Below are 115,343 nucleotides of genomic sequence, written 5' to 3' on the forward strand. Positions count from 1 at the left end.
AGCTCACCAATCAGCTGCTCGAACTCCGCGACTCGCTCGTCACAGAACTGCTCCAGCGTCTGGCCGGCCTTGCGCAGCGCCGGATTGGGCGATGACAGGAGATGGACGAAAGAGTTTTCGTAGTGGAAAAAGGTTCGATCCCACGCTTTACCAGACACTGATGCCGCCAGATAGGTGCTGCCATGGTAGGCATCCACCCGCGAAACAATATGGCGTTTTTCTGGCCGGCCGGTGGCGCCGAAATAGTAATGGACGAAGCGTAGCGCCGACTCCACTGCCGTGGAGCCACAGGTGGTGAAGTGCACCCGTTTGAGATCGCCAGGGGCATAGGCCGCCAATCGCGCTGCCAGTTCACTGGCAGGCTCATTGGCCATGGCCCCAAAAGGTGTGTAATACGCCATGCGCAAAGCCTGCCGGCGCATAGCCTCGGCGAGTTCCGAGCGTCCATAACCGAGGGTCATGCACCACATTCCGCCTATCGCATCCAGGTAGCGACGGCCTTCTCCATCGCTGACCCAGACCCCTTCGGCTTCACTGATGACCAGCGGCGGCTCTTCGCCGAGGGTCGACAGGTCTGCCCAAGGGTGCAGAACATGCTGTTGATCCCAGAGAGCTGATGTATTTATTCGAGCCATTGCAGCTGTTCCTTATGCCGTGATGCTAACCATGTGTTGCCGCGGCCCGCTGAAGCCTATGCGGCCGTGCTGAATCACCAGGTTGTCCAGCGCCAGCAAATCGCCCTGACGCATCTTCACGGCCTTCGCCGGCTGCCAGAGCACCGCTCGCAGATAGGTGATTAACTCGACGGGAATTGGCGTGCCATCACCATAAGCAGTGGTCGCCGGGTAAGCGTTGTCCGGTAAATCAGGGGGGAACTGGGGATGGTTTCGCCAATAGGAACAGTGCAGTTCGGTAACTTGATTGAACCAGAGCTCTTCGCCCGTATCTGGATGCGTAACGAAAGCCGGATTGACATAGCTATAGGACAACCGGTCCTGCTTGTCCCAAACAAACTCATAGCCTTTCTCAAGCATGATCTGCTCAATAGTCGACTTATCAGACGTACCGAAAGTCTCCTCCCAGCCGATTTCGTTGATAGCGGTAGCGCGTGGCAGGTTCCGGTAATAACGAATGCCAACATCTCGGAATCGAGCCAGCACATTCGGGCGAATCTGCTTCACGCTCTCGCGAATATCGCTGATCGGTACTTCGCCTCCCTCCAGACCCTCCCTGGCGCAAAAGAAAAACAACTTTCGAGGAAACTCGAGCAAGTAAGCCATTTCATTATGGGGCGCCAGAGTGATGCGCGAATCCTCGTTGCTTGCCATTAGGACATGGCCCGCTACCTGATTACGCACGGCAATGCCACCGTTATAGCTGAATGGCGCATAACCTAATTGGTTGATGAAGGCATTGAAGTCACTGGCGTTATGTAACGGCAGATCCTTGAATATTATTGCGCCCTGCTCATACAAGGATTTATCAATAATCTCCCGGCATTGCTCCGCAACCCGAGCCAGCGAGCCCTCCTGCCAAGGTCGAGCCAAGGTCAGGAACTGTTCGCGACTAACGCGGGGAATGAATTCTGGCACATCCAGGCTATCGGCTCCGGCTAGATAACTGCGACCGCGCACCCGTACACCCGACTTGTCGTCGCTCGCCGACTCATAAAAAGCACTCATGACTTATCCCCGCGCAAATCAGTATTAGGAATACACTTCACTTCACTGCAGTGTCACAACATTGCTGTAGGAAGCGCTGACCCTCTTCGTTCGGAAGCTCCTTGGATCCCGTGATCCATCGGCGGCAGTTAGGGGATCCGCATTGACAAGCAAATTGCCGCATCAATATGTCTTCGGTGGAGGAGTAATCCATGCACAACAACTCGCCTGGACGAATAGTCTTCAATGCCCAGAGTTCCAACTCGTTCATGTCTAGAAATACGTTGGGATCGCAGGAGTGTAATAACAGGCCGGTGAAGTAGGGATCATACAAATGTGTATTGTAATTAATTTGCAATGTGTGCAGGCGGCGTGAAGCCAACATGTATCCGGATACTCGACAGACTCGCTGCCCGCGCAGATAAGTTTTTAACGACTCTATCCCCTCCCCCCGACCATCCTCGGTGCACACGACCTTGAAACTTTCAGTTGAGGGATAATCCTCCTCGTTTGAAAGTTCGTCATAGGGATAAATACATACATTCGAACGCAGTGGTTTCATGAATGTGCTCCATTCAGTTCATGGGTATGACGCCGTAGTCGTAACAAACGGACTTCAGGAAATAACAGCCGTATTTTTTGCCAAAGTTTGCAACTGCAGCCAAAGCTGTCCCAGTGTCAGGTTGGGCGCGGCGAATATGGATAACGGTAGTTGTGTGCCAAAGCGTTTATTGAAGCCGTTGCGCAACTGGGCCAAGTCGAGTGAATCCAGCCCCAATGAGGTCAGGTCCAGGCTTTCATCCCAGCGGCTGATGTAATCCCCGAGGAAACGCCGAACGAAATCGCCACTGTCTTCCACCGCCAAGCTTTCTAGTGGACATGGCTCCTCATGAAGTGATGGCTCATGAACCACCGTGTTCATTGGCGCCAAAACCGGTTGCCGCACATGCTCCAACAGCGACCAGCGAGCCCACGGGGAGCGCTGCCAGTCCATCTCGCAGACGACAAAGCGGTTTCCTGCCCACCCGCCCAGCATATGGCTCAATACGGCAGCCAAGGCATCGAGTGCGGCTTGGGTCGATAATGGCGTCTCCCCCACAGCGTGGGCACGTTGCAAAACCTTGCGGTTACCAGCGGCCATGCCCATGTCGCCCCATGTGCCCCAGGCCAGACTGACGACCCGGGTGCGCGAACACTCCCTCGGCCAATCAGCGAGTTGGTCGATCCAGGCGTTAGCCGCTGCATAATTACCTTGCCCCATCGCGCCCAGCAAGGCGCTGGTGGATGAGTAGCCAATCACCCAGTCACAGCCCCAACCCCGGGAGTATTTCAGAAGATCGGCCAGGGCCAGTTTGGGGGCCAGGACCCTGTGCAGACGTACGTCATCAAGGTTGCTCAGGGCGCCATCGTCAAGTACTCCGGCCAGGTGGAAAATCCCACTCATTCGCTCCAGGCCATGCAACGCTTTGTCCAGTGCCTGTGGCTGAGTCAGATCGCAGGCAATGCAGCGCACACCACGCGGCGGTGTCGTCGGTAGCGAGCGGCAGATAATAACGATATGGCTCGGTTCTACGGCTTGTCGGTCGATTAACCAATCCACCAGCGCCTGCCCTAGCGCTCCACTGCCGCCAGTGATCAGATAACTACTGCCGGAAGCGCCGAGGACTCCGGGCGGGAGGGGTACCTGTCCGTTTGGTAACAGCCGTGCGGCCAGCAGGCAGCTGTTGCGCCAGAGTAACTCCCGCTCCTGCGGATACGCGTTTGCCAGTGATGCCTGATGCGCCAGCCAATGGGCCTGTGGTTGGGTTCTGGAAAGGTCCGGATGGTTGCTGGCAAACAGGTTTTGCACACACAAAGCGCTGGATTCGTTCCCAGCGACTCGTGCCAGACCGGCCAACGGACCACTGCTTTGCGACGCGGGCAGCAGGAGCGTCAGGCGCCCACGGACATCCCGCAACAACAGTTGTTGCAGGAGACTCATGAACCCCTGGTACTGCTCGTAGCCATCACTTTGTGGCTTGCCCAGGCACAGCAGCACGGCGTTGGCCGAGTCGGAGTTCAGGCAGTCGCAAAGCGGCTCCAGCAGCTTCAACTCCTGACCGACATTCAGCTCCCAGCAATGAGTACCTGCATCATCCGGTCTCGCAGAAATCGGAGCCAGGGGCTGCCACTGCAGGTTGAACAGCCGAGTGCCGGCATCCGGCGGCGCCTGACGTGGCCTACGTTGTTGCAGCCAGTCGAGCATGCGCGAGAAGATCAGTGCTTCTTCGCGTAGCATGAAGTCATGCTCGCCTGGGTACTGCGCAACTTCGCCAGGCATCGCCGAACTCAGTGCGAACCAATCCTGCGCTTCGCTCACCGAGCAGGCAGGGTCTTGGCTACCGCAGTGCAACATTAACTCGCAACGCAACAACGGCCGCCCCCCCCGTTGTTGCCAAAGCGTACTCATGCGCATCGCGGTACGCTGATCGCTTTCAAGATCGGCGAGCAGGATCGGCAGATACCATTCCCGCCACAACGGATTGGAGCGCGTAGCCTCGGGGACCATCAAGAATGCTTCGGAGTCAATCTCCCGGCCGTTGTTCGGTGTTGAGAAAACTGGGGCACGTCCCACTACGATCAGGCCACTGCACTCCCCATCCTGGTCCAGGTCGGACAACTCCTGCGCCAGTAGCTCCGATGCCAGGGCGGCGCCATAACTCAAACCGCAGAAAGCAAAAGGCTGACCAGCGCTATCCCGTCGAATGGCTTGCGCCAGAGCCTGGCGCAATTCGGCGTCCTTCTGCTCGTCGTTGGCGAGCGGCTCTTCCATCCGCCCATTGCGCCCCGGCAGTTCGACTGCAACCAGGTCCAGCCAGTCAGGTGCTTTATTTGCCCAGTCCTTGAAATGCCGAGAATTGCCGCCGGCATAGGAAAAACAGTACAGCCGCAAAGTTGCCGTCTGCCGCGGTGGAACCAAGCGAACCAACCAGGAGGAAGCCGCTGCTGCCGCGCTCACCTGCGACGTTTTCTCTACGCAAGACCTAGAAGCAGGTGCATCGACATAGATCGATGCCTGTGGATTCAACCAAAAGCTATCGCGCTCGAAGGCATAAGAGGGTAGCGGTATACGACGTAGCGGATTGCTGGGCCCCGCTTGTTCGTGGCGATGATAGGCTTCCCAATCCAGATCGACACCTGCGCACCAGAGCCGCCCGAGCAATTCGCAAAATACTTGCTCATCGTCAATCTCGGTACGCGGATGACGCATGCTCGCCAGTAAGGTTGGTGCAACATTCGTGTCTTCGTTACGCAGGCTCAGGAATCGCCCTGCCAACCCCGTCAGCACATTCGATGGGCCGATCTCGAGAATAATGTCGGGCTGCCAACGCAGCAGAGTCTCCAAGTCCTCGGCCCAGCGAACGGTGGCCAGCAGGTGCTGGCCCCAGTAACCGCTCTCCAGCACCTCGTCGCCCAACCAGGTACCGCTTACATTGCTCGTCATTGGTATACGCGGCAGACTGGCCTTGATAACCTTCGCCGCCTCGTGGAGGCGTCCGGCGACAGGGCTCATTAGCGCACTGTGGAATGGATGAGAAACCGGCACTCGGGTACAGCGTAAACCAAGCTCATCCAGCGCTTGTTCAGCGCTTTCCAGGTTTGGTAACAAACCTGCAAGCACCCATTGACCGGGTAAGTTATGCACGGCCAGCCAGAGCTCAGGATGCAGAGCCAACCAGTCGTGGAACACCGTCTCATCACCCGCGACACTGAGCATGCCGCCACTTACCGGCCGCCCCTGTATATCAGTCAGACGCAACGCCTCGGTCGCCAGTGCACGGGTCGCCACCAACAGTGCCGCATCTTCCAGCGTAAGAACCCCAGCTACTACCGCCGCTGCATATTCACCGATGCTATGCCCGGCGACCGCTACCGGTCGGATACCCAGTTCGATGAGACTCGACGCCATCGCATATTCGACGGCGAATAAGCCGCATTGGGTGACTACCGGGCGCTGCATTTCAGCTGCATCTGCCCCCAGAATCAGCGCTAGCGGATTGAATCCCAGAGGGCCGGTGAGCGCTTGGCAGACCTCTTCAAAATGTCCACGGAAATACCCTCCGTCCGCCGTTCCGTTATAGAGTTGCCGGGCCATTCCAACATGCTGGGAACCTTGGCCGGAAAAGCACAAAGCAACGGTCGCCTTGTGCCCCGCCTTGACTCGCCGCTCGCTACCCAAGGCCGCCCGCATGTTTGCACCAAGGTCCTGTCCGTCTGCTGCTACGCTGACAGCCAAGCGCAGCGAATGGGCCTCACGCGCCAGATGCAAAGTAAACGCCGCCTGAGCAATGTGCTCTGCCGAAGCGTCATCCAGAACCTGTGACAGTTTTTCCAGATTGTTCGCTAGCGCGCCAACACTTCTCGCGCTGATACACAACAGGTGGCGCTGACGGCAAAACGACGCCGAATCGCTTCGCTGAATCTCGTCCGGCCTTGCCGGTGCCTGCTCCAGAATCACATGGACGTTGGTGCCACCAATGCCGAAACTGGAAACACCCGTACGCAAGGGTTCTCCTGTCTCCGTTTCCGGCCAATCCACCAGTTCCTGGTTAACATAGAAAGGGCTCGCGGGATGATCGAGCAAATCCACCAGCTTGGCGTTGTGCTCATGGAAGTTGACCGTCGGCACCAATTGGCGGTGGTGCAGGCAAAGAGCTGTCTTGATGAAACCTGTGATGCCGGCGGCGCAGTTCGCATGGCCGATATTGCCTTTCACACTACCGATCGCGCAGCTTCTCGGTGTGACCTGTTGTGTTTTCCGAGTGGCCTCGAAAGCATCGCGAAGCCCCTTCAGCTCGATGGCATCACCGATATGGGTAGCTGTGGCATGGCATTCGACATAGGACAATTGTTCGGCTGCCACACCCGCCATCTGCATGGCATCGACAATGCAACGCGTCTGGGCGACCGCGTTCGGGGCCGCGTAGCCGGCTTTCTGCCGACCATCGTTGGACATGCCATAGCCCGAAAGCACAGCCCAAATCATGTCTCCATCGGCTTGAGCATCGTCGAGGCGCTTTAGCACCACCGCACCGACGGAATCGCCGAACAAGGTTCCGCTCGCGTCTTCATCGAAAGGATGGACTCGGCCATCCACGCTGCCGACCAGCCCTTCTTCGAAGCAGTAGCCAAAATTCGGAAAGTTCAAAGACGAGGCGCCAGCGATTGCCATATCGCACTGACCCATCATCAAGCTTTGTGCCGCCTGCGCCACGGCCAGCAGACCGCTGCTGCATGCCGAAGTGACCGTGACACCAGGCCCACCGAGGTCGAGTTGAAAGGAGACGCGGGTCGCTATGTAATCCTTTTCATTGCCAATCTCGGTCAGGAATAACTTGCCGGGGTCGAGCGGCTCCTTGAGACCACCGCCTTGCAAATGGTGGATCAGGTAGCCGTCCATACCACAGGCGGCATAGACCGCTGTGCGCTCACGGTAGGGATTGTTCACACGCGCATAGCCCGCCTGCTCCATTGCGGCCCAGGCCACTTCCATGAACAAGCGGTGCTGCGGGTCCATCAAAGTCGCTTCACGCTGGCCGATTCCCCAGAACAACGCATCGAACTTATCGGCATCATTCAGAACCTGGCCAGCCGCGACCCAGGCTGGATGAGTGAATACTTCATCAGGCACACCCTTGGCCCGCAACTCTTCATGTGTGAAGTGCCGCAGACTATCGTTGCCCTGCTGCAAATTGCTCCAGAACTCCTCGATGGAATCGGCCCCAGGGAAACGCCCGGCTATACCCACCACCGCTATACTTGTCGTCGCTTCCCGGCGCCGTGGGCGTTGTTCTTTCTTTTTCGCTTGCCCTCCCTGCTGCCATTCGACGAACTCCTGCAAAGTGCTGTGCTGGTAAATATCGACTACCGTCAGAGAAATACCCAAACGCTCCGTCAATACGCTGACCAGGTTCGCCGCGCTGAGGGAGCTGCCACCCACGTCGAAAAAGTTGTCGGCTGGCTGGACGTTATTGATACCCAGTACTTCACACCAGATATCCGCTACACGCTGTTCCATTACCAACAAGTTGACACGCTCCAAGGGTTCTGGCTCGGTCTTAATTGGTCGAGGTAATGCCTGGAGATCAAGCTTGCGCGACTCGCCCTGTCGCATTGGCAACTCGGCCAGCCCAATGATATGAGACGGTTGCGCGTACTCCGGTAAACGGCTGCGCGCCTGACGGCGAGCCTTGGCCAACAACAACTCGGAAGGTATGCCGCCGGTGCCTACTATATAAGCCAGCAGCCCTTGGGGCTGGCCACTGCGCTCATCCATCAGTGGCAGAACAACTGATTTACTGACGCCCTCCATTTCATTGAAAACACGCTCGACCGCCAAAAGGGAAACTTTGAAACCACGGATTTTTACCGTGTTATCCATTCGTCCCAGTATTAATAGCTGACCATTCTGCAATAGCCGAGCGCGATCTCCAGTCCTGTACATCCGTTTATCCGACAACGGTAAACGGCTCAGTTCCGCAGCCAGAGGCAAAAAGCGTTCGGCTGTTTTTTGATCGTCGGCTAGATATCCTGGTGCAATGCCCGGGCCAGCCAGATACAACTCCCCTGGCATACCCCAAGGCACACAATGGCCATTCTCATCCAATAGAATGACCGCAGATCCAGGTAATGGCTGCCCGACTGGAGCCCAGAGTCTGGTGCAGCCTCCTCCGACAAACAGATCGGAGTAACCAACATCCAGACTTTCCCAAGTGCTGTATGCATTGATCAGTCGAGCATGCACTGGAAATATTCGGCGGGCTTTTTCAACGAGCATCCCCGACACGACTTCGCCCATCAAGAAACATAGGCGCACTGAAGACCAGTGTTTATCTAACTGCTTGGTGGCAATGGGATTTTCCAGCAAGTTTGCCAGCAATGAAGGCGTTACGACCAGTCTTGAAACTCGGTTTTTCTCAATGAATGATTGCAAGCGCGGCGGATCGAAAATAACGGAGTCAGGAATAACTACCGCTACTTGACCAAACAGCAAGGGGCGTAAGCATTCCCAGGCAAAGAATACATTCAGCCCTTCCCGCTCGCCTTCGGCCGCATAGGGGTATAACTCGCCACGGGCTAGAAAACAGTAAGTACAACCTTGCTGAGTGGTGAGTACCGCCTTGGGACGCCCGGTGGAGCCACTGGTCATGGAGATGATGGCGATTGCCTCGGGCAGGCATCGCACCACGGGATAGTCCTTGGGTGACGACAAGGCTTCCTCTAGAAGCGCCTCATCCATGACGAACAGAGGGCCATTGTCTTGCACACGTTTCGCCAGCTCTCCCTCACTGACAATCAACGAAACATCGCAAGCCTCGACGAACTCGGCCAACAGGCTATCCGACCAGCTCACCTCGAGAAGACAGACAGTGGCGCCGACTTGCAAACAGGCAAGCATCGCTATTAGGTATTCGGCCCGGTGCCCAAGGAACAGACCAACCGTACTACCCTCTACCACCCCGGAGCGCACCAGTTGCAGGCTAACGTGGTTGCAGAGAGTGGCGAGCTCCTCGTAAGACCAAGATCTATCGCCATCCTCCAGGGCCAGTGCTGCCGGAGTTTTGCTTACCTGAAGGCGGAAGAGATCAGCGACACTCTTGAAGTTCTCCCGGCTGCACAGATAGGAGGACGGAGGCGTCCAGAGGATGGAAGTACCAAATCCAAGCACTTGGCTCTGGATATGCTTTTCGATGCTTGAAACGAGCGGGCCCGTGGAATCGTAAATATAGAAATGATCACCGTCGAAGTACTCCATGGTAACGGCTGTGCGCGAAAAAAATTGCCCCCAACCTTGCAGTTCCGCCGACGAAACACTCGGGTCTTCATTTCCGGAGTAGATGATCGCAGGAACATCCATAGGAAGATCATCAGCCTTGGCCAACCGATAGGTTTCGTCCAACCGAATATCTGATTTTAAAGGCGGCAATACAATATCCAGCAACGACGAATCCGCTAGCGCGCTCTCTCGTAGAACCCCCCATGTTCTAACACTACTGATGAAATCCTGATCAGTCTGATCATAAATATAGACGCCACTCTCCGCACTCCTGGCCAGGCACTCCGGCGATCGCCGCCCGGAAAGAAATAACATTATAGGTGTTTCATTATTTCGCCGGCGCAGTTCACGGCAGGTCTCAAAGGCCAGTAATGCCCCAAAACTATGCCCAAAAAAAGCGAACGGCATGTCACCTGTTTTTTCAGCAAGCAGATCAGCTAAATCAGTTATAAGCGAGTCAAACTCGGTATACGCCGGTTCGCTGTACAAAACTCCACGGCCTGGCAGTTCAAATTCAACCCACTCGATGTTCGACGAGCACGCATCGGCTAACTCAGAGTATGCAGAGCGACCTGCACCCGCGTAAGGAAAAGCAAAAAGCCTGATTGACGCTTCCGGGTTTGACCTTGTTACAAAGGAAGATACTTTACCCATGACCAATCCCCTAATAGCTAGCCAGCCGACATGCGACCACCCAGAATCGCCACCTCATTAAGATCCACAAAAAATCTTATGTTTCTTACCGTATAGCGAAAATTATCTGGTATCGAATTTTCTAAAACTGCAACCCTGGTGTTTTTGGAGCAGCAACTATTCGAGAATCTTCTCCGAGGGGGGAGTTGGCATTAGCACTGTCCCACGCCTCACTTCAGGCCATATTCCTACGTAACAACATCTGTGTACCTAGGAACCGACCCAAACCCTTGTATGAATTTTCGTACCCATCTTGAGTCCACACGCTGAACGAACCCCATGAAAGACAAGATATCGTTCGAGCTCCGTGAACGAGCCAAGCGTTATCTTGCTCAGGGCACGATTGAATTGTGGGGTAACGCACGAACTCACGAAGTAACCGTCCGGCCCGAAGGGGAACCTCCTCGTTTGTTGCTTGCGCCTAAGCGGATGTGGGATAGCAAAGAATGGGGGATATGCGTGCAGACGAAAGCGAAACATACCATCCGCCGAACGGGCGATGGCATTGGGATTATGCCTTCCAGGTTTCACGTGGGATGCGTGCTTTGGGAACGGCGGCGATGTCTGAATTTACCCAGGCTGAATTAGTCGAGAGCATCACGGAGAGTTGACGGTGGTCGGCGCAGTGTTGGCTGTAAAGCCTTTGCAATGACCTACAAAACGGAACCATTTTTGCTAACACACGACGAGTTGGTGAACATTTTGGTAAACCACAAGGACGGTTACAGGGCCTTGGAACATCTTCTTGAATCAGTCCCAGTCACCAAGCCTGATCTCTAGGGCATGGTGCTGATAGACGAGGTCAAATGGCGTTCCTGTTTCTGTATTTCCCAAGTTTCCGTGAAGAACCAAAGAATTGAATCTGCATCGGGTGCCACGACGAGCTATCGGGAGCGGTATTTTCTCATCAGATCGAATGGGGTTTATTCAACGCGCCCTTAGATAAAAACGAACTAACCAAACAGACCAACTGCCTAAGTTTTAAACAGAAGATCCGCCATACTCAACCATTGAACTTGGCGCACAGAAAGTGCGTCACCGAACAATTTTGTTCTTGTCTGAACGATCGAAGCATCTACCAGGATGAGGTATTTGCGCGAGTATTTAAGCGTGAGTGGGCGAGAGATTTAAAGCAATACTCATGCCCGTTCTTTGCCGGCAGCAGTAACCGGCAAGAAGCAACGCAACACCACCGGCATAAAGTGTACCGGCCGCGTTACAACTCTTTCTTCTCAATGTAGATGCAATAGAAAAAAACGCCAGCGATTGGAGAGTCGGATTACGTAGTTTTTGGTCAACTAACGACTGTTACGTTTTTATTACTACTCGACTCAGGCGTCAATAATGGGCTCCCGAGGGCAGGGTCGATTCCAGCTGTCGCGCTCATGCTGTCGGTCACTGCTGTTCCAACTGACGGGCGGTCGAGGGTTGGACAATCGCCGTGCATCCGCCCGAAGAATCACAGGCCAAGAGCACCCACTTTGCCTACATGAAGTCATGTATTCACGCACAGGAGTACGCCCATGCACACCATTCGCAATACCTTGGTGGTAGTGGATTTTCAGCAGTCCAGGGATCTGATCCTGAACAGAGCTAAAATGATTGCCAACGCCACCCGCTCGCACCTGCATCTGCTGAGTTGCGGCAAGGAACACCACCATCGCACCCACCTGAACGACATTCAAGGCACCCTGGTACAGGAGGGTTATAGCGTCAGTACCGAGCAGGCCTGGCATGGGAGCACCCACAAGACCATCATCACCGCCCAACAGAAAGAGGGCTGTGGCCTGGTGATCAAGCAGCACGTTACCGACACCCCGCTGAGGAAGGCCCTTCTCACCCCTGAAGACTGGAAGCTGTTGCGATACTGCCCCAGCCCGGTGCTGATAGTAAAAACTGAAAGAACATGGACCGGTGGCACCATTCTCGCCGCTATTGATGCTGGCAACAGTGATATTGAGCATCGCGTCCTGCATTCCGGCATCGTCAGCCACGGCTACGACATCGCCGCACTGGCGCGCGGCACCCTGCACATAATGAGCGCGCACCCCTACCCCATGCTCTCGGCAGTTGATGCCGTATTCCAACTCAAGGAGAGTATCCAGGCGCTCTATCGCGAACGGTGCAAGACATTTCAGGCCGAATTCGACATCAGCGACGAGTGCCTGCACATTGAAGAAGGCTCAGCCGACGTGCTGATACCGTACATCGCACACAAGCTCGAAGCCGCCCTCACAGTGATCGGCAGCGTGGCCCGGAGCGGACTGTCCGGCGCGTTGATCGGTAACACCGCCGAGATGATTATGGACACCCTGGACAGTGACGTACTGGTGCTCAAGCCGGATGACATCATTACCCATCTGGAAGAATTAGCCGCCCCTCCCACCAGCACATCAGCAGATACTGCGACATCATCTTGGCCGTATCACCATCATAACCATCGACCACATACATAGGAGTAACACCTGATCACGCCCCCCAGATCCGGGCACTTCGATAACAGCTGTTCGCTTCGCCAGGAGCTCGCCGGCCACTGCGCAGAGTTTTTCGACGTGTTGTTCACGTCGAACAGCTCTGGCATGAGATGACCAAACACGGGCTAAACCTCATGTTTGCCAGTCATGTGACCAGCCTGATTGGCAGAATCATCCGATTCAAGGTATTAAAGGCACCCTGCGTCCGGCCACTGACGACGTCATACCGTCCGCCCCCCCTTTACCACCTCAAGCAAGAGATCCCCATGGCAAACCACGACCTGACCTTCATCCCTGATCCCGACGCGGACTCCATTTCCTCCGACGTTGTCGGTTTTGCGGGCGTGCTGGTCTCCACGCAGATCCCTACCCGTGCCGACGGCAGCCTGGAGCTGGGCAGCATTACTCAGCAGAGCGAATGCACCCTGCAGGCGCTCAAGGTTGCGCTGGAGCGTGCCGGCAGTTCCATGGACCGGGTGATGCACCTGACCATCTACCTCACCGACATGGCCGATCGCGCCGCGTTCAACGAGGTGTACCAGCGCTTTTTCGCCAAGCCGTGGCCGGTGCGCGCCGCTGTCGGCGTGGCGGCCCTGGCGGTTGAAGGCATGCGCGTGGAAGTCACGGCGATGGCCGCCAAGGGCTGAGTCCGCGGCGTTATCCGGCGGCCACGCTCTGCGAATGGCCGCCACCGGGCAGCATGCGGGTGCCGGTCAAGCGTTTCGCCGCTACAATGCGCGTCTCGACCGTGACAAGCCTGACTAAAAAAATATGTCCCTGCCCAAACATCATCTGGAATTGCTCAGCCCTGCCCGCGACGTGGCCATCGCTCGCGAGGCCATCCTGCATGGCGCCGACGCCGTGTACATCGGGGGCCCGAGCTTCGGCGCGCGCCACAACGCCTGCAACGAGGTGAGCGATATCGCCCAGTTGGTGGAGTTCGCCCGTCGCTACCACGCCCGGGTCTTCACCACCATCAACACGATCCTGCACGACAACGAGCTGGAGCCGGCCCGCAAGCTGATCCACCAACTGTACGATGCCGGCGTCGACGCCCTGATCGTCCAGGATCTGGCCGTGATGGAACTGGACATCCCGCCGATCGAACTGCACGCCAGCACCCAGACCGACATCCGTACCTTGGGGCGGGCGAAGTTCCTCGACCAGGCCGGCTTCTCCCAACTGGTCCTGGCCCGTGAGCTGAACCTGCAGGAAATCCGCTCCATCGCCGACGAGACCGATGCGGCGATCGAGTTCTTTATTCACGGCGCGCTGTGCGTGGCCTTCTCAGGCCAGTGCAACATCTCCCACGCCCAGACCGGCCGTAGCGCCAACCGGGGCGACTGCTCCCAGGCCTGCCGCCTGCCGTACACTCTCAAGGACGAAAAAGGCGGCGTGATCGCCTATGAAAAGCACCTGCTGTCGATGAAGGACAACAACCAGAGCGCTAACATCCGTGCCCTGGTAGAGGCCGGTGTGCGCTCGTTCAAGATCGAGGGTCGCTACAAGGACATGGGCTATGTGAAGAACATCACGGCCTACTACCGCCAGCGCCTGGACGCCGTCCTCGAAGACCGCCCGGACCTGGCCCGCGCGTCCAGCGGCCGCACCGCGCACTTCTTCCTGCCCGATCCGGAGAAGACCTTCCACCGCGGCAGTACCGACTACTTCGTCAGTGAGCGCAAGATCGACATCGGCGCCTTCGACTCGCCGACGTTCACCGGCGTGCCGGTGGGCATCGTGGAGAAGGTCGGCAAGCGCGACCTGCAGGTGATTACCCATGAGCCGCTGTCCAACGGCGACGGCCTCAATGTGCTGGTCAAGCGCGAGGTGGTGGGTTTCCGCGCCAACATCGCCGAGGCCAAGGGCGAGTTTGAAGAGGACGGCGAAAAGCGCTACCGCTACCGCGTCGAACCCAACGAGATGCCGGAGGGCCTGCACCGCCTGGGGCCACGCCACCCGCTGAGCCGTAACCTTGACCACAACTGGCAGCAGGCGTTGCTCAAGACCTCCGCCGAGCGCCGGGTCGGCGTTGCCTGGGTCGCTCGCCTGCGCGAGGAACGCCTGGAACTGACCGCCACCAGCGAGGAAGGCATCAGCGCCGACGTGGCCCTGGACGGTCCGTTCGGCCTCGCCAACAAGCCGGAACAGGCCCTGGAGCAACTGCACGACCTGCTCGGCCAACTGGGCACGACCCAGTACCACGCCACGGACATCAAGCTGGATGTGCCACAGGCGTACTTCATCCCCAATTCGCAGCTCAAGGCATTGCGCCGCGAAGTGATCGAAGCGTTGACCGCGGCCCGTGTCGCGGCTCACCCACGGGGCGGGCGCAAGGCCGAGACCACGCCGCCTCCGGTGTACCCGGAGTCGCACCTGTCGTTCCTGGCCAACGTCTACAACCAGAAGGCTCGCGACTTCTATCACCGCCACGGTGTCGCGCTGATCGATGCGGCCTACGAGGCCCACGAGGAAACCGGCGAGGTGCCGGTGATGATCACCAAGCACTGCCTGCGCTTCTCCTTCAACCTGTGCCCGAAGCAGGCCAAGGGGGTGACTGGTGTGCGCACCAAGGTCGCGCCGATGCAACTGGTGCACGGTGACGAGGTGCTGACGCTGAAGTTCGACTGCAAGCCCTGCGAGATGCATGTGATCGGCAAGATCAAGGGACACATCCTGGGCCTGCCGCAATCGGGTAGCGCGGCGGAACAGGTTGTCGGGCACATCAGCCCCGCCGACTTGCTCAAGACCATCCCGCGCGCACCGCACTGAGTGACCGGCGAGCGCGATGTCAGCTCATCGCGCTCGCCGGCTCAGGCCAATAACAGACGGCTCACATTCCCATGCAGCGCATAGCCGCCCTCTCCCACCTGCACAGGGTGGATGCGGTGTTGAGTTTTGATGAAATGCAGTCGGCACGTTGTCGCGTTCGCGGCAAGCCAGCTGGATGTTGAAACGTCGGGAGTTATGCAGCTGACACGAGAAACACCGGATCGGAGTTGGCGTTCTGTGCAAGGAGAATCGACCAGGCCTCGTGCAATAGCTGCCGAGTGAGATCATATCTGGATGTATATACGAAAATGGCAGGGGCGGCTGGATTCGAACCAACGCATGGCAGGATCAAAACCTGCTGCCTTACCGCTTGGCGACGCCCCTGTATCTGTTGCGATGAGTGACTGGCACTCTCTTCCCGTGGTGACACGCCGCGTAAGGGCCTGTGCAGGAATGCGCGCAAATGTATCAACTTTCGCTTCGCCTGGGAAGAGAAAAAACAAACAAAATGGTTTTAAAACAGACGGTTACTGTTAAGCGGGGTTGAAATTGATCCTTTACTCGGCTTTTTTGCGTTCCCGTGGCCGGTGAAAAGCCCTGAGATTGCCGAGTGCCGCTGCCCGGCGGTCTGGCAAGTTCTGGGTGCTGACATACACTGCGATACACCCCATACGAACGCAGGACGGTTCAACGGATCGATGGATCACGCTGCCAGCCTGGGCATCACGTAATGATCTGAGTGAAGCCAACATGAAAACGCTCACGGCCTTCTGGACAGGTCTCCTCGCAACCAGCCTGTGCGCGGTGACGAGCAACGTTGCCAGTGCGGCAACTCCCGGCCGAGTCTTCCAGACCGGTTTCGACTGCTCCACGGCCACCGCGAAGGTCGAAAAGCTGATCTGCCGCGATCCCCAACTGGCGCGGATGGACGTCGAACTCAGGCGCCTGTACCGACTGGCGCTCACGGATCAGCGCTCAGTACCGCCTCCGGACAAAGTCATGAACGACCAGCAGTTCTGGATTCTGGCCCGTAATCAGTGTGCAACCGACGTGGCACCGAAGGCCTGCACGATCCGCCGCTATGCCGAGCGTGCCTACCAGCTGCGCCAAGGTTCGGCAATCGTCAGGACCAAGGACCCGGACAGATTGACCGAAGGTCCCCTGACCTTTCGGTGTACAGGTCTGAACACGCCGATCGCCGCCACTTTCTTTAATGCCGGGCCCGATGTCGTCTTCCTCAAATGGGCCAACACCTCCGTCACGCTGAGCGAGGTGCCGAGTGATTCGGGGCTGCGCTACAGTGGCAAGGACAGCCTGGGTTACTACAGTTTTTGGCAAACGGATGCGATGGCGGTGTTCCAGAAGCCAGGATCATCCGCCATGAGGTGTACCGTCGAGCCCGCTGGCTGATCTGACGCTAACCACCGTCAACTCACGGGGTCTTGACCGCTTCGCTCGCGGCTTCGTCAATCAACGCGGCGACCTCGGCAGCTCGGGAGGCCAGCGACGCGTGGCTGGCGGCCAGGGTAATCACCTTCCTGGCATTGAGTCGGGCCGACATCATTTTCTGGTTGTCCGGGTGAATCATTCGGTCGTCGCTGGATATCTGGTACCAGGACGGTTTGCTTTTCCACGCGGGGGCCGTGATGGTGTCGCCAAAGGTACTGGCCAGCGGGGCCTTCTGGGTGACCGCCATGACCAGCGCTTCATCGGGCGTCAGATCCTGGCCAAAGCTTTCATGGAACTTCTCGGGCTTGAGCCACAAGAAACCATCGCTGTCAGGCTCAAGGTTGGGTGCCGCAGCGGGCAGGTGTTGCTGGGTCAGGCCGCCTGGGCTTTCGCCGGCATCCGGTGCGAAGGCTGCGATATAGACCAGCCCCACGACATTCGGCAGATTACCCGCTTGCGTGATCACCGCACCGCCATAGGAATGCCCCACCAACAGCACTGGACCGTTCTGCTGCGCGACCATCTTGCGTGTACGCTCGGCATCGTCGGCCAGGGAGGTCAGTGGCATTTCCACTGCGCGTATGGAGGTATAGCCCTTGCGTGCCAGTTCCACGATGACCTTGCCCCAATGCGCTGCGCCGCCCCAGAAACCATGCACCAACACTACCGTAGGTTTATTGCTCATGCGCTGACTCCGATCCGTAATTAGATGTTCAAACCAGATCCACCAGCATAGTGCCCCTTTGTGACATCGGCAGACCGATCAACACTCAGGGGCTCACAAGCAAGCGTGCCCGTTCGTTCATTCATTCGGGCCGGCGCACGACCCTCACCTTGGCGCTGCCACCTCCCCCGCAGAAGAATTGGTGGCCGCCGTCGGATTCCAGCCCCGAGACTCCGACGCCCGCCGGCATTTGCAGGGACTCCTGCATGGCGCCCGTGTGCGGATCGATGCGGCGCAACTCGCTTTCCTCGCCTTCCCAGGTGCCGTGCCAAAGCTCTCCATCCACCCAGGTGACGCCAGTGACAAAGCGATTTGACTCAAGGGTGCGCAGGATCGCGCCGGTGAGCGGGTCGATCTGATGAATCTTGCGGTCCTGGTACTGGCCAACCCAAAGCGTACCCTCGGCCCAGGTCAACCCCGAATTACTGCCGCCCGGGGCCGGGATAGTGCCCAGCACTCGGCCTGTGGCGGGGTCGATCTTGTGGATGAGGTTCTCGGCGATCTGGTACAGGTGCTGGCCGTCGAACGCTGTGCCGGCATCGGCGGCGACGTTGATCGTGCGGGAGGTTTTTGCGCTGGCCGGATCCAGGGCATGGAGCCCGCTGTCGCTGGCAAACCAGATGTGCTGGCCGTCCCAGGTCACGCCATGGACGCTCTTGACGTCGGCAAAGGGTCCGTATTCACGAAGTATGTTGGCGGCTGACTGTTTCATGCTGGCTTCCTCGTCATGGGGTGTGAGTTCAGCCTAATCATTGGCCAGGGGAACGGGGAGTAACAAAGTCGTCGCGAATCCCGGTACCGACGGGATCACCCAGCGCCCCGCTCGCCCGCTACCGAACGACTGCACCCTGCCCTCGGCCGCCAGGGCATCAAGCGCCCGCTGCACCGTGCGTTGACTGCAACCCAGTGCCAGGGCCAGCGCGGAACTCGACCACAACTCACCGTCGGCGAGCAAGGCCAGCACTGCGGTATGGGCGTGCTCCACCGGCCAGGCGAGTATTACGACCTCGCGGGAGCGATGGGGCACCAGGGTAAATCCGCCCTGGGTCGCAGTGACCCCGGCCAACGGCCGCAACAGGGAGCGCAGCCGGCCGATTTCGACCCGCAGCCGTGCGCGATGGGACTCATCGTCCAGCTTCAAGCGAAAGGCCCGGGCGATCAGCGTTGCCCTCGATACCTCACCTGGCCAGGCATGGGCCAATGCCCGTGCCAGCACCAGCAGCACCGGACGCCCGGCCAGGGACACCTGCACGAGCCCGTCACGCACCAGAAACCGCCGGGTATCGACAATCAGCGCGTCCGACAGCAGGAGCCCTTCAATCTCATCGAGCAACAGCAGCCGCTCCTCGCCACGGCAGATCAAGCGAGCGGCGGGAGTATCGAGCAGGAGGATCGCGCTCCGCACCTCCGCGCGCAATGCCGCAATCCCGGCGCACCGGGCCTGGTGTTCAGCCCGTGCCAGCGCGGCGCGCGCGTCCGGTGTCCGCAGTCGCCTGATGGCCACCCCGGCCACGATCAGTTCGTGAATGGTGTTTAACGCCGGGGGCAACCCTCTGGGATCGAGCCCGGCCAGTCGCTGCTCGACCTCGTCCAGGCGACCGATCAGCAGCAGGCGCCGAATCTCCAGATACCGGGCATGCGCCGCGTTGACCCGGTCGCCGTGGTTTTCGAGGGCTCGGCGTGCAGCCTCCAGAGCCTTGACCGGCCAGCCCAGGTCCCGGGAAGCGAAGGCGATTTCCGCCTCGGCGACCACGCAGCGCGCACGGGCCAGGGCTTCTTCGGGCGCGAACGCCCGCGCCGCCCTGCGTACCAACGTCTTGGCCCGGGCGAAATCGCCCAATTGCGCCATCGCAATGCCCCGCAGGGCAAGCGCCGGGGCATCCTCGCGCAAGGCCACATGATCGAGTGCACCAAGGGGGTCTCCCGCCGCCAGCGCACGCGCCGCAGCCGTGATCAACGAATCCATGTGAGCCTCGCCACCGCTGCCACTCCTGCCGTCGAGTGTTCGCTGCCCAGTCTATCTCACCCGCACCAGCCACTGGCGCGTCCACCCAACCCCGTTATAGTTGAGGTGTCCCAAACCACCGGGAGGTGGCCATGCGCAAGATCGTCAGTAAGGAACCATGGTGGGCCGCGCCGCCAAAGCCCGGGCAGGATGAGTCCGAGCTGGAATGGGGCTGGCTGGTGACGTACAGCGAAGGCGAGCCGCGCTTCGAGTTTGTGAAAGAGCGGCCGTCCGATAAAGAGATCCGCAACCGCAAGAGTTGTCGGATCACGGTGCAGGAATGAAGGCACGCGGGTCTGCGGACGCGGCAGACCCGCCTGGCATCCTGCTTGCGAGACAGGACACTAGAGGTTCACGATCCGCTGGAATCCGCCAAAGATCATGCGCTGGCCATCAAACGGCATCGCGTTGCCTTCGGCGCGTACCCGGGGATCGGCCATGAACTTTTCCATGCCTTTGTCGCGGGTCTGGCGATCGGGCCAGACGATCCACGAAAAGACCACGGTTTCATCTTCCTTGCGTTTCACCGCCATGGGAAACGAGGTCACCTTGCCTTCGGGGACATCGTCCCCCCAGCACTCGCTGACGTTGAGCGCACCGTTCTCCTTGAAAATCGCCGCCATGAATTCGGCATGCTGGCGGAATCTGTCGCGATTGGCGGTGGGTACGGCGGCAATGAAGCCATCGATGTAGGACATGATCTGCTCCTGATACGGTTGCAGGGGGCGTGCCGGGATTGGCTCGTGAGTAGTCGACGGGGCGTTACCAGGATCGACAGCATGAGCGCTGAAGCCGACCAACGGTCATGGCCGCCGGAGTCAGGCTGCCCAGCTTGTTGGACCACCGGGGATGGCGAACGATCCTTCCCCGGGCACTCTGAACGCGCTTCGAGGTCAACCGCTCAGCAGCCCTGAATGGACTGCTGATCACGCTCCGGCAGGCGCTGACCAGGCCGGGCCGGGCACGGTGGTCGGAGGATCTGACCCTGCAGGATGTTTTGTGGGTGACCCAAGAGTGGGAGAGTCGTCATGCGCGCCATGGTTCTGCATACCCCCGGCCAGCCGTTGCAACTGCAGGAGCGACCGATTCCGAAACCCGGCGTGCAGCAACTGCTGATCAAGGTTCAGGCGTGCGGCGTGTGTCGCACCGACCTGCATCTGCTGGACGGCGAGCTACCACAAGCGGTACTGCCGCGGGTGCCTGGGCATGAAATCGTCGGCGAAGTGACGGCTGTGGGGGCTGATGTTCCGCCCGGCTGGATCGGCCTGCGGGTAGGCGTTCCGTGGCTCGGCTGGACCTGCGGCCAGTGCACGTTCTGCACGTCAGGCCGGGAGAACCTCTGCGATCAGGCACAGTTCACCGGTTGTCATCTGGACGGCGGTTACGCCGAGTACACCGTTGCCGACTGGCGCTACTGTTTCCCTATTCCCGAAACACTGTCGGCCACCCATGCCGCACCGCTGCTGTGTGCTGGGCTGATCGGCTTTCGTGCCTTGCAAATGGCCAAGGGTGCCCGCCACCTGGGCCTTTATGGCTTCGGTGCGGCCGCGCACCTGGCGATCCAGGTAGCACGCGGTCGAGGGCAACAGGTGTATGCGTTCACCCGGCCAGATGACAGCGAAGGCCAGGCCTATGCCCGAACCCTGGGAGCCAGGTGGGCCGGCCCCTCGGATCAGCCCCCGCCGCATTTGCTCGATGCCAGCCTGATCTTTGCCCCGGTCGGCGCGCTGGTGCCCCAGGCCCTGGAAGTCACGGCCAAGGGCGGCTGCGTGATTTGCGCCGGGATCCACATGAGCGACATCCCCGGGTTTCCCTATCGGTTGCTGTGGGGCGAGCGCAGCGTCCGGTCAGTGGCGAACCTGACCCGCGAAGACGGTATCGCATTCTTTGAAGAGCTACAGCACACACACGTGCAGTGCGACGTCACCTGGTTTGCCTTGCAGGACGCCAATAACGCGCTAGCGTGCCTGAGGACTGGCCACTTCAAGGGCGCAGTCGTGCTCACCCCCTGATGCCCGCCGCCCGTGGATTGCTGGGGATCGACTGCGACCACATGGGTTTTCAACGACCTACAAGTCGAACCTGTCCACCGCTCGACGCCGTTCGTTATCGTCCCGCACATCGTAGCTGGCGGTGGTCTGGATGTTGGCGTGGTGCGCCAGTTTCTGGGCAATCGACAGGTCGTGCTCTTCGATCACCCGGGTAATGAATGAGCGCCGGAAGTCGTGAGGCATGATCTTGACCCCAACCTGCGCGCCCCGCTGCCGGGCAATGTAGTAGATCGCATGCTTGGTAATGCGCTCGCGGGAGATGTGGCTGCCACGACGGATTCGGTTGAACAGAAACCCGTCGTCTTCCTGCCCCACGGGCAACAACGAACGGCGCAATTCAAGCCAGGCCTCGAGTTTGGTAAACACCCAGCTCGGGGCGTACTTGATTAACTGTTTATTGCCCTTGCCCATGACCTGCAGGCTGCGCTCGGAGAAGTCGACCTGTGCCAGGTCCAGGTTCACCGACTCTGACTTGCGCATCCCCGAACCGTACAGAATCGCAATGATCGCCGCGTCCCGTAAGCCTTGCGGCCGTGGATCGGCGGCACAGACGGTCATCAGGTCGTGGATCAGCGTGCGTTTGAGGTTGCGCCCTTGAGACAGGCGCGTGCCGGAAATTCCTTTGACGGAGCGCATTTTCAACAACTGTTCCTGACTGATCAGGCTCAGGCGCCAAGCCTCGTTCATTACCCCTCGTAGCGCATTGACGTAGAGCGACGAGGTATTGGGCGCGTAACCGTCATTGCGCAGCGCCGCCACCAGGGCAATCACGTCCTCGGGCTGCAGTTGGTGCCAAGGGATCTCTTCGATGTTCAGCTCGTCGAACCCCAGGCGATCGGCAGCGTCCTGCAGCACGTAACGCAGGGTCTGCTGGCTTGAGGGGGCGAGGCGCTTGAGGTACAGCGTCAGCGGGTTGGGGCGCGGGGCGCTCATATCGGGTAAATCAGACAAGCTGGAGGGGCCTTTGGTGTGAGTTGTTCAGCGGATTTTAGCCTTGTATCGAGGAAGATTAATAATCGAAGTCGACCACCGTAGTGGCTATCGTCGTCTTTTGCCCAGCACAGATGTACGACATTTCTGATTTGAGCACTGTCCGTGGTCGCACCCTGAACATTTGCTGTAAACCTTCACGTTATACGGCTTGCCCACTGTTTTTTCATGTCGTTTTCACAAAATCACGCTTACTCTCAGCACACCCGAAACCCACCACACTCTACCGACAAGTCGCCAATAGCACTGAACAAAGTTAATTAATGTATTTTTCCATGATTGCAGGCCAAACCATTGATAATGTTCGTGTTAATTGATTAATGAATGCACAGAATCATGCACCTGATCGCTTCCGGGTCGGATTCGAAGAACATGACAGTCGCTGACAACTACCGACCCGAGGCCCCCATGAACCAGGATTTTCTGCCCTTTTCTCGCCCAAGTATCGGCGCTGAAGAAATGGCTGCCGTGGAGCAGGTACTGCGCTCTGGCTGGATCACCACCGGACCGAAGAACCAGGAACTTGAGCAGCAGTTTGCCCGGTACGTGGGCTGTGAGCACGCCGTGGCACTGTCGTCGGCCACTGGCGGCATGCATGTCACGCTGCTGGCACTGGGGATCGGCCCCGGCGACGAAGTGATCACGCCCTCGCAGACCTGGGTATCCACCGCCAACATTATCTGTTTGCTGGGCGCAACCCCGGTCTTCGTCGACGTCGACCGAGATACCTTGATGGCCGATGTCGAGGCCATCGCAGCGGCCATTACCCCGCGCACCAAGGCCATTGTCCCGGTGCATTACGCCGGGGCGTCCTTCGACCTCGATCCGCTCTATGCACTGGGAGAGCAGCACGGTATCCCGATCATCGAAGACGCCGCCCATGCGGCCGGCACCCGTTATCGCGGACGTGCCGTAGGGGCCCGGGGCACGGCGATCTTTTCCTTTCACGCCATCAAGAACATGACCTGTGCCGAAGGGGCGATGTTCGTCAGCGACAACAAGGCGCTGGCAGACCGGGTACGCATGCTCAAGTTTCATGGCCTGGGTGTGGACGCTTACGACCGCCTGACCGGCGGCCGCAAGCCTCAGGCCCAGGTCATCGAGCCCGGGTTCAAGTACAACCTGGCCGACATCAATGCCGCCATTGCCCTGGTGCAGCTACAACGCCTGGACGAGATCAACGCCAGGCGCACGACCCTGGCACAAGCCTATCTGCAACGCCTGAAAGCGTTGCCGGTGCAACCGCTGAGTATTCCAGCCTATGCGCAACAGCATGCCTGGCACCTGTTTATCCTGCGCATCGACCCAGAGCGCTGTGGCATGGACCGCGAAACATTCATGCAAGCGTTGCAGGAACAAAACATCGGCACTGGCATCCATTTCATCGCCACGCATTTGCACCCCTACTACCGCCAGCGTTTCCCGGCCATCCACCTGCCCAACACCGAATGGAACTCGGCACGCCTGTGTTCGATCCCGCTGTTCCCCGACATGACCTGCGATGATGCCGAACGCGTCATCGGTGCTATTGAAAACATTCTGGACCCACGCCCTTGAAGCCTTATCCAATTAACTGCGTATCGATCGTCATCCCGGTCTACAACGAACAGGACAGCCTGCCCGAATTGCTGCGTCGCACCGAAGCCGCCTGCCAGCAACTGACCCACGACTACGAAATCGTCATGGTCGACGACGGCAGCCGCGACGACTCGGCACAACTGCTCGAGGAAGCGGCCGGACGCGAAGGCAGCGCCGTGGTGGCCGTCATCCTCAACCGCAACTACGGGCAACACGCCGCGATCATGGCCGGCTTCCAACAGTGCAAGGGCGACCTGGTGATTACCCTTGATGCCGATCTGCAGAACCCGCCGGAAGAAATCCCGCGCCTGGTCGCACAAGCCGAGCTGGGTTACGACGTGGTCGCCACCGTGCGCAACAATCGTCAGGACTCGGCCCTGCGCCGCTATCCGTCGAAGCTGATCAACCTGGCGGTGAAACGTTCTACAGGCGTGGCCATGACCGATTACGGCTGCATGCTGCGGGCGTACCGGCGCACGGTGGTCGACGCCATGCTGGCCTGCCGCGAGCGCAGTACCTTCATACCGATTCTGGCCAACAGCTTTGCCCGCCACACTACCGAGATACCGGTACAGCACGCCGAGCGCGAGCACGGTGAATCGAAGTACAGCCCGATGCGCCTGATCAACCTGATGTTCGACCTGATCACCTGCATGACCACCACCCCGCTACGCTTGCTGAGCATCATCGGCTTCGGCATGGCGGCGCTGGGCATGCTGTTCGCCTTGATGCTGATTGTCCTGCGCCTGGCCTTTGGCGCGCAGTGGGCAGGTGGCGGCACCTTCGTGCTGTTTGCCGTGCTGTTCGTGTTCACCGGTGGCCAGTTCATCGGCATGGGGCTTTTGGGCGAGTACCTGGGGCGCATGTATGGCGACGTCCGGGCCCGTCCGCGGTTCTTCATCGAGAAAGTCCTGCGCCAGCAACCCGCCAGCCCTGCCCCCGCTGTCACTGTCGACGGTTTGACTTCCACCTCTTGCGATCAGGTTTGACCATGAATTCAAAAGCTGTTGTTTTCGCCTACCACGACATCGGCTGTGCGGGCATCCAGGCCCTCCTCGACTCTGGCCTGGAGATTGCCGCGGTGTTCACTCACGCCGACGACCCGAAGGAGAACACCTTCTACGGTTCGGTCGCGCAGTTGTGTGCCCGCCAAGGCATCACGGTGCATGCACCGGAAGACGCCAACCACCCGCTGTGGGTCGAGCGCATCGCCAAGCTCAACCCCGATTATCTGTTCTCCTTCTATTACCGCAACCTGCTGAGCGAAGCCCTGCTGGCCACCGCCAGCAAAGGCGCGTTCAACCTGCACGGCTCGCTCCTGCCTGCATACCGCGGCCGTGCGCCGGCCAACTGGGTGCTGGTCAATGGCGAAACGGAAACCGGCGTGACCCTGCACCGCATGGTCAAGCGTGCGGATGCCGGTGCCATCGTGGCCCAACAACGCGTTGCCATCGAGCGCGCTGACACCGCCCTGACCCTGCACGGCAAGCTGCGTGACGCGGCCGCAAGCCTGCTGCGTGACACCCTGCCGCCACTGATCCAGGGCCGCCTCACTGAAACCGTCCAGGATGAGTCCAGGGCCACGGTGTTCGGTCGCCGCACCCCGGCAGACGGCAAACTGGTCTGGAAAAAACCGGCTGAAGAACTGTTCAACCTGGTTCGTGCCGTTACCCAGCCGTACCCGGGAGCGTTCTGCGACGTCGGCGAGCACAAGCTGATCGTCTGGAGCGCCGAGGTAGCCAAGGGCAATGAAGGCCAGGCACCGGGCCGGGTGATCAGCGTCGACCCGCTGCGCATTGCCTGCGGCGAAGACTCGCTGGTGATCACGTCCGGCCAGCGCAACGATAACGGCCTGTTCCTCCGCGGCCCGCAACTGGCCGACGAACTGGGTCTGGTGGATGGTTCCGTGCTGCGTGGCGCCGAGTCAGGCCGTGCCCCGCGTCGTACACGGGTGCTGATCCTGGGGGTCAACGGCTTCATCGGCAACCACCTGTCCGAGCGCCTGCTGCGTGACGGCAAGTACGAGGTGTACGGCCTGGACATCGGCTCCGACGCCATCGAGCGCCTGCGCAGCCATCCGAACTTTCACTATGTCGAAGGCGATATCAGCATTCACTCCGAGTGGATCGAGTACCACATCAAGAAGTGCGACGTGGTGCTGCCACTGGTGGCCATTGCCACCCCCATCGAATACACCCGCAACCCGCTGCGCGTGTTCGAGCTGGACTTCGAAGAGAACCTGAAACTGGTTCGCTACTGCGTCAAGTACAACAAGCGCGTGATCTTCCCTTCGACCTCCGAAGTCTATGGCATGTGCCAGGACCGGAACTTCGATGAAGACACCTCCAACCTGGTGGTCGGCCCGATCAACAAGCAGCGCTGGATCTACTCGGTCTCCAAGCAACTGCTGGACCGGGTGATCTGGGCCTATGGCCAGAAAGGCCTGAACTTCACCCTATTCCGCCCGTTCAACTGGATGGGGCCGCGCCTGGACCGCCTGGATTCGGCACGGATCGGCAGTTCCCGGGCGATCACCCAGCTGATTCTCAACCTGGTGGAAGGCACGCCCATCCGCCTGTTCGATGGCGGCGAACAAAAACGCTGCTTCACCGACATCGCCGACGGTGTCGAAGCCCTGGCGCGGATCATCGACAACGAGAACGATGCCTGCAACGGGCAGATCATCAACATCGGCAACCCGGACAACGAAGCCAGTATCCGTCAACTGGGCGAAGAACTGCTGCGGCAGTTCGAGGCCCACCCCCTACGCGCCAACTTCCCTCCGTTCGCCGGTTTCCGCGACGTCGAGAGCAAGGCGTTCTACGGCACCGGCTATCAGGACGTGTCGCACCGCAAGCCCAGCATCCAGAACGCCAAGCGTCTGCTGGACTGGACGCCAACCGTTGAAATGAGCGAAACCATCGGCAACACGCTGGACTTCTTCCTGCGCGAAGCCATGCTCGAAATCGCGGACCAGCGTTGATGCAGGCAGGTCTTCGAATCGATGTCGACACCTACCGGGGTACCCGTGATGGGGTGCCCCGGCTGCTGGACATGCTCGACGAAGCACAGGTCAAGGCGACGTTTTTCTTCAGCGTTGGCCCGGACAACATGGGGCGCCACCTGTGGCGCCTGATCCGCCCGCAGTTTCTCTGGAAGATGCTGCGCTCCAACGCAGCGGGCCTGTACGGGTGGGACATTCTGCTGGCCGGCACCGCCTGGCCGGGCAAGCCCATCGGCCGCGATCTTGGGTACCTGATGCGCCAGACCCTTGCCGCCGGTCACGAGGTAGGGTTGCACGCCTGGGATCACCACGGCTGGCAAGCCAATGCCGGACGCTGGAGCGATGCACAGCTGATTGAGCAGGTTCGCCGGGGCGTAGACACCCTCAGCGATATTCTCGGCCAGACCGTGGACTGTTCCGCTGCTGCCGGATGGCGCGCAGACGAGCGGGTGATCGAGGCCAAGCAGCGCTTTGGCTTTCGCTACAACAGCGACTGCCGCGGGCAGGGCCTGTTCTTGCCGCAGCTGGCTGATGGCAGCCTGGGAACACCACAAATTCCGGTCGGCTTGCCTACCTTCGATGAGGTGGTCGGGCCACACGTGACCGTTGATGGGTTCAACTCATTCATTCTTGACCGGTTCAGCCCTTCCAGGCTGAACGTCTACACGATACATGCAGAAGTAGAAGGGATTCTGATGGCCAACCATTTTCGTCAATTGCTGGTGGATGCACGAACACGCGATATCCGCTTCCAGCCACTGGGTCATTTGTTGCCGGCCGACCCCGCTGTCCTGCCCCGGGGACGCGTGTTGCGCGGTGCGCTGGAAGGTCGTGAAGGCTGGCTGGGAGTGCAGGGACAATGACCAAACGCTGGGCCCTGCCCCTGTTGTTACTGGTGTTCGGCGTGTTTTTCCTGCTGCCGATGGCCACCCATGGCCTGTGGATTCCGGACGAAACCCGTTACGCGCAAATCAGCCAGGAAATGCTGCTGAGCGGCCACTGGGCTTCACCCCACTTCATGGGCATACGATATTTCGAGAAGCCAGTCGCCGGTTACTGGATGATGGCCATCGGTCAGGCGGTGTTTGGCGACAATCTGTTCGGCGTGCGCGTGGCCTCGGCCTTGAGTACCGGCCTGAGCGTGTTGCTGGCGTATTTCATTGCCCGCCGTTTGTGGAATGATCCGCGCAAGAGCTTCACCTGTGCCCTGCTCTACATGAGCCTGTGCGTGGTGGTCGCCCAAGGCGGGTACGCGAACCTGGACCCGCAGTTCACCTTGTGGGTCAACCTGAGCCTGGTGGCGCTGTGGTTCGCCATCGACAGCCAGGCCCGTCGTGCGCGCCTGGGGTTCTGGGCGCTGTTGGGCCTGGCCTGTGGCATGGGTTTCATGACCAAGGGCTTTCTCGCCTGGCTGTTGCCAGTGCTGATCGCCCTGCCCTACATGGTCTGGCAAAAACGCCTGCGCGAACTGTTGGCCTATGGTTCAGTGGCAATCACGGTGGCCGTGCTGGTCAGCCTGCCCTGGGCCTTGACCGTTCACGCCCAGGAGCCGGACTACTGGCGATTCTTCTTCTGGCACGAGCATATCCGGCGATTTGCCGGCGAAGATGCCCAGCACGCCGCGCCCTGGTGGTACTACTTGCCGTTGCTGGTGGCGTTCAGCCTGCCCTGGGCGGCCCTGCTGCCTGCGGCGCTCAAGCAAGCCTGGCAGAACCGTCGTCAGACGAGCATTGGCTTCCTGCTGCTCTGGCTGCTGTTGCCGTTGGCGTTTTTCAGCCTGAGCAAGGGCAAGCTGCCGGCCTACATCTTTCCGTGCCTGTTGCCATTGGCCCTGTTGATGGGCCATGTGCTGGTCGATCGCCTCGCGAGCCGGCAGACCCGTGCCATCAGTCTGAACGGTGCGCTGAACCTGGTGCTGGGTGTGCTGGTGCTGATAGCGCTGGTCTACTTTCAATTGAAAAAGCCGCTCTACAGCAACGAGCCCGAGCACTTGGTGCTGGTGTTCATCGCTTTGACCGGCTGGATCCTCGCCAGCGTACTGCAAGCCTTGCGCCCGTTGCAGTGCTGGGCTGCACCTGCCCTGGGCAGTTGGCTGTTCGTGGCGCTGATTCCGGCCGCGCTGCCCAACTCGGTGGTCTATAACAAGATGCCGGACCAATTCATCATCGATCACGCCCAGGAACTTGGCCAGGCCAGTCGCTTGCTGAGCAATGACCTGGGCGCCGCCTCGGCCCTGGCCTGGCGACTCAAGCGTCCGGACGTGGCGTTGTACAACACCGTAGGCGAAGTGAAATATGGCCTGGCTTATCCTGACACCCTGCATCGCCGGGTCGACTTTCTCAAGGTCCCCCAATGGATGACCGAAGCCCGCCAGCAGGGTTCGGTAGGCGTGGTGATGCGAATCAATGGCCAGGAGCACTACGAAATCGACATGTTGCCCCAGGACTTCAAGCGTTATGACCAAGGCAATCTGGTGATCCTGATCTTCCCACAGAGCCAGCCATGAGCCTGTTGCTGATCGTGCTTGCCTGCCTGCTGACCTGCCTGGGCCAGGTCGCCCAGAAATATGCGGTGGAAAGCTGGCGTGGCCAGGCATCGGGAGTGCTCGACAAGCTGCGTTCGCCGTGGCTGTGGCTGGCGTTGCTGAGTCTGGGCTGCGGGCTGTTGGTGTGGCTGCTGGTGTTGCAGCGGCTGGACGTCGGCGTCGCCTATCCGATGCTCAGCCTCAATTTCGTACTGATTACCCTGATCGCCCGCTTCGTCTTCCACGAAGCCATTGATCGCCGGCACTGGATCGGCGTGGCCCTGGTGATTGCCGGTGTCGTGCTGCTGGGGAGGCACGCATGAGCCTGGGTCGCGGCATCGGCTTTGCCATGGGCAGCGTACTGCTGGTCAGCGCGGCCCAACTGGGCATGCGCTGGAGCATGAGCCACCTGCCCTTGCCGGCACAGTGGCTGGCGGCATTGAGCAGTGGCACGGTCGACCCGCTGGCAGTCGCCGTGGTGCTGGCCTCGATCATGGCTTACGCACTGTCCATGCTCAGCTGGCTCATGGCCCTGCGTGACCTGCCGCTGGGGCGGGCCTACTCGCTGCTCAGCATCAGTTATGCCCTGGTGTACCTGCTGGCCGCCAGCCTGCCACTGTTCAACGAGCCGTTCAGTCTTTCTAGAACCCTGGGGGTGGCGCTGGTCATCCTCGGGGTCCTCACCATCAACTCTCGCGGTATCCACACCCCAAACGTCAGGAAGACTCCATGAAAATCAGTGTCATTGGTAGTGGCTACGTCGGCCTTGTACAAGCTGCCGTGCTGGCCGAAGTGGGTCACGATGTGGTCTGCATGGACGTCGATCAGCAAAAGATCGCGTTATTGCAACAAGGTCATGTGAGCATTTTCGAACCCGGGCTGGCCAGCCTGGTCCGCGAAGGCCTGGAATGCGGGCGCCTGCAGTTCACCACAGACGAGAAACAGGCGGTCCAGCATGGCCAGGTATTGTTCATTGCCGTGGGTACACCCTCCGGGGAGGATGGCTCGGCCGACTTGCGTTATGTGTTGTCGGTGGGCGACGCCGTGGCCAGGCACCGCGAGCACCCCTTGATCGTGGTGGAAAAATCCACCGTGCCGGTGGGCACTGGCGATACCCTTCGCGCCCATATAGACAGCCGGTTGCACGGCCACGGGCGCATCCTGCAGTTCGATATCGTGTCCAACCCCGAGTTTCTCAAGGAGGGCTCGGCGGTCGCCGACTGCCGCCGTCCGGACCGCATCGTCATCGGTTGCGACAGCGAGGCGGTACGCGAGGTCATGCGTGACCTCTATGCGCCCTTCAACCGCAACCACGACCGCATCATGTTCATGGACCTGCGCAGCGCCGAACTGACCAAGTACGCCGCCAACTGCATGCTGGCGACCAAGATCAGCTTTATCAATCAGATCGCCGAGCTGGCCGAGCACCTGGGCGCGGACATCGAGTCCGTGCGCCTGGGGATAGGCGCCGACCAACGGATCGGCTACCACTTCATCTACCCCGGCTGTGGTTATGGCGGCTCGTGCTTCCCCAAGGACATGCGCGCACTGATCCACAGTGCCGAGCAAGCCAACTGCTCCAGTGACCTATTGCAAGCGGTCGAAGCAATCAACGAGCGTCAGAAACACAAGCTGTTCGAGCGCATCAATGCCTTCTACAACGGTGACCTGGTAGGCAAGACCTTTGCACTGTGGGGACTGGCGTTCAAACCCAACACCGACGACATGCGCGATGCGCCGAGCCGGGTGCTGATGCAGTCGCTGTGGGCAGCAGGCGCGACGGTGCGAGCCTTCGACCCGGAAGCCATGCAGGAGACGCAGAACCTGTACCCGAACGAAGCACGATTGATGCTCATGGGCACCCCGGAATCCGTGCTCAAGGATGCGGACGCATTGATCATCTGCACCGAATGGCAGCAGTTCAAGGCACCGGATTTCGAACTGATCCAGCAGCGCCTCAAGGCACCGGTGATCTTCGACGGACGCAACCTGTATGACGTCGAGCGTCTGGCGCGCAAAGGCTTCCAGTACTTTCCGATGGGCCGGGGCGAATCGCGTAACCTGCCCGTTTGCGCACAGCCATCGCCTGTGGCTTCAGTCGTGACCGAGAGGACGGCATAGACGCCTACCAGAGGCTGTCGGTACGACACGCTGGGGGCAATACATCAATATTAATGAGTTTAAAGTTCATTAATATGAATTTGTCAGTGGCCGGCCAGACCGGCAGACTGCACCGGTTCCTCCCCCAAATGGTGGAACTTTTGAAGGGCTTTCTGGTGACCCAGACAGGCCCTTCTTTTTGTCTGCCCTCTGCCACTGGACCGTTCTGCCCATGTTTGCTCGCTGGATCCCCGCTGCCATCAATACCCGTCCTTCAGAATGGAGCCGTGCCGCCATCGGCATGTCCCTGGGCACACTGCTGAGCGTCTGGCTCTGTGGCCAGGTATTCGGCATGGACGTGGCCATGCACCTGATCGGCCCCCTGGGGGCATCGGCGGTATTGCTGTTTGCCGTGTCGTCCGGCGCACTGGCCCAGCCCTGGTCGATCCTGGGCGGATACCTGTGTGCCGGGGTGGTAGCACTGTTGGTGGCCCATGTGCTTGGACGGACCCTGGGCAGTGCGTGCCTGGCAGCCGGCACCGCGTTGATGCTGATGTGCTGGCTGCGTTGCCTGCATCCCCCGGCCGGTGCGCTGGCCTTGCTGATGGTGGTGGCGGACCCGGCGACCATCGCCCTGGACTGGAAAGCACTCGCGCCGGTGATGCTGAGCGCGGCCACCTTGTTGCTCAGTGCCCTGGTCTACAACAACCTGACCCGTATTCGCTACCCCAAGCGGCCCGCCGAACCGGTGGCCCGGGTGCCGGCGGATCACCCGCCCGTCGACAGCCAGGCAATCACGGCACAAGACCTGAAAGCGGCACTGGCGGACCTGGAGGCTTTCTTCGATGTGACCCCCGAGGACCTTGAACAACTGATCCACGCCAGCGAACGGCACGCCAAGCGCCGCAGTATCGGTGAGGTATTCGCCAACAAGGCCTGACACGGCCAACGACAAGGCCTGGCGCTACTCCTCAGGCCGCTGACTGCTGCCGTGCCGGTACCGCCAGGCTCACCGCTCGCACCGAGGCTCCGGTACACAAACCTAGCGACTGGGCGGTTTGCGCATCGACAATCAATGTCCCGGCGGCGATCCGCGCAGGTGCTGCGGTAATCCGGCACTCGGCCAATTGCCGATTGTGGATCAGGTAGATCTCGGCCTGCTCCCCCGGCGTGCCAATGCTTAGTTGCAATACCTGACTATCGCGTACCGCCCGAATCTGTCCTGTCGCGCATTCGATCAACGGACCGCCGTCGAAGATATCGATGTAATCCCGGTGTTCAAAGCCCTCCGCCTTGAGCATGCCCAACGCCGGTTCGGTGTTGGGATGTACCCGACCGATCACTGATCGCGCGCTCTCGGGCAGCAGGCATGTAGGTAACGGGAACTTGGGCATCAGTTCGGCAATGAAGGTTTTGTTACCAAGGCCGGTGAGGTAGTCGGCGTCGGCAAAATCCATTTTGAAAAAGTGCCGTCCCAAGCCTTCCCAGAAAGGTGAAACACCCTCCTCGTCGGAGTAGCCGCGCATTTCCGCGATGACCTTTTCGCCAAAGTGCTGGCGAAATTCGGCGAGAAACAGAAACCGCGCCTTGGATAACAGGCGACCGTTGAGGCCAGCGCGGTGATCGGCATGCAAGAACAACGAACACAACTCCGAATGCCCGGTCATGTCGTTCCCCAGGAACAGCGTCGGCAATTGCTGATTGATCCCCAGGTTGCTGGACGCGGCGACAAACAGGCCCAGGCGATAGTTGTACCAGGGCTCCCGCAGGCCGACAGCGCCAGCCAGGGCGCAGATGCCGATCGCCTCTCCCTGATCACTCTCCAGCACAAACAGATAGTCGGCGTCAGCGCGTCCGGCCTCGCCGGCAAAGGTTCTCGCCGCCCACTCCAGGCGCTGGCGCAAACGTCCGGCATCCGCAGGCAAGGTCGTCAAGCCGGTGCCCGCACTATGAGCCAGGGCCAGCAATGCCGGCAGATCATCGGGTGTCGCAGGACGGACGATCATCACATACCCCCCTTGGCAGCCGGATACGCCTGCCGGGCCTTGGGTAGAAAAACCTCCGCCAACATGCAGCGGGCACTCCCACCGCCCACCCGTTCGATGGTGTCGATGTTCACGGGCAACGGTGTGGTGTAAGCCTCGATGAGCCGACGCTGAGCCGCATCGAGGGAACGCCAGGCGGTGCGCGACATCACCAACAGCGGCTCACCTGCCGCCGTGTGGACTTGCAGCATGTTGCCCGCGAAAGACTCTAACTGCTCCCAACTCAGCGCGATAACCTGCTTGCCGCTGTCTTCCAGGCGTGAACGCAGCGTTCGGGCTTGCGCCGGCTCAGCCACGCAAGCCAGGCAGGCCACGGCCAGTTCAGTACCGACGCTCATCATGACGTTGGTGTGATAGATCGCGACACCCTGGCGATCGACTGCGTTGAATGCGCACAACTCATAACCCAGATGGCTGACCACTTGATCCAATGCATGGGCGTGGGTGCGTGTGGAGTAGCCGGCGTAGCAAATCCGCGCCTGACGGTCCAGCACCATACTGCCCGTGCCCTCGAGGAACACGTCCTGCAGTTCAAGGGCCGTGAGGTCCAGCAGGTGCTCGACCCGGTACTCGTTGTGCAGCAGATCCAGCACACCCTTGTCCCGTTCCAGCCGCCGGTTATGGCCTTGCATCGGATACAACACCAGTGTGCCGTCGGGGTGACTGCTCCACCAATTGTTGGGGAAAATCGAGTCCGGGGTATGGGGGGCATCGCGGTCATCGTGAACGATCACCTCCACTCCGTGATCGCGTAGCGCAGCGACGTAACCGTCGAACTCCTGCAAGGCCTGGCGCTGGACGTCCTCCGACGCGGCCGCCGGGCGCTGGAAACGGTTGTTCGCCGCCGTATCCTGATTGAAGGAGAAACGTGTCGGGCGAATCATCAAAACGGTATTGGTGGTTTGCATGGGCACAGGTTCAATGAGGGTTGAGAGGTGCTCATTGTCTGTTTCGCTGCGCAGAAAACCCGGCTGATTAGCAGCAAGGCAGTGTTGAAAATGGCTGAAAACCCAGGGGCTTTCAGCCGATTTGGCGGGATGAAAACAGGAAGGGATTGGGCGTTGAAGACCGTCACCACACTCAGCCTGGCAACGCCCCGATGGACGCTTCAGGCTGACTTGCGTTCCCTCGCTTGCGTGGGAACGCGCAGGTGCCTACGACGAGGTTTTGACCATCGCCAGTTCTGGGTGGCTGACCAGTTTGTCGATATGCAGGTCTGGATCATCGAACCAGACTTCGGTCAGCACCCGGTAGTGCTCCATGTCACGGCAGCGCATCCGCAGACTGTAATCGAAGGCTCCGCTGATCAATTGGCATTCCAGTACCTGCGGGCAAGCACGCACCTTGGCCTCGAACGCCTTTTGTGCAGCGCGCCCACTCTGGTTCGACAGCGCCACCAGCACCAGCAACGACAAACCCGGTGTCAGTTTCTTTTCGTCGAGGATAGCCCCATAACCCCGAATCACCCCGAGCTGTTCGAGCTTTCGCACCCGTTCCAGGCAAGGCCTGGGCGTCAGGTGCACGCGCTCGGAAAGCTTTTGATACGTGATGCGCCCATCGTGACGCAGCACCTCGATGATGGCCTGATCGATACGATCAAGCACGATCGTCAGATCACGGATATCCGCCATGTACGTCTTGCCTCACTTCAAACGGCCCGATAGAAATTGCTGTAAACGTTCACTCTTCGGCTGGTCGAGGATCGTCGCATCGCCCTGCTCCTCGACCTTGCCTTGATGCAGGAACAGCACTTGACTGGAAACCTGCCGGGCAAAACCCATTTCGTGGGTCACCATCAACATGGTCCGCCCCTCTTCAGCCAGTGCCTGAATCACCTTCAACACTTCTCCCACCAACTCCGGGTCCAGGGCTGACGTCGGCTCATCGAACAACAGGATCTGTGGCTCCACCGCCAATGCTCGCGCAATCGCCACACGTTGCTGTTGGCCCCCCGACAGAAACGCCGGGTATTGCTCGGCCACTCGCTGGGGCAGGCCGACTTTGTCCAGATACGCCCGGGCGCTGGTTTCGGCGTCCTTGCGAGCGACACCCAGCACTTTGCAGGGCGCCAGCATGATGTTCTCCAGCACGGTCAAATGGCTCCACAGGTTGAAGTGCTGAAACACCATGGCCAGCCGTGTGCGCAAGCGCTGCAACTGTGCCGGATTGGCGACCCGCATGCCACCTGCCGCCTGGCGGGTGACAATGCGCTCGCCATCCAGCGCAATGGCCCCCTCATCCGCGCGCTCCAGAAAATTGATGCAACGCAACATGGTGCTTTTGCCCGAGCCGCTGGCGCCGATCATGCTCACCACATCCCCGGCCCGCGCGTTCAAAGAGACGCCCTTGAGTACTTCATTGTCACCAAAACGTTTATACAGATTTTCAACCGTGAGTTTGTACATGCTTGCACTCCTGGAGCGGCGTCTGCGTCGACGCCGCTCTGGACAAAAATGAGGTGAGTGATTCAGTGCGCCGGCCCGAGAAAGCCCAGCCAACGTTTCTCCGCCAGGCGAAATCCGCCGACCAGGGCGAGTGACAACCCCAGGTACAACAAACCGGCGATGCCAAACGCCTGAAACGTCATGAAGGTCGCGGCGTTGGCATCCCGGGCAACTTTCAGAATGTCCGGGATAGTCGCGGTGAAGGCCACGGACGTGGCGTGCAGCATCAGAATCACTTCGTTGCTGTAGTACGGCAGTGCGCGGCGCAGGGCCGATGGCAGGATCAATTGCAGGTGCAGCCGCCAGCCGCTCAAGCCATAGGCGTGCGCCGCTTCGATTTCGCCGTAGGGAATGCTGCGAATCGCACCGGCGAATATCTCCACGGTGTAGGCACAGGTGTTGAGGGTGAATGCCAGCAAGGTGCAGTTCATGGCATCGCGGAAGAAGGCTTCCAGCAGCGGCTGGGCGCGCACCGCCGCAATGCCGTAGATCCCGCTGTAGCAAATCAGCAGTTGGATATACAGCGGCGTACCGCGAAATACATAGGTAAACAACTGGACCGGCCAGCGCAACAACGCCCAGCGCGAGGTACGCATGATCGCCAGTGGCAACGACAGGCAAAAGCCAAGGACGATACTCGCCACCAGCAACCACAGGGTCATGGCCAGGCCGGTGAACGTCTCACCGTCGCTGAACAGGAAGGGTCTCCAGTACTCGGCAATCAATTCAATCATCGCGCCATCCCCCGTACTCCTTGGTTGTAGCGGCGCTCAAGCACTCGCAACGCATAGTTGGAGGCGCTGGTGATCAGCAGGTACAACGCCGCCGCCATCAGCAGGAAGTCGAGCATGTTGAAGGTGCTTTTGCCCGCCTCCTGCGCCACTTTGACCAGGTCCGACAAGCCAATGATCGACACCAGCGCGGTGGCCTTGAGCAACACCAGCCAGTTGTTGCCCAGGCTCGGCAAGGCAAAACGCATCATTTGCGGGAACACCACGAAACGAAACCGCTGCCAGCGATTGAGGCCGAAACAGGCGGCGGCCTCTTGCTGACCGCGTGGCACGCTCACAATGGCGCCACGAAAGGTCTCGGTGAAGTACGCGCCGTAGATAAACCCGAGCGTGACAATCCCGGCCAGAAACGGGTCGATCTCCATGTAGGGCCAGCCCATCGCCTCGGTAAGGCTGCTCAGCCAGCCTTGCAGGCTGTAGAAGATCAACAGCATCAGCACCAGGTCCGGCACACCGCGAATCAGTGTGGTATAGAGCGTCGCCGGCAGGTTCAGCCACTTCAGCGGCGATAACTTGGCCGCGGCGCCCAGCAACCCCAACACCATGCTGACCAGCAGCGAAAACGCAGAGAGTTTGAGGGTGACCCACGTGCCATGCAGCAACAACGGGCCGTAACCTTGCAGGGTCGACAGATCGACCCCCAGTAGATTCAGGAGGGAATTCACGCCAGTTACCTGTCTTGTGGCGCCCGCACGGGCGCTGTACCGATGAGCGCGGCACAGTGCTCGGGGCGCGAGGATCAGTTGTTATAGAGGTCCAGAGCGCCGAAGTGCTTTTGCTGGATCTGTGCGTAGATGCCCTTGTCGTGCAGGGACTTGATGGCGGCATTGATCATGCCTTTGAGCTCGTCGTTGCCCTTGCGGATACCGATGGCGATTTCCGAGGGCACCAGCGGGTCACTGATGCCTTCGCTGTTCTGGAAGTCAGCGCCCTGTGGCGACGTCAGAAAACTCATCTGCGCCTGCAGCTTATCCTGGATGGACGCATCGAGGCGGCCGAACACCAGGTCTGCGTACACCTGATCCTGATTCTGATAGGCCCGCAGTTTCACACCGCCTGGCGCCAGTTTGGCCCTGGCGTAGGTCTCCTGAATCGTGCCCTGCATGAACCCCACGGTCTTGCCCTTGAGGGATTCGGCGGTGGGCTCCAGGCCGGAATCCTTGCGGGTGACGATGGCGGTCGGTCCGGCATAGAGGCGATCACTGAAATCGATCTGTTTTTTACGGGCATCCGTCACCGTCATCGAGGATTCGATCGCATCGAACTTACCGGCTTTGAGACCCGGGATCAGCCCGTCGAAGTCGTTGCTGACCCAGACACAGGTGAGTTTCAACTCGGCGCAGATGGCGTTGCCCAGGTCGACGCCGAAGCCTTGCACGCCTCCGTCAGCGGTCGTGGACTCAAAGGGTGGATAGCTGGGATTGACGCCAAAGCGCAACTCTTTCCATTCTTTGGCGCTGGCGCCGGTGGAGCAGCACAGCAAGGCGAGTGCCGGCAAGGTCAGCCACTTGATATTCATCTTCTTGAGTCCCGGATTATTTGGATTTATAGCGGTCAGGCGCCCGCGCCGAACCACACTTTTTTACAGGGGCAGAAAATCGATGCGGTCTTCACCGCAGCCGTATTTATTGTTGTTATCGACCGGAGGGAGCCAGTCGTCGGGGTGCAACCCTTTTCTGGCGCATTGTCAAAAGCACCTGAAACGGAACGCCAGAATGCCAATAGCCAGGACGGCGCAGGTGTCGTAAGGCGCGGTCCAGACAGCGTAACTGCGCTGAACGAGCGCATTGGACAGCCGATTCTGTCGTCAGCGGCAAGGCGCGATGGCAAGCCCTTTCGACACTGGCCAAAGGCACATCGACGGTGCCTTGTCGCGCACTGTCCCGTGTCGGGCAGCACGGAGGTGGTCGCTCAATGACCCACTGCACCAGGGGCGGATCCTGACATGCAAAAATGCACAGGCGACCTGCAGTTATCCGGGTTGTACATGGCAAATTTGCACTGTTACGATCCGCCATCGCTCGCGCGCGAGCATCTCTATAAAGAACAATAAAAGCAGGGAGTTAGTGATGACTGCTCAGGTTTCATCCCCGACAGGTCAGCCCATGGATGCCACGCAGAACGACGTGCTGGCCCAGGTGCGCAACCACATTGGTCACCTGACCCTCAATCGCCCCGCCGGTCTCAATGCCATTACCCTGGACATGGTGCGCAGCCTGCATCGCCAGCTGGACGCCTGGGCCCGGGATCCGCAGGTACATGCCGTGGTACTACGCGGAGCTGGCGAGAAAGCCTTCTGTGCCGGTGGCGATATCCGCTCGCTGTACGACAGCTACACAAGCGGCGACACCCTGCACGAAGCGTTCTTCGTCGAAGAATATGCCCTGGACCTGGCGATCCACCATTACCGTAAACCCGTGCTCGCGCTGATGGACGGTTTCGTCCTCGGCGGCGGCATGGGTCTGGTGCAGGGTGCCGACTTGCGGGTGGTCACCGAACGCAGCCGCCTGGCGATGCCGGAAGTGGGCATCGGCTATTTCCCGGACGTGGGTGGCAGCTACTTCCTGCCCCGTGTCCCGGGCGAACTGGGGATCTATCTGGGTGTCAGCGGCGTGCAGATTCGCGCTGCCGATGCGTTGTATTGCGGGTTGGCCGACTGGTACCTGGAAAGTGCGCGGCTGGCCGAGCTGGACCAGCGCCTGGACAGCCTTGTATGGCACGACACCCCGCTCAAGGACCTGCAAGGCTTGCTGGCCAGGCTCGGCGTGCAGCACCTGCCCGACGCACCGCTGCAAGCCTTGCGCCCGGCCATCGATCACTTCTTCGCCCTGGCGGACGTGCCGGGCATCGTCGAGCAACTGCGTACCGTCACGGTTGCCGACAGCCACGCCTGGGCGTTGACCACCGCCGACCTGCTGGAAACCCGCTCACCGCTGGCCATGGGTGTGACCCTGGAAATGCTGCGCCGCGGCCGACAGCTGAGCCTGGAACAGTGTTTTGCCCTGGAGCTGCACCTGGATCGTCAGTGGTTCGAGCGTGGCGACCTGATCGAAGGTGTGCGCGCCCTGCTAATCGACAAAGACAAGAACCCACGCTGGAACCCTCCGACCGTACAGGCGCTGGACGCCGAGCGGGTGGCGAGCTTCTTCAGCGGATTTGATCAGAGCGGGAGCTGAGTCATGCACGATATCGAATTGACCGAAGAACAAGTGATGATCCGCGACATGGCCCGGGACTTTGCCCGTGGCGAAATCGCCCCCCATGCCCAGGCCTGGGAAAAGGCCGGCTGGATCGACGATGCGCTGGTGGCGAAAATGGGCGAGCTGGGGTTGCTTGGCATGGTGGTACCCGAAGAATGGGGTGGCACCTACGTCGACTACGTGGCCTACGCCCTGGCGGTGGAAGAAATTTCCGCCGGTGACGGCGCCACCGGCGCCTTGATGAGCATCCATAATTCGGTGGGCTGCGGGCCGGTACTCAATTACGGTACCGAGGAACAGAAACAGACCTGGTTGGCAGACCTGGCCAGCGGCCAGGCCATCGGTTGCTTCTGCCTGACCGAGCCCCAGGCCGGCTCCGAGGCGCATAACCTGCGCACCCGTGCCGAACTGCGTGACGGTCAATGGGTGATCAATGGTGCCAAGCAGTTCGTCAGCAATGGCAAGCGCGCGAAACTGGCCATCGTCTTCGCCGTCACTGACCCGGACCTGGGCAAGAAAGGCCTGTCAGCCTTCCTGGTGCCCACCGACAACCCAGGTTTCATTGTCGACCGTAGCGAACACAAGATGGGCATTCGCGCCTCCGATACCTGTGCCGTTACCCTCAATAACTGCGTGATTCCCGAAGCGAACCTGCTGGGCGAACGCGGCAAGGGCCTGGCGATTGCCCTGTCCAACCTCGAAGGCGGTCGCATCGGCATCGCCGCGCAAGCGCTGGGCATTGCCCGTGCAGCCTTCGAAGCGGCACTGGCCTATTCCCGTGACCGGGTGCAGTTCGACAAGCCGATCATCGAACACCAGAGTATCGCCAACCTGCTGGCTGACATGCACACCCGCCTGAACGCCGCCCGCTTGCTGATCCTGCACGCCGCACGCCTGCGCAGCGCCGGCAAGCCGTGCCTGTCCGAAGCCTCCCAGGCCAAGCTGTTCGCGTCCGAGATGGCCGAGAAGGTCTGCTCGTCCGCCATTCAGATTCATGGCGGCTACGGCTACCTGGAAGATTATCCGGTGGAGCGTTACTACCGCGATGCGCGGATCACGCAGATTTACGAGGGGTCGAGCGAGATACAGCGGATGGTGATTGCGCGGGAATTGAAGAATTATCAGATCTGAAGTGTACGTACCTGTGGCGAGGGGGTTTGCCCCCTCGCCACACAATTACTTACCGACGAACTCAGGCGCACGCTTGGCAATGAACGCGGCCATCCCTTCCTTCTGATCCTGGGTGGCGAACGCTGCATGGAACACCCGGCGTTCGAAGCGCACGCCTTCGGACAGGCTGACCTCAAAGGCGCGGTTGACGCTTTCCTTGGTCATCATCGCAATCGGCAGCGATTTGCTGGCAATCACCGCTGCTACCTTCATCGCCTCGTCCAACAGCTCATCGGCCGGCACGATGCGCGCCACGATGCCGCAACGCTCGGCCTCCACCGCATCGATCAAGCGGCCGCTCAGGCACATTTCCATGGCCTTGGCCTTACCCACCGCGCGGGTCAGGCGCTGGGTGCCGCCCATGCCTGGCAACACGCCCAGATTGATTTCCGGCTGACCGAACCTGGCGTTGTCACCGGCCAGAATGAAGTCGCACATCAGTGCCAGTTCACAGCCGCCCCCCAACGCGAAACCGTTGACCGCGGCAATGATCGGCTTGCGGCGGTTAGCCACCCGATCACTGTCGCTGAACAGGTCATCGAGGTAGATCTGCGGGTAGGTCAGCTCCGCCATTTCCTTGATGTCAGCACCGGCGGCAAAGGCTTTTTTCGAGCCGGTCAGTACGATACAGCCGATGTCCGGATTGGCTTCCAGACCGTCCAGCGCGTGGTTCAGTTCGCTGACAATCTGCGCATTCAGTGCGTTCAGTGCCTGGGGACGATTGAGCGTGATCAGGCCGACCCGGCCCTGGACGTCCAACAAAATCGTTTCGTAACTCATGCCAACATTCCTTCTCAAAGATTGCGCGAAATGACCATGCGCTGAATATCACTGGTGCCTTCATAAATCTGGCAGACCCGCACGTCGCGGTAGATACGCTCCAGCGGAAAGTCGTTCAAGTAGCCGTAGCCACCCAGGGTTTGCAATGCCATCGAGCAGACTTTCTCGGCCATTTCCGAAGCAAACAGCTTGGCCATCGAAGCTTCCACCAGGGCCGGCTTGCCACTGTCACGCAGGGCGGCGGCGTAATGCACCATTTGCCGGGCGACGGCTATTTGCGTGGCCATGTCGGCCAGGCGAAAGGCCACGGCCTGATGCTCGATGAGGGCCTTGCCGAAGCTTTCCCGCTCGCGGGCATAGTCGCGGGCCGCTTCGAAGGCAGCGCGGGCCATGCCCACGGACTGCGAGGCAATGCCGACACGCCCGCCTTCCAGGTTGGCCAGGGCAATCCTGTAGCCTTCGCCCTCCTCGCCCAGACGATTTGCCACCGGAACCTTCACGTCCTCGAACAGGATCTGGCAGGTGTCGGAGGCATGCTGGCCGAGTTTGTCCTCGATCCGCGCGACCTTGTAGCCCGGTGAGTCGGTGGGCACGATAAAGGCACTGATCCCACGCTTGCCGGCAGCCGGGTCGGTCACGGCAAACACAATCACCACCCCGGCGTTCTGCCCCGACGTGATGAACTGTTTGCAGCCGTTGAGCACGTAGTGATCGCCGTCCAGGCGCGCACGGGTTTTCAGGCTGCTGGCGTCGGAACCGGCCTGGGGCTCGGTCAACGCGAACGCACCGAGCATGGCCCCGCTGGCCAGCGGCTTGAGGAACTGCTCTTTCTGTTGATCGTTGCCGAACTTGAGGATCGGCACACAGCCGACCGAGTTGTGCACGCTCATGATGGTCGAACAGGCACCATCGCCAGCGGCGATTTCTTCCAGGGCCATGGCGTACGCCAGGTACCCGGTGTCGCAACCGCCCCATTGTTCCGGCACCAGCATGCCGAAGAAGCCCAGTTGCGCCATCTCGCCAATGGCTTCTTTAGGGAAGCGATGCTCGCGATCCCACTCGGCGGCAAACGGCTTGAGCCGCTCCTGGGCAAACTGCCGTGCCGCTTCGCTGATCTGTAGTTGTTCGTCATTCGGGAGCATGGGGATTCCTTAGTACAGGCATTCAACGGCCATGGCCGTGGCTTCACCGCCGCCGATGCAGATGGCTGCAACGCCGCGTTTCAGGCCTTTCTGGCGCAGGGCCGAGAGCAAGGTCACCAGGATGCGCGCACCCGAGGCGCCAATCGGGTGACCCAGGGCGCAGGCGCCGCCGTGAATGTTGACCTTGTCGTGGGGGATCTCCAGCTTGGTCATGGTGACCAGGCTGACCACGGCGAAGGCTTCGTTGACTTCGAACAGGTCGACTTCATCCAGCGACCAGCCGGTCTTTTTCATCAGCTTCTTGATCGCACCCACTGGAGCGACCGGGAACAGGCCCGGGGTGTCGGCGAACGCGGCGTGACCATGAATCACCGCCAGCGGCTTCAAGCCACGTTTCTCGGCTTCGCTGCGACGCATCAACAGCAAGGCCGCCGCGCCATCGGAAATCGAACTGGAGTTGGCCGCCGTGACCGTGCCGCCCTCGCGGAACGCCGGTTTCAGGCTGGCGATCTTGTCCAGCCTGGCTTTTGGTGGCTGTTCGTCATCGCTGATGGTTTTCGGCTCTTTGCCAACCATGACCTGCAGGGGCACGATCTCGGCGTTGAAGCTGCCGTCCTTGATCGCCTGCTGGGCACGGGTGGTCGAGGCAATGGCAAAGGCGTCCTGTGCCTCACGGGTAAAACCGTTGGTCTCGGCACAGTCCTCGGCGAAGGTGCCCATCAGGCGCCCCTTGTCGTAGGCATCTTCCAGGCCGTCGAGGAACATATGGTCCAGGACCTTGCCGTGGCCCATGCGCAGGCCGGCCCGGACCCGGTCCAGCAGGTACGGTGCGTTGGACATGCTTTCCATGCCGCCGGCGACCACCACCTCGGCACTGCCGGCCAGCAGCATGTCGTGGGCCAGCATCGTGGCTTCCATACCCGAACCACACATCTTGTTCAGGGTGGTGCAGCGGGTCGCCTTGTTCAGGCCCGCACCCAGGGCGGCTTGTCGCGCCGGCGCCTGGCCTAAGCCTGCGGACAACACGCAGCCGAACAGCACTTCTTCCACCGCGTCGCTGGCCACGCCCGCGCGCTCGACCGCCGCGCGAATGGCAGCGGCGCCCAGTTGCGGTGCGCTCAGGCTTTTGAGTTCACCTTGAAAACCGCCCATGGGGGTGCGGACGGCGCTGACAATGACAATCGGATCGTTGTTCGTGGTCATGATCATGACTCCTTATTTGGCCGCCATGCGCAAGGCACCGTCGAGACGGATCACCTCACCGTTGAGCATGCTGTTCTCTATGATATGCCTGACCAGCGCGGCGTACTCGTCCGGTTTGCCCAGGCGTGGCGGGAATGGCACGCCGGCGGCCAGCGAATCGCGTACTTCCTGGGTCATGCCGGCCATCATCGGGGTTTCGAAGATACCTGGGGCGATGGTCATCACGCGGATGCCAAAGCGCGCCAATTCACGGGCAGCGGGCAAGGTCAGGCTGACAATCGCGCCTTTGGAGGCCGCGTAGGCGGCTTGGCCGATCTGCCCATCGTAGGCAGCAGCCGAGGCGGTGTTGATGATGACTCCGCGCTCGCCGTCGGCATTGGCCTCGGTCTCGGCAATGGCCGCGGCGGCCAGACGCAACAGATTGAAACTACCAATCAGGTTGACGTTGATCACCTGGCTGAAACTGGCCAGTGCGTGAGGGCCGTTCTTGCCGAGGATTTTCTCGCCACGGACCACGCCGGCGCAGTTGACCAACCCGTGCAGGCCGCCAAAGGCCGCTACAGTGGCCTTGACCGCCGCTTGCGCCGCCGCTTCCTGGGTGATGTCGGCCACCACGCTCTGGGCACCCAGGCGTTTGGCCTGGGCGGCGAGCGCTTCTGCGTTCATGTCCACCAGCATCACTTTGGCGCCGGCGCCGACCAGCATTTCAGCGGTGGCCGCCCCCAGTCCGGAAGCGCCGCCACTGACGAGAAAAACCTTGTTTGCGATTTGCATCGTTGTTTCCTTGAATTCAAGCCGAAGCCTTGTGAGCCGCAGCCTCTTGAGCCTTGGCGATTTCCTGGTTGCGCAAGATAAAGCGCTGTAACTTGCCGCTTGGGGTTTTCGGCAACTCACTGACAAATTCCACTTCCCGCGGGTACGAGTGCGCGGCCAGGCGCTTGCGCACATGCTGGCGCAGTTCCTCGGCAAGCTCGGGAGAGGCGCGGTATTGCGTGCTCAGCACCACGAACGCCTTCACCAGCTCAGTGCGCTCCGGATCGGGTTTGCCGACCACGGCCGCTTCGACCACCGCCGGGTGTTCGATCAGCGCGCTTTCCACGTCGAACGGGCCCACCCGGTAACCGGATGTGGTAATCACGTCATCGCTGCGGCCGACAAAGCTGATGCTGCCATCCGGGTTCAGTTCGACGGTATCGCCACTCAGATAATAGTTGCCGACGAAGGCTTTGGTCGGCGCCCCTTCGTAACCGGCGAACCAGCACATCGGTGACTGGCTGCGGTCGATGGCCAGAATCCCTGGCTGGCCGACCGACAATTCGTTGTAAGCGTCGTCCAGCACCACGATCCGGTGACCCGGCGAGGCGAAACCGGCGGCGCCGACATGTACCGGGTGCTCGAGGCCATGGTGATTGCACAGCACCATGCCCAGTTCAGTCTGGCCATAGTGGTCATGGATCACCACGTCGAGGTTGTCGGCGAACCAACGGATCACTTCCGGGTTCAACGGCTCGCCGGCGCTGCTGACGATGCGCAGCCGGCCCTTGATCGAACGGGCGAACTCATCGCCACCGGCAATCAGCAAGCGGTAAGCGGTCGGCGATCCGGTGAGGTTGGTGATGCCGTACTTGTTGATCACCCGGCAGGTGCTTTCGAGGGTGAACGGACCATCGTAGAAGGTAATCGGATGCCCCATGGACAACGGCCCGGTCACACCAAAGTAGATGCCATAGGCCCAGCCCGGGTCGGCAACGTTCCAGAACGCATCCTCGGGGCGCAGGTCGACCGCGTCACGGGTGTAGCTCTGGAACGCGACCATGGCCTTGAGGGGCACGTACAGGGCTTTCGACGGGCCAGTGGTGCCCGAGGTAAACATCAGCAGGAACGGGTCTTCGCCGGTCAGCATCACCGGTTCGCACTGATTGGAGTAATTGGCCAGCTCAGCCCAGAAACTGAAGTCGCCACGGACGATGCCCTGGCCTTTCGGGCCACCGATGGTGACGATGGTCGGACAGTCCGGGACTTCATCGAGCTTTGGACGATTGACCGCGTCGGTCACCACGATCATCGCGCCGGAACTGCCGAGCCGGTGTTCGATGGCCTTGGGGCCGAAGGCAGTGAACAGCGGCTGATAGACCGCCCCGATACGCCAGGTGGCGAGCACCGCAATCAGCAACTCGACGTTGCGCGGCAGCAGGCCGGCGACCTTGTCACCCTTTTTCACACCCTGTGCCTGCAGGAAATTGGCAAAGCGCGCGGCCTTGTCCTGCAGATCGCTGAAGGTATAGGTCGCGGAACTGGCGTCACGGCCTTCCCAGAACAAGGCAATGCGCCCGGGCAACGCATGCCGGTCGCAGCATTCAACGCAGGCGTTGAGCGCCGTCAGTGAGCCGAGAAGCGCTGCATCGACGGTGTGCTGATAATTGAACTGTGTGGTTGCAGACAGGTAATCGCGCATTGCCAGAATCCCTCTGTATTTTTATTAGGTTGGGGGGAACCGTATAAATCCAGGAAATACTCGCTCTGCGCACGATAGGGAACAATGGTCAAAGCTTTCAAGTTGCTTGACTGGTTTGGCCAAGCCTCACGCGGTGCGAGGGGGCAAGCGCGTGCCGGTGAAAGGCCCGGCTCAGTGAACTTCGTTGAGAATCAGGCTGCGGTAATGCCCGGGGTTTGACCCCGACCATTTGCGAAACGCCTTGTAGAACGAACTGGTATCGGCAAACCCCAGGCGCGTGGCGATTTCGGCGAAGCTGATGCCAGGCTCTGCCAGCCAGACGATCGCCAACTCCTTGCGCACGCTGTCCTTCAGGCCCTGGTAGGTCTGCCCTTCTTCGGCCAGGCGGCGGCGCAAGGTCGAGGCCGACATGCACAGCCGTTGCGCCAGGCTGTCGGTTTCCGGCCAGTGCTGGGCCGGCAACTGCCGCAGGTCGTGCTTGATACGGCTGGCCAGGCTCTGCGGGTCGCGGTACTTGACCAGGATGTTGGCCGGCGCCTGGGCCAGAAAGCGCTTGAGCTCGTCCGCGCTGCGCTTGATCGGCAACTCGAGGCAGTCGGCGGAAAAAATCATCCGGGTCCGCGGCCGATCAAAGCGCAGGTTTTCGGAAAACATCACCTTGTAGTCATCGCAGAAGTCCGGCTCGGCGCAGCGCAGTTCGATCGCCAGAATCGGAATCCGCCGTCCGGCCAACCAGCAGGCCACGCCGTGAACAATCATCCAGTAGGTGAAATAGGTGAAGGCGCGGCGCGGTGGCAGGTCGTCCTCGAGCAGGACGATCTCTGCCAGGCTCTGCTGGTGAACCAGTTGGGCCGGCAGGTGTTCGAGCATCAACGACAGAAAGCCCAACCCGGACTCCAGGCCGGTGGCCAGGGTTGGCTGGGCCATCGCGCATCGACACAGGAACGCCAGGCTGCCGGACTTCAGCTGCCGTGGGTCCATGCCAAAGAACTCGTCGTCCCTGCGCCGCGCCAGTAAACGCCATAGCCGAGCATAGGCCGTGGCCGGTACCCGCGCATCGGCCACCTCCAGTAACCGTGGCTCGATTCCGACCTTGAGCAGCACCTCAAGGCTGGCGGCACCCGGTGCGCAACTCTGCAACAGTGCCTCGCGCACCAGGTGGATGGAGATGGTGTCTTTTTCCGACATTGAACGTGGTGAACCCTGTTTTTGTTTGGTCGCCATCTTAGCGCAGGCGCGGCGTACCTTAGACCAAAAGATCAGCAGTAACGCCCTGGCAGTACGCGATTGACCATTAGCCTGCTTTTTTCGACGCCCGCCTGAGGCCGCCCAGCATGAGCATCGAAACTCTGTGGCCGGCGCCATCTACGACAGTCACGTTGCTCGGTTCAGGTTTGGCTTATTGATCAGCCGTCTGCAACCCTGCCCTGTCCGACTTGCCCAGCGCCTGGGTGAAAAAGCGCCCGGCTTCGGCGATCAGGTTGCGGTGAATGTCCTCGCGGTTGACGCCATCGGCGTCGGTGCACAACGCCGGCATCGCCGCGACCTGCTCCTCGCTGCAGGGCGCCATGAACACAAAGTGCCCTGCCCCCGTCAGTAACCTGAAATCCGGGGCGACGGGCAGCTTGCGTGCCAGCGCGGCAGCATTCTTGTCCAGCGCCACCAGGGTGTCCCCATCGCCGCTGTAGAGCAGCACCGGGATGTGCACACCCGCCAGCGTCTGGCGACTGAACTTCAGGCTCAGGGGCGCCATCAGCATCAAGGCGTGAACCCGTGGATCGGCCACCGGTTGCAGGTCATCACGATCGGCGATCAGTTCACCCCGGGTGTTGCAGGCGTCCCGGTCATCGGGGCGCTCCTGGCAGTAGCGACGCAGCCGCTCCAGGTCCGGGGTGGCGCCCGAAAGAATCAGCGCGGTTTCGCCACCGGCGGAGTAACCGATCACCCCGACCTGATCGGCATGGACGAACGGCGCCAGCAGGGGGTCGCCCAGAGTGGCGGTGATGGCTGCGGAAATCTGGATCGGACGGCCGTACAGATTGCTCAAGGTCCCGAGGCGGCTGTGGTCCCTGGAGTTGTCACCGGGGTGAGTCACGGCCACCACCACGAACCCTTTGCGCGCCAACGAGGTGGCAAGATAGTGCAAGGCCAACGGTGTCCCGGTGTTGCCAGGGGACAGCATCAGCATCGGGAAGCGGCCGATGGCAACCCTGGCATCCTCGCTGGCCTGGATGCGATAGCCCCCGACCTGACTGGAATGCTCGATACCGGTCGACGGATAGAACGCAATGGCGTCCATGGGCTGTAGATCCAGGGGGTCAGGAAAAGTCAGTCGGTGATAGCCGACACTCCAGTGCGGGTGCGGCGCAGGCACCGCCTGCACCGGATTCAGGCTGCCGAGCAGGCACAACAGTAACACTGCACAAAGACGCGACATGAGATGCCCCACCGTTTGACCTGACTGGATGAGCCGATTGGTGCCACTTGCCTGGATTCAGCGCCTTGGCCGAACTCGAGACCATCGTGCAACCGAGCCGCTACTGCGGGCCAGCATCACTCGGGCCAACACCTCGGTTGTCAGATGCAAAGGACAGAAGCAAAGAGACCCCGGGCCTTGATCGTTTTACGACGATCAAGGCCCGGGGTCCAGTGGCATTTGCCCAAGGCTGGGCGAGCCGTTGAACCGGCCTTATGCAGCGACGAACAATTGGTCGCTGATGTGGGCCTGGGCGTCGTTCATGGCTTTGGCGCGAACCTCCTCACCATAGGACAGGCCCTGGGCGCGGACGAATTCGACGTCGGTGATGCCCATGAAGCCCAGCATCACTTTCAGGTAGTCTTCATGACCTACGCCCGTCGCCTGACCGGCATGCAGGCCGCCAGAGGTGGACACCACCACGACTTTCTTGTTGCCGCACAGGCCTTCAGGGCCGGCTTCGGTGTAGCGGAAGGTCTGGCCGGCCACGGCGATACGATCGAACCAGGCCTTGAGCTGGGTCGGGATGGTGAAGTTGTACATCGGCGCGGCGATGACCACGGCATCCGCTGCCAGGAACTCGGCCAGGGTCGAAGCACTCAGGTCGGCTTCATGCTGTTGCGCGGCGTCACGCAGTTCGGCCGGGGTGCCCGCGGCTACCAGGGTCGCGGCGGAAAAATGGCTGATGGCATCGCTGGACAGATCGCGGTAAGTGACCACGGTATCAGGCTCGGCAGCGGTCCAGGCCTGGACAACACCCTTGCTCAGCTGACGGGAAGCCGAGTTGTCACCCAGGATGCTCGAATCGATGTGCAGAAGTTTCATATGGGATCTCCAAGTGAGGACCGCCACCGGGCGATCAAGTTGAGACAATCCTACAGATGAAACCAATAGCTGATTAGTCGGTAATAATGCGATAGTTCGTCCTACCCATAGGACAGTCGAGCCTCGTCATGCAAGACCTCAATGACCTCTACTATTTCGCCAAAGTGGTTGAAGCCGGCGGTTTCGCTGCCGCCGGGCGCTTGCTGGGCATTCCCAAGTCGCGCTTGTCACGACGCATTGCTGAACTGGAAGAGCGTCTGGGAGCCCGCCTGTTGCAGCGCACCACCCGTCAACTCAAGCTGACCGCAGTGGGCGAGCGTTACTTGCGCCATTGCCAGGCGATGCTGCTGGAGGCCGAGATGGCCGATGAAGCCGTGGCCAGCATGTCCAGCGAACCACGGGGGCGGTTGCGCGTATCCTGCCCGGTGGGACTGGCCCATGAGTTTCTGCCGCCGGTCATCAGCTCGTTTCTGGAGCGCTTCCCCCAGGTGCAACTGGACATGCAACTGCTCAACCGGCGCGTGGACCTGGTGACCGAAGGCATAGACGTGGCCTTGCGCGTCCGCGAACTGGGGGATGAAGACCCGTTCCTGGTCACCCGACGCCTGCGCCAGGCACAAACCGTCATGGTTGCCAGCCCACAGTTCCTGCGTGAGCGCCAGATCATCACCCCGGACGACCTGAAAAACGTCCCGGTGCTGGGGGCGCTGGAAGCCGATCGCCTGGTGCATTTGCGCATGCTCGATGAACAAGGGCAAAGCTGCGACTTGAGCCTGGAGGCGCGCCTGGGGATCGATGATTTTGTCGTGCGCAAGGCCTGCACGCTCTCCGGCCTTGGCTTCACCATACTGCCGATGCTGTACTGCGAGCAGGAACTGGCAAGCGGCTCGCTGGTGCAACTGCTGCCCCAGTGGTCATTGCCTGGCGGCTGGCTGCAGGCGGTCTACCCTCATCGGCGCGGCGTGCTGCCGGCCGTGCGCGCCTGGATCGACCATTTGGGCGAATCATTCAACAGCTGCGGGGACCGCTTGTTATGACGGCCAAGGCCATGACGGAAGACGAAGTCGCGGGTTTCTGCCTGGCCCTGCCCGGGGCACGGGAAGATTACAAGTGGGGCGGCGTGCGGGTGTTTTCGGTGGCCGGCAACAAGATGTTCGCGTTGCAGAACCTGCGCGGCGAGTCCCTGGCGTTCAAGGTCGACAAGGACCTGTTCCTGGGCCACGTCGACCGCCCGGGGATCGGGCCGGCGCCGTATCTGGCGCGAGCCCAATGGATCATCATGCACACGCCCTACCCGCTGGGCGCCCTTGAACTGCAAGCGTTGCTGCGCAGGTCCCACCAACTGGTGGTGAGCAAGTTGCCCAAGCGCGTCCAGGTCGGGCTGTTGCTCTAGAGGCCTGTGTGGTTGGTTCTGTTAGTCAACTTCGGCGCCAGCGGCCCATATCCTGCGTTGCTGTTCCTCGCCATAGCGGGCTATGACTCGTCACAGCGCCTTGGCTCTGGGGTGCTGGCATCCGAAATTGAGCTAACGAACTAACCGTACAGGCCACTAGAACAGCCGGAACAGCCCGGCGTCGAGAAACAACTGGTCGATCCAGAACACCTGATGCAATAACACGATGATCCAGAACAACGCCTGGAACGACACTTTGCGCGTCTTGTGTCGAAACACTTGCTGGGCAATCAAAGCACCTGGCCAGCCGCCAGCCAGTTCGACCGCATGCAGAACGTTCTCCGGGGTGCGCCAGCTATCGGCTCGCGCCTTACGCTTGTCGCTCCAGTACAGGAAGAACGCCAGCAGGCTGACAATACCGTAGGCCGCCAGCGGAATCGCCGAGACCCCGCGCAGCCATAGCAGGCTCGACCCCACGACCGGCAGTGCGCACAGCGCGAGGAAGACCAGCGCCTTGAGACGCGGGTACTGGATCGCGCGCCCATTGCGTGTCTCGATCACGGCTTGACTGCTGCCCAGTCAACCACGCCGAACTGCCAGGTAGCCAGAATCACCAGGCCGAACGCAATCCGGTACCAGGCAAAGGCGGCGTAGCTGTGGCTGGCAATGAATTTGAGCAGGCCCTTGACCGCAATCATGGCGAAGATAAACGCGGTGACGAAGCCGATCGCGAACACCGGCAGGTCCGCCACCTGGAACAGATCACGGTATTTATAGCCGGAGTACACCGCCGCACCGACCATGGTCGGCATGGCCAGGAAAAATGAAAACTCGGTGGCGGTCTTGCGCGACAGGCCGAACAGCAAGCCGCCGATGATGGTCGAGCCAGAGCGCGAGGTCCCCGGAATCATCGCCAGGCACTGGGCGCAGCCTACCTTCAGCGCGTCCTTCCAGGTCATGTCGTCGACGGACTCTGCGCGCACGGTATGTTCACGGCGCTCGGCCCACAACATGACGACCCCGCCCACCACCAGTGCGGTTGCGACCGTGATCGGGTTGAACAGATAGTGGTGGATCAGGTCAGCGAAGATCACGCCCAACACCACGGCGGGCAGGAAGGCGATCAGCAGGTTGACGGTGAACCGTTGCGCCGTGCGCTGGGTGGGCAAGCCTGTCACTACTTCGAGAATCTTGCCACGAAACTCCCAGACCACCGCGAGGATCGCACCGAGCTGGATAATGATGTTGAACGCCTTGGCACGTTCACCACCGAAGTTGAGCACATCCGCGACGATGATCTGGTGCCCGGTACTGGAAATGGGCAAAAACTCGGTAAGTCCTTCTATAACCCCAAGAATCAATGCCTGTGCGGCGGTCCAAAGATCCATCAATCCCCCATGAAGCGATGCCTTGAGGCATGCCCCGTCATTAGTTTTCTGGTGTTCGCTGCGCTCAGCGTTGCGCAAGGGCGAGGGCCACAAAATTGAGCCCACCCCGTAAAAAAACCGTGAAAAATCAGCAAGGATTCAGGTTTTCCCGCGCGAGGCCGAAATCCTATCAGACATGCCCGATTAACGCTGCGCCGTTATTGGACTTCAGTCGCATTGGCGCCCGTGCCAAAGCGTGCCTGAATGCGCTCGATGAGTGATGACAAGAACAAGAATCTGGAGTGACACGATATGAATAGCTTGCGCGGTATGTCGATCAGCCGGCGTTTGTGGCTCATCCTGGTGGTGGCGGTGCTGATGCTACTAACCCTGGGTGTGCTGATGCTCAAGCAGATTCACGATGACCTGTATCAGGCCAAGGCCCAGAAGACCCAGCACGTGGTCCAGGCCGCCAGCGGGATCCTCGGCTACTACCATGAGCTGGAAAAAGCCGGCACCCTCACCCGCGACGCCGCACAGAAACAAGCGCTCAGCGTGGTACGTGGCTTGCGCTACGACCAGAGTGACTACTTCTGGATCAATGACCTGACCCCGGTCATGGTCATGCACCCGACCAACCCAAAGCTTGATGGCCAGAACCTCTCCGCGGTCAAAGACCCGGACGGTTTCGCGCTGTTCAACGAGATGGTCACCATCGCCAAGGCCAAGGGCGCCGGCATGGTCGACTACCGCTGGCCCAAGCCCGGCGCCAGCACCCCGGTGCAAAAAACTTCCTACGTCAAACTGTTCGAGCCTTGGGGCTGGGTCATTGGCTCCGGCGTGTACATCGACGACATGCAGGTCGAGTTCCGTAGCCAGGTCTGGGAAGCATCGCTGGTGGGCCTGAGCATCGCGGTGTTGATGGCCCTGCTGGTCATGCTGATTTCCCGCAGCATCGTTCGCCCACTGCGCGAAACAGTGGATGCCATGGCCAATATTGCCAGCGGCGAAAGTGACCTGACGCGCAGCCTCGATACCCATGGCCGGGATGAAGTCACGGAGCTGGCACGGCACTTCAACGCCTTCACCGCCAAGTTGCGCCTGGTGATCAGCCAACTGCAAACCTCTGCCAGCGCCCTGGGCCAATCCTCCAGCGACCTGGGCGACAATGCCGCGCAAGCCCAGGCCCGCAGTCAGCAACAGTCACAACAAATGGAGCTGGTGGCGACGGCGGTCAACCAAGTGACCTACGGTGTGCAAGACGTGGCCAGGAATGCCGAACACGCGGCCAGCGAAATGCGTGACGCCCAAGCCCAGGCCCAACAGGGCCAGGTCAACATCGATGGCAGTCTGCAGCAGATCGATCAGCTGTCGGGGACCATCGATCAAGCGGTCGACGTGATTCGCACCCTGGCCACAGAGAGCACGCAGATCGGCAGCGTGCTGGAAGTGATCCGCTCGATTGCCGAACAGACCAACCTGCTGGCACTCAATGCCGCCATTGAAGCCGCCCGCGCCGGAGAACAGGGTCGAGGGTTTGCCGTGGTCGCGGATGAAGTGCGCTTGCTGGCGCAACGTACGCAAAAATCCACGGCAGAAATTCAATCGATGATCGAGCGCTTGCAGAATCACTCGGACGCTGCGGTCAAGGTGATCGGTGACAGCAGCCGCGCCTCCCGGTTGACCATCGAGCAGGCGGGCCTGGCCGGGCAGAGCCTGAACGCAATCGGCCAGGCACTGCGCAACCTCAACGGCCTGAACGCCTCTATCGCCAGTGCGACCCTGCAACAGGCCCACGTGGTCGAGGACATCAACCAGAACGTTACCCAGGCGGCCGGATTGTCCCATAGCACCGCGTTGGCCGCTGAGCAATCGAGTGCCGCGAGCGTGCACTTGAAAGCGCTCAGCGAACAGTTGAACGGGCTGCTCAGGCAGTTCCGGGTGTAAGCAACCTCTGTGGCGAGGGGGGACTGCTTTGCAGTCCAACGGTGGCAAGCCCCCTCGCCACATTTCCCTGCTGCTGTACAATCAGCGCCCTCTTCGACTTCCCCCAAGGAACCGCCATGTCCGGGCTTGAACTGTTTGCCGCCGCGCTCGGCGTGATTGCCGTCTGGCTGACGGTCAAACAGAACCCCTGGTGCTGGCCGATCGGCCTGGTCATGGTGCTGCTCTACAGCTGGATCTTTTTCGAAGTCAAACTCTACTCGGACATGCTCCTGCAAGTGATCTATGCCGGTTTGCAACTGTATGGCTGGTGGCAGTGGACCCGGGGCGGCGACACGCATCATGGCCGACAGGTCACCCGCCTGGGCAACGCCACCCTGGCACGCGACCTGGCCATAGGCGCGGCCGGTAGTTTGCTGCTGGGTGCCGCGATGGCCCATTTGACCGACGCCGCCCAGCCCTGGCTGGATGCCGCCTTGACCGGCTTCAGCCTGGTGGCCCAGTTGTGGATGGCGCAAAAACGCCTGCAATGCTGGCCGCTGTGGATTGCCGTGGATGTGATCTTTGTCGGGCTGTTCCTGTACAAGGGACTGTACCTGACTGCTGCCCTCTACGCCCTGTTCACCCTGCTGGCCATTCAAGGCTGGCGCACATGGCGCAGCGATCCGCTGCCGTGCCCATGAAAGTGTTGGTGCTGGCAGGGCCGGAATCCAGCGGCAAAAGCTGGCTTTCGGGCGAAATTCACGCCCATTTTGGCGGCATCCTGGTCGGTGAGTACGTTCGGCATTTCATCGAATGTGAAGCCCGCGAAACCTGCTACGATGATGTTACATCCATAGCACATGGCCAGCTGACTTGGGAGGATGAAGCCCGCGCCGAAAAGCCATCACTGTTGATTCTCGATACGCACCTGTTGAGCAATATCCTTTGGAGTCGCACGTTGTTTGGCGCGTGCCCGACGTGGATCGAGCAAACATTGCTGGCACGGCACTACGACCTGCATTTACTGCTGAGCCCTGAAACCGTGGCCTGGCATGACGACGGGCAGCGTTGCCAACCGCAACTGGCGGAACGCCAGGCGTTTTTCCAGGCCAGCCGCCAATGGCTTGACCTGCACCGCCAGCCTTGCCAGGTACTGCAAGGTGATTGGAAACAGCGCAAGGACGCGGCATTCGAGGCTGTGACGCATTTGCTCAAGGCCTGACTGGACTACCCCGCCCTGCCGCAAATGTCCATTTCTGAAACACCCCCCCTTGCGCAAACCCGCGAGCTAAAGCGGCCAAAACACGCCAGCAAGAACATGTCACGCCACTGATACAACCTGCCTTCAGCGCCCTTAACGAGCAATGCCGCCAGTATGGACGGCGCTTTTTTTGCGTGGCTCTGTCTCAGTGGCGTTACAGATTTTTTTGACCACCTCGACAATTAAATCCAACTAACTGTTTTTAAAAGAAAAACAAAAACCGGCACACCTTCTGCTCTCTTCCCCACAACGCTGATAAGGGCCAGCGTTTCACTTACAGAAGGAATTGCCACCGTGGGGAAATTTGATAAAAGCATCCATAGCCTCCTGCTGATCGGGTGCGTACTGGGCTCAAGTGTTTGCCTCCCTTTACAAGCTGACAACGGCATCATTGTTATCACCCGTGATGTCCAACCGCGCAACGCAGTGCGTCCGCCGATGGTTCCCGACCCCGACCCCACGACCGCCAATGCCAACCCGTCCAAACAGATCCTCAGGCAAACGAACGAGTTGAGCGACGGCGACTTTGCCAGCGTCGCCAGTGGTGCAGGCATCTCCCGCCTGGTCACTCAAGGCACCAACAACCTGGGCGGCAATATCACCAACCAGCCCCAGCTTTCCAACCTCCCCGCTGGACGTTCGGGAAATTCGGGCAACGGTATTGCCAACATGGTCAATTCAAACGTCCAGCAAGGCCTGGGTGCTCTGAAAATCTTAACGGGAGACCGTTGAGATGAATCGCACGCTGCTGATTATCGCCATGTTTTGCAGTGCATCGACCTTTGCCCAACCTCCCGTTATCAATAACGCCGACATCGACGGTTCGGGCATGCAGTACCAGGGCAATCTCTCGGTCAACCAGGCGGCCGGCGATCAACAGCAACAGGCCAACGCCCGGGCCATCGCCATTGGCAACAACGCCAGTGCTACCACACAGATTCGCCAACGGCTGCGTACGCAGGTCGACCCCAGGATCGATGCTCGATCCAGCATCCAAGGCGACTCCTTCAGCCACGGCAACGGCGTACTGGGCGTCAACCAGAGCACGGGCGCGAGCAACCAGCAAGCCAATGCCCTGCGGATAAGCATCGGTACACAGCCGCAAAGTATCGACGACAGCGTCCTCATGCAACAGAACGTGGCGCTGATCACCAACTCCGATCCAACTGACTCTGCACCAGGCTATCGCCAGGTCGCTACCAGCGATCAGGCCTTCACCGGTAGCCGTGGGGTGATCCAGTTGAATCAGAGCGCCGGGGTGGGAAACCGAACGGCCAACACTCTGAGCGTACGGGTCAGGGATTGACCCAAACAGGTAGGAACAACACTTAACCTAAAATAAAGTACGGAGAATCACCATGAAACCTTCGATGGCACTCAAGCCTCTGGTTTTCGCAATTGCTGCGGTCATGGCTGTTGCTGTACAAGCTGGGCAAAACGAACCGCGTGGCAATGGTCACCATAATGGCCATCATAACGGCGGCCACCACACCACTCCTCCTCCAACCAAGATCCCTGTCTACGCGACTGCAGAGGCGAACGATCGGCAGCGCAGTACCGGCAACCGCATCCGCAACGAAGGGACTGAAAACGAAGCCGAAATGAGCAGCTCTGCCACAGGCACCAGCGGCAACGTCGGCGTCAACGTGGCGGCAGGCGCCGGCAACCAACAAGACAACGCGGCCGCCATCGCAAACGCTGCCTCCGACTCCAGTCTCGATAACAGCTTCGTGTTCGGCACTGCCACTGCCACCGCTGACGTCAGGCAGTACAGCAACAATAACAGGGTCGACAACTACGGCAGCACAAACTCTGCCGTGATGGGCGGATCGGGTAATAGCGGCAGCGGCAATATGGGTATCAACATTGCTGGCGGCGACCTTAACCAACAGAAAAACACCATGGCAATTGCCAATACCAATGCCCCACTCGGTAACGCAACAGCCACCGCCTCTGCCGATCAACACGGTCCAGGCCTGACCGTGAACAACAATGCCGACCGGACCTACCGCGTAGATACGCTGACGGTTACCAAAACGGCCAGCGGTAGTTCCTCTTACAGCAAGGAATCCGACTTGAGCGTTGATAAGAGCGCTTCTTCGAACTGGGCTGCGAGCGGCGCCAACAGCTTTAATGTGAGCGGCTCCAAGAGCTCAGAGGCCAGCGGCTCCAAGAGCTTTGATGCCAGCGGGTCCAAGAGCTACGATGCCAGCGGGTCCAATAGCTACGATGCCAGCGGGTCCAAGAGCTTTGATGCCAGCGGGTCCAAGAGTGCTTCTTTGAGCGCTTCTCTGGAAGCGGCTCTGGATGCTTCCAAGACCGTTTCTTGGGATCATGGCCGTCACGAAGGCAGCCGCAGTGAGTCTGTCGACGCCTCGCTGAGTGCATCGCTCGACGTATCGGTCGATAAATCGTTCGATAAGTCGTTTGACTCCTCGTACGATAAATCGTCTGCCTCCTCATACGATAAATCGTCTGCCTCCGCGTACGATAAGTCGTCTGCCTCCTCGTTCGAAAAATCGTCTGCCTCCGCGTTCGAAAAATCGCTTGATTCCTCGTACGATAAATCAGGCAGTAAATCGTCCGATTCTTCATACGACAAATCGAAAAGTTTCAGTGAGAGCAGCGCTTACGATTTGAGCAACACTTATTCCTTCCAAGTGCTGACTCCAACTGGCTGGGCAAACCCTGTGACCAACACTGCAACCCTGAGCGGTTCGGTGAATGGCGGCAGTGGCAATCTGGGCGTCAACGTGGCTGCTGGTGTGGGTAACCAACAAAGCAACTCGCTGGCCATTTCCAACAACTCGTTCTAATGGCTGTCCCTGGAGGCCCCCTTACGGGGGCCTTTTTCAACACAACCAGAAGGCGTCCCACCATGCGCATTATCGCCTTGGTATTTTTGCTTTGCGTGGCCAGTGTGATCGAGGCTGCACAAATGCCGCTTTCCGTCTTGCCGGGCGGCGCGGTGGTGTATAAGCCGATCCAGAGCATACGTGAGCGTAAATTTTCCGACCTGGTACAACAGAAAACCGACTTCAGTTGCGGCGCAGCTGCGCTGGCGACCATCTTGCGCCAGGCCTATTGGCTCGACGTGAATGAAGAACAGATCATCGAAGGCATGCTGGCACACTCCGATCAAGATCTTGTCCGCGTCCAGGGCTTCTCCATGCTCGACATGAAGCGTTACGTGGAAAGTATCGGCATGCGGGCCCGTGGCTACCGGGTAGCGCCGCAAACGTTGAGCGAAATCAGAATTCCGGTTGTGGTACTCCTGGATATCCGTGGCTACAAACATTTTGTGGTCATGCAAAGAGTCCATAAGGACTGGGTATATATCGGAGATCCGGTACTCGGTCATAAACGTTACAAAGTCGACGACTTTGTCAAAGGCTGGAACGGCATCATCTTTGCCGTCATCGGCCAGGGCTACGACAAAACCAATGCGTTGCTCGACCCACCCATGCCACTGACCGCCAGGAACCGCATCAACACCTTCACCCCGGTGCAAGAGGCAGAGTTGATGGATTTCGGATTCATCCAAAGCGACTTCTTCTAATGACAAGGAGCACGACGCTCCGGGAGCATCCAATGAAGACTCCAATCTGGCTAGCCGTGGTTTGCCTGGCCGCCAGCCTGCCGACCCAGGCACAGACGTTCAAACCCATTGAACTGAACGATCAGGAGTTGGCGACGCTGCGAGGCCGCTATGTCATGCCGGGACGAATCATCAGCTTCGGCATTGTCATGACCAGCGCTTGGCAAAATGCCAGCGGTGAAATGATCGGGGCAACTTCCTCGATGCAAATTCAACAATCGACTATCACGCCACAGTTCTATGTGTCGATGATCGACGAAAAAGGTAATGACTCAGCGCGTTTGCAAGGCACCGGCACCGGCACCGGTACCGGTACCGTCATTGGCGGCAGCGGCCTCAACAGCACCGAAGGCGTCACGCAAGTCGTGCGTGCTGCCGGCGACAATAACACTGCCTACAACAACGTTGATATCAACGTCACAAAGGCTAGCCAAGCGCCAGCAACGCAACAACAGGGTCAGGCACTGGCCGCAGGCTCGACGTTGGTCAACGCCAATGGTGCGGGCTCGTTGAGCGTTTCCTCGACCGGTACGGGTGTGCAACTCAACATCGTGGCCAACAACAACCAGGGCAGTACCCAACAACGCCTGGCCCAGGGTGGGCTGATGCAGAACACGACGTTGCTCGGCGATAGCAACCGGGTCAGCAACCTCACGTCCCTCAATGTCGTGCTGCGTGACAACGTGCCGACAACCGGATCGCTTAATGGCAACCTGGACCAGCTCAAAGGTCTTCGCACTCTCGGATTCTGATCTACGCTCAGTCTCACCCGATGTAGTCAGAAGGGACGGATAACCCATGCACCGTTCGTCAACGTTCAGAGCTATCGTGTGTTTGAGTAGCCTGGCCCCGGCCACATTGCTATACGCAGCAACGGACCCCCAGGTCGAAGCACTAAAACAAGAACTCATGGAGTTGAAACAGCGTTACGAAGCACAACAGAACGCGCTGATGGTACTCGAGCAACGCGTTCGCCAAGTCGAGGAAGCACCTGCGACACCGGCTCCCAAACGCCTGACCAAATCCCCCGCCGAAACGACCCAGGGTGGCCAGACGGTGGCCGCCGGTGCGCCGGGCACCACAGGCAGTTCATACGGCCAATCGCTCAAGGATGACTCGGAGCCTGCGCAAAGCGTTTCCAACCTGTACGACGAAGCCAGTGGGTTCTTCGGCGGCGGCAAGTTCAGCGTCGAAACCGGCCTGACCTACACGCACTACGATACCCGTGCACTGGTGCTCAACGGCTTCCTGGCACTGGACTCGATTTTTCTCGGCAACATCAACCTCGACCGCATCAAGGCCGACAACTGGACGCTGGACCTGACCGCCCGCTACAACCTGGCACAACGCTGGCAGTTCGACATTAACGTCCCCGTGGTGTATCGCGAATCAACGTATTCCTCCGGTGGCGCCGGTGGCGCCGGCCCGGTGACGTCGGACGCAACCGTTACCCGCGACCCGACCATCGGCGATGTGAACGTTGGCGTTGCTTACAAGTTTCTGGATGAGTCGGCCAGTCTGCCCGACGCGGTCTTTACCCTGCGCGTCAAGGCACCGACCGGTGATGACCCTTACGGCATCAAGCTGGTCAATGACCCGACCAACGATAACCTCTCGGTACCCGAGGACTTGCCTACCGGCAACGGTGTCTGGGCGATCACCCCAGGTATCTCGCTGGTCAAGACCTTCGACCCGGCCGTGCTGTTCGGCAGCCTGGCCTACACCTACAACATGGAAGAGTCTTTCAGCGACATCAGCCCTCAGGTCAACTCCAAGGTGCCCGGGGACGTGAAGCTGGGCGATTCCTGGCAGGTCGGCGCCGGCATTGCATTCGCCTTGAACGAGAAGATGAGTATGTCGTTCTCGTTCACCGATCAGTTCGCCAGCAAGAGCAAGATCAAGCCGGACGGTGGCGATTGGCAATCGATTTCCAACAGCGACTACAACTCGGCCAACTTCAACATCGGCATGACCCTGGCCGCAACCGATAACCTGACGATCGTTCCTAACCTGGCCATCGGCCTGACCGAGGACTCGCCAGACTTTTCCTTCAGCCTGAAATTCCCGTACTACTTCTGATCGGCCCCCAAAAACAGCCATTTTTTCGGCGTAATGCTGTTCAGTCAAGGAGATGAGACCGCATGTGTAGGAGCGAGCTTGCTCGCGATGAACTCAAAAACTCCGCGGTTACTCAGAAAGTACGCGTAATCGTTAACGTCCATCGCGAGCAAGCTCGCTCCTACAAAGGTCGGCGCTCGCTTAACTGAACAGAATTGCGCTTTATCGGCATTTTTTTCTGTTGATAGCTGCACGTTTTCAGAACTTTTACTTGCAGCTTGCAGCTAAAAACTTGCAGCTCAACGTATCTGATGCTTGTGCAACAAACGGTAGAAGGTGGGCCTGGATATCCCCAGCACCTTGGCGGCGATGCTCAAATTATCGCTGTGACGGTTAAGTACATCACACAGGGCCTGGCGCTCGGCACGGGTCTTGTAATCTTCCAGCGTGCCCATGGGGGGGGCTACGGCCTGATGGCTGATCAACCCCAGGTCCCGGGCCTCGATCTGCCGACCTTCGGCGAGCACCAGCCCGCGGCGGACCCGGTTGGCCAGTTCGCGAACATTGCCTGGCCAATCGTGCTTGCCCATGGCGACCAATGCATCCTCGCTGAAGCTACGGGGGCGGCGTCCGGTTTCCTGGCTGTAGAAATGGGAAAAATGGTTGGCCAGCATCGACAAGTCACCCTGGCGTTCGCGCAAGGGCGCGGTGACCACCTGCAGTACGTTGAGCCGGTAGTACAGGTCTTCACGAAAGCGCTTGGCCTCGATAGCCGACTCGAGGTCGACGTGGGTGGCCGCCAGCACCCGAACGTCCACCGGTATCGGCTGGCTGCCACCCACGCGCTCGATGTGTTTTTCCTGGAGGAATCGCAACAGATTGGCTTGCAGCTCCAGGGGCAGGTCACCGATCTCGTCGAGGAACAGCGTGCCCCCATTGGCGGCCTCGATACGCCCGACCTTGCGTTGATGGGCGCCAGTAAAAGCACCCTTCTCATGACCAAACAGTTCGGACTGGATCAAGTGTTCGGGAATCGCCCCGCAATTGATCGCTACGAAGGGTTTGCTGTGGCGTTGCGACTGGCGGTGCAGGGTTCTGGCCACCAGTTCCTTGCCGGTGCCGCTTTCTCCGCGGATCAACACCGGGGACTCGGTGGGCGCCAGTTTGCTCAGCAGTTTGCGCAACTCCCGGATCGGTTTGCTGGTGCCCAGCAGCTCGTGCTCCAGCTGATCAACGTAGATCGTGCCCTTGCCACGTAGCCGCGCCATGCCAAACGCGCGGCCGAGCGTCACCTGGACCCGGGAAACGTCAAACGGCAAGGTATGAAAATCGAAAAACCACTCGCAGACAAAGTCACCTACATTCTGCAGGCGTAACATTTCCTGATTGAGGACGGCAATCCACTCGGTGCCACTTCGGCTGATGAGTTCCTTGACCGCCTCCGGCCGCCCAAGATGAAAAGGTTGCAGACGCAACAACCCGACATCGCAGGTGCGATCGGTGGCGATTTCCAGGCTGCAGCTGTCTACATCCCAACCGATGTCACGCAAACCTGGCAACAGACGGTAGCAATCCTCACAGGGATCTACCACCAACAAACGGCGCACTACGGGCGTATCGATCATGACTGTTCCTTGACGCCAAAATAATAGAAAAGGTATTAGAAACAGTCGTTTGGCGGTCCTGCGGTTAACATTAGCAAGATCTTGACACTTTCTTGTATCGTTTAACTATAAGGTTAATCGTGTTTTCGTTATAACAACCCGCCTGGCAAGCCCGCTGTCGATTGGAAACCTTTCATTCAGCTTTCAATGCAGCGCTTTACCTTGTGTATTTGAAAGAAAGATGAAATTTCTTTTGATTGTGTGTGACCTGCCCATGGGTTGCGGGCATCAGTACAAGTAACCAGCCGAACGGTAAGCCCAACCGACGGCACATCACTTGATTGGGCACATAGAGAGAAGACCCCATGAACGCCCCGCTCCGTATCAACGAAGCTCTTTTGATTGCCGACCGCGCATTCACACCTTTCCAATGCGTGGCCTGGGCCCCACAGGACGGTAGCGGCGAACTGACGCTGACCGTCATCGACCGCACCAGCACCCCTATTGGCCGCAAGCAGATCCCTTGCAGCGCCTACAGCGATCCGGCACAACTTGAAAACCTGCTCAAACAGGCCCGCGCCGAACTGAGCGAAGAAGGTTATCAACTGCAATCCTGGACAATGCCGCAATAACTTGAAGAGCAGGTGGATTACAGCCAGGTAATCCACCTCTTTCTATATGTATCCCCCACGCCCGCCTGCCGACGGATGGGCCTTAGTTCGTTTTTAGTGTTTGCCTGATGGCGGCATACTTACAGTTTTCGATTAGACTGGCGATCAACGGTCGTACGGGGCCGCTAAAACCCTGAAAGTCTTCAAAAGACACTGTTCTGGCACAAAATGCCGCTCCGCCTGTAATGTCTGCCAGTTGTGCATCGCCGCGATCAGCGCTTGAATGATTGTTTGGTGAAGTCTTCCCACCCTCCTTGGTTCTGGATCAGGGTTCCGGATCAGGTCGACTCGCAGGGAGATGCGGCATGCCCACCCATCACGCTTTTACCTTCGGTGCGGCCCTCGAGCCGGCGGGTCAACTCGATACGAGCTTTGCATCCGCCGGTAAGGCATGGGTCGACTTTGCCGGCAGCCAGTGGAGCATGGTCAACGATGTTGTCGTCGACACCATGGGCCGACTGCTCGTGGCGGCCAAGGTAGGCATGAACGACACATCCTGCTATGGACTGGCCCGGCTACAGGCCAATGGTTCACCGGATCTGGGCTTTGGCACCCAGGGCAGTTTGACCGGGCAGTTCGAAGGCGGCTTTGAAGCCACAGGCAGCAAGGTTCAGGAACTGCCCGATGGGCGGATCCTGTTGTCCGGCCTGCAGTATGAAAGCCCCCATCGTACGCTGCCAGCCCTGGCGCGGTTTGATCAAGACGGACGTCCAGACCCGACCTTTGGCAATCAAGGCGTGCAGGTGGTGCGTCTGCCCGGCAATTTGTCCCGGGGGCTGCGCGACGACTGGTTACCTGCGGGGGTGCCTGGCGCCGAAGCCTGCGACACTCAGGTTCAGACCGACGGCCGCCTTCTCCTGCTGGCCAATCATCACTACGAACTCGCGGACCACGTGGGTATCCTGATCCGCCTTGAACCGGACGGAACACTGGATACCACGTTCAACGACCGCGGTTTTATCATGGTCCGCCACCTGCTGCTCAACACCTGGCTTGCCCGCTTGTTGCTGCAAAAGGACGGCAGGATCATGGTGGCTGGCTCCATCGATCTACCGCAGGAAGGCTTGCTTGCACGCTATGACCGCGATGGGCAGCTGGACAGCAGTTTTGCCGAACAGGGTTTTCTCAGTTTCCGCACCCAGGGCCGCAGCGCACAGGTCAGCCATGTCATCGAGCAGCCTGATGGACGCCTGCAGTGTTTTGGCAGCAGTCGCGACCCCATGCACTGCCTGATGCTGAATGTGCGTAGCGATGGCCGGCCTGACAGTCGTTGCAATAGCGGACGTGCGCAGGTGCTAGAAATCGGCCACACCCCCAGCCAATGGACTGCAGCCACTGCTTGCCCCGATGGTCGGGTACTGAGCGCAGGTTCGACCATCGGCGGGATTGAAGGGGATTTCATTCTGGCGCGCTACCTGCCGAACGGACAGCTGGATCGCGGCTTCGGCAGGGGTAAAGGCTGGGTCCGCACCCGTTTGGGGCGCAGCCAGGACACGGCAACCTCGGTGGCGCTGCAGGGGGACCTGCGGATTGTGGTTGGAGGGCACTCTCTGGACGGTCGCCATCGTGCCGTACTGGTGCGCTATCTGGGCTAACGCTTGCTATCCACGTGCAGCAATAATAATCAAGAACTTGATCTTCAAGGAGTGTTACGGCAAGTTGCGCGCTTCTTAAACAAAGGAGCAACCGATGTCCGGCTCAATGGCCCAGGCGTTTGCACATAATTTCCTCGGGCATTCACCACGCTGGTACAAGGCGACCATTCTCGCGTTCCTGATTCTCAACCCCCTGGTGCTGTGGACCGCAGGTCCGGTGGCGGCCGGCTGGTTGCTGGTGGCGGAGTTCATTTTCACCTTGGCCATGGCCCTTAAATGCTACCCGCTGATGCCGGGCGGCCTGTTGATGGTTGAAGCGCTGCTGTTGCGCATGACCACGCCACAGGCCCTGTACGACGAGTTGCTGCACAACTTCCCGGTGATCCTGCTGCTGATGTTCATGGTGGCAGGCATTTACTTCATGAAGGACCTGTTGCTGTTCCTGTTTTCCCGACTGCTGCTGGGGGTTCGCTCCAAGGCCATGCTGGGCCTGATGTTCTGTTTCCTCTCGGCCTTCCTGTCGGCGTTTCTCGATGCCTTGACGGTCACCGCCGTGATTATCAGCGCCGCCGTTGGGTTCTACTCGGTGTATCACCGCGTGGCCTCGGGCAATGACCCACGCCAGGACAGCGAGTTCAGCAACGACGACAACCTGCCGGTGCTGCATCACGAAGACCTGGAACAGTTCCGCTCGTTCCTGCGCAGCCTGTTGATGCATGGTGCGGTGGGCACGGCACTGGGTGGCGTCTGCACCCTGGTCGGGGAGCCGCAGAACCTGCTGATCGGCCATGAAATGGGCTGGCACTTCGCGGACTTCTTCCTCAAGGTCGCACCCGTCTCGCTACCGGTGCTGGTGGCTGGCCTGGTGACCTGTGTCTTGCTGGAGAAACTGCGCTGGTTTGGTTACGGCACCCTGCTGCCGGACAACGTCCGCGCCGTGCTGGCCAACTATGCCGCGCAAGACAACGCAGAGCGCACGTCCCGCCAGCGTGCCGCACTGCTGGTGCAAGGTGCGGCGGCGCTGGTTCTGATTGCCGGCCTGGCATTGCACATTGCCGAGGTCGGGTTGATCGGCCTGATGGTGATCGTGCTGATTACCTCGTTTACCGGCATCACCGATGAACATCGGGTCGGCAACGCGTTCAAGGACGCCATGCCGTTCACTGCCTTGCTGGTAGTGTTCTTCGCCGTGGTGGCGGTGATCCATGACCAGCAACTGTTTACCCCGCTGATTCACTGGGTACTGAGCCTGCCCGCCGATCAGCAGCCAGGCATGCTGTTCATCGCCAACGGCGTGCTGTCGGCCATCAGCGACAACGTCTTCGTGGCCACCATCTACATCACCGAGGTCAAGCAGGCGTTCCTCTCCGGTCATATGAGCCGTGAGCACTTCGAAACCCTGGCGATTGCCATCAACACCGGCACCAACCTGCCCAGCGTCGCGACGCCCAATGGTCAGGCGGCGTTTCTGTTCTTGCTGACCTCGGCCATCGCCCCGCTGATTCGCCTTTCATACGGGCGCATGGTGTGGATGGCGCTGCCGTACACCATCGTGATGGGGCTTCTGGGTTGGTATGGGGTGAGCTACTGGTTGTAATCGGTGCAGGCCCGTGTCAGGCACGCACCTGCACGGGCCTTCGTTGATGTACGCCTGAACGTGACGCGGCGGCTGTCAGGCCGCCATTTCGAATACCTTCGTGCCGACAGGGCTCAGATCGCCGTACGGCCTCATCCCAGGCTGTGCCAGACGCGACCGTCGCGTGCCAGCAACTCATCGGCGGCACTCGGGCCATTCTCACCCGCGGCGTAGGTCTGAACCCCGGCCTCCTCCTTCCAGGCGTCGAGGAAGGGCTGCACCGCTCGCCAACCGTTCTCGATATTGTCGGCACGCTGGAACAGGGTCTGGTCGCCGGTCAGGCAGTCGTAGATCAAGGTCTCGTAGCCCGTGGAGGGCTGCATTTCGAAGTAATCCTTGTAGGCAAACCCAAGTTCGATATTGGCCATGTTCAGCGCAGGGCCAGGGCGCTTGGCCAAGAGGTCGAACCACATGCCTTCGTTGGGTTGAATCTGAATCCTGAGGTAAGTCGGTTGCAGCTCATCGACTTCCGTATCGCGAAACTGCGCGTAGGGCGCAGGCTTGAAGCAGATGGCAATTTCAGTGTCACGCACGCTCATGCGTTTGCCGGTGCGCAGGTAGAACGGCACGCCCACCCATCGCCAGTTGTCGATCATGACCTTGAGCGCTACGAAGGTTTCCGTGGTGCTGTCGGCCGCAACATTGGGCTCTTCACGATACCCAGGCAACGGTTTTCCGGCGATCTGGCCGGCGGTGTATTGACCGCGCACCGAATTGGCTCGCGCCTCTTCAATGGGCCACGGACGGATCGCCCCGACCACCTTGGCCTTTTCACCGCGTACCGCATCGGCACCAAAAGCCGCGGGCGGCTCCATGGCGACCATGGCCAGTAACTGGAACAGGTGATTGGGCACCATATCGCGCAACGCGCCCGTGTGTTCGTAGAAACTGCCGCGAGTTTCGACCCCCACGGTTTCAGCCGCGGTGATCTGTACGTGATCGATGTAATGGTTGTTCCAGAACGCTTCGAACAGGCTGTTGGAGAACCGGCTGACCAGGATGTTCTGCACGGTTTCCTTGCCCAGGTAGTGGTCGATCCGGTAGATCTGCTTTTCGGTCATGACCTTGAGCAAACACGCGTTCAAGGCTTCGGCCGTTGGCAGATCGGAGCCAAAGGGCTTTTCCACCACCACCCGGCGGAAGGCCTCCGCGCCCTCCACCAACAGCCCGGCCGAAGCGAGCCGGCGCACCACTTCACTGAAGAAACGCGGCGCGGTCGCGAGGTAGAACACCGCGTTGCCCGTGCCGCTTTCGGCGATTTTCGCTGCCAGCGCCTGGTAAGTGCTGTCATCCAGAAAGTCGCCCTGGACGTAGCTGACGCCCTGAGCCAGTTTGGCCCAGAGCTCAGGGTCCAGGGTGTCGTGATGGCTACCCACCTTGTTGGCCGCTTCGTCGCGAATGAAGTCTTCGAGTTTTTTCGCAAAGTCCGCATCGCTGATGGCGTTATGGTCGACTCCGATGATCCGCATTCCGTCCCCCAGCAACCCGTCACGACGCAGGTTGTACAGCGCCGGCATCAGCAGGCGCTTGACCAGATCGCCATGGGCACCGAACAGAAACAGCGTGGTCGGTGGTGCCGGTTGTGCCTTGGACTTCCTGCGGATCGAGGTCATTTTTTCGGGGTCTCGACATGGCCGCCAAAGCCGAAGCGCATGGCCGACAGGATCTTGTCGCCATAGGCGCCTTGCTGGCGCGAGCGGTAACGGGAAAACAGCGAGCTGGAGAGCACCGGCACCGGCACCGCTTGCTCCATGGCCGCTTCGATGGTCCAGCGACCTTCGCCACTGTCCGCCACGGAACCGGAGTAACCGTCCAGTTTTGGATCGCTGGCCAGGGCATCGGCGGTCAGGTCCAGCAACCAGGACGAGACGACGCTGCCACGGCGCCAGACTTCGGCGATGTCGGCCACGTTGAGATCAAAACGCTGGTCCTCCGGCAGGATTTCCGACGCCTTGGTCTTGAGGATGTCGAAGCCTTCGGCAAACGCCTGCATCATGCCGTACTCGATGCCATTGTGGATCATCTTCACAAAGTGCCCGGAACCTGCAGGGCCGGCGTGGATGTAGCCACGTTCAGCGCGATCATCCTCGGCCACCCGATCCTTGGTTCGTGGAATATCGCCCATGCCCGGGGCCAGTGCGGCAAACAACGGGTCCAGTCGCTTAACTTCGTCAGCGTCGCCGCCGATCATCATGCAGTAGCCCCGCTCCAGGCCCCAGACGCCACCGGACGTGCCCACGTCGATGTACTTCAGGCCTTTTTCCGCCAGCGCCTTGGCACGGCGGATATCGTCCTTGTAGAAGGTGTTGCCGCCGTCGATGATCACATCGCCTGCCTCCAGCAACGTGCTCAAGGTATCGATGGTGTCTTCGGTCGGCGCGCCGGCAGGCAGCATGACCCAGACCGCTCGGGGTTTATCCAGTGCTGCGACCAGCTTCGGCAAGTCGGCGACGCCAGTAGCGCCCTCTTGCCCGAGGGTATCAACGAATGCGGTATTGCGGTCATAGACCACAGTGCTGTGCCCGTTGAGCATCAGGCGCCGCGCAATGTTGCCGCCCATGCGGCCCAGTCCAATAATCCCCAATTGCATGTGCTGATGCTCCTTAACTACAAAAAATGGTGTGCCAATGGTTATAGCGCAGTGAGCCTGGTGAAGCTTAGTCCAGTGCGCTTCCACATAGTTTCCGGGCATTTTGCCCTAACTATAGGGATAACGTCCGCAACGTTGGCGAAGACACAGGGACAACAAAAAATAAAAAAGTTCCATTCAGGGCCGAAAGAAATCAAAATCGGTGCCGTTCGTGGCCCGGACCTGATTGCTGAACGGTTCGGCCACTGTTGTGAAACGCCATTTGCGAGGTGAGCAATGGGCTCAGTAATAAACGCACTGCCTCCACAGACCCTTTACGTCACTGTTCGTCGCGACGAACTGCGCCAACTCAAGGCCGAACGCGAGCAGATGCGCAACGAGATCGCCCATCTGCAACAGCGCTTGCAGGCACTGACTGGCAACCAGCCATGCCCCCCTGCAGCGGTCCGCGCACTGGATTGATTGTCTCGCCACAACGCGCCTGCCACCCAAGCAACAGGCGCAAACACGGACAGTCAGGCTGCTCCTCCCTCGTGAGATTGTCGGTGCCGGGACGTCAAAAAGTACTTTGCGCAAGCACGGTTGTTTTGGACTGAGATACATCCCGAGGGGTGAGCGAGATAAACCTGGGCTATTCCGGGAAAGGCTGGCACAGATCGGGATGGTTCGTGAAATAGAGTTGCAGCCCGCGCAATAAGAGACGCCCCGTCCAGCCCTCAGTAAGTGGGGAAAACTTCGGGGTGTAAGTGGGAGCTTATCGTCTGCTGTTGGTCGTTTTGGTGGCCGTTTCTCATATGGGCAAGACGTTTGCGGGGCTAAACCCCGGCGTGGTTGCCGTGATTTCCTTCCTGATCATCAGCGGTTTCGTGATGACCTCGCTCATCGATCGAAACTACAAGGCGCCGGAGAAAATCGGCCTGTTCTACATGGACAGGGCCTTGAGGCTTTACCCCTAGTTCCTGTTCTACTTCTTCACCTCTTGCGCGGTGATCTATTTCCTCCTGCCTGGCACGCCGCAAGCAGCCGATCTGACGCTCAAGAACATCGCCGCGAGCCTCCCTATCGTGCCCCTTGGTTTCTACATGTTCGGGGCCGCCGGGGCGGAGATCCTGCCGCCGGCTTGGTCGCTGGGGCTTGAGATGTGTTTCTACCTGGTAATTCCTTTTCTGATCATCTTCAAAGCGCAGGGCGTTGCGTTTACCCTGTCTGTCGTCGTTTTCATGGCTGCGTGCCTTGGCTACATAAACACCGACCTGTACGGCTACCGGCTATTGCCGGGCGTCCTGTTCATGTTCCTGTGCGGCAGCTACCTGTACAAACCACAGGCGAAGGGTCTAGCGATCGCTGCCGGTACCGCCATGGCGGCGGCATTGATGTTCGCGGCGATCATGGCCGGTTGGATTGAGCGTCGGCCGTTCAATGCCGAGGTGACCGCCGGCATAGCACTGGGCGTGCCCGCCGTGTACCTACTGACGAAACTCAAGTTTCACCGGGTTGACGAGTTTCTCGGGAACATCAGCTACGGCGTCTTCCTGAATCACTTTGTGGTGATGTGCTTCCTGCGCGCCTTTTGGCCGGTTGCCTACGATGGGCATATCGTTGCAACAGTGCTGACCCTGTCGTTCCTGCTGAGCGGTGTGTCGTACTACTACGTTGAGCGGCCGGCCTTGAAACTTCGTCATGCGCTTCGGGCTGGCGTGAAGTATGGCGTGGGTCAACCGCTGGGCCGCGAAACAACGGCTTAGTGCGAGTGGTGGTTGGCGTTTCCGCCAGCGTCCATGAGGGTTCCGCCCGCGTTGACGTAGTCGCTAACTTCGTCCGTAACCGGGGGCGGCGCCTCGCACAACTAACAAAGTTTTCACATCGGCTTCGCGATACTTCTGAACCAATGGCGCTCGTTTTATGAGCGCTTTTGTGTCGCTGGCGTTCGCAATCCCCCCAGCGGTTGTAGTCATTAATCGGCTGGAGCGCTGAATGGCGATGTTTAAACGCAGCAGTACGCCTGCGAAAGGTTTCGACTGGGCTGGCCTGGGCTGGCTGTTCCTGTTCTTCTGGTATTTTTCCGGCATTACCCAACTGCTCATCCTGTTGACCGGCACCTCGGGGTTCTCGGGCTTCCGCCAGGCCTTCGTAATGAGCACCCTCTGGCTCGCACCGATGCTGCTGTTCCCGGCCCGCACCCGCCTGCTGGCGGCCGTGATCGGTGCGGTGCTCTGGGCCTGCTCGATGGCCAGCCTGGGCTACTTCTTCATTTACCAGCAGGAATTCTCGCAAAGCGTCATCTTCATCATGTTCGAGTCGAACATCTCTGAAGCGGGCGAATACATGACGCAGTATTTTGCCTGGTGGATGGTCCTGGCCTTCCTGGCCCATACCGCGGTTGCCATGTTGCTGTGGACCCGTCTGCGCCCGGTGTATCTGCCTAGGGGCAAAGCCTTGCTGGCGGCCACTGCGATTCTGGTGGCGGTGATCGGTTATCCGCTGGTCAAGCAGACCGCACGCACCGGCAGCCTGGCCGCCGGCTACGAAAAATTCGAAACCCGCATCGAGCCGGCTGTGCCCTGGCAGATGCTGGTTGCCTACCGCCGCTACGGTGAAACACTGGCCAGCATGCAAGGCATGCTCGACAACGCCAGCCAGGTTCCACCCCTGCATAACCTCAAGGATTCGCTGGCCAACCAGCCGGCGACCCTGGTGCTGGTGATCGGCGAATCCACCAACCGTCAGCGCATGAGCCTGTACGGCTATCCACGTGATACCACGCCGGAACTGGACAAGCTCAAGGATCAACTGGCGGTCTTCGACAACGTCATTACCCCGCGCCCCTACACCATCGAGGCGCTGCAACAGGTGCTGACCTTCGCCGACGAAGAGAACCCCGACCTGTACCTCAAGACGCCGTCGCTGGTCAGCATGATGAAACAGGCAGGCTACAAGACCTACTGGATCACCAACCAGCAGACCATGACCAAGCGCAACACCATGCTCACGACGTTTTCCGAGCAGGCGGATGAACAGGTCTACCTAAACAACAACCGCAACCAGAACGCTCGTCAATACGACGGTGACGTACTGGAGCCCTTTTCCAAGGCCCTGGCCGATGGCGCACCGCGCAAGTTCATCGTGGTGCATCTCTTGGGCACCCACATGAGCTACCAGTACCGCTACCCACCGAGCTATGACACGTTCAAGGATCGCCAGGGTGTTCCAAGCGGTGTGAGCGACGATCAGTTGCCGACCTACAACAGCTACGACAACGCCGTGCGCTACAACGACTTCGTGGTCTCGAGCCTGATCAAGGACTACGCCAAGACTGACCCGAACGGCTTCCTGTTGTACCTCTCCGACCACGGCGAAGACGTTTTCGACTCCCCGGGCCATGGCACGCTGGGGCGCAATGAGTCGAAACCGACCGCGCCGATGTACACCATTCCGTTCATGGCCTGGGCCTCGCCGAAATGGCGCGACACCCATGACTGGAACTTCGCGCAGGACCTGCAACGCCCGTACAGCAGTTCGCACCTGATCCATACCTGGGCAGACCTGGCAGGTTTGAGCTTCGATGAACTGGACCACAGCAAGAGCCTGGTCAGCGCCAGCTTCAAGCCTCGTCCGTTGTTGATCGGCAACCCCTATGAGCGCGAGCAACGGGCTCTGATCGACTTCAGCCTGATGAAACCCAAAGCCGCTGTCGCGCCTGCGGTGGTCAAACAGTAAGCACGCCAGGGGGCTGACTCCAGCCCCCCTTTTCCGCCCGTCGACGCCCAAGCAACATTCTGATACATATGCAGAATGGTAATTATTACTATTTAAGCTAAATCCCCCCGCCCTCCTTCGTCTTTGAGCAAACGGAATTTTCCATCGAAGACAAGGAGTCGGCTGCGATGTTCGCGCCTATCACCCGTTCCATGACCTTGACCCTGGGCCTGTGCAGTCTTGCCCTGTGCTCCACCGCCCACGCCGAGAGCGAACCAGACAAGTCACAAGAACTTGCCGCAAGACCGCTTGAGCTGGACCCCACCAACGTTTCAGCCCAAGGCCTTGGTACCACCACCGAAAACACCGACTCGTACACCACCGGCGCCATGAGCACCGCGACGCGCCTGAATCTTTCCATCAAGGAAACACCGCAGTCCGTATCGGTGGTGACGCGCCAACAGATGGACGACTTCAAACTCAACACCTTGTCCGAAGCCATGGGCCAGACCACCGGCATCGTGGTTCAGCACAATGACTCCGACCGGGTCAGCTATTCCTCGCGCGGCTACTCGATCAACAACTTCCAGATCGATGGCATGCTCAACACCTTTGGCCGCATGAAGTCCGACTCGGACACCATCATCTACGACCGCATCGAAGTCGTGCGCGGCGCCACCGGCCTGACCACCGGTGCCGGCGACCCTTCGGCCACCATCAACATGGTGCGCAAACGCCCGACACAGCAATGGGAAGCCAAGACCGGGGTCAGTGGTGGCAGCTACGACAATTACTACAGTTACGTGGATGTCGGCGGTCCACTGGCGTTCGATGGTCGCCTGCGGGGTCGCAGCGTGCTGGCCTACCGCGACAGCCAGTCCTTTCGCGATCACTACCAACTGCAGCGCGAAGTCGGCTACGGGATCCTCGAAGCCGACCTGACCGATGACACAGTGCTGGCAGTGGGTTACGACTATCAGGACAAACAGGTCCAGGGGACCTCCTGGGGCACGGTGCCGTACTGGAATTCCAATGGCGACAAGGCCAATCTGCCGCGCTCGACCAACATGGCGACGAAATGGAGTTCCTGGCCACTGAAAGACAAAACCGCCTTTGCCAACCTGGACCAGAACCTGGGTAACGGCTGGCACATGAAAGCCGCCTATACCCATCGCGAAAGCGACACCGATGGCAAGGTCTACTACGGTGGTAGCGGGTTCCCCAATGACGATCGCAGCGGCATGACCGCCTACCGCGGTCACATGAAGGGCGAACAGAAAATGGAAGTCTACGACTTCAACTTCGCCGGCCCCTATCAGTTGCTGGGGCGCGAACATGAGTTGATGATCGGTTACGGCGAAGCCGAGCGCAGCGCAAGCAACCCCTACCTGGTGGAAGACCCGACGCCCCCAGACTACAACAACATTGCCGACTGGAAGTACATGGGCAACATCGCCAAGTTCCGGGACACCGACACCGGCATCGAAGGCTCGAACGACAGCACGCGGCAGAAGGCCGGCTACCTGGCCACGCGCCTGAGCCTGACCGACCAGTGGCACGCCGTGCTGGGCAGCCGTTACGGCAGCTGGAAAACCAGCAGCAATTACTATTCATTCGACGACAACTACCAGCGTATTGGCAACGACCACAGCAGCCAGGAACAAAACGACATATTCACCCCTTATGCCGGGTTGCTGTACGACATCACCCCCGAGTACACCGCGTACGTCAGCTACACCGATATCTTCAAGCCCCAGACCGAACGTGACACCAGTCATAAGTACCTGGACCCCATCGTCGGCAAAAACTATGAGCTGGGCCTCAAGGGCAGTTTGCTGGAGGAACGCCTGAACCTCGCCACCGCGGTGTTCTGGAGCAAGCAGGACAACGTGGCCGAACGGGATGATTCGGTACCGCCGGATCCGGTCACCAATGAAGAGTTCTTCACGTCAGGCGGCAAGGGCAACAAAGTCCAGGGGTTCGAAGCCGAGGTGTCCGGCGAAGTGATGCCAGGCTGGAACATGACCGCTGGCTACACCTATACCCACTCGGTGAATGGCGAGGACAAACGCAACAACACCGAACAACCGTTGAACATGCTGCGTCTATCGACAGCCTATCGGTTGTCGGGTGACTGGCAGGCGCTGACGGTCGGTGGTGCGGTGAACTGGCAGAGCGATATCTACGACATGGCGAACCGTCCGGTCGGCCTCGATGCCGACGGTGACATCGTGACGCAGAAAACCCGAATCGAGCAAGGGGCCTACTCCGTGGTGAAGCTCATGTCGCGCTACGAGATCGACAAGCACCTCAGTGCCTCGCTGAACGTCAACAACCTGTTCGACGAGAAGTACTACGACAAAGTCGGCTTCTACAACGGCGTGTTCTGGGGCGACCCGCGCACGGTCACCTTGAGCCTGGACTGGAAACTCTGACCGCCTGTGTAGGAGCGAGCCTGCTCGCGAAGGACGTCAACGATAACGCGCATTTTGCTGCATAAACGCGTCGTTCTTGAGCTCATCGCGAGCGCGCTCGCTCCTACAGTTGCAGTTTCATCTCTTTAACTGAACCGCATTGCGCTTCTACCGGGCGGCGTTGCGCGCTGTTAAAGCGCCTTGATCCAGAACAGCATGCGCCCATGGGCCGGGTCGAACATGCCGGCAGAAAAGCCAAACTTGCCATAGGCCGCTTGCGCCACGTCGTTACCTTCCAGCACTTCCAGGGTGATCTTGCAGCAGCCTCGCTGACGGGCAATGTCCTCGACCTTTTGCAGCATCTTCTGGCTCAGGCCCAGGCCGCGAAACTTGCCGACCACTGCTACGTCATGCACGTTGACCAACGGCCGGCAGGCGAACGTCGAGAATCCCTCAAAGCAGTTCACCAGCCCAGCGGGTTCGCCGTTGACGAACGCCAGGACGCTGAACGCATAAGGACGCTTGGCCAGTTCGGCAGGCAGCTGCTGCAGGACATCGGCAGCCAATGGCGAACCACCGCCCATGGGGTCTGTCGCATAGTGATCCAGCACCAGGCAGATCGCTTCGGCGTGTGTCGGATTACTATAACTGGCCTGGAGTACCAGGATTTCTGCGGATTCCATTTCCATCCTCGATCTGACGATCAATGTGCATCCCTGCGGGTATCGCTTGGGGCCAATGACATTAACGTGCCGTGCGGACCGGAACAACCATGAACTGGCCCCGCGCCACTGTTTTGTGCGCCAGTGGCCGATTCAATTCGAAGCGCCCCAGATCTGCGCCTCGGTCCAGCCCAGTTCGGCAAAATCCTCGGCCCTGAGGTGGGTCTCCCCGGCGCAAAAGAACTCATCCAGTTGCGGCGGTGCAACCGGGGTGCCACTGAGCATTGCATGCACCTGCCCACGATGGTGGATCTGGTGTTCGAACAGATGGGAGAGCATGCGCAGGCGCGTGTCCTGCTGGGGAACTTTTCGGGCGATGGTCACCCGCCGAGTGAGCCCGGCATCCCTGAGCTGCTCGCAATAAGCGATCAGGCGCAGATCAACCTGGTGTTGTTCGCGCATCAGTTCGGCGCTGCTGGCAAAGGGCTCTTCATCCTGGAAAAACACATCGCACTGCGGATGCGGCAGATCGCCACGCATCTCGCGCTCAAGAGCGTCGACGTAGAACCAGTCGCACGTCAGGATGTGATTGAGGGTGGCCTTGATGCTCGGAAAAAAGCTCACCCTCCGGGCCTCGAAATCGCTCTGGCTCAGTTGGGCGCAGGCCTTGCCCAGACGGTGATTGGCCCAGGCGTTCTGGTAGGCCATGGTCAACAAATGATGGGACAGCGGCTGCTTCATGATGTCTCCTCCCGCGTTTCACCGCACCGCGAAACGCTGCAACTGCATTTCCTTCAGGCGACTGAGGGTGCGGCGAAACGCAAACTCCAGGTAGCCCTCGGTATAGAGCGCATCCATCGGCACCTGCGCCTCAAGATACAACGGCACCTTGCGGTCGTAACATTCGTCGACCAGCGCAATGAATCGCCGCACGCTGTCGTCGTGTACCGACAACTGCGGCAGCTCACGGTCACCGGCGTCCACGCGTTCGCTGCCGTCCTCGGTGCCGCGGGCAATGCGGCCGGGGCGCTGCCGAGCGCTGAGGTTGGGGACGTCGCTGATCAGCATGGCGCTGTAGCGATCACACAAGGCCATGAAATCCATCGCCGCGAACGGCTGTTCGCAGACATCGGCATAGCGGCACCAGAGCACGCTGTCAGTGGCCTTGACCACCGCCAGCGAGCGATAACCCAGCATGACCGGTTCGCTGGACATCGGCTGGTCGTGTGCCAATTGCCGGAAGACCTCATCCATGACACTCGGGCATTCGGGGGCCCGGACCCAATAGCGTTGCAGGCCGGCGCCGGGGTGCAATCGATGGTCCTCACCGCCATCCACCGCCACCACCTCCAGATGGTTCTTGATCGCGACGATGGCCGGCAAAAAGCGCTCGCGGTTGAAGCCGTCCGCGTACAGCTGTTCCGGTGGTTGATTGGAGGTGCAGACCATCACCACGCCTTCATCGAACATCACCTGGAACAACCGCCCCAGGATCAGGGCATCGCCGATGTCGCTGACGAACAACTCGTCGAAACACAGCACCCGCACTTCCTCGCTCAATTCGCGGGCCAGCGCCCGCAGCGGGTCGGCAGTACCGGTCAGTTGAAACGAGCGCTGGTGCACCCAGCCCATGAAGTGATGAAAGTGCTGGCGCCGGGCAGGCACGCGCAAGGTCTGGTAGAACTGATCCATCAACCAGGTCTTGCCCCGCCCCACTGGCCCCCAGAGATAGACCCCGCTGATTGGCGTCAGGCCCTGGTGCAGGTCTTCGTGGCTCTGCTGCAACACCCGGACCGCATGCTCTTGTGCCGCATCCGGGACAAAATGGTTTTCAGTGAGCGCGTGCTGGTAGGCACTGAGGGGCGAATCAAAGGTCATAGCGGCCCGTTTCGACAGTCAAAGGCCCCAGTATGGCACGTCCGTGGGTGGAGTCCGGTAATCACTCCCACGCCCGGACGCAGGAGTGATCATCCCGAGGGTTAACGGTCTACCTTGTGCCTGGCCGCGTACAGGCACAGCATCTCCATGGCCAGGGTTGCCGCGGCCAGTGAGGTGATTTCGGCGCTATCGTAGGCCGGAGCGACTTCCACCACATCCATGCCCACCAGGTTGATCCCGCGCAGCCCGCCGAGAATTTCCAGGGCCTGCACCGTGCTCAAGCCGCCGCACACCGGCGTGCCGGTGCCCGGGGCAAAGGCCGGGTCCAGACAGTCAATGTCGAAGGTCAGGTACACCGGGTTGTCACCGACCCGGGCGCGGATCGCTTCGATAATCGCGTCGCACCCGCGCCGATGCACCTGCCGGGCATCCAGCACCTCGAAGCCCTGATGATCGTCATTGGTGGTGCGCAGGCCGATCTGCACGGAGCGGGCGGGATCCACCAGCCCCTCCCTGGCGGCGTGCCAGAACATGGTGCCGTGATCGATACGCTTGCCCTCTTCGTCCGGCCAGGTGTCGCTGTGGGCATCGAAATGAATCAAGGACAACGCGCCATGTCGACGGGCATGGGCCTTGAGCAACGGATAGCTGATGAAATGGTCGCCGCCGAACGTCAGCATCGCGCACCCGGCGCCGAGTATTTTTTCGGCGTGGGCCTCGATGCTGTCCGGCACCGACTCCGGAACACCGGAGTCAAAATTGCAATCGCCATAGTCAATCACGGCCAGGTGGTCGAAAGGGTCGAACGTCCACGGCCAGTGGCGTTCCCAGGCAATCCCGGTGGATGCCGCGCGAATCCCCCGCGGTCCGAAACGTGCACCGGGACGGTTGCTGGTGGCGGTGTCGAACGGCACACCGCTGACCACCACGTCGACACCGCGCAGGTCACGGCTATAACGCCGGCGCATGAAGCTGGTGATACCGGCATAGGTGCTTTCAGCGGCGGTCCCGTACAGGCTGTCGCGGGTCATGGCCTGGTCGTTCAGTTCAGAGATGTCCATCAAGCATTCCTGGTTATTGGCGGCTACGGAAAGTGGTCCACAGGCGGGTGCGCTGGCGCATGTCCTTGAGGCTCATGCTGCGGTCGGCGTACAGGCGGCCGCGCACATCGGCAGGCGGATAAATGTCGGGGTCGTTGCGCACGGCGGCATCAACCAGGGGCGTCGCGGCCTGGTTGGCCGAGGCAAAGAACAGGGTGTTGGTCAGCGCGGCCACGGATTCGGGGCGCAGCATGAATTCAATGAACGCCTGTGCGGCCTCGGGGTGCAGCGCATCCGCCGGGATCGCCAAGTTGTCCTGCCACACCAGGGTGCCCTCCCTGGGAATGCGATAGGCCACTTCAAAGGGTTTGTTGGCCTTGCGTGCCTGATCGGCGGCCAGGCTGGCATCACCGTTGTACGTCAGCGCCAGGCACGCGCTGCCGTTGGCCAGGTCGTTGATCTGGCGACCGCTGGCGACGTACAGCACCGAAGGCTGCAATTGATGCAACAAGGCTTCGGCGGCCGCCAGATCGTTTTTATTGGTGCTGTACGGATCCTTGCCCAGGTAATGCAACGCGAGGCCGATGACTTCCTGGGGCGAATCGATGATCGCGATGCCGCAGTCCTTCAGCTTGCTGGCGTATTCGGGCTTGAACAGCAGGTCCAGGCTGTTCAGCGGCACGCCCGGCAGACGTTGGGTCACGGCCTCGACATTCATCCCCAGGCCCAGGGTGCCCCAGGTATAGGGCACGCCATAACGGTTACCCGGGTCGACGGCGGCGAGTTTTTCCAGCAGGTCCGGATCAAGGTTCGCGTAGCCTTTGAGCGTGTCCAGGGGGATCGGCTTCAGCGCCCCGGCCGCCAGTCCACGGGCCAGCACACTGGAAGATGGCACCACCACGTCATAGCCGCTGCCGCCGGTGAGCAATTTGGTTTCCAGGACTTCCGGGGTGTCAAAGGTGTCGTACCGCACACGAATCCCGGTTTCCTGCTCGAAGCGTTGCAGGGCTTGCGGCGCGACATAGTCAGCCCAGCTGTAAAGATTGAGCACTTTTTCCTGCGCCTGCGCCGGGAAGGCCAGGGCCAGCACCAATGCGGGGAATACGAACCTGATCGCCGTAGCCATGACAAGCACCTGAGTCATTGAGGTGCCTGCAGCTTGCCGTGGAAGATACATTGCTGGAATATTAAGTTTATTATCCTGACTTTATTCAGGAGTAATGTTTGATGCTCGGTCAACTCCACGATCTGGACCTGCACCTGCTGCGCCTGTTCGCCAGCGTCGTTGAATGCGGCGGTTTCAGTGCCGCCCAAGGTGAACTGGGGTTGAGCCAGTCAAGCATCAGCCAGCAAATGGCCAAGCTGGAAACCCGCCTCGGCTATCGCGTGTGCAGCCGTGGCAAAGGCGGTTTCAAGCTCACGCCCAAGGGCGTGCAGTTGCTACTGGCGACTCGCGGGCTGTTCCAGTCCATCGAGGCGTTCCGGCATCAGTCCAACGGCGTCGCCGGCCGGCTGATCGGCGAAGTGCGCCTGGGGCTGTCCGAGGCCCTGGATCAATCGGTGTTGCAACAGGTGGCCGAGGCCATCAGGCGTTTTCGTGAGCGCGATGAATCGGTGCGCATCGAGCTGATCAGCGCCATGCCCGGTGAGATGGAGCGCTTGCTATTGCAGCAACGCCTGGACCTGGCCATCGGTTACTTTTCCCAAGTGCAAAGCGCCTTCGACTACCGTCCGTTGTTCAGTGAGCCCCAGCACCTGTACTGCGCGACCGGGCACCCGCTGTTCCACGATCCGGCTCCGGATGCCGAGGCCATGGGCAACACCGACCTGGTGGACCACCCTTACCGCTTCCTGCGCAATGACGAACCGCTGCACAGCAAGCGCAGTTCGGCGCGCTCGGAACAGGTCGAAGGCACCCTCGCCTTCATTCTGTCGGGCAAACACATTGGCTACCTGCCCGAGCATGTCGCCCGTTCGTGGGAAAACAGCGGCTTGCTCAAGGCCATCGGCCAGCCGGCGCTGAGCTTTGAGGTGACGTTCCACCTGGCCCGGCACCGCGCCCAAGTGCCGGGGGATGCGCAGCGGGCGTTCGAGGAGGATCTGCTGGCGGCGTTCAAACTGCCACGCAGTCACCCCTAACAGGGGTTCATGAGTCACGGTAATCCCGGTATCTCCAATAACTTTCAATGCTTTAGACGTTTGTCGCTTTAGGCGGCAGTGCCTTTCTGGCATCCTGCGCCTCCATTTTCTGACCTGGCCTAATTGGCACCCTCCCCGTGACCTCATCTGACCACTCGAAAACTGCCCCGCGTTCCGACCTGATTTACGGTCTCTACGATCGCCCGCACCTCACCGCAACGGTCTTTGCCGCCTTGCAACATGTGCTGGCGAGCTTCGTCGGGATCATCACCCCCACCCTGATCATGGGCAGCGCCCTGGGCCTGCACAGCGAAATTCCGTACCTGATCAGCATGGCGTTGTTCGTTTCCGGCCTGGGCACCTTCGTCCAGGCGCGACGCTTTGGCCCGATCGGGTCCGGTCTGTTGTGCCTGCAAGGCACCAGTTTTTCGTTCATCAGCGTGATCCTCAGTGCCGGCTTCATGGTCAAGGCCCGGGGCGGCGGCACCGATGAGATCCTCTCGACGATTTTCGGCGTGTGCTTCTTCGCCGCCTTCATCGAAGTGGTGCTCAGCCAGTTTATCGGCAAGCTGCGGATGCTGATTACCCCGGTGGTGACCGGCACCATCATCACCCTGATGGGGCTGTCGTTGATCAAGGTAGCCATGACCGACATCGCCGGCGGCTTCGGCGCGCCGGACCTGGGCGGCGCCCACCACTTGGCCCTGGCGGCGTTGGTACTGGGGGTGATCGTGGTGCTCAACCGGGTCGATGTGCCCTTCCTGAGGCTGGGGGCCATTGTGATCGGGCTGACCCTGGGTTACCTGCTCGCCTGGCTAATGGGCGATGTCGATTTCGCCACCATGACCGACGTCCCGCTGATGAGCGTGCCGGTGCCCTTCAAGTACGGCTTCAACTTTGACTGGGTGGCGTTCATTCCGGTGGCGGTGATCTTCCTGGTTTCACCCCTGGAAGCCGCGGGCGATTTGACGGCCAACTCGATGATTTCCCAGCAACCGGTCAAGGGTCCGATCTACATTCGCCGGATCAAGTCCGGCCTGCTGGCCGACGGTCTCAACTCAGCGATGGCCGCCGTGTTCAACAGCATGCCCATGGTGACCTTCGCCCAGAACAACGGGGTCATCCAGCTCACGGGCGTGGCCAGCCGTTATGTGGCGTTCTTCATTGCCGGCCTGCTGGTGCTGCTGGGGTTGTTCCCGATGATTGGCGCGGTGCTGCAACTGATGCCCAAGCCGGTACTCGGCGGCGCGGAGTTGGTGATGTTCGGCACGGTGGCCGTCGCCGGGATCAAGATCCTCGCCGAGGCCGGGCTGCATCGTCGCAACATGCTGATCGTGGCGATCTCACTGGGTATGGGCCTGGGCGTCGCGGCCGTGCCGGAAGTGCTGCGCGAGCTGCCCAAGGCATTGCACAACATCTTCGAGTCGCCGATCACCGTGGGCGCGTTATGCGCTATCGTGCTGAATATCTTTCTGCCCGAAGAATTCATCGAGCTGGAAGAAGACGATTTCGACCCGGAAGCTTCGATCCTCCAGGTCATGGAGAATCCGGACGTCAAGCCGCACGGCGAATCCCTCAAGCCTGGCGTGGCCTTACAGGCACACCGCTGATGCCGCTCAAGGGACGAGCCGCTGGCGGCTCGCCCCTTGTTTTCGAGAGTTCATCGATGCGCAGATTCCTCGCGATTGGCCTTTCCCTGTTGCTGCTCGGTCTGAGCGGCTGCGCCCTGCTCCCCAACCGTGATCCGCTGGACATCAATGTGGTCGGCATAGAACCCTTGCCCAGCCAGGGCATGGAACTGCGCTTTACGCTGAAACTGCGCGTACAAAACCCCAACGAAACCCCTGTCGACTACAACGGTGTAGCCCTGAACCTTGAGGTCAATGGCCAGCCGCTGGCCTCGGGCGTGAGTGATCAACGGGGTTCGATCCCGCGTTTTTCCGAGGCGCTCATCAGCGTACCGGTGAGCGTTTCGGCATTCTCGGTGCTGCGCCAGACCCTGGGGCTGGACCTGACACAAACCCTCGACAAGCTGCCCTACGTATTGCGTGGCAAACTGGCCAGTGGCGCGTTCGGCACGATGCGCTTTGTCGACAGCGGCCAGTTGAGCATCGCCGGACCCAATTCCGGGATCTGGTAGATCCAACGATACCGTCTACCGATCAGAGTGCGAGCGCCTCAGATAAACCGCACACCGGGTTTAGGCTGCTCGTCCACGGTCAACTCGAACACGTCCGGGCGCGCATAGTGCCCGACCACGTCGTAGTCGTAGCGGGCACGCACCAGTTCATCGGTGTCGATCTGTGCCGTCAGCAACCCTGCACCGCCTCGCAGTGGCCCGGCCAGTACATCGCCCATGGGGCCGACGATCACACTGCCACCGGCAATCAGCGGGCGATCGGCCGGCCAGTCGGCAATCTCCACACCCAGGTCGGCCGGTGATGGCTGCACCTGGCAGGCACTGACCACAAAGCAGCGGCCTTCATGGGCGATATGGCGCATGCTGACGTGCCACATCTCGCGCTCATCGACGGTGGGCGCGCACCAGACCTCGACGCCCTTGGCATACATCGCCGTGCGCAGCAGCGGCATCATGTTTTCCCAGCACACCGCCGCGCCCACTCGTCCGACCTGGCTGTCGATCACTGGCAAGGTCGAGCCATCGCCCTGGCCCCAGATCAGCCGTTCGGTACCGGTAGGCATCAGTTTGCGGTGCTTGGCCACCAACCCCGCCTGTGGCTCGAAATACAACGCCGTGCAATACAAGGTACTGCCCGAGCGTTCGATCACCCCCAGCACCAGGCTGGCACCGGTGCGCGTGCTGAAACCCGCCAGGGCCTCGGTTTCGACCCCTGGCACATCAATGGCGTTGGCAAAGTAACGGGCATAGGCCTCGCGCCCCTCCGGCAGCCGATAGCCCAGCCGGGTGCCGAAGCCTTCCCCCTTGGGATAGCCGCCGAGCAACGCTTCGGGCATGACCACCAAGCCGGCGCCGGATTCGATGATCGCCCGCTCATACGACAGGATCTGTTCCAGGGTCTCGCCCTTGCCCCCTGGCAACGAACCGATTTGCAGTGCAGCGACGATGGACTTTGGCATCACGGTAACTCCCGGGCATTGAGGTATTGCTCATTCTCCGGCCACCGTCGATCATCAATAAAGCCCAATCCAGTGCTGAATGATATGAGCCATATGAATATCGGTAACCTTGACCTCAACCTGCTCAAAGTCTTCGAAGCCCTGCACGACGAGTCCAGCGCCAGCCGTGCCGCACTGCGCCTGGGCGTCACCCAGTCGGCGGTGAGCGCCGCCTTGCGCCGGTTGCGCGAGGTCTACGCCGATCAGTTGTTCGTGCGGACCGGTCGCGGTCTGGCGCCGACGTTACGGGCCAACCAGTTGAAGCCGGTGGTCAGTGATGCATTGAACAAATGCCGGCAGAGCCTGGCCATGGTCGATCCGACTGCCCATCAATACGAGGGTCGATCGGTGATCGTCGGGATGTCGGATGACTTCGAGATTGCCTATGGTCGACGGCTGATCAAGGAGATCGCCGAGCGAGCGCCCAAGCTGCGGCTGATTTTCCGCCAGACCCACAGCCAGATCGTCGGCCAGGCCCTGATGGAGCGCAGCCTTGACCTGGCGATCACGGCCGGCGGCCTGAGCGAACGCTTGCTCAGCCGCCAGGTACTGGGGGAAGGCCGCTACCAGTGTCTGGTGGACCCCGCCAGCCTCGCGACCGGGCAGCAGCTCAGCCTCGACGAGTTTGTCGCGCGCGAACACATTCTGGTGTCATCAGGGGGCTTTATCGGCATCACCGACGAGGGTTTGGCGGGCCTGGGGTTGAGCCGGCGGGTGTGCGCATCGACCACCCATTTCGCGGCGCTGCCGTTCCTGCTCAAGGGCAGCCAGGCAGTGGCGACCATCCCGGCCCATGCCGCTCACAGCATCGCCTCGCTCAGCGGCCTGGCACTGCTGCCCTGCCCGCTGGATCTGCCGCGCTACCCGATTGAACTGGGTTGGCGCACCAACAACCAACTCGATCCGTTGCTGCTGAAAGTGCGCGAAGCGATAGTCGCCAGTTTTACCGACCACAACGCCTGATGACCGTCGCCAGCAAACCGGCCATTACTTGGCGGCCATCAACCGATTGACTTCGCTGCGCACCATGTTGGCGTATTCCGGCGGGGACATGGCGTCCAGTTCGGAGCGGACCCACTCGGCCCATTTGCCTTTGCGCTTGGAGCGCTCGCCGAACAAGCGGGCGGCCTCGCCCTTGGACTTGCCCAGGTTGGATTGCCAGAGGTCGAACAGACGGGATTTTTCATCTTCAAGCGCCGCGCGCTCGGCAAGGGGTTTGTCGGCCAGATTGAAGCTCATGGGAATTACCTGCGGCATAAAATAGGCGACATCTTACACTGTAGGCGGATTTCTCCAGAGATGGATTTCCCGGAGCATGGTGGGAACGGCTGCAACTTTTGCCTGACGCCTACACTCCATTGCTCACAGCCCCCCTTTACCTGCAGGAGTTACCCAATGGCTCGCACAAACGCCACGCAAGACGATCAAATCAAGGATCAGACCTTCAGTGAGCTGCAAGCGCTGATCGAGGAATCGGAGAAACTGCTCAAAAGCAGTGCATCACTGGTGGGCGAGGAAGCCGACAACCTGCGCGGGCAAATCGCACTCAAACTGCAACAGACCAGGGATGCCATGTCCAACGCGCGAGCGCGTACCCAGCCGGTGGTCGATGCGACCGAAACCTACATTGGCGGTCACCCTTGGCAAACCGTGGCCATCGCCGCCGGTTTCGGCCTGGTGGTCGGACTGCTGTTGGGACGTCGCTAACCCCCCTGAACAGCCGACTTAAAGTGAGCGCTGTCTGAGGTGGGAGCATCTGTCTTGATCACATGTCAGCTCTCGTCAAGCATGGGGCTTGCGAACACCTACCCTGTGGCGAGCGAGCTTGCTCGCCACGGGGCAGCTTCACTGCCCCGCCAGCTCCCGCAATTGCGCCAGCGTCTGCGCATCCAGCACGATGCCTTCAGCAGTAGCCCTGGCGCGCTCGCGATGGCGACGGTCCCCCGGCAAACGCCGCAGCCCGACCCCGTGCATCTGCCGCACCAGTTCCTCGCTACGCTCGGCGAACCCCTGCCCGGCAGCCTTGCTCGGGTCGATGACAATCAATAACTGGCCAGTCCACGGGGTTTTCGCCCCGGGATGGTTGGACCAGTCGAACTCGAACGAGAAGTTGCCACCGGTCAACGCGGCAGCCAGCAACTCAACCATCATCGACAGGGCCGAGCCTTTGTGCCCGCCAAAAGGCAGCAATGCGCCTCCCTCCAGGATCGCCTTGGGGTCAGTGGTTGGCTGACCGAGGCTGTCCACCCCCATGCCAGGTGGCAGGCGTTCGCCTTTGCGCGCAGCGATCTGCACATCACCGTGGGCAATGGCGCTGGTGGCCAGGTCGAACACAATGGGGTCGGCATTGGCCCTGGGCGCAGCGAAGGCGATCGGGTTGGTACCAAACAAGGGGCGATCCGCGCCGTGGGGCACGACACAGGTCATGCTGTTGACCACGCTCAGCGCGACCAGGCCCTCATAGGCGAATGGCTCGACATCCGGCCAGAGCGCTGCAAAGTGATGGGAGTTGCGAATCGCCATGACCGCGATCCCGGCACTGCGGGCTTTCTCCACCAGTAATGCGCGGCCGGCGGCCAGCGCCGGTTGGGCAAAGCCGTTGCCGGCATCGACCCGGACAAAACCCGAGGCCACGTCTTCTACCACTGGCACCGCCTGGCCATTGACCCAACCGCTGTTGAGCGTCGACACATACCCGGGAATCCGGAATACCCCATGGCTGTGGGCGCCATCGCGCTCGGCACCGGCGCAGTTGGCGGCCAGCACCGAGGCGACCTCGGGGCGGGTGCCATGTCGGCGAAAGATCGAATCCAGAAGCTCAACCAACGCTTCATACGACAAGTGAGGCGAGGCTGCATTGACAGCATGATCGTGTGGCACAGACATCTGAAGCTCCAGAATTTTTATTGGAGGGGGCAACAGCGTTCGCGGGACCTTACCCGCGGATTAAACACCGTTTTGCGCGGCCACTGTCAACTTCCTTTGCGCCACTGCACCGCCAACAGGGCCCGGTCCCCGACTCGGTGATCCAGCCCTCGGCAAACCATCCCGGACGATCCCGCGAACACCACAAACGCCCGGTTTCATTGACCTTTTCTTCACTCCGACTCAGGATACTGCCCAGCCATGTCCTGACGTGGGGCTGGAGACGACAGAAAAACCCTTTCATTGATGTGCAATCGCCATGATCGCTGTTCTCGCCAGCTCACTGCGAAGGTTAGAATGTAAGAAATCAGGAAGCCTCAATGAGCGAAAAGCCCCTCTCGCAAGCAGAATTCGACGCCGTCACCGACGCCGCCGCGCATTGGTGCATGCGCCTGCACTCCAATGACTGCACCAGCGCCGAGCGTCAGGCGTTCGAGCAATGGCGTGCTGCCCACCCGCTGCATGCGTTCGAGTATGAAGCGATGCTGGAGATCTGGGAGGTGTCCGAGCACTTGCCGCGCGCGGAACACGTGCCGCACACCGCGCACCGGGCACCGCGCTCGGGTTGGCGGCCGCTGGCCGTAGCCGCTGCCGTCAGTCTGCTGGCCTTGCCGCTGGCCGCCTTCAGTGGCTGGCAAATGGGCTGGCTGCCCAATGCCTACGAGCATTTCGAAGCGCAGAACGCCTTGCGTACCGTGACCCTGAGTGACGGCAGCGAGGTGGAGTTGAACCTGGGCACCGAGCTGACCTACAGCAACTACAAGGATCAACGCCGAGTGACGCTGAAAAAGGGCGAAGCCTTTTTTCGCGTGACCCATGACACGCTGCACCCCTTTGTGGTCAAGGCCGCCGACGGGCAGGTTCGGGTGACCGGCACTCAGTTCAATGTCTGGAAATATCAGGATCAGGTTCGCGTGACGCTGGTGGAAGGCTCGGTACTGGTCACCAGCAATGACGCTCTTGGCGGTGACGGCCTGCATCTCGATCCGGGCATGCAGGCTCGCTACAAGGGCGGCGACTATCAACCGCAGATTAGCCAGACCTACGCCAATGACAACTCCCTGGCATGGCGCAACGGCAAGCTGGTCATCAACAACCTCGCCCTGAACGAGGCACTGCCCCTGATCAACCGCTACCTGAGTACTCCAGTGATGGTGGCGGACCACGCCACGGGCCTGATCCGCATCGGCGGGGTCTACAACATCAGCGAGCTGAAAACCCTCGTCCCGTCGCTGCCCAAAGTGCTCCCGGTTTACCTGACCCGCAACGAAGACGGCAACCCGGTGCTCAACTCCCTGCCTGCCCAACCTGCCAGACACTGAAAAGGCCGCACCCTTTCGGGCCGCGGCCTGCTCCATTTCAGTTGGCCAGCCCCCTAGTGCGCCGCCACACTCCCAGCCCCCTCGACCGCCTCACGAATGGTTTGCAGCCGGTAATGAGGATCGGCCTTGATCTGTTGCTCGGTGAACGGCAAGACACTCCATTGTTTCTTTGAAAACGCCAGGGTCTGGTCGCGAGCGTGCTCCGAGCCAGGGTCACTGGAAATCGAGAAGGCCAGCAATCCCTGGGCCTGGGGCCCCTGCTCGTCAAACGTCACTACCTGCAGGTAACTGGTGCCGCTGACCACCTCACGTTTGCCCGCCTCGCCCGGCACACTTTGCATGGCGTTGTAGACACCCAGTTCGGCCGGCCCGCCATGAATGGCAATGGCTTGCCCGCCACGACGGGTCACCTGGACATCTCCCCAGCGCTGGCGATCCGTCAGCCCCGCGCGTTGCATCTGCTCGATCGACGCCAGCATGGCCTGCCGTACCGCCCGCGCCACCTCGGGTCGCTCGATGTTCAGCCCGCGAGGGGTATGCAGCGGGTCTTTCGGGTCGAACGCCACACGCCAGACATCCGGGGCCTGCAACAACACGTCCATGACATTCTGAAAGTGGACCAAACCCGCGCCGCTGCGCAGGTTGGCAGCCCGATCCCAAGCCTTGAGACTGGCGCACAGAGGGGCCAGGGTCACACTGTCAGCCCCCAGGCCAGCAGCGCACACCTGCAACAAGTCCGGCATGACCTGGCCGGCCAGGTAAACCTGGTTGTCCATGACCATGTGTTGCAGGTCCTCGACCTTCACCGGGCCGGCCTTGGCCAACTGCCCCAGATACTCCAGGGCAAAGCGGGTGCGCGGCCCCAGGGCTTGTCCGGACTGACTGATCAAAGGCGAGTAACCGGTCAGTGGCTGAGCCGGGTTAGCCATCCACGCCGAGTCATTGGAGTGCTGCACAAAGTCAGTGCGCAACAGCTGCGGTAGTTGGTCCGCGGCAAAAATTCCAGGTTGCGCGGCGTTTTTATCGACGTCCCAGGCGCAGGCACTGCGCGAACCATCCAGCACGATCATGGCCAGGCCCGCGCGGGGGTCGCTGCATTTTTCCAGCTTGTCGACGCCGACGTTGGGCACCACAGACAGGTTCATGTACAACGCCTGCCCCTGATCGTCCACCGCCAGGGTATTGACCCACGGCACCCCTTGAATCCTGTGCACGGACGTTTGCAGGTCCTTGAGGTTGCTGGCCTGGTTCATGGCATACCATTGCTCGAGCACGCGGTCGTTGTCGAGGTTGGCGTCGCGCAGGCTGTAGGCATACTGCTGATCCCAATCCAGCTTGCCGGGCCATTGCACGACGGGGCCAAACACCGAGCTGTAGAGCACATGGGAGACTGACGCAAGCTGCCCGTCGGCCTGCCTGGCCTTGACCGTGACTGTTTGCTGGCTCAATGGCAGGGATTTACCGTCGAGCAGATAACGAGTGGAGTCCTTCGGGTCGAGTTGCAGACGGTACAGCGTGAAATGCCTGGACGTGTCGACGGTGTGGGTCCATGCCAAGTGCTGGTTGAAACCTATGTTGATCATCGGCAGTCCCGGCAACGCCGCGCCCATCACGTCCAGCTTGCCAGGGATGGTCAGGTGCATCTGGTAAAAGCGCATGCCGCCGATCCACGGAAAATGCGGATTGGCCAGCAACATGCCGCGCCCATTGAAGGAGCGGTCCCGGCCAATGGCCACGGCGTTACTACCGCGGTCCAGCGCAAAGCGTTGCAGGCGCGTGGCGGCGACCTCGAAGGCCGCTCGGGCGCCCTGCTCCCGGGCGACAGCCTTGGGCGGCGCGGCACCGACCAGCGCTTCGGCAAACTGGCCGACGCCGCCTTCGACCAGCAGGCGTCGAGTCAGCTTGACCAGATCCAGTGCGGTAATCGGCCGGACCCAGTCCCCCTGGCACTGTTCGGGCAGACCTTGTGCGCTGCGCTCACGCAAATAGCGGTTGTACCCAGCCACATAGCCTTCAATCAGTTGCCGCACGGCCGGGGGTTGCGCCTGCCAGAAGCCAAACACCGCCTGGGGGCTGTTCAACCAACTGAAAAACACATCGCTGACGCCATTTTCCCGTTGTTCAAGGGTGAACTGCTGCGCGCCGAAATAACGTGAGCGCTCGCCGTTGACCGTCACCACTTCGTTGGCCAGCAGGCACAGATTGTCTTGAGCGTAGGCATAGCCAATCCCGTACCCCAGGCCACGCTCGTTCTCGGCCCGAATGTGTGGCACGCCAAAGCTGGTACGGCGAATGTCGGCGCCGGTCTCGACCGTCTGAGAGAGTGCCTGAGCCGATACGCTGAGCCCCAGTAACCAACCTGCTAGGCACAACCTGGGCAACTGCCTGGAAATAATCACGCTGACTCCTGATGGCGAAGAACACAGTAGCCAGGACAGGCGAGCCGAAAGATGACGCTGCGGGAAACCAACCCTGCCCTGGAAAGGACCACACAGGCGAAGAAGCGTAATGTGGCTTGCCATAGGAACGAATCGGCGGACAATAATTTAAAGCGCATCAGCCCGAAATGACGGCACTTGACCGGTGACTGAGGTGTTTTCGACAAAATTTCTACATTCAGGCCTTCATGATTTGTGCCGCTCGTTCGTCTTAATGACTAAAGGACGTTCAACACAATTTCCTGGACAGGTTCTGAAAAGGAGTTTTTTGCATGTACAACTCGCAATTACCAACGGATGGTAAAACCGCGCCAAAGGGTGTTTCTCTCAGACAGGATACCGGCGTATTCGCCAAAAGCACCGAACGCCAGAATAACGATTGCATCAGGCTGCTGCTTAAAAGCTACGGCCTGCGCACAAGCCTCATCCGCCTGAAAGTGATCGACGCGCTGCTGACTGCCGCCCAGGCAGGTCAGCCCGTGGGGGTGCGCGGGGTGCACAGCCACCTGCTGGAACTGGATATTCCCTTGTCCTTTTTAAGCGTGCGTGAAGTACTCAAGCGCCTGTGCAGTGAAGGCCTGATCGTCCTGAACCCCGACAAAAGCTACAGCCTGCATCCACAGGCTGAGGCCTTGCTGGAATCGCTCAGGGCTTGACCTTGCGGCGCATCACCCCGTTGATCACCACCACCAGCACCGCCACGGCGATGGCGACGTACTGGAACAGGGTTTCGCTGATGATCCCGGCATTCTGCAGATAAGACAGGCCAAGCATAATCCCCAGTACGGCCAGGGTGATCAGAAACGAGTATTTCAAACGTTGCGACTGGGTCATTGCGGGAGTCCTGAATCTGAAAATAGGTGTCCGGTGTGAATCCTGCTGCCCGCCACGTCCACACCTTCGTTCGGGAGTGAACGGCAGCCAGCGGGCGCTCATGTTACATGCCTGTGAGGCATTTTGGCGCTATGGGTTCGAATCGCCCTGTACTCGCCTGCCTCTGTCATGGGCGCCCCGCACCTGACAAATCTGTAATCCACGCCTCAGTTTCCTGACAGCACGGGCTGTTTAAGGTCTCGTCAAACCTGAAGCATCAGGGATGACGGGACTTTGTTATGCCTTCAACACCTTCAAGACGCTCTTTCATCAAAGGCCTCTCTGCCGGCAGTCTACTGGCGGGCGCGGGCCTGTGGCGACCGCCGGCCTGGGCCGTGACTGCCGACAATCAACCCTCCACGTTGCGCGGTAGCCAGTTCGACCTGTGGATCGGCGAAGCACCGGTCAATTTCACCGGTACCCCGCGCACCGCCATGACCATCAACGGTGGCATTCCCGGCCCGTTGCTGCGCTGGCGCGAGGGCGACACCGTGACCATTCGCGTGCGTAACCGGTTGCAGCAGGACACCTCGATTCATTGGCACGGGATCATCCTGCCGGCCAACATGGATGGCGTGCCAGGCCTGAGTTTCCAGGGCATCGCCCCCGACAGCCTCTACGAATACCGCTTCACGCTGCACCAGAACGGTACCTACTGGTACCACAGCCACTCGGGCCTTCAAGAGCAGGCCGGGGTCTATGGGCCGCTGGTGATCGACGCCCGCGACCCGGAACCCTTCGAGTACGACCGCGACTACGTGGTGATGCTCAGCGACTGGAGCGACCAGGCCCCGGAACACCTGATGCACACCCTGAAAAAACAGTCCGACTACTACAACCGGCACAAGCGCACCGTGGGCGACTTCATTGAGGACGTCAGCCGCGACGGCTGGGCGACCACGGTGGCAGACCGCACGATGTGGGCCGAAATGAAGATGAGCCCCACGGACCTGGCAGATGTCAGCGGCGTGACCTACCGCTACCTGATGAACGGCCAGACCCCGGAGACCAACTGGACCGGCACGTTCAAACCGGGAGAGAAACTGCGCCTGCGGCTGATCAACGGCTCGGCCATGAGTTACTTCGACGTGCGCCTGCCCGGTTTGAAAATGACTGTCGTCGCCGCCGACGGACAGTACGTGCAACCGGTCAGCGTCGATGAATTGCGGATTGCCGTGGCGGAGACCTATGACGTGATCGTCGAGCCGGGCAACGAGCGGGCCTACACCCTGTTTGCCCAGTCCATGGACCGCAGCGGTTTTGCCCGGGGCACCCTGGCCCTGAGCCAGGGGCTCAGCGCCGCAGTGCCCAGCCCCGACCCTCGACCGCTGATCAGCATGGCCGACATGGGCATGGATCATGGCGCGATGGCAGGCATGGACCATAGCCAGATGAGCGGCATGGACCACGGCAGCATGGCCGGCATGGGCAACGCCATGCAAACCCACCCGGCCTCGGAAACCGACAACCCGCTGGTGGACATGCAAACCATGAGCCCCAGCGCCAAGCTCGCCGACCCAGGCATCGGCCTGCGCAACAACGGCCGCCGTGTGCTGACCTATGCCGACCTCAAAAGCACCTTCCCCGACCCGGACGGGCGCGAACCGTCGCGCACCCTTGAGTTGCACCTGACCGGGCACATGGAGAAATTCGCCTGGTCGTTCGACGGCATCAAGTTCAGCGATGCCCAACCGCTGCGCCTGACCTATGGCGAGCGCCTGCGCATCACCCTGGTCAACGACACGATGATGACCCACCCGATTCACCTCCACGGCCTGTGGAGCGACCTGGAGGACGAACAGGGTCGCTTCCAGGTGCGCAAGCACACCATCGACATGCCACCCGGGACCCGCCGCAGTTATCGGGTGACGGCCAACGCACTGGGCCGCTGGGCCTATCACTGCCACCTGCTGTTTCACATGGAGATGGGCATGTTTCGTGAAGTGCGCGTCGATGAACCGGGGAGCCCGACATGAAGTCCCGCCTGTTGCTTGCCGGCCTGCTCGGCCTTTACATGAACACGACCCAGTCGGCCGAAAGCATGGACCATTCCGCCATGGGGCACGGCGCAATGCCAGCCATGGATCACAGCCAGATGGGTACCATGGATCACAGCCAGATGGCGCCCACGACCAGCCGCACACCGATACCGGTGCCGAGCGACGCCGATCGCCGCGCGGCATTCCCGGCGGTCAATGGCCATGGTGTGCACGACAAGGCGATCAATGGCTTCTGGTTGGTCGACCAACTGGAGTACCAGGATGCCGATGACGGCAGTGCCCTGGCTTGGGACATGAGTGGCTGGGTCGGTGGCGACATCGATCGGCTCTGGGTACGCTCCGAGGGTGAGCGCACCAACGGCCACACTGAGAAAGCCGAAGTCCAGGCCCTGTGGGGGCATGCCATCGGCCCATGGTGGGACGTGGTGACCGGGGTCCGCCAGGATTTCAAACCCGGCTCACCGCAAACCTGGGCGGCATTCGGGTTGCAAGGCCTGGCCCTGTATAACTTTGAAACACAAGCAACCTTCTTCGTCGGCGAAAAAGGTCAGAATGCGCTCCGCGTGGAAGGCGAATACGACATCCTGCTGACCAACAAACTGATTCTGCAGCCCACCGCCGAGGTCAATTTCTACACCCGCAACGACCCTGAACGCAGTGTCGGCGCCGGGTTGGCCAACACCGAAGCCGGTGTGCGCCTGCGTTACGAAATCGTCCCCGAGTTTGCACCCTACATCGGCGTGACCTGGAGCAGCACTTACGGCAACACCGCCGACTACACTGGCGAAGAAGGCGAAGACCGCAGTGAAGCGCGGTTCGTCGCCGGCTTGAGGCTCTGGTTCTGAGCCGATGAATGAAACGATCGACACGAGAATTTATATGCACAACTCACTTCGTCTGGCCGCCCTTGGCGCCTTGTTCATCAGCACCCAGGCCCTGGCGGCCGAGCTGATTCCGATCGATGTCCACCGCGATGCCAATTGCAGCTGCTGCACCGCCTGGATCTCGCACCTGCAAGACAACGGCTTCAAGGTCACCGACCACGTCGAGCCCGACATGAGCGAAGTCAAGCAGCGCCTGGGCGTCGCCCCGCGCCTGGCCTCATGCCATACCGGCGTGATCAACGGCAAGTTCGTCGAAGGCCACGTTCCGGCCGAGCAAGTGCTGGTCCTGGCCAAGCGTGACGACTTGCTGGGCATGGCGGTACCGGGCATGCCCACCGGCTCGCCAGGCATGGAAATGGGCGACCGGGTCGACGCGTATCAAGTGATCGGCCTGACTAAAAATGGCACCGATGAAGTGATCGCCGACTACCCGGCCCAGTAATGCTGCTGGGTTACCTCGGGCTGTTTGTCGCGGCGTTTGGCGCCGCAACACTGTTGCCCCTGCAGTCCGAGGCGGTGCTGGTCGGGTTGTTGCTCAACGGCCAGCACTGGCTGTGGCTATTGCTTGCGGTCGCCACCCTGGGCAATGTGCTGGGCTCCCTGGTGAACTGGTGGCTGGGGCGTGGCATCGAGCACTTCAAGGATCGTCGTTGGTTCCCGGTCAGCCCGGCGCATCTGGAAAAAGCCAGCAGGCACTATCAACGCTACGGCCATTGGTCCTTGCTGTTGAGCTGGCTGCCGGTCATCGGCGATCCGCTGACCCTGGTCGCGGGCGTGATGCGTGAACCCCTCGGGCGCTTCCTGCTGATCGTGACCCTGGCCAAAGGCGCTCGTTATGCCGTGCTGGCCCTGGCGACGCTGGGTTGGACGGCCTGAGTTTTTTGGCCGTCCTTCACGCTCACCGCGCAACCCACGTCGACGCCTGCAATGCACGAAGCAACAACTCGGGCTCCAGTGCACTGACCTGTCGGCCATCGTCGCTGCACATGCTCTCGCCCGCCAACAAGGCGTTGATGATGGCCTCTTCCACCGCTTCGGCCGCCGCGCTGAACAGCGGTGAAATGTGATCGTTGTTGAGCATGGCCAGGGGGGTGCTCAGGGGCAGGTCCTTGCGCCCATAGTCAGCCGGCGGCAGATCCTGGTTGCCGGTGGCGAACGCGAGGAAAATATCACCGCTGGAGTCCTCCGTCCCGCCGCCGGTACGGGCGATGCCAATGGACGCCCGTTGTGCCAGGCGCTGGCACTGGTGCGGCAGCAGCGGTGCGTCGGTGGCCAGGATCACCACGATCGAGCCCATGCCTGGCGTGCCCTGTTGCGCGAAAGGCGAATCGACCTGTGACAACTGCCGGCCAACCGGGTAGCCGTCGACCCGCAACTCACAACGCTTACCATGGTTGGCCTGGACCAGTGCGCCGACGGTATAACCGCCCTGCCCGGTCGGCAGCCGACGGGACGCGGTGCCGATCCCACCCTTGAATTCGTGGCAGATCATCCCGGTGCCGCCCCCCACGGCGCCTTCAGGCACCGCACCGGTCGCGGCATTGTCAGCCGCTTGCCGCACGTGCTGCGCCCCCACGTGCTGACCCCAAATGTCATTGAGCACACCGTCGTAGGTTTCCATCACCACCGGCATGCACCAGTAGGTGGCCGGGTCTGCCAGGCTGTCGCGCTCCAGCGCGACCAGGGCATCGCGCACCACACCCACGCTGTGGGTATTGGTGATAGCAATGGGCGTTGCCAGCAACCCGGCTTCGCGAATCCATTCCAGCCCCGTGGCATCGCCATTGCCATTGAGCACATGGCAACCGGCGAAACAGGGTTGCAGCCGCGCATGACTGGCACGAGGTTGAATCACCGTCACGCCAGTCCTGACCTGCTTGCCGTCGACCCGGTCCTTGAGGGTGCTGTGCCCGACCCGTACGCCCGGTACATCGGTAATGGCATTGAACGGCCCCGGTACTCCCAAACCCAGGCTGATACCCAGTTCACGTGCACGCATGACATCTCCTTCACGATTGACTGCACCGGCTGGAACCGGCGAAAGACCGCTACTCTAGGGACCGCGCCCGCCAGCGCCAATCACCCCGTTGGGGTATGCGTTCGGCGGCACTGCCCGCGATCATGGTCAATAATTAGAGCATTGCAGCCGTGCCGGGCGACCGCAGGTCGGGCAGCAAGGCTGCTCGATGGCCCGTTTGATTCAGATCAACCCCTCGCCCGCCGTTCACGGCACGATCGGTTCACTACTTCAACGCCCGACGACGGATCGTTGCCCTCAAGGACTCGCGTCACGGCGTTTATCACGGGAGAGTTGCCATGTCCGGTCAATCACGTTTCATGTTGGTCGTCTCGCCACTGATGGAACACAGCGCGGCGTTCGACAGGGCGGCGGCACTGGCCAGAGCCGAAGGGGCCGCACTGCATATCGTGGCCTTCGACTACCTGGAAGGCCTGGCCACCGCCAGCCTGGTCAACGAGCAGGCGATGGAGCAGATGCGCCTGGGCTACGTCGAGCGCCACCGCCAATGGCTGGAGGAACAGGCCAGGCCCTTGCGCAAACTGGGGCTGACCGTGACCACCGAGGTTACCTGGGTGGAAAATCCGTTGCAGGAAATCCTGATTCACCTCAAAGAGCAGCCCATGGATGCGCTGATCAAGGCCCTGAAGCACGAGTCGCTGATTTCACGACTGATGTTTACCCCGCTGGACGTGCATCTGCTGCGCGAGTCCCAGGTGCCGCTGCACTTCGTCAGCCATGACGCACGCGCCCTCCCGCGCAGGATTGTCGCCGCCGTAGACCCCTTCCATAGCGGCAACAAGCACCTGGACCTGAACAACCGGATACTCCATGAAGCGGTGAAACTGGCCAGTGCCTGCGGCGCAGAGGTCGATGTGGTCTACGCCCATGACCTGTCGAGCCTGGACACCGATGAGTTCGATTTTCGCAGCAGTACCGCGATCTTCACCCCCGGTACGGCCAAGACGCTGTTCGACGTCCAGGCCGAAGCGTTCAACACACTGACCGAGCAAAACGGTATTGCACCCGAGCAACGCCACATGGTCATGGGCAACCCGGTCAAGGTCCTGGTCAATTACGTTCAAGCCCATGAAGTGGACGTGATCGTCATGGGACGGGTCAGTCATCGCGGACTGGCGCGCCTGGTGGGCAGCACCGTGGAGAGCCTGTTGTACAAAATGCCCTGCAGCATGTGGATCGTCTCGCCCCAGGCGCCTGCCGAATAAAACCGTGAGCCCTGGCGAAATGTTCCCCAGGGCTCGATCCAGCGCCTCAACTGCCGGTGCGGACCTTGTTCCACAATCGCGTGCGGATCCGGTCGATGTTCAGGGGCATGGCCTCAAGGGCGAACAGCTTGCCCATCATTTCCGGGCTCGGCTACACCTTGGTAGGGTTGCGCATCACCCTGAAACAGGGTGATGCGCAACCCTGATGGATTACTCAATGGTGCCTGGCAGTAGCTCAAAGGTGGGGGTAAACGGAGTGATGGCGGCCATCAACAGTTCGAAGGGTTTACGGTCGCCTTCGAATGTAGCTTTGCCGGCCGCGACGAGTTGATCGAAGCTGGTTTTCCTTGCCATTACGCCTTCAAGATCAGAGCGCTCAAGGGTGATAGTGAGGTCGGCATTTTTCGCTTGCTGCCCCTTGATATTGGTCAGTGTCGAATGGCTCAACTCAACCACAAACTGCTCACCGTTGTCGGGAGTCTTAAGGTTCATGACGAAGTGTTGATCCGCGACTTTGCTGCCGTCCAGGGCAATGCCGAGGTATTCCAGCCACAACTCTGTGCTCATGGCGCGGATAATGTCAGGTCCGGTGGATTTTGGCGGCACTCCCTTGGGAATGCCATGGCGTAGTTCATAAGCCGCCGCGAGGAAGCTGTTGCGCACCCCGGCACTTTCCTTCTGATAGCCGACCTGCTCATAGACGTCCGCGAGCAGGTCCTTGGCCTTGCTGTTTTGTGGTTCGGCATAGACCAGTTTATTGAGAATTTCATAAGCTTCGCGGTATTTGCCCTGATCGAACAAGGTTTTGCCCTTGGTCATGATCTTGTCTGCGCCACCCATCATTTCCACATACAGCGGTGCCGAATCCTTCGGTGACAGCGGCATCAGCGTCGCCGGGTTGGCATCCCAGTAACCCAGGTAGCGGTTGATCACGGCGCGGCTATTGTGCTCTTCGGAACCGTGGTAGCTATGGGTCGCCCAGTTGTTTTTCAGGCTATCGGGCAACTTGTAGACGTTTTGAATCTCATTGATGGTGACGCCCTGGTTGGCGGCATGCAGTACAGCGTTGTTCAGGTTAGCGTAGGCATCGCGTTGCGCGCGCATGACGCCCTGAATTCGCTCATTGCCCCAACGTGGCCAACTGTGCGAGGCAAACATGACGTCGGCCTGTTGTCCGTAACGATACAAGGCGTTGTTGATGTTCTTCGACCAGACCAATGGATCACGGACCAGGGCACCGCGCAGGGTGTAAATATTATGGATAGTGCCGATGATGTTTTCGGCTGCCCAGAATGCCTTGAACTGCGGAAACCATGTATTCATCTCCGCTGGCGCTTCGGTGCCGGGCGTGCTTTGAAACTCCATTTCCACACCGTCGATGGTCAGGGTCTCGAAATCTTTCGCGATATAGCGATTGGGCTCAATCAGCCCCATGTTGCCAATGGAGGCATTTTTTCCAATGGCCATGTCGACATGGCCATATGGGCTGTGTGGCAACATGACACCGTATTGGAAGAAGGCGCGTCGGGTCATGGCATTGCCGGCGTAGACGTTTTCAGCCACGGCATGTTCCATGAAACCTGTCGGTGCTATCAGCGGGATCTTGCCGCTGCGCACATCTGCCTCATCGACCAGGCCGCGGATGCCACCGAAATGGTCGGCATGGGAGTGAGAGATCACTACCGCAACGACCGGGCGCTTGCCCAGCTTTTCATTGATGAAGTCCAGGGCGGCCCTGGCGGTTTCCTTCGACATCAGGGTATCGAACACAATCCAGCCCGTATCGCCCTTGATGAACGTGATGTTCGCCAAGTCAAACCCGCGCACTTGGTAAATCTTCTCCGGAACCACCTCATACAGACCGAAGGCCATGTTGAGTACCGCCTGGCGTTGCAGGGATGGATTGATACTGTCGTAGTCCTTGCCTTCCAACAGGAAGTTATAGCTACCCATGTTCCAGGCGACATTCCCGGCTTCGGCCATGATCTTGTTGTAGGACGGTGCAGCGATGAAGCCTTTTTTCGCTTCTTCAAAGTCGCGTTTGTCGGCAAATGGAAGTGTCTTGCGCAACCCATTTTGCAGCTCAATCGTGTAGGGCGAAGGCGCTTTGCCCTTGCTATCGAAGTGCGCATTTTGTGTTGAGGTCGGATCAGAACTTACGCCGTTTGCATCGGCAGCAAAAATGGCAGGACTGACGCCACTACCAAACGTGATTGCCAGTGCCAGATGAAGGGTCTTGTTGTACATGAAATGGTTCCTGCGCCAAATGGGGGTGCCAATGAGCGTCAATGCCGTTGACTGTGCACGGTTGCCTATTTATGTGCGTCGTGAGCTTGACCGGTCTGCCCATGAATAGCATATTCATCTCATTCCTAAAAATTCCTGTTTACCAGTTTTCGATAACATAAAGGTTATTAGATGACGCCACGCCGCTTACGTCAGTTTTTGGCATTGATTGAACATGCGCACTTTGGTCGGGCAGCAAAAGCGTTGGGGGTTTCCCAGCCCGCGCTGAGCAAAAGCATCCAGTTGCTGGAGAGTGAGCTCGGGGTCATGCTGTTCGACCGACGTACAGAAGGCGTCATGCTCACTGCGTTTGGTCAGTTGCTGCGTGAAAAGAGCCAGCGCCTGTTGGTGGCCGAGGAGGACCTGCGGCGGGACATGGCCTTGCTGGCAGGAGGTGATATCGGAGCACTGCGGGTCGCCTTGGGTCCCTATCCAAGCATCTCCAGCGGTTATGCAAGCATCGCGCGATTGCATGCCCGGCATCCGCAAATCAAGGTCACGGCACATGTCGCCGGATGGCGTGATGTGGCTCATCAGGTCGCTACAGGGGCGGTGGATCTGGGGATCGCCGAAATCAGCACGTTACAAGGCAGGGAAGAGTTCACCTGTGAGCTGCTGGGTGAGCATGAGGGACGCCTGTTTTGTCGCCCCGGTCATCCGCTGCTGTCGCAACACCGTCCACTTACGTTGGCGCAAGCACTCGATTATCCGTGGGTGGCCTCGCGCATTCCGCTGCGGCTGGCCACCCATTTGCTCCCGGCAACGCTGGGCAGCGCCGGCTCTTATGACGCGGTGACTGGCGATTTTGTACCGGCGATCGAAATAGACGTGCCCATGCAAATCGTTAAATTCGTCGAGAACAGTAACGCCCTGGCGCTAGGGAATTTATCGACTTTTGAACGAGAGTTCATGGCTGGTGAAATCGTACCGTTACCTATCCATGACCTCGCACTGCATACCCGTTATGGCTTCATCTACCTTAAAGAGCGCTCACTGCCACCCGCGGTAGAGGTTTACATGAGGGAAGTGAGGGTCGTGGAACAAGAAATGTGTCAGCGTGAAAGTCTTCTGGCCCAGATGAGGATGGCGTGACAGAACTCTTGCGCGACGATCTGTCGCCCAGCGTCCGGAGGTGCGCTCCCAGATACCGGTTTCGACGCCATCGCTGCGCTCCACACGGGTGGTCGAGGTCACGGCCACGGGTGCGTCCAATGGCACGGCGACCGGTGCCGACGCCTCCAGCGTCATGTGCGGGGTGTTCTTGAGCTGGTAATACTCATGCCGATACCTGTCGATGAGGGAAAGATAAATTACTGCATGAAACCCTCCATGAAGCCCGCTATCCGGCAGGCCAGCCTGCGCCGCCAGGGCGCGCTGTTCAAGTCGGCCAGGGTATGGTCTTCGTGGATGAAACTGCGAATGATCGCGTTGTAGCCCAGCCAGCGCAGCGGTTCGGGCTCCCAGGCCTTGAGCGCATCCAGCCCGCCCTGGGGGATGACCCAGGGTTGGTGAACCCGCTCGGTGTCGTGCCCGAGGATCAGGTCCGCCAGCGTCCGGCCGCCGAGGTTGCTGGCACCGACGCCTTCGCCGCCGTAACCGCCCGACAACGCGATCCCGCTGCGTTGATCGCAGAGCATGTGGGGTTTGAACCGTCGGGACATGCCCAGGTTGCCGCCCCAGGAATGAGTGATCCTGACGTCCTTGAGCTGGGGGAACAGTTCGCCGAACAGGTAACGCCGCAGTTGGACTTCACCCTCACTCAGGTCGAAGTCGTGCCGCAGCTTGCCGGCAAACCGATAACCGCCACGGGCACCAAACACCAGGCGGTTGTCGGCGCTGCGCTGGCCGTAGGTCACCTGGCGGCTGCTTTCGCTGAACGCCTGCCCATGGTCCAGGCCGATTTCGTCCCAGGTCGCGGCCGACAACGGCTCAGTGGCAACCAGCAGGCTCTGCACCGGCAGCTGATAACGCCCCAACGGTGCCAGTGTCGCGGCATAGCCTTCCACGGCCGGCACGATCCAGCGGCTGCGCACTGTCGCGTTGGCGGTCTTCAGGCTGCCGGGCTGCCAGTCATTGACCGGGCTGTTCTCGTAGATCTGCACCCCCATGCGTTCCACCGTCCGCGCCAGGCCACGCACCAGTCTGGCTGGCTGAATCGTCGCGCAGTGCGGCGCATGGATAGCACCGTAGGGTCTGGCCACGCGGATGTGCCGGGCCAGTTCCGCGGGGTTCAACCAACGGTAGTCGTCCGGGGTCAGGCCTTGCCGGTACAAGCTGTCCAGGTAGCCCCGCAGGCTAACCTCCTGCTCGGGGTAGCGCGCGGCACAATAAAGCACACCACCTTTGCGAAAATCGCAGTCGATGCCTTCCCGTTCGGTGACGATCCGCACCTCGTCAGGAATGCCGTGCAGCAAGTCATAGGAGGCGCGGCGCTGCTCCGGCGACAACCCGGCGAGCAGGCGGTCCTCACCCAACAGATTGCCCATCACCCAACCGCCGTTGCGTCCGGAGGCGCCGAACCCGGCCGTTTGCGCTTCAATGATGGCGACGTTCAACTCCGGCGCCTGGCGCTTGAGGTAGTACGCGGTCCAGAGACCGGTGTAGCCGGCGCCTATGATCGCCACATCGACGTCCAGATCCCGCTCAAGGGAAGGCCGGGCCAGCAACGGCTCTTCCAGTTGGTCCATCCACAAACTGATCGTGCGCCACGCCGGCATGCAAGACTCCGCCACTCAAGGTTTAGATGGCGGTGATCCTAATGCCTGGGCTCAGTGGCTGTCTTGCGCGCGTGCACGCAAAGAACTTTCCCGGACATAGGCCTTGGGCGACATCCCGGTGTGCTGGCGAAAACAGGTGTAAAACGCCGACAGGGAATTGAAGCCGGCGGCAAAGGCCAGTTCATCGATACGCAGGGGGACGGGGGCGGTTTCCAGGGCAGCCAGCAAGTGCCGCAGCCGCGCCTGATTGACGTAGCGGTAGAAGCTCTGCCCCAGCACCTGATTGAGCAAGTAGGAAATCTGGTTGCGGCTGTAGCCACACGCCTTCGCCACCCCTTCCAGGTCCAGCCCAGGCTCAAGATAGGGTTGCTGATGTTCGAAATACTGCTGCAGGTCCTGCGCCATGAAGCTCAACTGGCGGGGTGAAAGCCCCAGTCGACTGACCGCCGGGCGCCCACTGCCGGCCGGTTTGCTCAGGGGTTGTTCGTGCACCAGCGATGCGTATTCGTTGACTCGCCAGATCAGTCCATCGCGCACCGTGATCGCCTCGCTGGAACGGAACGACACCAACCCCTCACCGCCGCGCAAGGTCATGCGGTATTGAATGAACGCCGTGTCACCGTCCAGGCGAATCCGGTCCGAATGCTCCAGCGCTTCCAGGGGATCACGGGGCATGCTGTCGCGCACGTACTCACGCAGCTCACTGAGCCCCAGGACGCGGTTCTGGAAAAAGTCGTGGTACTGGATGTCCGGGTGGTACAGCGCCATGACGCCGTCCAGGTCCCGATGCTTCCAGCACAGGTGGTAACGCAGCACCGTCTCGCCGGTGGCCTGGGTTTGCAACGGGCCATCATCGTGGGCAGGCATAAGGTGCTCGGCAACAGAAAAACCGAGCTTGCCGAACTTGCGCCAAGGCTTCAATGGTCAATTCTAGGGCCTGTCACCGACGAACCTTGCCACCGGCATGACAGAACGTGATCGAGCACAGGCTGAATCCCGGTCAATCGACAGCCGGCAGGTAAATTTCACGGTCCATCGTAAAGTCAGTGCTACCGTTAAAACTCCACAGGGTTGGGCCAATGACGGCTCATCCTCCCCTGACAGAAGCCGAAGGAAGCGCTTGATGACGAAGGCGGGTCACCCATGCACAGGACTGAGTTCAGCAAGGTCACGTTCCCCAACGCCTGCCAGTTGATGCGCTGGCATTTTCACCCTATTGGATTCGAAGCCACCATGGACGCACCGGACAGCATGATCCTCCGGTTGTTTGACCGTGCCAGTGGCAGGACCATGGTCTCCATCGCCGGCATCCCCTGCGCCACCCTGATGAATGCCACCGATGTGGAGCGAATAATCGAAGCGGTGGAGGATGAACTTGAAGCCTTCATCCCACCGCTCACGTTCAAGCACAACGCGTGAACGATTGGCGAGCGCACCTCGCCTTGTGGGTGGGCTCCTGCAGGCTTGCCATCGCACACAAAATACGCTGAAAACACGTCATGCCAGCGGCGGACACCTCCGTGGCGAGCGAGCTTGCTCGCGCGGGGCTGTGCAACAGCCCCCAAACCAGCCACCGAAGTCTTTCTGAACGAGCGCTATCGCCTCACCAGGGCCGCTGCCCTGGAGCGCCAGCCCGGCCCAGCGCGAGCCAGCTCCCTCGCCACACAAGCAGCGCTCACGCTGGAACGGTTTTACTGCCTACATTGCTCGCACGCTGGTCGGCGAAGAAAGGCTTGCCGGAGGCGATCCTGTCGGACGCTCTGGGCAGGTTCACCGAGCTGCCTTCCTGAGGATCGACGTACCAATGGCAATGCTTCGCGGCACGGGTAATGCCAACATAGGCCAGGCGCAGGATCTCGTCTTTCTGCGCCGAGTCATAGGGCTCGGCATCACCGTCCTTGCCCAGCCCGGCCAGTCGATAGACCTGGTTCTTATAAGGAGAACAGGTCAAATGCTGGCAATCACCTAACAGGAAGACCGCATCCGCTTGCAGCCCCTTGGCGCTGTGGAACGTCAGTTGCTTGAGGCGCCTGGCCTCGAAAGGCAAGCTAGAATCAGCATTAACTACAGATGAAATATGCTGTTCAATCAACAGCTTATCGCTACTTTTTCGATATAACATCAAGATTGAATCGCCATTGCGATAGTGCTCCGCCAAGCGCTTGGCCAGCGCCCCGTCGTCACGATCGTGGATGTTGACCGGCAACAGTTCTGCCGATTCACCGCAGGCCTTGGCTTTCTTGCCCGGGATCGCCGGTGCCGCCCGCACGATATGCTCGGCGGCGTCGATGATGTGCTGATGGCTGCGGTAGTTGTCGCTGAGCATCACCCGCGTGGTACCGGGGGACGGGAACTCCTTGTTGAACTCCATGAAGTATTTGGGCGAACTGCCACGCCAGCCATAGATCGATTGCCAGTCATCGCCCACACACAGCAATGAGGAACGCTGGGCACCACGCCCCACGTGCATGGCCGGTCCACGGCGACGGATCTCCCCCAGCGTGGCGCGAATCCAGGAGACAATCTGCGGGGAAACGTCCTGGAACTCGTCAATCATCAAGTGCGACATCGGTCGTAGCAGCTCGTCGCTGAGCAGCTTGAGGTTCTCCGGCGAGTGCTCGCTGAACAAGGCAAACATGCGGTTGTAGGTCATCACCGGTGGCGACTGATCCAGCAGGTGATCTTCAAAGGTGCGCCAGAACAGGCTCAGCGCCTCGAAGAAATAACGGTCCGGGTCATCCTTGGCGAAACTCATCTGGCCCACGGCCGCCGGAACGTCCAGCCCGAGGTTCTCGATAAAGCTCGCGGCGGCGACAAAACAATCCAGCAGCGGCGCACCCGCCAGTTCACCCTTGACCTTGTAGTCAAACCCGGGACCGGCGCTGGCATCGCCGGCGAGGGTGGCCAGAACACGCTTTGAGGATTCATAGCTATCAAGCCAAATCAATGGCTTACGACAGAAAGCTCGAAATAGGGTTCGCTTGACCGCCCACTCCGCGCGCACGCTCAGCTTGGCGTTTGGCCGGCTGAGCTGAGGATTTTCCCGGGGATCGAAGCCCAGCACCACCCAGGCATCCAGGCTCGGGATGTAGCCATGGCAATGGAACATCGAGCCGTTGATCTCGAACGTCTGGCGGCTGGGCTCGATGCCCTTGATCGGCCAGGCGCCAGCACGAAACCACAAGTCCTCAAGGGTATCGCACAGTTCTTCATCGCGCTTGGCGGCCAGTTCGGTCACCGCCATGCGCTTTTGCACCTCGGGGTGGTCACGCTCCAGTTCCTTGAGCTGCAAGGCGTGGCGCGACAGCGGCGTGATCAGTTCGCGAAACCGCTCGTTGTCGGTGAACAAGCGATGGAAACAGGCGTTGAGTTGCTGGCGCTGCGTGTCGTTGATCCGCAGGTCGAAAGGGTTGCTGTCGACCTCCGCCTCATTGAACAGCGAGCGCTCGTTGAGGTTTTCGAAGGCTTGCAGGCGCTCGAACCCCGGCAGGCTGCGGATCATCGGCAAGATGCGTGAGTGGAAGGTGCGCACCAGGTCCCGGGCATCCTTTTGCGACAGTGCGCGACCCCAGGTGGCGAACAGCGCGATCAGCTTGTTGATGAAGTCCTTGCGTGACTCGCGGGTGAACGTCACCACGGTCAACGAATCCAGCTCGAACCCCAGGTAGTGGGTCAGCAACAGAATGCGCAACGCCAGGGTGGTCGACTTCCCGGCGCCCGCCCCGGCAACCACCGAGGTCGACGGCGTGTCGCTGAAGATCATCTTCCACTGCGCCGCGCTGGGTTGCGCGTGCGCCGGCAACAGCCGCGCGACGTCGGCCTTCATGCGCTTTTTGATCTCGGCACTCAGGGGCAACCGCCAATCGTCGAACAGGTGGTCATCCACGCGCGGCGCCGGGTGCTCGGTGCAGCGACTGTCGCGGATCAACAAGACCTGGCGGCCCTCTTCGATCCCGTCCGCCTTGCCTTCCTTGTAGCCGTAGTCCACACCCGCCGTGTGCCCACTGCGAAACCCGTCAGCCTGGCCGTGCAACCAGGACGCCCGGTGCTGTGCGCGCAAACGCGTCAGGCCATGGCCAAAAAAGCGCGCAGCCAGACGTTTGAGCCACGGCATTTCGGCCAGGGGCAAAAGCTCGGGAGGAAGATCGGGGATGTTTCGTGGCACGCTGACTCCAGGGTGTGAGGCTGTTGGTGCTATGGTGTCTTCATTTGCCGACGAGTTCTAGTCAAATGCTTATCCTTCATTGGCTTAAGCGATGAACTGAAGGCTGGTCCGTAGAATTCATTCGCCCTCATATATCTAATAAATAGATTCTTTTCAGGCATTTTTTACGCTTTTTATCGATCCGTTGCTGATGGATGATGCGCACCATCAACCACCGGTTCTCGTTGTATGACGAACCTTTCAGGAGACGATCATGCTTGAACTCAGACCCTTTGCCTCCCTGGGCGGCGCCCATCACGGCTGGCTGGATGCCCACCACCACTTTTCGTTTGCCGAGTACCATGACCCCAAGCGCATGAACTGGGGCAACCTGCGGGTCTGGAACGACGATGTGATTGCCCCCGGCACCGGCTTCCCCAAACACCCGCACCGCGACATGGAAATCATCACCTACGTTCGCGAAGGCGCCATCAGCCACGAAGACAACCTGGGCAACAAGGGCCGCACCGAAGCCGGTGATGTCCAGGTGATGAGCGCCGGCACCGGAATCGCCCACAGCGAGTACAACCTGGAGTCGACGGCCACCCGGATCTTCCAGATCTGGATCATCCCCAACCAGACCGGCACAGCGCCGTCCTGGGGCGCCAAACCGTTCCCCAAGGGACAGCGCGAAGGGTTCGTGACCCTGGCCAGCGGCAAGGACGGTGACAACCAGAGCCTGCGCATCCGCGCCGATGCCCGGTTGGTGGCGGCGAACCTGAAAGCCGGGGAAAGCGCCGAATACCGGCTGGACAACGGTCGGCGCGCCTACCTGGTGCCCGCCACCGGGGTGATTGAAGTCAATGGCGTGCGAGCACAGGCGCGAGACGGCGTAGCGATTGCCGACGAGCAGGTGCTGCGCGTAACCGCCTTTGAAGACAGTGAGATCGTGCTGGTGGACCTGGCTTGATGCACTGACCCAACGAAAAAAGGGGTGACCACAGTGGTCACCCCTTTTTTATGTTGCCGCAGGCGAGCGTCGCGCTTACTGGCTGATTGCACCGTCCACCAGGGTTTGCGCCTCTTGCACCAGCTGCTTGAGGTGATCGTCGCCGATGAAGCTCTCGGCGTAGATCTTGTAGATGTCTTCGGTGCCCGAAGGACGGGCAGCAAACCAGCCGTTCTCGGTCATGACTTTCAGGCCGCCAATGGCCTGGTCATTGCCCGGCGCCTTGCTCAGGATGCGCTGGATCGGTTCACCGGCCAGTTGGGTCGACGTGACCTGTTCTGGCGACAATTTGCCCAGCAATGCCTTTTGCTCCGGATTGGCCTTGGCGTCTACGCGCACCGAGAAGGGTTCACCCAGCTCATCGGTCAGCGCACGGTACGCCTGGCTTGGGTCGCGCCCGGTACGGGCGGTCATTTCCGCGGCCAGCAGGGCTGGAATCAGCCCATCCTTGTCGGTGCACCAGACGCTGCCATCCTTGCGCAGGAACGAAGCGCCAGCGCTCTCTTCACCGCCAAAGCCCAACGAACCGTCGAACAGGCCATCAGCGAACCATTTGAAACCCACCGGCACTTCGTACAGGCGACGGTTCAGGCGCTTGGCCACCCGATCGATCAGACCGCTGCTGACCACGGTTTTACCCACGGCCGCATCGGCGCGCCATTGCGGCCGGTTCTGGAACAGGTAGTCGATGGACACCGCGAGGTAGTTGTTCGGTGCCAGCAAACCACCGGACGGGGTGACGATGCCGTGACGGTCGTGGTCCGGGTCGCAGGCAAAGGCAACGTCGAAGCGCTCCTTGAGACCGATCAGGCCTTGCATGGCATGGCTGGAGGACGGGTCCATGCGGATCTGGCCGTCCCAGTCCACCGACATGAAACGGAATGTCGGATCGACCTGAGTGTTCACCACATCGAGGTTCAAGCGGTAGTGTTCGGCGATGGCCGACCAGTAGCGCACCCCTGCTCCGCCCAGCGGATCCACGCCCAGACGCAGATTGGCCCCGCGAATGGCGTCGAAGTCGATCACATTGACCAGATCGGCGACGTAGGTGTTGAGGTAATCATGACGGTGAGTGGTGTCGGCCTTCAGCGCCTGTTCGTAGCTGATGCGCTTGACCCCGGCCAGCTTGTTGGCCAGCAACTCGTTGGCCTTGGCCTCGATCCACTTGGTGATGTGGGTATCGGCCGGGCCGCCGTTGGTGGGGTTGTACTTGTAACCGCCACTTTGCGGTGGGTTATGGGACGGCGTGATGACAATGCCATCTGCCAGCCCCGACGTGCGGCCGCGGTTGTAGCACAGGATGGCGTGGGAAACGGCTGGGGTCGGCGTGTACTCATCGCCTTCGGCGATCATCACCGTCACCCCGTTGGCAGCCAGTACTTCCAGGGCGCTGGCACCGGCCGGCGTCGACAGCGCATGGGTATCGATGCCGACAAACAACGGGCCGTCGATGCCCTGGGCTTCGCGATACAGGCAAATGGCCTGGCTGATGGCCAGGACGTGCCATTCATTGAAACTCAGCTCGAACGAGCTGCCACGGTGCCCCGATGTACCGAACGCAACGCGCTGGGTAGCCACCGAGGCATCGGGCTGGCCGGTGTAATAGGCCGTAACCAGTCGCGGGATATCGACCAACAAGGCTGCTGGTGCCGGTTTGCCCGCAAAAGGACTGAGTGTCATGCAAAACCTCTGAAAGAGTGGGGTTCGGGAATAGGAGCGCAGTTTACTGGCAGTTTGACCACAGAGCGATGGGATCGATCCTGAACCCGGCAGGATATTTTGCAGCACGCTCAATCCGTGCGTTCCAGCCGCAACGCATCCGCCAGCATTGCCATTGCCGTCTCCAGGCCAAGCTGGCCGCTGAACCCATGGCTCAGTCGCGCCCACAAGGTAGTCCCAACTGCCGGGTCGACCCACTACCAGGCCCCTTTAACGTCTCGCTGCCAGATCGCACGGTGTATCAGCCTCTTCAGAGCGGGGCTGCCCTCCGACGAGCGTATTTTGCCTGGCCGACGAGTTCACTCCCGGAGTCCGGCACCGACTGCATGCCGTAGAGCGTGCGCATCAAATGGACCGGCAAGCCGCTGACATCCACCATCCATTGCATGACCTGCTCGGCGACCGCGTTACCCTGCAGCGCTTTATGCACTTCAGGCATTGCCACCAGCATGCCGGGATGGCAGCGGCGCAAAAAACGCTCGAGCCCCGCCCCCTCATCGACAAAGGGTGTGAAGAGCAAGCACAACTGCTGCGCTTCACTGAGCCCCAGGGTCTGCTGCGCCTCGATGTTGGACTGGACACGTCGTGCGGCGAGAGTCTGCGGATTGCCGTACAGGTCCAGCGCCTGGTTACAGAGTCGTTCAGGCACCTGCCTTTTACGCATCATCAGCAGTACCCGCTGGATGTATAGGGCAACCCCCTGCTCGTAGGTCTGGCCCTTGAGGTAACTGGCTTGCAAGCCGCGAAAGTGCGCCGAGAGCAACGGGCTGGCGAATGGGTTTTCGCGTAACGGGGCATCCACTGCATCAGGCTGCAGCCCAAGGAACTCGGTGAGCAGGGGCCAGCGCTCCTCCATATTTCCGGTCACCAGATCCAGGACATCAATGTAGCTGGCAGCACGCCGTGCATCAAAACGCTCCTGCGGCCGCCACTCGGCCCGTTCATGGCCCGCGTAGAGCACGCGGTAAAAATCGGGTCGCAGTTTCTGGAGTGTCGAAAACAGCCCGTCAAAACTCTGTTCGGGCTCAAGGGGCACGCGCAACCCTACCCTGACTGCGCCTCGCTTGAATCCTGCGAGAAACTGCTTTTGCTGACGTACCGTTTCACCGCCGATCAAGGCATCGACGCCGCCGTCCCAACGAGCTATCTGTCCATAGAACTCACCCATGGCCAGATAACCGTCATCACAGGCCTCGAACACACCGCCGACCCCGCGAAGGTGGCCGAGCATCAGCATGTTCGTCCGATTCAACTCACGCCCAGCGTCCGAGATCGGTATTAAATGGCAGAACGGCAGCACCTCGCGGTTATCGACCATCAGTACTTCAACCCTGGGGTCGTCGTAGACAAACAGGGCGCTATAGCTGCGATGAAGCACCTCCATGATCGCCGGAGTGGTTGTGCCAACCCGTAACGTCGCAACCCGTATCTGGAAGGTCGACGGCGCCTTGCTCGCAATGCTCAGTTGCGCTGCCCGCAAAAACGCCAGGGTGTAGCAACTGTCCTGTGCACCGGAGTGGCTCATGAGCACTTTGTATTGACCGATTCGTTCCATACCCCCGGCAGCTACTACAAGACGCTGGATTAAAAGCTGCAAGGCCGTACGTTCCGCTCTGGAAAAGAAACTCAGCAATCTATGCAACACTTGCTGGTAGACGTAGTTCATCGCTTGATCATGAATAGTGCTCATCGTATTTACCTGATACTCCATAAATCGGCAGTGCATGAACAACCATCAACCCGTGTGGCCAACGGCCGGAGATGGTTTTTGATGCTGTCGCAAGTTTCTATCGTTGAATGATATCACTTTGATTGCAACTACTCTTTAGCCCGATTACCCGGCAATAAATCCCATCAATCCAGAAACCAGCTAAAGCCCTGTAAACAAAGGCCCCTGATAGAAAACAAGTAGAGCCTAGGAAGTTTCCGACAACTTCCCACAAACACTGAGCACAGCAAATAAAGAATTAACAACAGAGAGAGGCCATGACAACTAACCAACCCGTCATTTATTTCAGATTTTTCAATGTGCGGCGCAGAAAAGCCATGCCCGAAACACTCGACACCTGAACCAGCGCCCACTAAAACACACCCCCCAGCCATGGCTCTTTCCTTGAGATGAAATTAATCATTCAATTATCAGGAGTTAGTGAGTGATTAGAAGATACAGGTCAGAAGTAAAAACCAGCTCAGTTGTTGAACCAGAGGGTCACACGCCAGGGCAATGAACGCATCGAACACCCGGCAAAAAACAAAGAGCCCGCTATTGCGGGCTCTCGTAGAGGGTCATGCCGGGTCGACTTGCAGCGCCACCCGTTCGCGGCACGGACATTCGTCCATGTAACGGTGCGCCTCGACAAACTCGGCGAAGGGGAAGACCCGAGTCTTGAGCGGCGAGAGCACACCCTCGGCCGTCAGTTGGTTGATATCGCGCAAGGCCCTTTGCAACGCGGCCTGGTCCTGGGCGATGCCCAGTTCCGGCTTGCCGGTGAAATTGCCGATGCAGTGCACGAAGAACTGAATGTTCTTCTGGAACGCCGCACAGGCCGGAAACGGTGTCTGGTTGCCGCCTTGCAGGCCATACAACACCAGGCTGCCACGAGGCGCCAGGACATCGCCGAGCAACGACATCTGCGGGCCGCCAAGGCCATCGAACACCACATCCACACCGCGGTTGCCGGTGAGTTTGTTGATCTGCATGAGCAGGTCCTGCTCTTCGGTGACAATCACCTTCTCGGCACCGAGGGACAGCAGGTATTCACGCTCCTGCGCGGTCTTGGTCGCGGCAATCACCCGCACACCCAAGGCCTTGCCCAGTTGCACGAAGGCGGGACCTGCACAGTGGCTGGCATCGGTGACCAGGGCGAACTGACCGGGCTTGACCCGGGCCAGGTCGGCGTAGGCGAAATAAGCGATCAGCAGCGGCGTGTAGTGCACGGCCGCATCAACCGGGCTGAGCACATCGGGGTAACGGGTCAACGCCGTACGAGGCAACACGATCTGCTCGCCGTACACCGGGTAATCATTGGCGCTTTGCGCCGGGAAGCTGGCTACCTTGTCGCCGACGGCCAGATCATCCACGCCCTCACCCAACGCCGTCACCACGCCGGCCATCTCACTGCCCAGGCCGGACGGCAGCCGTGCGTGCGACGATGCCAGGTTCTGACGCCAGAGTGTGTCATACCAACTGATGCCAATCGCCTCGACGCGCACCTGCACTTCGCCCGGCGCAGGCAGAGCTACCGCATGCTCTTCGCACTTGAGCACTTCGGCCGGACCAAACTTGTGAAAACGGATCGTGCGGGACATCGCAAACCTCGTCAAAGTAACCTCTAATACCATGAACTCTATCCGGGCTTTCTGGCCAAGACCATCAGTGGCTATTAATAGTCGACATGCCTGTCATTGATTCCGCAGCCCCGGCAATCCGTCAATAGACATAGAAAACCGAACCAGCATTGTGGGAAAAATGAATTACTCGGTGCAGAGTAACAGCCTTTCCCCGTAAGATTCATGCCGGCCATTGTTCTCAAATGGCCGCACTCGTCAAGTTTGCTGACTCTGCCAGGACTCCAGATGAATCGTAATGACCTGCGTCGTGTCGACCTGAACCTGTTGATCGTGTTTGAAACACTGATGCACGAACGCAGCGTGACCCGCGCTGCGGAGAAGCTGTTTCTCGGCCAGCCAGCCATCAGCGCGGCGTTGTCTCGCCTGCGCGGCCTGTTCGATGACCCGCTGTTTGTCCGCACCGGCCGCAGCATGGAACCCTCTGCCCGCGCGGTAGAAATCTTCGCCCTGCTCTCGCCGGCCCTGGACTCGATTTCCACCGCGGTCAGCCGAGCGGCCGATTTCGACCCGGCCACCAGCAACGCAGTGTTCCGCATCGGCCTGTCGGATGACGTGGAGTTCGCCCTGCTGCCCATGCTGCTCAAGCGTCTGCGCGCCGAAGCCCCCGGGATCGTCCTGGTGGTGCGTCGGGTCAATTACATATTGATGCCGAGCTTGCTGGCCTCGGGTGAAATTTCCATCGGTGTCAGCTACACCACCGACCTGCCCGCCAATGCCAAGCGCAAAGTGCTGCGTCGCAGCCTGCCCAAACTGCTGCGCGCCGACACCATGCCCGGGGCCTTGAGCCTGGACGACTTCTGCGCCCGCCCCCACGCCCTGGTCTCGTTTGCCGGCGACCTCAGTGGTTTTATCGATGAAGAACTGGAAAAGCTCGGGCGCAAGCGCCACGTGGTGCTCGCCGTGCCGCAGTTCAATGGCTTGAGTACGTTGCTGGCGGGCACCGACATTGTCGCCACCGTGCCGGACTACACCGCCGAAGCCCTGACCGCCGCTGGCGGCGTGCGCGCCGAGGACCCGCCACTGCCGACCCGCAGCTTCGAATTGCACATGGCCTGGCGCGGCTCACAGGACAATGATCCGGGTGAGCGCTGGTTGCGGTCGCGCATACAGATGTTTTTTGGGGACCCTGAGAGTCTTTGAAGGGCCGGGATACCGCGCCCGTCGCCGGGTCGATCAGCACCTTGGCCGGTGGCAGGAAATTGCTCGTGGGCTGCCCGTACTGAGTGAATCTCTGAGGCAGGACCTGCACCTGCGCGGCCAGGGTCTGCTCATCCGGCACCAGGCGAATCTCGAACACATACTCGACCTTGTAGGTCGCCTCCTGCGCCCGAGCTGCCAATGATTGAGACGTGGCCCAGGCAGCAAAAGCCTCGGCCACAGCCCAGACCACTGTA

96 protein-coding genes, 1 tRNA gene and 4 pseudogenes (1 of these 101 running past the window's edge) are annotated in these 115,343 nt (G+C 60.2%); 52 read left to right on the forward strand and 49 right to left on the reverse strand.

Features of this window, described 5'->3' with window-relative positions; genetic code table 11:
• The 4 genes in view from CKW07_RS07360 to CKW07_RS07375 are tightly spaced (at most 54 nt apart) and all read right to left on the reverse strand, a layout consistent with a single transcriptional unit that may run on beyond the window.
• Positions 1-635, reverse strand: the start of a protein-coding gene (locus CKW07_RS07360) for an aminotransferase (RefSeq protein WP_095144280.1). 727 nt of this gene lie to the left of the window's left edge; the window shows 635 of its 1,362 coding nt (coding positions 1-635); it begins with the start codon at positions 633-635; its stop codon lies off the left edge, out of view.
• Positions 636-647: 12 nt separating this feature from the next.
• The gene (locus CKW07_RS07365; RefSeq protein WP_095144281.1) at positions 648-1,682 is read right to left on the reverse strand and encodes a TauD/TfdA family dioxygenase; all 1,035 of its coding nucleotides are present in this window, start codon (positions 1,680-1,682) and stop codon (positions 648-650) included.
• Positions 1,683-1,719: 37 nt separating this feature from the next.
• Positions 1,720-2,223, reverse strand: coding sequence for an SET domain-containing protein-lysine N-methyltransferase (locus CKW07_RS07370; RefSeq protein WP_095144282.1), 504 nt, complete (start codon positions 2,221-2,223; stop codon positions 1,720-1,722).
• Positions 2,224-2,277: 54 nt separating this feature from the next.
• Complete coding sequence (locus CKW07_RS07375; protein ID WP_095144283.1) at positions 2,278-10,131, reverse strand: type I polyketide synthase; 7,854 nt, start codon at positions 10,129-10,131, stop codon at positions 2,278-2,280.
• 1,562 nt (positions 10,132-11,693) lie between these two features.
• Here CKW07_RS07375 and CKW07_RS07380 point away from each other — a divergent pair.
• The 3 genes from CKW07_RS07380 (at position 11,694) to CKW07_RS07390 (ending at position 15,416) form a co-directional block, all read left to right on the forward strand.
• On the forward strand, positions 11,694-12,626 hold the full coding sequence (locus CKW07_RS07380; RefSeq protein ID WP_095144284.1) for a universal stress protein: 933 nt from the start codon (positions 11,694-11,696) through the stop codon (positions 12,624-12,626).
• Between the two features lie 284 nt (positions 12,627-12,910).
• On the forward strand, positions 12,911-13,291 hold the full coding sequence (locus CKW07_RS07385) for a RidA family protein (RefSeq protein ID WP_095144285.1): 381 nt from the start codon (positions 12,911-12,913) through the stop codon (positions 13,289-13,291).
• Positions 13,292-13,415: 124 nt separating this feature from the next.
• Positions 13,416-15,416: a U32 family peptidase gene (locus CKW07_RS07390; protein ID WP_095144286.1), complete on the forward strand. Its 2,001-nt coding sequence runs from the start codon at positions 13,416-13,418 to the stop codon at positions 15,414-15,416.
• A 309-nt stretch (positions 15,417-15,725) separates the two neighbouring features.
• Here CKW07_RS07390 and CKW07_RS07395 read toward each other — a convergent pair.
• Positions 15,726-15,800: transfer RNA gene (locus tag CKW07_RS07395), tRNA-Gln, on the reverse strand.
• A 366-nt stretch (positions 15,801-16,166) separates the two neighbouring features.
• Between CKW07_RS07395 and CKW07_RS07400 the strand changes: the two genes are divergently transcribed.
• Positions 16,167-16,826, forward strand: a complete 660-nt coding sequence (locus tag CKW07_RS07400) for an MliC family protein (protein ID WP_095144287.1) — start codon at positions 16,167-16,169, stop codon at positions 16,824-16,826.
• A gap of 22 nt (positions 16,827-16,848) precedes the next feature.
• Here CKW07_RS07400 and CKW07_RS07405 read toward each other — a convergent pair whose 3' ends face one another.
• The 3 genes from CKW07_RS07405 to CKW07_RS07415 all read right to left on the reverse strand — a co-directional run bounded on the left by CKW07_RS07405 (position 16,849) and on the right by CKW07_RS07415 (position 19,555).
• Positions 16,849-17,550 (reverse strand): alpha/beta hydrolase, encoded by a 702-nt coding sequence (locus CKW07_RS07405; RefSeq protein ID WP_095144288.1) that lies wholly within the window; start codon positions 17,548-17,550, stop codon positions 16,849-16,851.
• A 121-nt stretch (positions 17,551-17,671) separates the two neighbouring features.
• Positions 17,672-18,301: a DUF5074 domain-containing protein gene (locus CKW07_RS07410; protein WP_095144289.1), complete on the reverse strand. Its 630-nt coding sequence runs from the start codon at positions 18,299-18,301 to the stop codon at positions 17,672-17,674.
• 33 nt (positions 18,302-18,334) lie between these two features.
• Positions 18,335-19,555, reverse strand: coding sequence for an HTH domain-containing protein (locus tag CKW07_RS07415; RefSeq protein ID WP_095144290.1), 1,221 nt, complete (start codon positions 19,553-19,555; stop codon positions 18,335-18,337).
• 131 nt (positions 19,556-19,686) lie between these two features.
• Here CKW07_RS07415 and CKW07_RS07420 point away from each other — a divergent pair, with 131 nt between their 5' ends.
• Positions 19,687-19,878: a hypothetical protein gene (locus CKW07_RS07420; protein WP_095144291.1), complete on the forward strand. Its 192-nt coding sequence runs from the start codon at positions 19,687-19,689 to the stop codon at positions 19,876-19,878.
• A gap of 60 nt (positions 19,879-19,938) precedes the next feature.
• On the opposite strand, the gene CKW07_RS07425 is transcribed toward CKW07_RS07420, so the two are convergent.
• The gene (locus tag CKW07_RS07425; protein WP_095144292.1) at positions 19,939-20,292 is read right to left on the reverse strand and encodes a DUF1428 domain-containing protein; all 354 of its coding nucleotides are present in this window, start codon (positions 20,290-20,292) and stop codon (positions 19,939-19,941) included.
• A gap of 330 nt (positions 20,293-20,622) precedes the next feature.
• On the opposite strand from CKW07_RS07425, the gene CKW07_RS07430 reads away from it, so the two are divergent.
• The gene (locus CKW07_RS07430; protein WP_095144293.1) at positions 20,623-21,606 is read left to right on the forward strand and encodes a zinc-dependent alcohol dehydrogenase family protein; all 984 of its coding nucleotides are present in this window, start codon (positions 20,623-20,625) and stop codon (positions 21,604-21,606) included.
• Positions 21,607-21,663: 57 nt separating this feature from the next.
• On the opposite strand, the gene xerC is transcribed toward CKW07_RS07430, so the two are convergent.
• Complete coding sequence (gene xerC / locus CKW07_RS07435; RefSeq protein ID WP_095144294.1) at positions 21,664-22,578, reverse strand: tyrosine recombinase XerC; 915 nt, start codon at positions 22,576-22,578, stop codon at positions 21,664-21,666.
• Between the two features lie 465 nt (positions 22,579-23,043).
• Here xerC and arnB point away from each other — a divergent pair, with 465 nt between their 5' ends.
• From arnB to CKW07_RS07480, 9 genes are all read left to right on the forward strand, one after another.
• Positions 23,044-24,192, forward strand: coding sequence for a UDP-4-amino-4-deoxy-L-arabinose aminotransferase (arnB, locus tag CKW07_RS07440; protein WP_095144477.1), 1,149 nt, complete (start codon positions 23,044-23,046; stop codon positions 24,190-24,192).
• A complete protein-coding gene (gene arnC / locus CKW07_RS07445) occupies positions 24,189-25,202 on the forward strand; it encodes an undecaprenyl-phosphate 4-deoxy-4-formamido-L-arabinose transferase (protein WP_095144295.1) in 1,014 nt (337 codons plus the stop codon). Before arnB ends, arnC begins: the two co-directional genes overlap by 4 nt.
• Before the next feature lie 2 nt (positions 25,203-25,204).
• On the forward strand, positions 25,205-27,196 hold the full coding sequence (gene arnA / locus CKW07_RS07450; protein WP_095144296.1) for a bifunctional UDP-4-amino-4-deoxy-L-arabinose formyltransferase/UDP-glucuronic acid oxidase ArnA: 1,992 nt from the start codon (positions 25,205-25,207) through the stop codon (positions 27,194-27,196).
• Positions 27,196-28,080 (forward strand): 4-deoxy-4-formamido-L-arabinose-phosphoundecaprenol deformylase, encoded by an 885-nt coding sequence (gene arnD / locus CKW07_RS07455; protein WP_095144297.1) that lies wholly within the window; start codon positions 27,196-27,198, stop codon positions 28,078-28,080. The genes arnA and arnD overlap by 1 nt, the downstream gene beginning before the upstream one ends.
• A complete protein-coding gene (arnT, locus tag CKW07_RS07460) occupies positions 28,077-29,723 on the forward strand; it encodes a lipid IV(A) 4-amino-4-deoxy-L-arabinosyltransferase (protein ID WP_095144298.1) in 1,647 nt (548 codons plus the stop codon). The genes arnD and arnT overlap by 4 nt, the downstream gene beginning before the upstream one ends.
• Positions 29,720-30,064: a 4-amino-4-deoxy-L-arabinose-phosphoundecaprenol flippase subunit ArnE gene (gene arnE, locus CKW07_RS07465; protein WP_095144299.1), complete on the forward strand. Its 345-nt coding sequence runs from the start codon at positions 29,720-29,722 to the stop codon at positions 30,062-30,064. The genes arnT and arnE overlap by 4 nt, the downstream gene beginning before the upstream one ends.
• Positions 30,061-30,474, forward strand: coding sequence for a 4-amino-4-deoxy-L-arabinose-phosphoundecaprenol flippase subunit ArnF (arnF, locus tag CKW07_RS07470; protein WP_095144300.1), 414 nt, complete (start codon positions 30,061-30,063; stop codon positions 30,472-30,474). The genes arnE and arnF overlap by 4 nt, the downstream gene beginning before the upstream one ends.
• A complete protein-coding gene (locus CKW07_RS07475; RefSeq protein WP_095144301.1) occupies positions 30,471-31,862 on the forward strand; it encodes a UDP-glucose/GDP-mannose dehydrogenase family protein in 1,392 nt (463 codons plus the stop codon). The genes arnF and CKW07_RS07475 overlap by 4 nt, the downstream gene beginning before the upstream one ends.
• 211 nt (positions 31,863-32,073) lie before the next feature.
• Positions 32,074-32,781 carry an HPP family protein gene (locus CKW07_RS07480; RefSeq protein WP_095144302.1) on the forward strand — a complete coding sequence of 236 codons (708 nt, stop codon included), beginning with the start codon at positions 32,074-32,076 and terminating at the stop codon, positions 32,779-32,781.
• A gap of 31 nt (positions 32,782-32,812) precedes the next feature.
• Here the strand turns inward: CKW07_RS07480 and astA are convergent, their stop codons facing one another.
• The 7 genes from astA to CKW07_RS07515 all read right to left on the reverse strand — a co-directional run bounded on the left by astA (position 32,813) and on the right by CKW07_RS07515 (position 38,640).
• A complete protein-coding gene (gene astA / locus CKW07_RS07485; RefSeq protein WP_095144303.1) occupies positions 32,813-33,847 on the reverse strand; it encodes an arginine N-succinyltransferase in 1,035 nt (344 codons plus the stop codon).
• A complete protein-coding gene (gene ctlX / locus CKW07_RS07490) occupies positions 33,847-34,794 on the reverse strand; it encodes a citrulline utilization hydrolase CtlX (protein ID WP_095144304.1) in 948 nt (315 codons plus the stop codon). The genes astA and ctlX overlap by 1 nt, the downstream gene beginning before the upstream one ends.
• Positions 34,795-35,040: 246 nt before the next feature.
• Positions 35,041-35,517 carry an Lrp/AsnC family transcriptional regulator gene (locus tag CKW07_RS07495; protein WP_095078984.1) on the reverse strand — a complete coding sequence of 159 codons (477 nt, stop codon included), beginning with the start codon at positions 35,515-35,517 and terminating at the stop codon, positions 35,041-35,043.
• A gap of 12 nt (positions 35,518-35,529) precedes the next feature.
• The gene (locus CKW07_RS07500) at positions 35,530-36,291 is read right to left on the reverse strand and encodes an ABC transporter ATP-binding protein (RefSeq protein WP_095144305.1); all 762 of its coding nucleotides are present in this window, start codon (positions 36,289-36,291) and stop codon (positions 35,530-35,532) included.
• A 62-nt stretch (positions 36,292-36,353) separates the two neighbouring features.
• The gene (locus CKW07_RS07505; RefSeq protein ID WP_095144306.1) at positions 36,354-37,064 is read right to left on the reverse strand and encodes an ABC transporter permease; all 711 of its coding nucleotides are present in this window, start codon (positions 37,062-37,064) and stop codon (positions 36,354-36,356) included.
• Positions 37,061-37,786 carry an ABC transporter permease gene (locus tag CKW07_RS07510; protein ID WP_095144307.1) on the reverse strand — a complete coding sequence of 242 codons (726 nt, stop codon included), beginning with the start codon at positions 37,784-37,786 and terminating at the stop codon, positions 37,061-37,063. The genes CKW07_RS07505 and CKW07_RS07510 overlap by 4 nt, the downstream gene beginning before the upstream one ends.
• A 74-nt stretch (positions 37,787-37,860) precedes the next feature.
• On the reverse strand, positions 37,861-38,640 hold the full coding sequence (locus CKW07_RS07515) for a transporter substrate-binding domain-containing protein (RefSeq protein WP_095144308.1): 780 nt from the start codon (positions 38,638-38,640) through the stop codon (positions 37,861-37,863).
• 550 nt (positions 38,641-39,190) lie between these two features.
• Between CKW07_RS07515 and CKW07_RS07520 the strand changes: the two genes are divergently transcribed.
• Both CKW07_RS07520 and CKW07_RS07525 read left to right on the forward strand, forming a co-directional pair.
• Positions 39,191-40,297, forward strand: coding sequence for an enoyl-CoA hydratase/isomerase family protein (locus CKW07_RS07520; RefSeq protein ID WP_095144309.1), 1,107 nt, complete (start codon positions 39,191-39,193; stop codon positions 40,295-40,297).
• Positions 40,298-40,300: 3 nt separating this feature from the next.
• Positions 40,301-41,452 (forward strand): acyl-CoA dehydrogenase family protein, encoded by a 1,152-nt coding sequence (locus CKW07_RS07525; RefSeq protein ID WP_095144310.1) that lies wholly within the window; start codon positions 40,301-40,303, stop codon positions 41,450-41,452.
• 45 nt (positions 41,453-41,497) lie between these two features.
• Here CKW07_RS07525 and CKW07_RS07530 read toward each other — a convergent pair whose 3' ends face one another.
• From CKW07_RS07530 to CKW07_RS07565, 8 genes are all read right to left on the reverse strand, one after another.
• Complete coding sequence (locus CKW07_RS07530) at positions 41,498-42,271, reverse strand: enoyl-CoA hydratase (RefSeq protein WP_095144311.1); 774 nt, start codon at positions 42,269-42,271, stop codon at positions 41,498-41,500.
• 14 nt (positions 42,272-42,285) lie between these two features.
• On the reverse strand, positions 42,286-43,413 hold the full coding sequence (locus tag CKW07_RS07535; RefSeq protein WP_095078992.1) for an acyl-CoA dehydrogenase: 1,128 nt from the start codon (positions 43,411-43,413) through the stop codon (positions 42,286-42,288).
• 9 nt (positions 43,414-43,422) lie between these two features.
• A complete protein-coding gene (locus CKW07_RS07540; RefSeq protein ID WP_095144312.1) occupies positions 43,423-44,616 on the reverse strand; it encodes an acetyl-CoA C-acyltransferase in 1,194 nt (397 codons plus the stop codon).
• 12 nt (positions 44,617-44,628) lie between these two features.
• Positions 44,629-45,390: an SDR family NAD(P)-dependent oxidoreductase gene (locus CKW07_RS07545; protein WP_095144313.1), complete on the reverse strand. Its 762-nt coding sequence runs from the start codon at positions 45,388-45,390 to the stop codon at positions 44,629-44,631.
• 16 nt (positions 45,391-45,406) lie between these two features.
• Complete coding sequence (locus tag CKW07_RS07550) at positions 45,407-47,071, reverse strand: AMP-binding protein (RefSeq protein ID WP_095144314.1); 1,665 nt, start codon at positions 47,069-47,071, stop codon at positions 45,407-45,409.
• A gap of 171 nt (positions 47,072-47,242) precedes the next feature.
• Positions 47,243-48,259 carry an AraC family transcriptional regulator gene (locus CKW07_RS07555; RefSeq protein WP_095144315.1) on the reverse strand — a complete coding sequence of 339 codons (1,017 nt, stop codon included), beginning with the start codon at positions 48,257-48,259 and terminating at the stop codon, positions 47,243-47,245.
• A gap of 211 nt (positions 48,260-48,470) precedes the next feature.
• Positions 48,471-49,508, reverse strand: a complete 1,038-nt coding sequence (locus CKW07_RS07560) for a dienelactone hydrolase (RefSeq protein WP_095144316.1) — start codon at positions 49,506-49,508, stop codon at positions 48,471-48,473.
• A gap of 252 nt (positions 49,509-49,760) precedes the next feature.
• Positions 49,761-50,372, reverse strand: coding sequence for an FMN-dependent NADH-azoreductase (locus tag CKW07_RS07565; protein ID WP_095144317.1), 612 nt, complete (start codon positions 50,370-50,372; stop codon positions 49,761-49,763).
• Between the two features lie 128 nt (positions 50,373-50,500).
• On the opposite strand from CKW07_RS07565, the gene CKW07_RS07570 reads away from it, so the two are divergent.
• Both CKW07_RS07570 and CKW07_RS07575 read left to right on the forward strand, forming a co-directional pair.
• Positions 50,501-51,409, forward strand: a complete 909-nt coding sequence (locus CKW07_RS07570; protein WP_095144318.1) for a LysR substrate-binding domain-containing protein — start codon at positions 50,501-50,503, stop codon at positions 51,407-51,409.
• Positions 51,406-51,765 carry an MmcQ/YjbR family DNA-binding protein gene (locus tag CKW07_RS07575; protein ID WP_095144319.1) on the forward strand — a complete coding sequence of 120 codons (360 nt, stop codon included), beginning with the start codon at positions 51,406-51,408 and terminating at the stop codon, positions 51,763-51,765. Before CKW07_RS07570 ends, CKW07_RS07575 begins: the two co-directional genes overlap by 4 nt.
• A 156-nt stretch (positions 51,766-51,921) precedes the next feature.
• Here the strand turns inward: CKW07_RS07575 and CKW07_RS07580 are convergent, their stop codons facing one another.
• Both CKW07_RS07580 and CKW07_RS07585 read right to left on the reverse strand, forming a co-directional pair.
• Positions 51,922-52,326, reverse strand: coding sequence for a DUF1294 domain-containing protein (locus tag CKW07_RS07580; RefSeq protein WP_256577030.1), 405 nt, complete (start codon positions 52,324-52,326; stop codon positions 51,922-51,924).
• Positions 52,323-53,153 (reverse strand): undecaprenyl-diphosphate phosphatase, encoded by an 831-nt coding sequence (locus CKW07_RS07585; protein ID WP_095144321.1) that lies wholly within the window; start codon positions 53,151-53,153, stop codon positions 52,323-52,325. Before CKW07_RS07585 ends, CKW07_RS07580 begins: the two co-directional genes overlap by 4 nt.
• Positions 53,154-53,534: 381 nt before the next feature.
• On the opposite strand from CKW07_RS07585, the pseudogene CKW07_RS25905 reads away from it, so the two are divergent.
• From CKW07_RS25905 to CKW07_RS07630, 10 genes and pseudogenes are all read left to right on the forward strand, one after another.
• A pseudogene (locus tag CKW07_RS25905) lies at positions 53,535-54,173 on the forward strand (cache domain-containing protein); the annotation flags it as partial.
• A gap of 318 nt (positions 54,174-54,491) precedes the next feature.
• Positions 54,492-55,079: pseudogene (locus CKW07_RS25910) on the forward strand (methyl-accepting chemotaxis protein); the annotation flags it as partial.
• Positions 55,080-55,195: 116 nt separating this feature from the next.
• Positions 55,196-55,759: a nicotinamide riboside transporter PnuC gene (gene pnuC, locus CKW07_RS07595; RefSeq protein ID WP_095144323.1), complete on the forward strand. Its 564-nt coding sequence runs from the start codon at positions 55,196-55,198 to the stop codon at positions 55,757-55,759.
• Positions 55,756-56,280: an AAA family ATPase gene (locus CKW07_RS07600; protein ID WP_095144478.1), complete on the forward strand. Its 525-nt coding sequence runs from the start codon at positions 55,756-55,758 to the stop codon at positions 56,278-56,280. The genes pnuC and CKW07_RS07600 overlap by 4 nt, the downstream gene beginning before the upstream one ends.
• 333 nt (positions 56,281-56,613) lie before the next feature.
• Complete coding sequence (locus tag CKW07_RS07605; RefSeq protein WP_095144324.1) at positions 56,614-57,051, forward strand: hypothetical protein; 438 nt, start codon at positions 56,614-56,616, stop codon at positions 57,049-57,051.
• A 1-nt stretch (position 57,052) separates the two neighbouring features.
• The gene (locus CKW07_RS07610) at positions 57,053-57,625 is read left to right on the forward strand and encodes an adhesin (RefSeq protein WP_095144325.1); all 573 of its coding nucleotides are present in this window, start codon (positions 57,053-57,055) and stop codon (positions 57,623-57,625) included.
• 52 nt (positions 57,626-57,677) lie between these two features.
• The gene (locus tag CKW07_RS07615; protein ID WP_095144326.1) at positions 57,678-59,135 is read left to right on the forward strand and encodes a heme utilization protein; all 1,458 of its coding nucleotides are present in this window, start codon (positions 57,678-57,680) and stop codon (positions 59,133-59,135) included.
• 62 nt (positions 59,136-59,197) lie between these two features.
• A complete protein-coding gene (locus CKW07_RS07620) occupies positions 59,198-59,878 on the forward strand; it encodes a C39 family peptidase (protein WP_095144327.1) in 681 nt (226 codons plus the stop codon).
• Between the two features lie 32 nt (positions 59,879-59,910).
• Positions 59,911-60,669, forward strand: coding sequence for a hypothetical protein (locus tag CKW07_RS07625; protein WP_095144328.1), 759 nt, complete (start codon positions 59,911-59,913; stop codon positions 60,667-60,669).
• A gap of 46 nt (positions 60,670-60,715) precedes the next feature.
• Positions 60,716-61,996, forward strand: a complete 1,281-nt coding sequence (locus CKW07_RS07630; RefSeq protein ID WP_095144329.1) for a hypothetical protein — start codon at positions 60,716-60,718, stop codon at positions 61,994-61,996.
• Between the two features lie 278 nt (positions 61,997-62,274).
• Here the strand turns inward: CKW07_RS07630 and CKW07_RS07635 are convergent, their stop codons facing one another.
• Complete coding sequence (locus CKW07_RS07635; RefSeq protein WP_095144330.1) at positions 62,275-63,600, reverse strand: sigma-54 dependent transcriptional regulator; 1,326 nt, start codon at positions 63,598-63,600, stop codon at positions 62,275-62,277.
• 344 nt (positions 63,601-63,944) lie between these two features.
• On the opposite strand from CKW07_RS07635, the gene CKW07_RS07640 reads away from it, so the two are divergent.
• The 3 genes from CKW07_RS07640 (at position 63,945) to nhaB (ending at position 67,442) form a co-directional block, all read left to right on the forward strand.
• Entirely contained in the window at positions 63,945-64,211 is a 267-nt protein-coding gene (locus tag CKW07_RS07640) for a hypothetical protein (RefSeq protein WP_095144331.1), read from the forward strand.
• 344 nt (positions 64,212-64,555) lie between these two features.
• On the forward strand, positions 64,556-65,845 hold the full coding sequence (locus CKW07_RS07645; protein WP_095144332.1) for a hypothetical protein: 1,290 nt from the start codon (positions 64,556-64,558) through the stop codon (positions 65,843-65,845).
• Positions 65,846-65,939: 94 nt separating this feature from the next.
• A complete protein-coding gene (gene nhaB, locus CKW07_RS07650; protein WP_095144333.1) occupies positions 65,940-67,442 on the forward strand; it encodes a sodium/proton antiporter NhaB in 1,503 nt (500 codons plus the stop codon).
• Positions 67,443-67,573: 131 nt separating this feature from the next.
• On the opposite strand, the gene zwf is transcribed toward nhaB, so the two are convergent.
• Both zwf and gnd read right to left on the reverse strand, forming a co-directional pair.
• Positions 67,574-69,094 (reverse strand): glucose-6-phosphate dehydrogenase, encoded by a 1,521-nt coding sequence (zwf, locus tag CKW07_RS07655; protein ID WP_095144334.1) that lies wholly within the window; start codon positions 69,092-69,094, stop codon positions 67,574-67,576.
• Positions 69,091-70,173, reverse strand: a complete 1,083-nt coding sequence (gnd, locus tag CKW07_RS07660; RefSeq protein ID WP_256577031.1) for a phosphogluconate dehydrogenase (NAD(+)-dependent, decarboxylating) — start codon at positions 70,171-70,173, stop codon at positions 69,091-69,093. Before gnd ends, zwf begins: the two co-directional genes overlap by 4 nt.
• A 174-nt stretch (positions 70,174-70,347) precedes the next feature.
• Between gnd and CKW07_RS07665 the strand changes: the two genes are divergently transcribed.
• The 4 genes and pseudogenes from CKW07_RS07665 (at position 70,348) to CKW07_RS07680 (ending at position 76,202) form a co-directional block, all read left to right on the forward strand.
• Positions 70,348-70,533 (forward strand): DUF6026 family protein, encoded by a 186-nt coding sequence (locus CKW07_RS07665; protein WP_095144336.1) that lies wholly within the window; start codon positions 70,348-70,350, stop codon positions 70,531-70,533.
• A gap of 284 nt (positions 70,534-70,817) precedes the next feature.
• Positions 70,818-71,816, forward strand: a pseudogene (locus CKW07_RS07670) (acyltransferase family protein).
• A 229-nt stretch (positions 71,817-72,045) separates the two neighbouring features.
• Positions 72,046-73,788 carry a phosphoethanolamine transferase CptA gene (locus CKW07_RS07675; protein WP_095144337.1) on the forward strand — a complete coding sequence of 581 codons (1,743 nt, stop codon included), beginning with the start codon at positions 72,046-72,048 and terminating at the stop codon, positions 73,786-73,788.
• A gap of 167 nt (positions 73,789-73,955) precedes the next feature.
• A complete protein-coding gene (locus CKW07_RS07680; RefSeq protein ID WP_095144338.1) occupies positions 73,956-76,202 on the forward strand; it encodes a TonB-dependent siderophore receptor in 2,247 nt (748 codons plus the stop codon).
• Positions 76,203-76,372: 170 nt separating this feature from the next.
• Here CKW07_RS07680 and CKW07_RS07685 read toward each other — a convergent pair whose 3' ends face one another.
• The 5 genes from CKW07_RS07685 to CKW07_RS07705 all read right to left on the reverse strand — a co-directional run bounded on the left by CKW07_RS07685 (position 76,373) and on the right by CKW07_RS07705 (position 80,887).
• A complete protein-coding gene (locus CKW07_RS07685; RefSeq protein ID WP_095144339.1) occupies positions 76,373-76,864 on the reverse strand; it encodes a GNAT family N-acetyltransferase in 492 nt (163 codons plus the stop codon).
• Positions 76,865-76,996: 132 nt separating this feature from the next.
• Positions 76,997-77,584 carry a DinB family protein gene (locus CKW07_RS07690; protein ID WP_095144340.1) on the reverse strand — a complete coding sequence of 196 codons (588 nt, stop codon included), beginning with the start codon at positions 77,582-77,584 and terminating at the stop codon, positions 76,997-76,999.
• Between the two features lie 18 nt (positions 77,585-77,602).
• Complete coding sequence (gene zapE, locus CKW07_RS07695; protein WP_095144341.1) at positions 77,603-78,721, reverse strand: cell division protein ZapE; 1,119 nt, start codon at positions 78,719-78,721, stop codon at positions 77,603-77,605.
• 101 nt (positions 78,722-78,822) lie between these two features.
• Complete coding sequence (speB, locus tag CKW07_RS07700; protein WP_095144342.1) at positions 78,823-79,782, reverse strand: agmatinase; 960 nt, start codon at positions 79,780-79,782, stop codon at positions 78,823-78,825.
• Positions 79,783-79,795: 13 nt separating this feature from the next.
• Entirely contained in the window at positions 79,796-80,887 is a 1,092-nt protein-coding gene (locus CKW07_RS07705; RefSeq protein WP_095144479.1) for a polyamine ABC transporter substrate-binding protein, read from the reverse strand.
• A 101-nt stretch (positions 80,888-80,988) separates the two neighbouring features.
• Between CKW07_RS07705 and CKW07_RS07710 the strand changes: the two genes are divergently transcribed.
• From CKW07_RS07710 to CKW07_RS07720, 3 genes are all read left to right on the forward strand, one after another.
• Positions 80,989-81,900: a LysR family transcriptional regulator gene (locus tag CKW07_RS07710; RefSeq protein WP_095144343.1), complete on the forward strand. Its 912-nt coding sequence runs from the start codon at positions 80,989-80,991 to the stop codon at positions 81,898-81,900.
• A gap of 137 nt (positions 81,901-82,037) precedes the next feature.
• Positions 82,038-83,510 (forward strand): nucleobase:cation symporter-2 family protein, encoded by a 1,473-nt coding sequence (locus CKW07_RS07715; protein ID WP_095144344.1) that lies wholly within the window; start codon positions 82,038-82,040, stop codon positions 83,508-83,510.
• A gap of 56 nt (positions 83,511-83,566) precedes the next feature.
• Positions 83,567-84,040 carry an LEA type 2 family protein gene (locus CKW07_RS07720; protein ID WP_095144345.1) on the forward strand — a complete coding sequence of 158 codons (474 nt, stop codon included), beginning with the start codon at positions 83,567-83,569 and terminating at the stop codon, positions 84,038-84,040.
• A gap of 38 nt (positions 84,041-84,078) precedes the next feature.
• Here CKW07_RS07720 and CKW07_RS07725 read toward each other — a convergent pair whose 3' ends face one another.
• Positions 84,079-84,999, reverse strand: coding sequence for a carbon-nitrogen hydrolase family protein (locus CKW07_RS07725; protein WP_095144346.1), 921 nt, complete (start codon positions 84,997-84,999; stop codon positions 84,079-84,081).
• A gap of 84 nt (positions 85,000-85,083) precedes the next feature.
• On the opposite strand from CKW07_RS07725, the gene CKW07_RS07730 reads away from it, so the two are divergent.
• Positions 85,084-86,001 carry a LysR substrate-binding domain-containing protein gene (locus tag CKW07_RS07730; RefSeq protein ID WP_095144347.1) on the forward strand — a complete coding sequence of 306 codons (918 nt, stop codon included), beginning with the start codon at positions 85,084-85,086 and terminating at the stop codon, positions 85,999-86,001.
• A gap of 24 nt (positions 86,002-86,025) precedes the next feature.
• On the opposite strand, the gene CKW07_RS07735 is transcribed toward CKW07_RS07730, so the two are convergent.
• Positions 86,026-86,277 carry a hypothetical protein gene (locus CKW07_RS07735; RefSeq protein ID WP_019690567.1) on the reverse strand — a complete coding sequence of 84 codons (252 nt, stop codon included), beginning with the start codon at positions 86,275-86,277 and terminating at the stop codon, positions 86,026-86,028.
• A gap of 156 nt (positions 86,278-86,433) precedes the next feature.
• Here CKW07_RS07735 and CKW07_RS07740 point away from each other — a divergent pair, with 156 nt between their 5' ends.
• Entirely contained in the window at positions 86,434-86,745 is a 312-nt protein-coding gene (locus CKW07_RS07740) for a YqjD family protein (protein ID WP_095144348.1), read from the forward strand.
• A gap of 138 nt (positions 86,746-86,883) precedes the next feature.
• On the opposite strand, the gene CKW07_RS07745 is transcribed toward CKW07_RS07740, so the two are convergent.
• Positions 86,884-87,924 carry an Ldh family oxidoreductase gene (locus CKW07_RS07745; RefSeq protein ID WP_095144349.1) on the reverse strand — a complete coding sequence of 347 codons (1,041 nt, stop codon included), beginning with the start codon at positions 87,922-87,924 and terminating at the stop codon, positions 86,884-86,886.
• A gap of 359 nt (positions 87,925-88,283) precedes the next feature.
• On the opposite strand from CKW07_RS07745, the gene CKW07_RS07750 reads away from it, so the two are divergent.
• Positions 88,284-89,285, forward strand: coding sequence for a FecR family protein (locus CKW07_RS07750; RefSeq protein WP_095144350.1), 1,002 nt, complete (start codon positions 88,284-88,286; stop codon positions 89,283-89,285).
• A 53-nt stretch (positions 89,286-89,338) separates the two neighbouring features.
• Here the strand turns inward: CKW07_RS07750 and CKW07_RS07755 are convergent, their stop codons facing one another.
• A complete protein-coding gene (locus CKW07_RS07755) occupies positions 89,339-91,684 on the reverse strand; it encodes an acylase (RefSeq protein ID WP_095144351.1) in 2,346 nt (781 codons plus the stop codon).
• Positions 91,685-91,995: 311 nt separating this feature from the next.
• Between CKW07_RS07755 and CKW07_RS07760 the strand changes: the two genes are divergently transcribed.
• Entirely contained in the window at positions 91,996-92,379 is a 384-nt protein-coding gene (locus CKW07_RS07760; RefSeq protein WP_095144352.1) for a fe2+ zn2+ uptake regulation protein, read from the forward strand.
• Here the strand turns inward: CKW07_RS07760 and CKW07_RS07765 are convergent.
• Positions 92,369-92,557 (reverse strand): hypothetical protein, encoded by a 189-nt coding sequence (locus CKW07_RS07765; protein WP_095144353.1) that lies wholly within the window; start codon positions 92,555-92,557, stop codon positions 92,369-92,371. The genes CKW07_RS07760 and CKW07_RS07765 overlap by 11 nt on opposite strands.
• A gap of 278 nt (positions 92,558-92,835) precedes the next feature.
• Between CKW07_RS07765 and CKW07_RS07770 the strand changes: the two genes are divergently transcribed.
• Genes CKW07_RS07770 through CKW07_RS07785 form a run of 4 tightly spaced genes read left to right on the forward strand, consistent with a single transcriptional unit; the run spans position 92,836 to position 96,356 of the window.
• Positions 92,836-94,572 (forward strand): copper resistance system multicopper oxidase, encoded by a 1,737-nt coding sequence (locus CKW07_RS07770; RefSeq protein ID WP_095144354.1) that lies wholly within the window; start codon positions 92,836-92,838, stop codon positions 94,570-94,572.
• Between the two features lie 38 nt (positions 94,573-94,610).
• On the forward strand, positions 94,611-95,441 hold the full coding sequence (locus tag CKW07_RS07775; protein WP_371850643.1) for a copper resistance protein B: 831 nt from the start codon (positions 94,611-94,613) through the stop codon (positions 95,439-95,441).
• 34 nt (positions 95,442-95,475) lie between these two features.
• Positions 95,476-95,922: a DUF411 domain-containing protein gene (locus CKW07_RS07780; RefSeq protein ID WP_095144356.1), complete on the forward strand. Its 447-nt coding sequence runs from the start codon at positions 95,476-95,478 to the stop codon at positions 95,920-95,922.
• Entirely contained in the window at positions 95,922-96,356 is a 435-nt protein-coding gene (locus CKW07_RS07785; protein WP_095144357.1) for a YqaA family protein, read from the forward strand. The genes CKW07_RS07780 and CKW07_RS07785 overlap by 1 nt, the downstream gene beginning before the upstream one ends.
• A 22-nt stretch (positions 96,357-96,378) precedes the next feature.
• On the opposite strand, the gene CKW07_RS07790 is transcribed toward CKW07_RS07785, so the two are convergent.
• Positions 96,379-97,479 (reverse strand): P1 family peptidase, encoded by a 1,101-nt coding sequence (locus tag CKW07_RS07790; protein ID WP_095144358.1) that lies wholly within the window; start codon positions 97,477-97,479, stop codon positions 96,379-96,381.
• A gap of 317 nt (positions 97,480-97,796) precedes the next feature.
• On the opposite strand from CKW07_RS07790, the gene CKW07_RS07795 reads away from it, so the two are divergent.
• On the forward strand, positions 97,797-98,723 hold the full coding sequence (locus CKW07_RS07795; protein WP_095144359.1) for a universal stress protein: 927 nt from the start codon (positions 97,797-97,799) through the stop codon (positions 98,721-98,723).
• Between the two features lie 210 nt (positions 98,724-98,933).
• On the opposite strand, the gene CKW07_RS07805 is transcribed toward CKW07_RS07795, so the two are convergent.
• Entirely contained in the window at positions 98,934-100,970 is a 2,037-nt protein-coding gene (locus tag CKW07_RS07805) for an alkyl/aryl-sulfatase (RefSeq protein WP_095144360.1), read from the reverse strand.
• Positions 100,971-101,141: 171 nt separating this feature from the next.
• On the opposite strand from CKW07_RS07805, the gene CKW07_RS07810 reads away from it, so the two are divergent.
• A complete protein-coding gene (locus CKW07_RS07810) occupies positions 101,142-102,101 on the forward strand; it encodes a LysR family transcriptional regulator (protein WP_095144361.1) in 960 nt (319 codons plus the stop codon).
• Here the strand turns inward: CKW07_RS07810 and CKW07_RS07815 are convergent.
• The 3 genes and pseudogenes from CKW07_RS07815 to CKW07_RS07825 form a co-directional block, all read right to left on the reverse strand.
• Positions 102,092-102,257 (reverse strand): annotated as a pseudogene (locus CKW07_RS07815) (cupin); the annotation flags it as partial. The gene CKW07_RS07810 and the pseudogene CKW07_RS07815 overlap by 10 nt on opposite strands.
• A 62-nt stretch (positions 102,258-102,319) precedes the next feature.
• Positions 102,320-103,726, reverse strand: coding sequence for an FAD-binding oxidoreductase (locus tag CKW07_RS07820; protein ID WP_095144362.1), 1,407 nt, complete (start codon positions 103,724-103,726; stop codon positions 102,320-102,322).
• A 51-nt stretch (positions 103,727-103,777) separates the two neighbouring features.
• Complete coding sequence (locus CKW07_RS07825; RefSeq protein WP_095144480.1) at positions 103,778-104,593, reverse strand: AraC family transcriptional regulator; 816 nt, start codon at positions 104,591-104,593, stop codon at positions 103,778-103,780.
• A 276-nt stretch (positions 104,594-104,869) separates the two neighbouring features.
• On the opposite strand from CKW07_RS07825, the gene CKW07_RS07830 reads away from it, so the two are divergent.
• Positions 104,870-105,145 carry a DUF1652 domain-containing protein gene (locus CKW07_RS07830; protein WP_095144363.1) on the forward strand — a complete coding sequence of 92 codons (276 nt, stop codon included), beginning with the start codon at positions 104,870-104,872 and terminating at the stop codon, positions 105,143-105,145.
• Between the two features lie 256 nt (positions 105,146-105,401).
• On the opposite strand, the gene CKW07_RS07835 is transcribed toward CKW07_RS07830, so the two are convergent.
• Positions 105,402-107,891, reverse strand: coding sequence for a UvrD-helicase domain-containing protein (locus tag CKW07_RS07835; RefSeq protein WP_095144364.1), 2,490 nt, complete (start codon positions 107,889-107,891; stop codon positions 105,402-105,404).
• Between the two features lie 253 nt (positions 107,892-108,144).
• On the opposite strand from CKW07_RS07835, the gene CKW07_RS07840 reads away from it, so the two are divergent.
• Positions 108,145-108,840, forward strand: a complete 696-nt coding sequence (locus CKW07_RS07840) for a pirin family protein (protein WP_095144365.1) — start codon at positions 108,145-108,147, stop codon at positions 108,838-108,840.
• Positions 108,841-108,915: 75 nt separating this feature from the next.
• On the opposite strand, the gene pgm is transcribed toward CKW07_RS07840, so the two are convergent.
• From pgm to CKW07_RS07855, 3 genes are all read right to left on the reverse strand, one after another.
• Entirely contained in the window at positions 108,916-110,559 is a 1,644-nt protein-coding gene (gene pgm / locus CKW07_RS07845; RefSeq protein ID WP_095144366.1) for a phosphoglucomutase (alpha-D-glucose-1,6-bisphosphate-dependent), read from the reverse strand.
• A 289-nt stretch (positions 110,560-110,848) separates the two neighbouring features.
• Positions 110,849-112,288 (reverse strand): hypothetical protein, encoded by a 1,440-nt coding sequence (locus tag CKW07_RS07850; protein WP_095144367.1) that lies wholly within the window; start codon positions 112,286-112,288, stop codon positions 110,849-110,851.
• Positions 112,289-112,884: 596 nt separating this feature from the next.
• Entirely contained in the window at positions 112,885-113,907 is a 1,023-nt protein-coding gene (locus CKW07_RS07855) for a zinc-dependent alcohol dehydrogenase family protein (protein ID WP_095144368.1), read from the reverse strand.
• A 267-nt stretch (positions 113,908-114,174) separates the two neighbouring features.
• Between CKW07_RS07855 and CKW07_RS07860 the strand changes: the two genes are divergently transcribed.
• Positions 114,175-115,089 carry a LysR family transcriptional regulator gene (locus CKW07_RS07860; protein ID WP_095144369.1) on the forward strand — a complete coding sequence of 305 codons (915 nt, stop codon included), beginning with the start codon at positions 114,175-114,177 and terminating at the stop codon, positions 115,087-115,089.
• Positions 115,090-115,343: the final 254 nt, after the last annotated feature.

This window comes from Pseudomonas sp. Irchel s3b6 (assembly GCF_900187415.1).
Taxonomy (GTDB): Bacteria; Pseudomonadota; Gammaproteobacteria; order Pseudomonadales; family Pseudomonadaceae; genus Aquipseudomonas.

Coding starts and splice junctions, on each gene's coding strand:
- CKW07_RS07405 (WP_095144288.1), bottom strand. CDS start 17,550: ATGAGCAATAAACCTACGGTAGTGTTGGTGCATGGTTTCTGGGGCGGC.
- arnD (WP_095144297.1), top strand. CDS start 27,196: ATGCAGGCAGGTCTTCGAATCGATGTCGACACCTACCGGGGTACCCGT.
- CKW07_RS07380 (WP_095144284.1), top strand. CDS start 11,694: ATGCACACCATTCGCAATACCTTGGTGGTAGTGGATTTTCAGCAGTCC.
- CKW07_RS07720 (WP_095144345.1), top strand. CDS start 83,567: ATGCGCAGATTCCTCGCGATTGGCCTTTCCCTGTTGCTGCTCGGTCTG.
- CKW07_RS07830 (WP_095144363.1), top strand. CDS start 104,870: ATGCACAGGACTGAGTTCAGCAAGGTCACGTTCCCCAACGCCTGCCAG.
- CKW07_RS07505 (WP_095144306.1), bottom strand. CDS start 37,064: ATGATTGAATTGATTGCCGAGTACTGGAGACCCTTCCTGTTCAGCGAC.
- arnB (WP_095144477.1), top strand. CDS start 23,044: ATGAACCAGGATTTTCTGCCCTTTTCTCGCCCAAGTATCGGCGCTGAA.
- CKW07_RS07410 (WP_095144289.1), bottom strand. CDS start 18,301: ATGAAACAGTCAGCCGCCAACATACTTCGTGAATACGGACCCTTTGCC.
- CKW07_RS07710 (WP_095144343.1), top strand. CDS start 80,989: ATGCTCGGTCAACTCCACGATCTGGACCTGCACCTGCTGCGCCTGTTC.
- CKW07_RS07540 (WP_095144312.1), bottom strand. CDS start 44,616: ATGACCACGAACAACGATCCGATTGTCATTGTCAGCGCCGTCCGCACC.
- CKW07_RS07825 (WP_095144480.1), bottom strand. CDS start 104,593: ATGCCTGCCCACGATGATGGCCCGTTGCAAACCCAGGCCACCGGCGAG.
- pnuC (WP_095144323.1), top strand. CDS start 55,196: ATGTCCGGGCTTGAACTGTTTGCCGCCGCGCTCGGCGTGATTGCCGTC.
- CKW07_RS07370 (WP_095144282.1), bottom strand. CDS start 2,223: ATGAAACCACTGCGTTCGAATGTATGTATTTATCCCTATGACGAACTT.
- zwf (WP_095144334.1), bottom strand. CDS start 69,094: ATGACCTCGATCCGCAGGAAGTCCAAGGCACAACCGGCACCACCGACC.
- CKW07_RS07730 (WP_095144347.1), top strand. CDS start 85,084: ATGAGCCATATGAATATCGGTAACCTTGACCTCAACCTGCTCAAAGTC.
- CKW07_RS07765 (WP_095144353.1), bottom strand. CDS start 92,557: ATGACCCAGTCGCAACGTTTGAAATACTCGTTTCTGATCACCCTGGCC.
- CKW07_RS07635 (WP_095144330.1), bottom strand. CDS start 63,600: ATGATCGATACGCCCGTAGTGCGCCGTTTGTTGGTGGTAGATCCCTGT.
- CKW07_RS07480 (WP_095144302.1), top strand. CDS start 32,074: ATGTTTGCTCGCTGGATCCCCGCTGCCATCAATACCCGTCCTTCAGAA.
- CKW07_RS07745 (WP_095144349.1), bottom strand. CDS start 87,924: ATGTCTGTGCCACACGATCATGCTGTCAATGCAGCCTCGCCTCACTTG.
- zapE (WP_095144341.1), bottom strand. CDS start 78,721: ATGACCTTTGATTCGCCCCTCAGTGCCTACCAGCACGCGCTCACTGAA.
- CKW07_RS07495 (WP_095078984.1), bottom strand. CDS start 35,517: ATGGCGGATATCCGTGATCTGACGATCGTGCTTGATCGTATCGATCAG.
- CKW07_RS07545 (WP_095144313.1), bottom strand. CDS start 45,390: ATGCAAATCGCAAACAAGGTTTTTCTCGTCAGTGGCGGCGCTTCCGGA.
- CKW07_RS07780 (WP_095144356.1), top strand. CDS start 95,476: ATGCACAACTCACTTCGTCTGGCCGCCCTTGGCGCCTTGTTCATCAGC.
- arnT (WP_095144298.1), top strand. CDS start 28,077: ATGACCAAACGCTGGGCCCTGCCCCTGTTGTTACTGGTGTTCGGCGTG.
- arnF (WP_095144300.1), top strand. CDS start 30,061: ATGAGCCTGGGTCGCGGCATCGGCTTTGCCATGGGCAGCGTACTGCTG.
- arnA (WP_095144296.1), top strand. CDS start 25,205: ATGAATTCAAAAGCTGTTGTTTTCGCCTACCACGACATCGGCTGTGCG.
- CKW07_RS07390 (WP_095144286.1), top strand. CDS start 13,416: ATGTCCCTGCCCAAACATCATCTGGAATTGCTCAGCCCTGCCCGCGAC.
- CKW07_RS07735 (WP_019690567.1), bottom strand. CDS start 86,277: ATGAGCTTCAATCTGGCCGACAAACCCCTTGCCGAGCGCGCGGCGCTT.
- CKW07_RS07680 (WP_095144338.1), top strand. CDS start 73,956: ATGTTCGCGCCTATCACCCGTTCCATGACCTTGACCCTGGGCCTGTGC.
- CKW07_RS07415 (WP_095144290.1), bottom strand. CDS start 19,555: ATGGATTCGTTGATCACGGCTGCGGCGCGTGCGCTGGCGGCGGGAGAC.
- CKW07_RS07530 (WP_095144311.1), bottom strand. CDS start 42,271: ATGAGTTACGAAACGATTTTGTTGGACGTCCAGGGCCGGGTCGGCCTG.
- CKW07_RS07725 (WP_095144346.1), bottom strand. CDS start 84,999: ATGCCAAAGTCCATCGTCGCTGCACTGCAAATCGGTTCGTTGCCAGGG.
- CKW07_RS07770 (WP_095144354.1), top strand. CDS start 92,836: ATGCCTTCAACACCTTCAAGACGCTCTTTCATCAAAGGCCTCTCTGCC.
- CKW07_RS07585 (WP_095144321.1), bottom strand. CDS start 53,153: ATGGATCTTTGGACCGCCGCACAGGCATTGATTCTTGGGGTTATAGAA.
- xerC (WP_095144294.1), bottom strand. CDS start 22,578: ATGAGCGCCCCGCGCCCCAACCCGCTGACGCTGTACCTCAAGCGCCTC.
- CKW07_RS07620 (WP_095144327.1), top strand. CDS start 59,198: ATGCGCATTATCGCCTTGGTATTTTTGCTTTGCGTGGCCAGTGTGATC.
- CKW07_RS07645 (WP_095144332.1), top strand. CDS start 64,556: ATGCCCACCCATCACGCTTTTACCTTCGGTGCGGCCCTCGAGCCGGCG.
- arnE (WP_095144299.1), top strand. CDS start 29,720: ATGAGCCTGTTGCTGATCGTGCTTGCCTGCCTGCTGACCTGCCTGGGC.
- pgm (WP_095144366.1), bottom strand. CDS start 110,559: ATGACACTCAGTCCTTTTGCGGGCAAACCGGCACCAGCAGCCTTGTTG.
- CKW07_RS07740 (WP_095144348.1), top strand. CDS start 86,434: ATGGCTCGCACAAACGCCACGCAAGACGATCAAATCAAGGATCAGACC.
- CKW07_RS07385 (WP_095144285.1), top strand. CDS start 12,911: ATGGCAAACCACGACCTGACCTTCATCCCTGATCCCGACGCGGACTCC.
- CKW07_RS07690 (WP_095144340.1), bottom strand. CDS start 77,584: ATGAAGCAGCCGCTGTCCCATCATTTGTTGACCATGGCCTACCAGAAC.
- CKW07_RS07665 (WP_095144336.1), top strand. CDS start 70,348: ATGGGCTCAGTAATAAACGCACTGCCTCCACAGACCCTTTACGTCACT.
- CKW07_RS07805 (WP_095144360.1), bottom strand. CDS start 100,970: ATGTACAACAAGACCCTTCATCTGGCACTGGCAATCACGTTTGGTAGT.
- CKW07_RS07705 (WP_095144479.1), bottom strand. CDS start 80,887: ATGGCTACGGCGATCAGGTTCGTATTCCCCGCATTGGTGCTGGCCCTG.
- CKW07_RS07500 (WP_095144305.1), bottom strand. CDS start 36,291: ATGTACAAACTCACGGTTGAAAATCTGTATAAACGTTTTGGTGACAAT.
- CKW07_RS07810 (WP_095144361.1), top strand. CDS start 101,142: ATGACGCCACGCCGCTTACGTCAGTTTTTGGCATTGATTGAACATGCG.
- CKW07_RS07375 (WP_095144283.1), bottom strand. CDS start 10,131: ATGGGTAAAGTATCTTCCTTTGTAACAAGGTCAAACCCGGAAGCGTCA.
- CKW07_RS07675 (WP_095144337.1), top strand. CDS start 72,046: ATGGCGATGTTTAAACGCAGCAGTACGCCTGCGAAAGGTTTCGACTGG.
- CKW07_RS07430 (WP_095144293.1), top strand. CDS start 20,623: ATGCGCGCCATGGTTCTGCATACCCCCGGCCAGCCGTTGCAACTGCAG.
- nhaB (WP_095144333.1), top strand. CDS start 65,940: ATGTCCGGCTCAATGGCCCAGGCGTTTGCACATAATTTCCTCGGGCAT.
- CKW07_RS07785 (WP_095144357.1), top strand. CDS start 95,922: ATGCTGCTGGGTTACCTCGGGCTGTTTGTCGCGGCGTTTGGCGCCGCA.
- CKW07_RS07565 (WP_095144317.1), bottom strand. CDS start 50,372: ATGAAACTTCTGCACATCGATTCGAGCATCCTGGGTGACAACTCGGCT.
- CKW07_RS07610 (WP_095144325.1), top strand. CDS start 57,053: ATGAATCGCACGCTGCTGATTATCGCCATGTTTTGCAGTGCATCGACC.
- CKW07_RS07775 (WP_371850643.1), top strand. CDS start 94,611: ATGAACACGACCCAGTCGGCCGAAAGCATGGACCATTCCGCCATGGGG.
- CKW07_RS07860 (WP_095144369.1), top strand. CDS start 114,175: ATGAATCGTAATGACCTGCGTCGTGTCGACCTGAACCTGTTGATCGTG.
- CKW07_RS07555 (WP_095144315.1), bottom strand. CDS start 48,259: ATGTCGGAAAAAGACACCATCTCCATCCACCTGGTGCGCGAGGCACTG.
- astA (WP_095144303.1), bottom strand. CDS start 33,847: ATGATCGTCCGTCCTGCGACACCCGATGATCTGCCGGCATTGCTGGCC.
- CKW07_RS07575 (WP_095144319.1), top strand. CDS start 51,406: ATGACGGCCAAGGCCATGACGGAAGACGAAGTCGCGGGTTTCTGCCTG.
- CKW07_RS07630 (WP_095144329.1), top strand. CDS start 60,716: ATGCACCGTTCGTCAACGTTCAGAGCTATCGTGTGTTTGAGTAGCCTG.
- CKW07_RS07640 (WP_095144331.1), top strand. CDS start 63,945: ATGAACGCCCCGCTCCGTATCAACGAAGCTCTTTTGATTGCCGACCGC.
- CKW07_RS07535 (WP_095078992.1), bottom strand. CDS start 43,413: ATGCTCCCGAATGACGAACAACTACAGATCAGCGAAGCGGCACGGCAG.
- ctlX (WP_095144304.1), bottom strand. CDS start 34,794: ATGCAAACCACCAATACCGTTTTGATGATTCGCCCGACACGTTTCTCC.
- CKW07_RS07400 (WP_095144287.1), top strand. CDS start 16,167: ATGAAAACGCTCACGGCCTTCTGGACAGGTCTCCTCGCAACCAGCCTG.
- CKW07_RS07685 (WP_095144339.1), bottom strand. CDS start 76,864: ATGGAATCCGCAGAAATCCTGGTACTCCAGGCCAGTTATAGTAATCCG.
- CKW07_RS07520 (WP_095144309.1), top strand. CDS start 39,191: ATGACTGCTCAGGTTTCATCCCCGACAGGTCAGCCCATGGATGCCACG.
- CKW07_RS07750 (WP_095144350.1), top strand. CDS start 88,284: ATGAGCGAAAAGCCCCTCTCGCAAGCAGAATTCGACGCCGTCACCGAC.
- CKW07_RS07600 (WP_095144478.1), top strand. CDS start 55,756: ATGAAAGTGTTGGTGCTGGCAGGGCCGGAATCCAGCGGCAAAAGCTGG.
- CKW07_RS07820 (WP_095144362.1), bottom strand. CDS start 103,726: ATGCCGGCGTGGCGCACGATCAGTTTGTGGATGGACCAACTGGAAGAG.
- CKW07_RS07790 (WP_095144358.1), bottom strand. CDS start 97,479: ATGCGTGCACGTGAACTGGGTATCAGCCTGGGTTTGGGAGTACCGGGG.
- CKW07_RS07615 (WP_095144326.1), top strand. CDS start 57,678: ATGAAACCTTCGATGGCACTCAAGCCTCTGGTTTTCGCAATTGCTGCG.
- CKW07_RS07365 (WP_095144281.1), bottom strand. CDS start 1,682: ATGAGTGCTTTTTATGAGTCGGCGAGCGACGACAAGTCGGGTGTACGG.
- CKW07_RS07625 (WP_095144328.1), top strand. CDS start 59,911: ATGAAGACTCCAATCTGGCTAGCCGTGGTTTGCCTGGCCGCCAGCCTG.
- CKW07_RS07760 (WP_095144352.1), top strand. CDS start 91,996: ATGTACAACTCGCAATTACCAACGGATGGTAAAACCGCGCCAAAGGGT.
- CKW07_RS07795 (WP_095144359.1), top strand. CDS start 97,797: ATGTCCGGTCAATCACGTTTCATGTTGGTCGTCTCGCCACTGATGGAA.
- CKW07_RS07570 (WP_095144318.1), top strand. CDS start 50,501: ATGCAAGACCTCAATGACCTCTACTATTTCGCCAAAGTGGTTGAAGCC.
- speB (WP_095144342.1), bottom strand. CDS start 79,782: ATGGACATCTCTGAACTGAACGACCAGGCCATGACCCGCGACAGCCTG.
- CKW07_RS07425 (WP_095144292.1), bottom strand. CDS start 20,292: ATGTCCTACATCGATGGCTTCATTGCCGCCGTACCCACCGCCAATCGC.
- CKW07_RS07420 (WP_095144291.1), top strand. CDS start 19,687: ATGCGCAAGATCGTCAGTAAGGAACCATGGTGGGCCGCGCCGCCAAAG.
- CKW07_RS07550 (WP_095144314.1), bottom strand. CDS start 47,071: ATGCGCGATTACCTGTCTGCAACCACACAGTTCAATTATCAGCACACC.
- gnd (WP_256577031.1), bottom strand. CDS start 70,173: ATGCCCGGAAACTATGTGGAAGCGCACTGGACTAAGCTTCACCAGGCT.
- CKW07_RS07855 (WP_095144368.1), bottom strand. CDS start 113,907: ATGTCCCGCACGATCCGTTTTCACAAGTTTGGTCCGGCCGAAGTGCTC.
- CKW07_RS07475 (WP_095144301.1), top strand. CDS start 30,471: ATGAAAATCAGTGTCATTGGTAGTGGCTACGTCGGCCTTGTACAAGCT.
- CKW07_RS07840 (WP_095144365.1), top strand. CDS start 108,145: ATGCTTGAACTCAGACCCTTTGCCTCCCTGGGCGGCGCCCATCACGGC.
- CKW07_RS07560 (WP_095144316.1), bottom strand. CDS start 49,508: ATGTCGCGTCTTTGTGCAGTGTTACTGTTGTGCCTGCTCGGCAGCCTG.
- CKW07_RS07515 (WP_095144308.1), bottom strand. CDS start 38,640: ATGAATATCAAGTGGCTGACCTTGCCGGCACTCGCCTTGCTGTGCTGC.
- CKW07_RS07850 (WP_095144367.1), bottom strand. CDS start 112,288: ATGAGCACTATTCATGATCAAGCGATGAACTACGTCTACCAGCAAGTG.
- CKW07_RS07525 (WP_095144310.1), top strand. CDS start 40,301: ATGCACGATATCGAATTGACCGAAGAACAAGTGATGATCCGCGACATG.